Consider the following 111,461-nt stretch of genomic DNA (forward strand, 5'->3'; position numbering starts at 1 on the left):
TGCTTTTACAGGGCGGCAGGATGAATGACTGTCCACGACGCTATACCCAAAAGAAAGCGGCTTATCGGTCAGTTTCACTTCTTCATAAAACCCGCTTCGGCGGGTTTTTGCTTTTACAGGGCGACAGGATGAATGACTGTCCACGACACTATACCCAAAAGAAAGCGGCTTATCGGTCAGTTTCACCTCTTCATAAAACCCGTCCGTGTAAGCTGGCGGGGTTTTGCTTTTACAGGGCGGCAGGATGAATGACTGTCCACGACGCTATACCCAAAAGAAAGCGGCTTATCGGTCAGTTTCATCTCTTCATAAAACCCGCTTCGGCGGGTTTTTGCTTATCAGGCCGGTGAAGGGTATAGAGGTTGCAGAAGACGCCAGCGTCACTATCCGGCAATTAATTGACAGCCGTGGTGACATAATATTATTCGTTTTTGTGATGAGAAACACAAAACGCTATGGATTGCTCTCTTTTTAGTTGAAGTGAAAAGCAATCGATTTCTTTCACAAAATTACATCCTGAAAAACAGCAAGAAAGCGGTGTAAATTATTTGTTGTAAATGAAAATTAAATGTATGAAATATTTTGGTTAAAATTTTATTAAATGTTTCTTTACAAACAAATAAGGTAAAAAAATGTGACGCGTAACGGTTTTTAAGCGCATTTACCTTCGGTTTATACTTAAATTTGAGAAATTACGTTTTAAATTTAATGCTGGAATTGTCGATAAAATGTCCCGTAATTGATTGAAATATCGTCTTCATGGGATGTCGAAAATAGGAGGTAAAATAGACTGGTTATCGCCATAATATATCGTTATCCCGACCCTGTTTTTTGATTGAAATCAGACTAAGTTGCTGTTTTATTTTTGTAACTCATTGAAGTAATAGGCTTTCTTTATTTAATAAAGACCATGTAAAAATTGCGGTAAGTTAATTTGTGAGTGGTCGCACATAACCTTTAAGATTTAATTTGCTACACTTCCTGCCGTTCACAATGTTATTTCAGAGCGGTAGATATGAATACTCTTGTTCTCCCTAAAACACAGCATTTGGTGGTCTTTCAGGAAGTCATTAGAAGTGGTTCTATCGGTTCTGCCGCAAAATCGTTAGGGTTAACCCAGCCCGCCGTCAGTAAAATCATTAGCGATGTTGAGGCCTATTTTGGCGTTGAGCTAATTGTACGTAAAAATACCGGCGTTACGTTGACCGAAGCGGGACAGGTACTGCTTTCCTGGTCTGAATCTATCACCCGCGAAATGAAAAACATGATCAACGAGATGAACAGTATGACGTGCAATACCGTTGTCGACGTCTCGTTTGGCTTTCCTTCGCTGATTGGCTTTACCTTCATGTCCGATATGATTCATAAGTTCAAAGAGGTATTTCCAAAAGCGCAGGTATCCATGTACGAAGCCCAGCTCTCTTCATTCCTGCCGGCCCTGCGCGACGGGCGGCTGGACTTTGCTATCGGTACGCTCAGTAATGAAATGCAGCTACAGGATCTGCATGTCGAGCCGCTGTTTGAATCAGAGTTTGTCCTGGTAGCCAGCAAGTCCCGAACGTGCACCGGCACCATCACACTGGAATCGTTAAAGGACGAACAGTGGGTGTTGCCGCAAACGAATATGGGCTACTACAGCGAATTACTCACCACTCTACAACGAAATGGCATCAGCATCGAAAACATTGTTAAAACAGATTCCGTTGTCACAATATATAATCTTGTTCTCAATGCTGATTTCTTAACTGTTATTCCCTGCGATATGACCACGCCTTTTGGCTCTAATCAATTTATCACGATACCAATCAAAGACACGTTACCCGTCGCACGTTATGCGGCGGTATGGTCTAAAAATTATCGTATCAAAAAAGCCGCTTCAGTATTAGTAGAATTGGCTAAACAATATTCATCATATAATGGATGCAGACGCAGGCAGTTAATAGAAATTGAATGATATGGAATAAGCATATTTAGCGAAATTGACGCCACCTGTTTCTTTTGAACAGTGGGCAACGGTAACTTATTTTAATACCCAGGTTAAGAGGTTATAATGCACATTACATACGATCTCCCGGTTGCAATTGAAGATATCCTCGAAGCGAAAAAAAGACTGGCGGGGAAGATATATAAAACGGGAATGCCTCGCTCTAACTATTTTAGTGAACGTTGCAAAGGCGAAATATTTCTCAAGTTTGAAAATATGCAGCGTACGGGTTCATTTAAAATTCGTGGCGCTTTTAACAAACTTAGCTCGTTAACGGAGGCGGAAAAACGTAAAGGCGTCGTGGCCTGTTCCGCAGGTAATCATGCACAGGGCGTTTCTCTTTCTTGCGCAATGCTGGGTATTGACGGCAAAGTCGTGATGCCGAAGGGCGCGCCAAAGTCAAAAGTGGCGGCCACCTGTGATTATTCGGCGGAAGTGGTGCTCCACGGTGACAACTTCAATGACACCATTGCTAAGGTGAGTGAAATTGTCGAAACCGAAGGCCGCATTTTTATTCCGCCTTACGACGATCCAAAAGTCATTGCCGGGCAGGGCACTATTGGTCTGGAAATTATGGAAGATCTGTACGATGTCGATAATGTCATCGTGCCTATTGGCGGTGGTGGTTTAATTGCAGGTATTGCCATTGCGATTAAATCGATTAACCCGACCATTAAAGTTATCGGCGTACAGGCCGAAAATGTTCACGGTATGGCGGCGTCTTATTACGCTGGCGAAATAACCACGCACCGAACGACCGGCACCCTGGCGGATGGTTGTGATGTCTCCCGCCCGGGTAATTTAACCTATGAAATTGTTCGTGAATTAGTCGATGACATTGTCCTGGTTAGCGAAGATGAAATTCGTAACAGCATGATCGCTTTAATTCAGCGCAATAAGGTTATTACTGAAGGCGCTGGCGCTCTGGCTTGCGCCGCACTATTAAGCGGGAAATTAGATAGCCATATTCAGAACAGAAAAACGGTCAGTATTATTTCTGGCGGCAATATCGATCTTTCTCGTGTATCACAAATTACGGGTTTAGTTGACGCTTAATCTTTTCGTGAGGATAGGATATGAGTACTACTGATAGCATTGTATCCAGCCAGGCAAAACAGTCGTCATGGCGTAAATCGGACACGACGTGGACGCTGGGTTTATTTGGTACCGCCATTGGCGCCGGGGTGCTGTTTTTCCCTATCCGCGCCGGGTTTGGCGGGCTTATCCCCATTCTGCTGATGCTGGTTTTAGCTTACCCCATTGCGTTCTATTGTCACCGGGCGCTGGCGCGTCTGTGTTTATCCGGATCTAATCCGTCCGGCAATATTACGGAAACGGTCGAAGAGCACTTTGGTAAAACGGGCGGGGTAGTTATCACGTTCCTTTACTTCTTTGCGATTTGCCCGCTGCTGTGGATTTATGGCGTCACCATTACTAACACGTTCATGACGTTTTGGGAAAATCAGCTGCAGATGCCAGCGTTGAATCGCGGTTTCGTGGCGCTGTTCTTGCTGCTGCTGATGGCCTTTGTGATCTGGTTTGGTAAAGATCTGATGGTTAAGGTGATGAGTTACCTGGTATGGCCGTTTATCGCCAGTCTGGTGCTAATCTCATTATCGCTGATTCCTTACTGGAACTCGGCGGTTATCGATCAGGTTGATCTCAGTAATATCGCGCTGACCGGGCACGATGGCATACTGGTTACGGTGTGGCTGGGCATCTCTATCATGGTGTTCTCCTTTAACTTTTCGCCCATCGTCTCTTCCTTCGTGGTGTCTAAGCGTGAAGAGTATGAGAAAGAGTTTGGCCGCGAATTTACCGAGCGTAAATGTTCACAGATCATCTCGCGCGCCAGTATGCTGATGGTCGCCGTGGTGATGTTCTTCGCCTTTAGCTGTCTGTTTACGCTCTCCCCGCAGAACATGGCGGATGCGAAAGCGCAGAACATTCCGGTACTTTCCTACCTGGCTAACCATTTCGCCTCTTTGTCGGGGACAAAATCTACTTTTGCAACGGTGCTGGAGTATGGCGCGTCTATCATCGCGCTGGTTGCTATTTTCAAATCTTTCTTCGGTCACTACCTGGGGACGCTGGAAGGGCTGAACGGCCTGGTGCTGAAATTTGGTTATAAAGGCGATAAAACCAAAGTCTCTATGGGCAAGCTTAACACCATCAGCATGATCTTCATTATGGGGTCTACCTGGGTCGTAGCTTACGCAAACCCGAACATTCTGGACCTGATTGAAGCGATGGGCGCGCCGATTATCGCCTCGCTGTTATGCCTGCTGCCGATGTACGCCATTCGTAAAGCGCCGTCGCTGGCGAAGTACCGTGGTCGTCTGGATAACGTGTTCGTCACCCTGATTGGTCTGCTGACCATCCTGAATATTGTCTACAAATTGTTCTAATCCTCACGTTTAGCCTGCGTTCCGCCCCAGGGCGCGGACGCAGGCTGACATCGACGGAGGCACTACATGAATGAATTTCCGGTCGTTCTGGTCATTAATTGCGGCTCATCTTCTATCAAATTCTCTGTACTGGATGTCGCTACCTGTGATGTTTTAATGGCGGGAATAGCAGATGGAATGAATACTGAAAACGCCTTTTTATCTATTAATGGCGATAAGCCGATAAACCTCGCGCACTCTAATTATGAGGACGCGTTAAAAGCCATTGCCTTTGAGCTGGAAAAACGTGATTTAACGGATAGCGTGGCATTAATTGGCCACCGTATCGCGCACGGTGGAGAGCTATTTACGCAGTCCGTCATTATTACCGATGAGATTATCGATAATATTCGTCGGGTATCACCTTTAGCGCCGCTGCATAATTACGCTAATTTAAGCGGCATTGACGCGGCGCGGCGCCTTTTCCCGGCCGTGCGTCAGGTGGCGGTATTTGATACCAGTTTCCACCAGACGCTGGCGCCGGAAGCCTATTTATACGGATTGCCGTGGGAATATTTTTCCAGCCTGGGTGTGCGTCGCTACGGCTTTCACGGTACGTCGCATCGCTATGTTTCGCGGCGCGCGTATGAACTGCTTGACCTCGATGAAAAAAACTCGGGTCTGATTGTCGCGCATCTGGGCAATGGGGCGTCTATCTGCGCGGTACGCAATGGTCAGAGCGTGGATACCTCAATGGGGATGACGCCGCTTGAGGGGCTGATGATGGGCACTCGCAGTGGCGACGTTGATTTCGGCGCGATGGCGTGGATAGCCAAAGAAACCGGGCAGACGTTGAGCGATCTGGAGCGAGTGGTGAATAAAGAGTCCGGTTTGCTCGGCATCTCCGGGTTGTCATCCGACCTTAGAGTCCTGGAAAAAGCCTGGCACGAAGGACATGAGCGCGCCCGGTTAGCGATAAAAACGTTTGTCCACCGTATCGCCCGTCACATTGCCGGACACGCGGCATCGTTACATCGGCTGGATGGCATTATTTTTACCGGTGGTATTGGTGAAAATTCAGTATTAATTCGCCAGTTGGTAATTGAACATCTGGGCGTACTGGGGCTTACGTTAGACGTTGAAATGAATAAGCAGCCGAATTCTCACGGCGAGCGCATTATTTCCGCTAACCCTTCTCAGGTTATTTGCGCTGTTATTCCCACGAATGAAGAGAAAATGATTGCCCTTGATGCCATTCATTTAGGCAACGTGAAAGCACCAGTGGAATTTGCATAACTTAACGGCTGTTCTGTAGAGAGATTATTTTTCATGAAGGTAAATATCGATACCAGCGATATGCTGTATGCCGAAGCATGGCGTGATTTTAAAGGTACGGACTGGAAAGAAGAAATTAATGTCCGTGATTTTATTCAGCATAACTATACGCCCTATGAGGGGGATGAATCTTTTCTCGCCGACGCGACGCCAGCGACCACAGCGTTGTGGGAAAAGGTGATGGCGGGAATACGTATCGAGAACGCGACCCATGCGCCGGTGGATTTCGATACCAACATCGCGACGACGATTACCGCGCACGATGCGGGGTATATTGAAAAAGAGCTGGAAAAAATCGTCGGTTTACAAACGGATAAGCCGCTTAAACGCGCTTTGCATCCGTTTGGCGGCGTTAACATGATCAAAAGTTCATTCCACGCTTATGGCCGCGAAATGGACGCCGATTTTGAATATACCTTTACCGATCTGCGGAAAACCCATAATCAGGGTGTATTCGATGTTTACTCGCCGGATATGCTGCGCTGCCGTAAATCCGGCGTATTAACCGGTTTGCCGGATGGTTATGGTCGCGGGCGCATTATTGGCGATTATCGTCGCGTCGCGCTGTATGGCATCCGTTATCTGGTGCGCGAACGCGAGCTGCAATTCGCCGATCTGCAGTCGAATCTGGAGCAGGGACAGAATCTTGAGGCGACGATTCGCCTGCGTGAGGAGTTGGCGGAGCATCGTCGCGCGCTGCTGCAAATGCAGGAGATGGCGGCGAAATACGGCTACGATATCTCCCGCCCGGCGCGGAACGCGCAGGAAGCGGTACAGTGGCTCTACTTCGCTTATCTGGCGGCGGTAAAATCGCAAAATGGCGGTGCAATGTCGCTGGGAAGAACCGCCTCGTTCCTTGATATCTACATTGAGCGCGATTTCAACGCGGGCCTTCTGACAGAGCAGCAGGCGCAGGAACTGATCGACCATTTCATCATGAAGATCCGCATGGTGCGCTTCCTGCGCACGCCGGAATTTGATTCGCTCTTTTCCGGCGATCCGATCTGGGCCACCGAAGTTATTGGCGGGATGGGGCTTGATGGCCGCACGCTGGTGACGAAGAACTCTTTCCGTTATCTGCATACCCTGCACACGATGGGGCCAGCGCCGGAGCCGAACCTGACCATACTGTGGTCAGAAGCGTTGCCGGTGGCATTCAAGAAATATGCTGCGCAGGTCTCCATCGTGACCTCATCTTTGCAGTATGAAAACGACGATTTAATGCGTACCGACTTTAACAGCGACGATTATGCTATCGCTTGTTGCGTCAGCCCGATGGTCATCGGTAAGCAGATGCAGTTCTTCGGCGCGCGCGCCAACCTTGCCAAAACGTTGCTGTACGCTATCAATGGCGGCGTTGACGAGAAACTGAAAATCCAGGTTGGGCCGAAAACCGCGCCGTTAACGGATGAGGTGCTGGATTATGACGCAGTAATGGAGAGCCTCGACCATTTTATGGACTGGCTGGCGGTGCAGTACATTAGCGCGCTGAACATCATTCACTACATGCACGATAAGTACAGCTATGAAGCTTCGCTGATGGCGCTGCACGACCGTGATGTGTATCGGACGATGGCGTGCGGCATCGCCGGACTGTCGGTGGCGGCGGATTCCCTGTCCGCTATCAGGTACGCTCAGGTGAAGCCGATCCGCGACGAAAACGGCCTTGCCATCGACTTTGCTATTGAAGGCGAGTATCCGCAGTACGGCAACAACGATGAGCGCGTGGACAGCATCGCCTGCGACCTGGTGAAACGCTTTATGCAAAAAATTAGCGTGTTGCCGACGTATCGCAATGCGGTGCCGACGCAGTCCATTTTGACCATCACCTCGAACGTCGTGTACGGGCAGAAGACCGGCAATACGCCGGATGGACGCCGCGCCGGAACGCCGTTCGCGCCGGGGGCGAACCCGATGCATGGTCGTGACCGCAAAGGGGCGGTGGCCTCGCTGACGTCGGTGGCGAAACTGCCGTTTACCTACGCCAAAGACGGTATTTCGTACACCTTCTCGATTGTGCCTGCGGCGCTCGGGAAAGAAGATGCGGTGCGGAAAACCAATCTTGTCGGCCTGCTGGACGGTTATTTCCATCATGAAGCACAGGTAGAAGGCGGGCAGCATCTGAACGTCAATGTCATGAACCGTGAAATGTTGCTGGATGCGATTGAACATCCGGAAAACTACCCGAACCTGACGATCCGCGTTTCCGGCTATGCCGTGCGCTTCAATGCGCTGACGCGTGAACAGCAACAGGACGTTATTTCGCGCACCTTTACTCAGGCGATGTAACGTGAACGGGGCGATCGTGTGGATCGCCCCGCGACGGATCTTCACTGAACGGTAATCTTAGGGGGAGATATGATTAGCGCATTTGATATTTTTAAGATTGGCATTGGACCTTCAAGCTCCCATACCGTAGGGCCAATGAATGCAGGAAAATGTTTTATCGATCGGCTGATCGACAGCGGCGACCTGCCGCGAACGACGCGCATCACGGTTGATCTTTACGGATCGCTATCGCTGACGGGCAAAGGCCACGCGACCGATACCGCCGTCATTATGGGCCTGGCGGGCAATACGCCGCAGGATGTCAATATTGATAGCATTCCGGCGTTTATCCAGGAGGTTGCCCGCAGCAGCCGTTTATCGGTGGCGGGTGGCGCGCATGTGGTGGATTTTCCCGTCGCCGACAGTATTCTCTTTCACGCTGAAACCCTGGCGCGCCATGAAAACGGTATGCGTATTACCGCCTGGAACGGACAAGCGCCGCTTTTACACAAAACGTATTACTCTATTGGCGGCGGCTTTATTGTCGAAGAGGAACGCTTTGGTCAGTCGCACGACGTAGAAAAATCGGTGCCGTATGATTTTCATTCCGCCAGCGAGCTGTTGACGCTGTGTGAAAGACAGGGGCTCTCGGTTTCCGGCCTGATGATGCAAAATGAACTGGCGTTGCGGAGCAAAGAGCAGATTGACGCTGGCTTTGCCCGCATCTGGCAAGTGATGGCGACCGGAATTGAACGTGGCATGAATACTGAGGGCGTGCTGCCGGGGCCGCTGAACGTTCCACGCCGCGCGGTAGCGTTACGGCGTCTGCTGGTCTCCAGCGATAATCTCTCCCGCGATCCGATGAACGTTATTGACTGGATTAACATGTTCGCCCTGGCCGTGAGCGAAGAGAACGCGGCGGGCGGGCGAGTGGTCACCGCGCCGACCAACGGCGCGTGCGGCATTATTCCTGCGGTGCTGGCCTATTACGACAAATTCCGTCGTCCGGTCAATGCCAACTCTATCGCCCGTTATCTGTTGTCGGCGGGGGCAATTGGCATGCTGTACAAGATGAACGCCTCGATATCCGGCGCGGAAGTGGGGTGTCAGGGCGAGGTTGGCGTCGCGTGTTCGATGGCGGCGGCAGGGCTGACAGAACTGCTGGGCGGTAGCCCGGCGCAGGTCTGTATTGCGGCGGAAATTGCGATGGAGCATAACCTTGGCCTCACCTGTGACCCGGTGGCGGGTCAGGTACAAATCCCTTGTATTGAACGTAATGCGATTAACGCCGTTAAAGCGGTAAATGCGGCGCGAATGGCGCTACGCCGTACCTCTGAACCGCGGGTTTCGCTCGATAAAGTAATCGAAACCATGTACGAAACGGGTAAAGACATGAACGACAAATATCGCGAGACGTCGCGCGGCGGTCTGGCGATTAAAGTCGTTTGTGGATAGGCCTGACAGGCGCAGAGTGAGCAGGCTATGGGATAACGCAGAAGACAGAAGCTGAGAAAAGGGCGCACCAAAGTGCGCCCTTTTTTGTTGTGATACGCGTCAAATAGAGAAAAAAACAATATTAAATAAATAGTAAATAGAAAATAATTCTTAACCCACAATAAATGCAGGCGTTTTATTGGTAAGTTTTTCTCTTATCGTGCGCGTATGATTTTCTTATTACAAGAAAGTACCTGCACCTCACGTTCTGCATATCGCCTTGCTGCGGCACGAAAAATAAAAAAACCTCTACCTACACATTGAGCGAGAATTCTATGGAATCGGCTAGTAATACCAGCGTAATCCTCGACGCATCAGCCCCGGCGCGTCGGGCAGGGATGACAGAAAGCGAATGGCGTGAAGCCATCAAATTTGATAGTACCGACACCGGTTGGGTTATTATGAGTATCGGGATGGCGATCGGCGCAGGGATCGTTTTTCTTCCTGTCCAGGTTGGCCTGATGGGACTTTGGGTCTTTTTACTCTCTTCTATTATTGGCTATCCGGCCATGTACCTGTTCCAGCGGCTGTTTATTAATACGCTGGCGGAATCCCCGGAATGTAAAGACTACCCCAGCGTGATCAGCGGCTATCTGGGCAAAAACTGGGGTATTTTATTAGGCGCGCTGTACTTTGTGATGCTCGTCATCTGGATGTTCGTCTATTCTACGGCGATTACTAACGACAGCGCCTCTTATCTGCATACTTTCGGCGTAACGGAAGGATTGCTTTCCGATAGTCCATTTTATGGTCTGGTGCTGATCTGCATACTGGTAGCGATTTCCTCACGCGGTGAAAAATTACTGTTCAAAATCTCCACCGGCATGGTGCTGACCAAGCTACTGGTAGTGGCGGCGCTGGGCGTCTCTATGGTGGGTATGTGGCATCTGTATAACATTGGCGCGCTGCCGCCGATGGCCCTGCTGATTAAAAACGCCATTATTACCCTGCCATTTACGCTGACCTCGATTTTATTTATCCAGACGTTAAGCCCAATGGTGATCTCTTACCGTTCACGCGAAAAATCTATTGAGGTCGCACGCCATAAAGCGCTGCGCGCCATGAATATCGCGTTTGGCGTCCTGTTCGTTACCGTCTTTTTCTATGCGGTTTCCTTCACCCTGGCGATGGGGCATGACGAAGCGGTGAAAGCCTACGAGCAGAATATTTCCGCCCTGGCGATCGCCGCGCAATTTATTAGCGGCGATGGCGCTGGCTGGGTCAAAGTGGTTAGCGTAATTCTGAACATCTTTGCCGTCATGACCGCCTTCTTTGGTGTTTATTTAGGATTCCGCGAAGCGACGCAAGGCATTGTGATGAATATCCTGCGCCGCAAAATGCCCGCCGAGAAGATTAAGGAAAATCTGGTACAGCGCGGCATTATGATTTTCGCTATTTTGCTGGCCTGGAGCGCCATTGTGCTCAACGCGCCGGTACTGAGCTTCACCTCTATTTGTAGCCCTATCTTCGGTATGGTGGGCTGTTTAATTCCGGCATGGTTGGTCTACAAGGTTCCCGCATTGCACAAATATAAAGGCGCTTCGTTGTACCTGATTATTATTACCGGTCTGCTGCTATGCGTTTCTCCGTTCCTGGCATTCTCTTGATATACCTGAGATTAAGGTTGTTGTTATGTTTGAATCTAAAATAAATCCATTGTGGCAAAGTTTTATCCTGGCCGTACAGGAAGAAGTAAAACCGGCGCTGGGGTGTACTGAGCCAATTTCACTGGCGCTGGCGGCAGCGGCGGCGGCGGCTGAACTTGACGGCACTGTTGAACGCATTGACGCATGGGTTTCGCCCAATCTGATGAAAAATGGTATGGGCGTTACCGTTCCAGGAACGGGAATGGTAGGGCTACCGATCGCCGCGGCGCTGGGCGCATTGGGCGGTGATGCGAAAGCCGGGTTGGAGGTGTTAAAAGACGCTTCCGCTAAAGCCGTTGCCGATGCAAAAGCGATGCTGGCCGCCGGACATGTCGCAGTGATGTTGCAGGAGCCATGTAACGATATCCTGTTTTCACGGGCGAAAGTGTATAGCGGCGATAGCTGGGCATGTGTCACGATCGTCGGCGATCATACAAATATTGTGCGGATAGAAACCGACAAGGGCGTGGTATTTACCCAGGCCGATAATGCGCAGGAAGAAGAAAAAACCTCGCCACTGGGAGTGCTGTCTCATACCTCGCTGGAAGAGATCCTGGCGTTTGTGAATGCGGTGCCCTTTGACGCTATTCGCTTTATTCTCGATGCGGCCAGGCTAAACGGCGCGTTGTCGCAGGAGGGACTGCGTGGTTCCTGGGGGCTGCATATTGGTTCGACGCTGGCCAAACAGTGCGATCGCGGTCTGCTGGCGAAAGATCTCTCCACGGCGATTTTGATCCGTACCAGCGCGGCGTCAGACGCCAGAATGGGCGGCGCCACGTTGCCCGCGATGAGCAACTCCGGCTCCGGCAACCAGGGGATTACCGCCACGGTGCCAGTCATGGTGGTTGCTGAACATGTCGGCGCCGATGACGAACGCCTGGCGCGCGCGCTAATGTTATCGCATTTGAGCGCTATCTATATTCACTATCAGCTTCCGCGTTTGTCGGCGCTGTGCGCGGCAACCACGGCGGCGATGGGCGCGGCGGCGGGTATGGCGTGGCTGATAGATGGTCGTTATGACACTATCGCAATGGCTATCAGCAGTATGATCGGCGATGTCAGCGGGATGATTTGCGATGGCGCGTCGAATAGCTGCGCGATGAAAGTCTCTACCAGCGCGTCGGCGGCGTGGAAAGCCGTACTGATGGCGTTGGATGATACGGCGGTGACCGGAAACGAAGGGATTGTGGCGCACAATGTCGAACAATCTATTTCGAATTTGTGTTCGCTGGCGTGTCGCTCAATGCAGCAGACAGACAAGCAGATCATCGAGATTATGGCCAGTAAAGCGCATTAATAATAACGCCCCGGCATGTCGTCGGGGCAGCGTGCTGCCCGATGGCGCTGCGCTTATCGGGTCTACCTGTTATCAGCCGGAGCGGGCGCTTGCGCCGCCATCCGGCATGATTTCAGGCTGCGGCCTCTTCTTCTGCCAGCCGGGCTTCGGCGTCCGCCACGATGGCTTCCAGTTCGGTTAGCATCTCTTCATAGCCCAGCGGCACAGTAGCGCTCATCGTCTCCTGTACGGCAGGTTTTACCACGGGCTGACGTTTCTTCGCCGATTTTTTGCTCATCTTGCGACTCCTTTTCTGGCTGGCTACACCGGTAAATCTACCAGTAATGCGCGCAGCGGCGTATCGGCAACCAGCGTAATGTTAGGTTCATCACGAATAAATGCGCCATCTCCGCAGGTTAATGCCTCGCGTTCTTCGTTGTGCGTCATCGCGTGGAACGTACCGTGAATCGACTGCAAATAGGCGCGCGGCCCGTGAAGCTGGAAGTTAAGCGATTCGCCTTTCTCCAGCGTAATATGATGTACCCAGACCTGTTGGCGCAGTTGTAAGCTGTTTTGCTCACCGTCGGGCGAGGCAAGAAGCTGTTGTTGCGCCGTCGAGAGTGGGATTTTTTGTACCAGCGCGTTTTCCCGTTCAGGACAGGCGTCAAGCCACAGTTGCATTCGGGTTAACGGCTTAACTTTGCTGAGATTATGTTCGCTGTAGCTAATGCCCGGCTGCGCGGCGAGCAGCAACGCTTCGCCCGCTTTAGCCTGTACATGGTTGCCGTCGCTGTCGCGGTATTCCGCTTCGCCGTCCAGAATCAGGTTTAAAATATCCACCTTTGGATAAGTTCGAGGCTGAAAAGAGGCGCCCGGCGCCAGCACTTCCTGGTTCAGTACGCGCAACGACGCGTAGCCCAGCAGTGTAGGGTCGAAGTAGTGTCCAAAGGAGAAGGTATAGCGGGCCTGTAACCATCCATAGTCTGCCTGTCCACATTGTTTGGCGGTTCGGGTCGTAATCATCGTTATTAACCTCTCTTTACTTCCTTTTATGTTAAGGGGCTGGACGCTGCATTGTTAGCCAGATATTCTGCCCGGTATGTTCAAATTTCCTGAATGAGAACGTTATGGCTAAAGAGAGAGCGCTGACGCTTGAAGCATTGCGTGTGATGGACGCCATTGACCGTCGGGGCAGTTTTGCCGCAGCGGCTGATGAGTTGGGGCGGGTGCCCTCCGCGCTGAGTTACACCATGCAGAAGCTGGAAGAAGAGTTGGACGTTGTACTGTTCGATCGCTCCGGCCATCGTACAAAATTCACCAACGTCGGACGTATGCTGCTGGAACGCGGGCGGGTATTGCTGGAAGCGGCAGACAAGTTAACGACGGATGCTGAAGCGTTGGCCCGCGGTTGGGAAACGCATCTGACGCTGGTCACTGAAGCTCTGGTACCAACGCCTGCTTTTTTTCCGCTGATCGACCGGCTGGCCGCTAAAGCCAATACGCAGCTTTCATTGATTACCGAAGTACTGGCTGGCGCATGGGAGCGGCTTGAGCAGGGACGGGCGGATATCGTTATCGCCCCGGATATGCATTTTCGATCGTCGTCGGAAATTAACTCCCGTAAGTTGTATACGTTAATGAATGTGTATGTCGCCGCGCCTGACCACCCTATTCATCAGGAGCCGGAGCCGCTTTCGGAAGTGACGCGGGTTAAATACCGCGGCGTAGCGGTAGCGGATACCGCGCGCGAGCGGCCGGTATTAACGGTGCAACTGCTGGATAAGCAGCCACGTCTGACGGTAAGCACGATTGAAGATAAACGTCAGGCGCTGCTGGCCGGGCTTGGCGTCGCGACTATGCCATATTCGATGGTGGAACAGGATATTGCCGAAGGGCGGCTACGCGTGGTCAGCCCGGAATCGACCAGCGAAATCGATATTATTATGGCCTGGCGGCGCGACAGTATGGGGGAGGCAAAAGCCTGGTGCCTGCGGGAAATACCTAAGCTATTCGCCGGAAAATAAATAGCGCGCGGCGCTTTAAAAGCGGCGCCGCGCCGCCATCAGGAAAAACGTTTCGGATCGGGGCCGAAGCGGTTGTCGCCCGGCGTACCATTCTGGCAGTTGAACGCGATGATGATAAGCCAGCCGATAATGGGGATAAGTAGCAACAGTAGCCACCATGCGGAGCGGTCAGTGTCATGCAGACGACGGAACTGCACGGCCCACCACGGTAAAAAGATCAGAACGCCGTAAATGGTGGTCAGAACGCCTTCACCCCCGGCGCGTTGCCAGCCAAGCATGGCGTCCAGCAGGCCCAACACAAAGGTAAAGATGATATTGACCAGAATAAACATCCAGTACTCTTTGCGTCGCGCGCGGCCGCCAAATCCCAGATAATTTTTTAAAACCTTTAAATACCAATCCATTTTCGCCTCAATAATGGTTCAATCACTTGTTTTTAAAGTAATCAAACTAAGAATAGCCGCGAATGGAATGTTGGTAAATATTTGTGGTATTTATTAATAAGGCGTCCCGGAGGACGCCTGAAATTAGCCAAAGCGCACGTCGCGCCCGTGAGGTTCGAGCAGATCCTGCCACGGTCCGATAGAAATGATACCTGTGGGGTTAATCGTTTTATGGCTACGGAAATAGTGGTGACGAATATGATCAAGATTAACGGTTTCAGCAATGCCCGGTATTTGATAGATATCGCGCAGGAAACCGTACAGATTCAGGTAGTCGCTGATTCGGTATTTGTCGCATTTGAAATGAGTCACGTAAACCGGATCAAAGCGTACCAGGGTCGTCCATAAGCGGATATCCGCCTCGGTCAACTGGTCCCCCGTCAGATAGCGGTGCTGTCCGAGAATCTGTTCCAGGCGCGCCAGCGCAGTAAATACCTTTTCTACCGCTTCATCATACGCTTGCTGGCTGGTGGCGAAGCCTGCTTTATAAACGCCGTTATTAACGTTGTCATAAATCCAGCCGTTTAACTCGTCAATTTTGCTTTGCAGCGCGGGGGGATAGTAATCCCCGGCTTTAGCGCCCAGCCCATCGAAAGCGGAGTTAAACATACGAATGATTTCGGCGGACTCGTTGCTGACGATAGTATGATTTTTTTTATCCCATAAGACCGGCACGGTGACGCGGCCGCTGTAGTGTGGATCGGCGTGCAGATACAACTGGTAGAGAAATTCATGCTGATAGAGGGTATCGCCGGTGGCCGCCGGAAAAGTATCATCAAACGTCCAGCCGTTTTCCAGCATCAATGGATTCACGACAGAAACCGGAATAAACGGCTCCAGACCTTTCAGTTTACGGAAAATGAGCGTGCGATGCGCCCAGGGGCAGGCAAGGGAAACGTACAGATGGTAACGATCTTTTTCTGCGGCGAATCCGCCTTCGCCGGAAGGTCCGGGCGCGCCGTCAGCGGTAAGCCAGTTGCGGAAAGCCGACGCTGAACGCTGAAATTTCCCCCCGGAAGATTTGGTGTCATACCAGGTATCGTGCCAGACGCCATCGATCAGTTGTCCCATGTTTCTCTCCTTCAGATGACAAAAGCGAGGCGCTATTCCCTCGCTTTTTTAATTGAGTATAGATTGCTTACCACTTTTTATTCAGCAGACGGTCAAGGCTGAACGCGCCAGGCCCGGTTAACGCCAGTAATAAGAATCCGCCGGCAATGGTCAGGTTTTTCATAAACATCAGCGAGTTTACACCTTCTGCAAAATTGCTATGGAAGATCAATGCCGTCAGCAACGTAAAACCAGCGGTGAAAAGCGCAGTGGTGCGGGTGAGGAACCCCAGCAGAATCGCCAGACCGCCGCCGAACTCAAGCAGTATGGTGAGCGGCAGCAGGAATCCTGGTACGCCCATCGCTTCCATATACTGCTGTGTGCCCGCATAGCCGCTAATTTTTCCCCATCCTGCGGTAATAAATAGAACTGGCATTAAAATACGCGCTATCAGTACACCAACATCTTCTAATTTTTTCATTTTATTCTCCAGGGGGCCGATTCGGCGGTGGCTGCTATTTTCATGAGAAATGACGCGGTTTGGCGCATCATTGTTATCGCTGGAGAGAATCATAAACGTGGCGTACAGGAATTGTTAGCAAGGAAAATTGCCAAATTTTTTCAAAAAATTTGAGTGATTGCTAAAGAGACGATATGCATAAAAGTATCGCGCCACCAGGGGTAATCGGGTGATAACCTGATGGCGCGATGCTATAAAAGAAAAGATATTAACCGCGGAGCTGTTGTTGACGGAGGGTAGTTTTTACCAGGCGCCAGGCGCTCCAGATACCCAGGCCGCGTTTCGCCCAGCGTACCAACATATTAGGATGACGGATGGTCCAGATGGCCATTACGCTGCTACCGACCAGCGCCCAGGAGCGCAGGCTTAACACCGTATTCCAGCCGCGATCGTACGCGCCGGTGGTCTCCAGCCAGTCGCGACGGCTGGCGGACAGATCCAGCCGTTGCTGCTGGATCTGACTGAGAAGCAGCGCTTTACGTTTTTCGCGTTCGCCTTTGCTGCTCACGACTGATCGTCCTCCAGAATTTGCCGATCGTTAGCCAGTTCGTGCCGCGTATGGCGCAATAGCGTGGACTGACGCGCTTTGCGCAAAGTCCAGATGCCGCCGATTAGCGCAAGCACTAACAGCACAACAGTGGTAGCGATCATCGCGTTCAAACGGTACTGAGGATCGATAGCCCAGATGACCAGAACCATCAGGCTCATTAAGCCAAACGCCGCGAAGAGCATGGTAAGACCTACCATCAGCAAAAGCTGAAAGAGGTTCGCTTTCTCTTCTTCCAGTTCTACTACCGCCAGTCGCAGCCGGGTTTCCACCATTTCAACGATAATGGTGACAATCCGCTGCCCGATACCCAGTACGCTTTTGCCTGGTCCTTGTGCCTGTCGAGAATCCGCCATAATTAACGACGCGTCAGCAGTACGCCCAACACCAGACCGACAGCGGCGCCAATGCCTACGCCTGTCCAGGGATTTTCGCGCACATAATCATCGGCACGGGCGGCGGCGACGCGAGTCTGTTTGGCAATCACATCACCCGTTTCGCCCAGGCGGTAACGGCTCTCTTTCAGCGCGCGCTCGGCTTTGCTACGAATCTTACTCAACTCTTCTTTCGACTTTTCGCCCGAAGAGCTCAGCACTTCTTCAAGCGTATCGGTCAGGGATTTCAACTCAGCGCGCAGATGTTCCGTAGTGTTATCTTTCGACATAGTTTTCTCCAAGTGAGTGAGTATTTACATTCGGCGTTAATTTAGTAGTCTCTGGCCTCAAGTTTTTTTAGCTCATCCTGAGCCTCGGCCAGCTTACGTTCACGTTTGTCTATTTTATCCGCATCGCCTTTTGCTTTTGCCTCGGCTAAATCACGTTGGCGTTCGGCTACCTCTTCTTTTTGCTCAGCGATCTTTTTCTGATGCTCGGCGCGCAGCTTGCTGTCAGTACAATTGGCGCGTACTTCGCTGAGCGCCTTGTTCAGACCCTCAATACGGCGCTGATTGTTGTGCTTTTCAGCGTAGCTAATTTCCTTTTGTATATCCTGCTCTTTTTCCTGACAAAGCGAATTAGCGTAGCTACCGGCGCTAAGTGTAAAAAGCGTGATAGCCAAAGCGATGCGGTATTTCATTCCTGAACTTTCCCTTATGTTCGGACCCGTTGTCCGGGGCGGTGATCCCGATAATAACGCGGTGGGTTAAACACCGCTTTATTAATCATAGTCATTAAACAATGAAATCACCAAAGTGAGTGATATGATTCGGATTCCTGGAGATTAGCCAAAGCGGTGTGAGCTTTCCCGTAAGCGGGACAGCCACTGTACCGTTTCGTTGTCATCGTCCTGCTGAGCGACGACATAACCGTGTGGTAACGTTTGATCAAGCACTGTTTTTGCTGCGGCGCTTTGCGCAGGGGAATCGAAGGTAATGAGCAACATGTCATTTTTAGGCGTAATGCTTTTAAAATGAATGCCGTTCGCATCCAGATGATGCAGAACTGAGAAGCCGTCTGGCATACTGGCGCCCTGGTTAACCGCGCGAATGGCCAGCGTCGACTCTTGCTGACGCAGCGTTGACCACGTCATCATGAGTATGGTCAGCATCAGTAGAAAAGCGCTGATCCAAATGAGTTGTCGGGCAGTTATGCGTGGTTTAAGCATAAGTTATCCCCGGCTCCCATACTTCTTTTTCCACAGCATGACCAGTGAACCCGCCAGGCCAAAAAAGAGCAGCACCACGGGCAGCAGCATCAGGCATGACATTAACTGATCTTCATACTTCATAAAGACGGGCGTTTTGCCCAGCAGATAGCCCAGCGACGTCAGGATAAGCACCCACAACAAGCCGCTCATCCAGTTGAAGAACTGAAAGCGCGCGTTATTCAGACCGGATATGCCGGCAATGGTGGGCAGCAGCGTTCTGACAAACGCGATAAAACGGCCTATCAATAGTGCCGACAGGCCGTGTTTATGGAAAAGGTGATGGGCGCGTTGATGATAATGTGCGGGGAGATGAGAGAGCCAGTTTTGCACGGTGCGGGTATTCCCCAGCCAGCGGCCCTGAATATAGCTGACCCAGCAACCCAGGCTGGCCGCGACGGTAAGCAGCAAAATGGTTTGTGGAAAACCCATCGCGCCTTTGGCGATCAGCACGCCGACCAGGATCAACAGGCTGTCGCCAGGCAAAAAGGCGGCAGGGAGCAGCCCATTTTCCAGAAACAAAATCATAAATAACACAAAATATAACATGCCAATCATGGAAGGATTGGCCAGTGTTTCAAAGTCCTGAGCCCACAGGGCATTCAGCAATTGAGTCAGTAGTTCCATTCAGTATTCCTGGAGAATCGGTTAACGTCACGCCGGTGATCTGAGGTTTGCACTGCCGCAACAGAGTTGGAGTTTTTATCAGCGTTGCGGAAACGGCAAATTCGCGGCCTGAACTATTCCTTGTTAAGTTGTGAAGTAAGCAAGCACTAACACACAAAAATTCAAAATGCATCTAATTGTAACAAAGGTCAACGAAGTCCGTTATAGAAATTACGCGTCGTTGAGCTTTGATTTTGCTTATCGCAAAGGAGGGTGGCGAGAGGATTTACACAGGCTGACACTTTATACTGTACGCTGACCGAGCGCCGCGGCAGACGCCATCTACATATAACGTTACGCGAGGATGTCGCGCGTGAACATCAATTCGCTTTCCGTCACAGTCTATGGATTGGGAGATTCAGATCTATCGTCACGCCGGATGGCACGCGCCATCCGGCATCGATAATCACTTAGCTACGCAAGGCATTATTCGCCAGACGTTCGTCCTCTGCCTGGCAGGCTGCCGCAGTGAACAGAACATCGGTAGACGAGTTCAGCGCCGTTTCACACGAATCCTGCAATACGCCGATAATAAAGCCGACCGCTACTACCTGCATCGCGATATCGTTCGGGATGCCAAACATGTTGCACGCCAGCGGGATCAGCAGCAATGAACCGCCTGCCACGCCGGAGGCGCCGCAAGCACACAGCGAGGCCACCACGCTCAGCAGCAGCGCTGTAGGCAGATCCACCGGGACGCCTAACGTATGGACTGCCGCCAACGTCAGAACCGTAATGGTAATTGCCGCGCCGGCCATATTGATGGTGGCGCCCAGCGGAATGGAAACGGAGTAAGTATCCCTGTCCAGATTCAGCTTTTCGCACAGCGCCATATTCACTGGAATATTGGCGGCAGAGCTGCGGGTAAAGAAGGCATAAACGCCGCTTTCACGCAGGCAGGCGAACACCAGCGGATAAGGGTTGCGACGAATTTTCCAGAATACCAACAGCGGGTTGACCACCAGCGCGACCAGCAGCATACAGCCAATCAAGACGACCAGCAGGTGCGCATAGCCCCACAGGGTGGAGAAGCCGGTGGTTGCAAGCGTTGATGAAACCAGACCAAAAATACCGACTGGCGCGAAACGGATCACCAGTTTCACCATAAAGGTCACGGCGTTAGACATATCGTTCACGAGGTTTTTGGTGGTTTCATTGCCATGACGCAGGGCAAATCCCAGACCGACGGCCCACACCAGAATCCCGATATAGTTAGCGTTCAGCAGCGCGTCGATGGGGTTCGACACCATGCTCATCAGCAGACCGCGCAGGACTTCTACAATGCCGGACGGCGGCACGATATCCTGGGCGCTACTGGACAGATGCAGCGTTGAAGGGAAGGCGAAGCTGAACACAACGGCCGCCAGCGCGGCTGAAAAGGTGCCTAGCAGGTAAAGAAAGAGAATAGGGCGAATATTGGTTTTTTGGCCGTGCTGGTGGTTGGCGATCGAGGCCATTACCAGCATCAGCACCAGAACGGGGGCGACCGCTTTTAAGGCGCCGACGAACAGGGTGCCAAGCAAGCCAACCGCTTCTGCCGCAGGCTTAGAAATCCATGCCAGTAAAATCCCCAGTACCAGACCCACTAAAATTTGTTTAACCAGACTGCCTTGCGCTAAACGCTGCAGTAGCCCTGATGCTCGTTGCGTAGCCATTTCATGTTCCTTGTATTGTGTTGCTGGTCATCCCCTGCACGCTCTTACGGCGCATCTTTCAGGATGTAACAAAGTGTTTGCCTGGTTGAGTATAAGGAAAGTTGAAGGTTCGGGAAGCGAAATATCCTGGATTTTTTGCTGTGATCATGTTTTATAACTTTATATTAACAGTATTGTGACATGTTAAACAAAAACGCCCGGCAGGTGTGCGCTGCCGGGCGTTTTTGATGGGGCAGGTTTACCCCGATAAAAGATTATTGCGCTCGTAGTTTCTTATCGCGCTGATGGTTAACCCAGGCGTTAATCACCAGCGTAATGGTCAGAATGCCAAACACTACGCCCAGCGAAATCGCGATAGGAATATGGTAGAAGTCGACGATCAGCATCTTAATGCCGATAAAGACCAGAATGACCGCCAGACCATATTTCAGCATCGAGAAGCGTTCCGCCACGCCGGACAGCAGGAAGTACATCGCGCGCAGTCCTAAGATGGCAAACAGGTTAGAGGTCAGTACGATGAACGGGTCGGTGGTGACCGCAAAGATCGCCGGAATACTGTCAACGGCGAAGATCACATCGCTGAACTCAACCATAATCAGCACCAGCAGCAGCGGCGTGGCATACAGCAGGCCGTTTTTACGTACGAAAAAGTGCTCGTTCTCGATCGTATCAGTCATGCGCAGATGCCCGCGCAGCCAACGCACCATCGGTTTTTCGCCAATGCCGGATTCGTCTTCCTTCGCCAGCGCCATTTTTACGCCGGTAAACAGCAGGAAGGCACCGAACACATACAGCAGCCATTCGAACTGAGTGATAAGCCAGGTACCGGCGAAAATCATGATAGTACGCAACACGATCGCGCCAAGAACCCCATACACCAGCACCCGGCGCTGCAGAGCCGGAGGGACGGAGAAATAGCTAAACAGCATCAGCCAGACAAAGACGTTATCTACGGCCAGCGACTTTTCAATCAGATAGCCGGTAAGGAACGCTAATGCCTGCGGGTCAGCAACTTCGCGCCCTTGCGTTTCAGCCAGATACCACCAGAAAGCGGCGTTAAACAGTAGCGAGAGCGTTACCCACAGGATTGACCATCCTGCCGCTTGTTTCATCGACATAGCATGTGCGCCACGGCGTCCCTGCAACAACAGGTCGATGGATAGCATTATCACCACAACAACCGCGAATCCACCCCATAATAATGGCGTACCAACAGTATTCATTATTTCTCCCCATGCAAAAAAAAACGGCTAACGCCGAATGGCATTAGCCGCTGCTTTTATGCATAGACCTTGCCATTCGGCAAGGTCTCACTTACAACAATAAAGGAATACGCTGACGCATTCCTTTATGGCTGCCCGGTGACCGGATGTGGTTTTGCACACATCGTAATGACGATCGACCGGCAATGAAGTTACTCCCCTTTGCGCGTAACAAAGTATGACAGGCCACGCGTAGAGTCAATGACCTGTAACATATGATTTACATAATTTTACGCAGTAAGGGGATGGGTCAGATCGTCCGCCGGGAAGATGACCCCGGTTTGACGGCGTATTTCTGTCAGCCATTTTGCCGTGGCGCGACTTAGCGACAACCCCGGATGTTCCACGGCGTGGTTTTCAATAAGCTGGGCAAACGCCCCGGCTTCATACAGCATGGTATTAATATGCTGAGGCTGGGTCAGATCCTGCATCAGCGCGCCGCGCGGCGCAAAACACACTTTCTGGCATTCCGACAGCTTTTCAATGACCAGCGATCCCCTCTCGCCCTGAATTTCACTGGCCAGTACCGAGTCGCTGACTTTGGAATGCTGTAGCGTGACGCTAAAATCGCCGTAATCCATAACCACGACGCCGTGCGCATCTACTCCGCTTTCCAATAAATTCGCCGACGCCTGAACGCTGCGCGGCTCGCCCCATAGCGCGATCGCCGACGCCAGACAGTAATACCCGATATCCATAATCGAACCATTGGAGAAGGCCGGATTAAACGTATTCGGATTTTCACCGTTCAGATAGCGCTGATAACGTGAAGAGTACTGGCAGTAATTTAGTAATGCTTTATGCATTCTGCCGATTTTCGGCAACGATTCCCGCAGCAGCAGGAAATTGGGCAGGCAGGCGGTTTTAAAGGCTTCAAACAGTACCCGCTGATTATCGCGCGCGCAGGCGATAGCGGCATCAACCTCCGCCAGGTTAGAAGCCAGCGGCTTTTCGCACATGACATGTTTTTTATGCTGCAAAAAGCGCTGCGTCTGGGAGAAATGCAGGGAATTCGGGCTGGCGATATAAACCGCCTCAATCGCGTCGCTTTGCGCCATCGCTTCCAGCGAGGTAAACAGATGCTCGACGGGATAATCATTTGCGAAAGACTGCGCCTGTTCAAGACTACGGGAGTAAACGGCGGCGAGCCTGAATTTGCCGGTTTCATGGGCGGCGTCGACAAACTGGCGCGTGATCCAGTTAGTCCCAATTACAGCGAAACGTATCATAAACGTCAGCGGACTCCAGAAAGGGATTTTTCGTCAATGTAGCACGCCTTTCCGCCCTTGCCAGTGCGCTGCGACGCACTCTGGCATTTTACTGGCGAGAAGGGCACCCGTGTGCGCTATCAGCCCCAATAGTGACGCCAGCGCCCAGATATTTAGGCTGACGGTGCAAAATTTTGGCATCCAGCACCGCGCTAACCCGCGCCAGCTTTTCCCGAAGTCGTGTGTAGGTTCCGTGCCTTTTATTCAGATCCGGCGCGTTAACGCCGATAGCGTCTATGCCATATTGTTGCGCCAGCCAGATCGCCCGTTGATTATGAAATGCTTGCGAGATAATCGTAATGCGGCTTTCGCCAAACACTTTCCGGGCGCGAACCACGGAGTCCAGCGTGGAGAATCCGGCATAATCACAAAAAATGGCCGCTTCCGGCACACCTTTCGCTATCAGCGCCTGCTGCATCGCCGAAGGTTCATCGTACTCTTTTTTGCCATTATCGCCGCTGACTAACAGCCACTTCACTTTACCGGCGTGATACAACGCGGCGGCAGTATTAATCCGCCGGGTAAAATACCGATTGCCGGGTTTAGCGCCTAACACCAGCCCGACGTTGCGGGCGGGAACGGTCTGAATGTCATTCCATGTCAGATGCTGTGAGGCGTTGACGATAAGCCAGTTGGAATAGAAAAGCGCGACGCCTGCTGCGACAAGCAGAAAACACGCCACTGCTAACGCCCGGCGTGTAAAACAGAGGCGGCGGATAAAACGGGCACATTGTGAGAGCATGGTTGTTGCGCGGTTCCGTTGGCGGTGGATAAAAAATACCCTCTACAGATCGTCATCCTTGACGTGGCGGCAGGCAATGAGCGAAATGTGAACGCGCCGATTTTATGCCCACGCCGTTAAAAAGATACGGGGGAAGGGGCATTTTCAGAATTTATTGTGCCGACAGCGCCTGATGCGTCAGCCACAGTCGCGTATCAAACTCCAGTTGATGGTACTGCGGCTCCATATGGCAGCAGAGCTGATAAAACGCTTTGTTATGATCTTTCTCTTTCAGGTGCGCCAGTTCGTGAACCACAATCATTCGTAAGAATGGCTCCGGGGCGTTGCGAAACACGGTGGCGACGCGGATCTCCGCCTTTGCCTTGAGCTTGCCGCCCTGAACGCGCGAGACAGCGGTATGCAGTCCCAGCGCATTTTTCAGCACATGGATCTTGCTGTCATACATCACTTTATTGATGGGCGGCGCATTGCGCAGAAACTGACTTTTCAGTTCCTGAGTATAGTGATATAGCGCTTTGTCAGTAGCGTAATCATGCGCGCCGGGATAACGTTTTTCCAGCACCGCCCCCAGGCGCTGCTCGGCGATTAAGGCGCGTACCTGGGCAAGGAGATGTTCCGGATACCCCTGAAGGTAAGTTAGTGAGGTCATCAAAGCTCCATGTTGCCGATAAAAAGTGTATACTCACGCACCCTTTTCAGGGATAACGCCGCAATTTTACCATTCAGGAGGCCTAATGAGCCACGTAGACGACGGTTTCCGTTCACTGACGCTGAAACGTTTTCCGCAAACGGATGATGTTAACCCGCTTCTGGCGTGGGAGGCGGCCGATGAGTATCTGCTGCAACAGTTGGATGAGACGGAAATTCGCGGCCCGGTGCTGATCCTGAATGATACGTTTGGCGCGCTAAGCTGTGCGCTGGCGGAGCATTCGCCATACAATATTGGCGATTCATATTTAAGCGAACTGGGTACGCGAGAGAATTTACGCCATAACGGCATCGCGGAGTCCAGCGTAACGTTTCTCGACAGTACCGCTGACTACCCGCAGGCGCCGGGCGTGGTATTGATTAAGGTACCGAAAACGCTGGCGTTGCTGGAACAGCAGTTACGCGCTTTGCGTAAGGTCGTTACGGCGCAAACGCGTATTATCGCCGGCGCGAAAGCGCGTGATATTCATACCTCTACGCTGGAACTGTTTGAAAAAGTGCTGGGCCCAACCACGACGACGCTGGCGTGGAAGAAAGCGCGCCTGATTAACTGTACCTTCAGTCATCCGCAACTGGCCGACGCGCCGCAAACGCTAAGCTGGAAACTGGAAGATACAGGCTGGACGATTCACAACCACGCGAATGTGTTTTCTCGTACCGGATTGGATATCGGCGCGCGCTTCTTTATGCAGCATTTGCCGGAAAACCTCGACGGGGAGATTGTCGATCTCGGCTGCGGCAATGGGGTGATTGGCCTGAGCTTACTGGCGAAAAATCCGCAGGCGAACGTGGTATTTGTCGATGAATCGCCGATGGCGGTAGATTCCAGCCGTTTGAATGTAGAAACGAACCTGCCGGAAGCATTCGAACGCTGCGAATTTATGATCAACAACGCGCTCTCCGGCGTGGAGCCGTTCCGTTTTAACGCGGTGTTCTGCAATCCGCCGTTCCACCAGAAACATGCGCTGACGGATAATATCGCCTGGGAGATGTTCCATCATGCCCGCCGCTGCCTGAAAATCAACGGCGAACTGTATATTGTGGCGAACCGCCATCTGGACTATTTCCACAAGCTGAAGAAGATTTTCGGTAATTGCGCGACGATAGCAACCAACAATAAGTTTGTTATTTTGAAAGCGGTGAAGCAGGGACGCCGTCGATAAGGCGCTCAAGCGTCATACCGGCCTATAAAACCGGTATGACGGCGTAAGCCCGATAAGCGCAGCGCCATCAGGCAAAGTCGTTAAATCTCCAGCGCCAGTCGGGTGCCCTGGGCAATCGCCCGTCGGGCATCCAGCTCCATCGCGACATCGCATCCGCCGATAAGATGTACCGTTTTACCTGCGGCGCGTAACGGGTCCGCCAGTTCACGGCGGGGTTCTTGTCCGGCGCAGATCACCACATGATCCACTTCCAGCAACTGCGGTTCGCCGCCGATCAAGAGATGTAATCCGTCGTCGTCGATCTTCTGGTAACTGACCGCCGGGATCATCTTCACGCCGCGCGCCAGTAACGTCGCGCGATGGATCCAGCCGGTGGTTTTACCTAACCCTTCGCCCGGCTTACTGGCTTTGCGTTGCAGCATGACGATTTGCCGTGGACTACGTGCCAGGCGCGGGCCTTCCGGGCGCAGACCGCCTGCCTGTTGCAGGCTGGTATCAATTCCCCATTCCGTACAAAATTCAGCAATATTTTGGCTGGTGGATTCGCCGTGCTGGCTCAGATACATGGCCGTGTCAAAACCGATCCCGCCGCAGCCGATGATCGCCACTCGTTTACCAACCGGCGCTTTATCGCGCAATACCTCCAGGTAGGTCAATACTTTTGGATGATCGATACCGTCTATCGGCGGGCGGCGCGGTACTATTCCACAGGCGAGGATCGCTTCGTCAAACGGCTGAAGATCCTCTGCGTTCACCTGTTGGTTCAGTTTCAGCGTAACGCCAGTAACATCGATCATTCGACGGTAGTAGCGCAGCGTTTCGTAAAACTCCTCTTTACCCGGGATCTGCCTGGCGATAGTAAACTGACCGCCAATTTCACTCTGAGCGTCAAACAGCGTGACATGATGGCCGCGCGACGCGGCGTTAATCGCGAAAGCCAGCCCCGCAGGGCCTGCGCCGACAACGGCCAGATTCTTTTTGCGTATGGCCGGCGTTATCGGCATGTGGGTTTCGTGACAGGCGCGCGGGTTCACCAGACAGGAGGTCACTTTGCCGATAAAGATCCGATCCAGACAGGCCTGATTACAGCCGATACAGGTGTTGATCTCATCTGCGCGTCCGGATTGCGCTTTAGTCAGGAATTCGGCATCGGCAAGGAAGGGACGCGCCATCGACACCATATCGGCATCGCCGCGCGTCAGGATCGTCTCGGCGACCTGCGGATCGTTAATGCGATTGGTCGCGATCAGCGGAACCGACACATGACCTTTGAGTTTCCGCGTCACCCAGCTAAAGGCGCCACGCGGTACTGGCGTGGCGATGGTCGGGATTCGCGCCTCATGCCAGCCAATGCCGGTATTAATTAGGCTTGCGCCTGCGGCTTCAATGGCTTGCGCCAGTTGTACCGTTTCGTCGAACGTGCCGCCATTTTCCACCAGATCGAGCATCGACAGGCGATAGATAATAATAAAGTCGTTCCCTACCCGCTGGCGTACCGCGCGTACTACCTCAACCGCGAAGCGCATACGGCTGGCATAGTCGCCGCCCCATTCGTCATCGCGATGGTTAGTTCGCCGGGTGAGAAATTCATTAATCAGATAGCCCTCTGATCCCATCACCTCTACGCCGTCGTAGCCTGCTTCCCGCGCCAGTTGCGCGCAATGCGCGAAGTCGTCGATTAACTGCAAGATTTCATCATGCGTCAGTTCGTGCGGCATAAAGCGGTTGATTGGCGCCTGAATTGCCGACGGCGCGACCAGGTGCGGCTGATAGCTGTAACGCCCGGTGTGCAGAATTTGCAGCGCGATTTTACCGCCTTCCGCATGTACGGCATCGGTCACCACGCGGTGAGGCGTTAATTGGCTGGCGTCGCTCAGCATCGCGCCGCCGGTCATCACGACCCCGGAGGGAACGGGCGCAATACCGCCGGTGACGATTAACGCTACGCCGTGTCGTGCGCGCTCGGCATAAAATGCCGCAAGGCGCTCAGCGCCATCAGGATGTTCTTCCAGACCCGTGTGCATCGATCCCATCAGCACACGGTTTCTGAGAGTAGTAAAGCCCAGATCGAGCGGGGCGAACAGCGATGGGTAGCTCATAAGCGTATCCAGTATGTAAAATTATTGTTATGTGGTCGGATGAGTTACTACTGTAGCCGTCGCGAGGTAAAAGGGAAAAGGGGAATGTGGTGATTGTGATGGGATTCAAAAAAGAGGCCGCGACCCGGGGAAAACAGGCCGGATAAGCATAGCGCCATCCGGCATCGTTTTTAAACCTCTTCAACGCTCACCTGCATCGCCGCCAGCGCATTACGCGCTGATTTCAATACCTGTTCGCACAGTTCAATGGTTAGCGTGAGCGGTGGCTCAATACGAATTGTTTTCGCATTATTCAGCGTACCAGCGACCAGCACGCGTTGACGGAACATCTCACTGGCAAAACGGTAGCCCGTTTCGTTATCGACAAATTCAATGGCCATCAACATACCTTTGCCGCGAGCATCGTGTACCAGATTGGGATATTCACGCGCAAGTTGTCGAAAACCATCCAGGAGCGTATCGCCTTTTTGTTCCGCCTGGGCCGGGAGATTTTGCTCCAGCAGGACGTTAATGGTCGCCAGCGCGGCAGCACAAGCCAGCGGATTACCGCCAAAAGTGGTGGTATGCAGGAAGGGGTTGTCGAACAGAACCGAAAACACCTCTTCAGTCGCGATGGTGGCGCCAATCGGCATCACGCCGCCGCCCAGGGCTTTCGCCAGACACAGAATATCAGGCTGCACATTTTCGTGCTCACAGGCAAACATCTTGCCGGTACGCCCCATGCCGGTTTGTACTTCATCCAGAATCATCAGCGCGCCGAATTCGTCACAGAGCTTACGTACCTCTGTCAGGTATCCCTGCGGCGGCAGGATCACGCCGCCTTCACCCTGAATAGGCTCCAGAATCACGGCTGCTATCTCGTCGCCCGTTTTTTTGCCTTCGCTAAATGCCATGCTCATCGCGTCGATATTGCCAAACGGCACATGGCGGAAGCCCGGCAGTAAAGGCATAAAGGGTCTGCGGAAGGTGGATTTGGCCGTGGCGGAGAGCGCGCCCAATGATTTGCCATGAAATGCGCCGCTGGTGGCGATAAAGGTAAACTTGCCGCGCGGCGACTGATACGCTTTTGCCAGTTTTAGCGCCGCTTCGACGGATTCGGTGCCGCTGTTACAGAAAAAGCTGTACTTGAGTTTCCCCGGTGTCAGCGCCGCCAGCGTTTTTGCCAGCATCGCCCGCAAGGGATCAAGTAACTCCTGGCTGTGGAGAGGTTGTTTTGCGAGTTGATTCTGGACGGCGGATACCACAACAGGATTACGGTGCCCCACGTTAAAGATGCCAAACCCCCCAAGACAGTCGATAAACTCCTGCCCCTGGGTGTCGACAAGCGTATTCAAACTGCCCGCTTGCCACTCTACGGCTCCGTAATCCCCGCCGGCGGTAACAGATTTCCGGTATTCCAGAAATCCTGGATTTACATGCTCTTTAAAGTAGTCAATGACCTCTCGGTTTAGTGCTTTCATTTCCTCATGGTTTAGCGTTCGCTTCTCGATGAGATTCAGTGCGTGCGCGCTACAGGCCAAAGCCGATGCGCTGGAAGGTAACCTGTTCAAAATGAGCTCCAGAGGGCCGTGTATCACATGATACTGAATTAAGTATTGCAGGGATTAGCGGGGGTCTAAGCCCATAGTGAAAATCGGGATAAACACCAGGAATAATCACATTTACACAACATTTAATGTCATACGTTAACAATTGGATGCATTTTGAGCAGATCTTGTTTTACGGTTTACGGTGTGTTGCGTTAGCGGCGGCATGAGAAAAAGGTGAGCCAGGGCAGATTTTAAAGAAAAAGGTTGCCCACGCTAAACAATTTCATAATGAAAATAAGGCGCGGGATGAGGTGAAAATCGTACAAATATTAAGGATTAATCGCAAATTGCGATCCAGAGCAATTTTAACAACTAAAGATAAATAGATTAGCGCCGAAATAACATCTGAGCGAAAAATTAACATCCAGATAACCTGCACAGGACGCTATCATGTCTTCTCATCCCTACGTCAGCCAGCTAAATACCCCGCTGGATGATGATACCACTCTGATGTCTACGACCGACCTGGAAAGCTATATCACTCACGCCAATGACACTTTTGTCCAGGTGAGCGGCTATCAGTTAAACGAGTTACTGGCGCAGCCACATAATCTGGTGCGTCATCCGGATATGCCGAAAGCTGCCTTCGCAGATATGTGGTACACCCTAAAACAGGGCGAACCGTGGAGCGGCATTGTGAAAAACCGGCGTAAAAACGGCGATCATTATTGGGTGCGGGCCAACGCGGTACCGATGATACGTGAAGGGCGTGTGACGGGATATATGTCGATCCGTACCCGCGCCACGGATGATGAGATTGCCGCCGTCGAGCCTTTATATCAGGCGCTAAATGAAGGGCGGTGTAGTAAACGTATTCATAAAGGCCTGGTGGTTCGTCAGGGCTTGCTGGGCAAACTGCCCGCGATGCCTGTTCGCTGGCGAGTGCGTAGCATTATGGGGCTAATGGCCGTAATGCTGGCGTTGGCGCTGTTCGGTACGGATGCCTCATGGCAGGCGTTGTTGTTGGGCGCGTTGGCGATGCTGGCAGGTACGGCGCTATTTGAATGGCAAATTGTGCGTCCCATTGAAAATGTGGCGACGCAGGCGCTGAAAGTGGCGACCGGCGAACGCAACAGCGTACAACACCTTAATCGTAGCGATGAGTTGGGGCTGACGCTGAGGGCCGTGGGGCAGCTTGGCTTGATGTGCCGCTGGCTGATCAATGACGTATCAAGTCAGGTGTCCAGCGTCAGAAACGGCAGTGAAAGGCTGGCGAAGGGTAACAATGATCTGAACGAACACACCCGTCAGACCGTGGAGAATGTTCAGGAAACGGTAACGACCATGAACCAGATGGCGGAGTCCGTGAAGCTCAATTCCGAGACGGCTTCCGCTGCGGATAAGCTTTCCATGGCGGCCAGTAGCGCGGCGACTCAGGGAGGTGAGGCGATGGATACGGTGATTAAAACGATGGATGATATCGCTCACAGTACGCAACGTATCGGGACGATCACCACGCTAATTAACGATATCGCTTTTCAGACGAATATCCTGGCGCTGAATGCGGCGGTAGAAGCGGCGAGAGCGGGCGAGCAGGGGAAAGGGTTTGCCGTGGTTGCTGGCGAGGTACGCCATCTTGCCAGCCGCAGCGCTAACGCGGCGAACGATATTCGTAAATTAATTGATGCCAGCGCAACGAAGGTGCAGTCAGGCTCCGAGCAGGTGCACGCCGCAGGCCGTACCATGGATGACATTGTAGCCCAGGTGCAAAATGTCACCCTGCTTATCGCACGGATCAGTCAGTCGACGCAGGAACAGACAGATGGGCTTTCCAGCCTGACTCGCGCCGTGGACGAGTTGAACCGCATAACCCAGAAGAATGCGGCGCTGGTGGAAGAGAGCGCACAAGTCTCCGCGATGGTAAAACACCGTGCCAGCCGGCTGGAGGATGCGGTCACGGTACTGCATTAAGTTTATTTGTAGGTAGCAACGGTAATGACATCCGCCCGGTAGCAACAAGCTTACCGGGCGGATGCGCTCTGATAGAAGGCGGTGCCTGCCATCATAGAGAGTATCAGTGGCCTGTGATGTTAAAAATAATGTGATATTTATTCCTTCTCCCTTGTCTACCTATTAATAGGTATAAACTCAGTTAATAAATAAGAAATGGTTAACCTTTTAGCGTATTTCTTTCATTATTAGTGCCAATTTATGTCACTTTTGGTTCATCTTTCTGTGAACAATAAATATTACTTACTAATAATGTTCCGAAATAAAAAGCGATCAATATCATAAAGTTAGTAACATTATTGCCGATAAATCTTCCTGTATGAGGATATGCAATCCCAGGGAGAAAATATGTTTTTGCATAACATTAAAATACGTTCAAAATTATTTATGGCCTTTGGCTTATTCATTGTTCTCATGGTGGTGAGTTCCGCTCTGTCTTTGTTTAGCCTTGATCGGGCTAATACGGGTATGCAGGACATTATTACCAATGATTATCCCACCACGGTAAAAGCCAATCTGTTAATCGATAATTTTAATGATTTCATCATCGCGCAGCAGCTCATGTTACTGGATGAAGAGGGGCGCTGGAGCCAGAGCTCGCAGAAAGAACTCAGTGAGATAAGCCAGCGCATTTCGGCGTTACTGGATGAGCTTTCCAGGGAAAATAGTCACGATGCGGATTCACAGAAAATCATTAATGAAATCCGTGAAGCGCGCCAGCAATACCTGGAGTCCAGATTCCGTATTTTGAAAGATATTCAAAGCAATAATCGTCAGGCGGCCATTCAGGAGATGATGACCAGAACGGTGCAGGTGCAAAAAGTCTATAAGGACAAAGTCCAGGAACTTATCGCTGTTCAGGACGCGCAGATGCATGAAGCGAGCGTGCAGGTCAAAGAGGATTTTAAAAATAATCGGACGCTGTTAATCACTTTGGCGCTGATAAGCATCGCCGCCGGAGGCGTAATGGGATGGTATATTGTGCGTTCTATTACCCGGCCGCTTGATGACGCAGTACGCTTTGCCGAGGCGATTGCCGATGGCGATCTGACTCGCCATATCACCACCGACTATAAAGATGAAACAGGCGTACTACTGCAAGCGTTAATGGCGATGAAAACGCGTCTGCTGGATATCGTACAGGAAGTGCAAAACGGTTCGGAAAGTATCTCCACAGCGGCGGCGCAAATTGTCGCCGGTAACCAGGATTTGGCGGCGCGTACGGAAGAACAGGCCAGCTCGGTTGAAGAAACGGCGGCGTCGATGGAACAGATTACCGCCACGGTTAAAAATACGGCTGACCATACCAGTGAAGCGACCAAACTCTCTGCCGGTGCCGCCAGCGTGGTGAAAAACAATGGGGAGATGATGAATCAAGTGACGCAGAAAATGCGCGTCATTAACGATACGGCAAATCGTATGTCGGATATCATCAATATCATTGATTCCATTGCCTTTCAGACCAATATTCTGGCGCTGAACGCGGCGGTTGAAGCGGCGCGCGCGGGCGAACATGGACGTGGTTTTGCCGTTGTCGCCGGAGAGGTTCGCCAGTTGGCGCAAAAGAGCGCCTCGTCAGCCAGTGAAATCCGTAATTTGATTGAAGATTCAACCAGTCAGACTCAGGAAGGGATGCACCTGGTGGAGAAAGCCAGCGCCCTGATTAATGGCATGGTGGATAACGTCGAAGAGATGGATGTGATATTACGCGAGATTGGGCAGGCCAGCCGCGAGCAAACTGACGGTATTTCGCAGATTAACAGCGCGATTGGCCTGATTGACGCCGCCACGCAACAAAACTCCTGCCTTGTGGAAGAGTCTGTTGCCGCCGCAGCGTCGCTGAACGAACAGGCGTTACATTTAAAAGAGCTGGTTAACGTGTTCCGCGTCCGCGAAGAGGACACGCAGCCCGCTTAATCCAGTTCGGCGATTTCCAGCGCCGCGCGATCAATCACGCCGATAATGCGTTTGATTTGCGCGTCGTTGATATCGCTGTGGTTTATCCGCAGATCCAGCACGGCCTTGAAGTTATCCAGCGCCCGCTTCATCTGCGGATTTTTACGTAACTCCATGCCCACACAACGGGCTTTTAGCCGCGCCTGAATATGCGTCAGGTGTTCGCGATTTTCATCAAGCCATTGCGCGCCGTTCGCGGTAATCGCGATTTTTTTCCGCCCGCCTTCTTCGTCGCTAATCGTGATAAATTGCTGATCCTGTAAAAAATCCAGCGTAGGGTAGATCACGCCAGCGCTTGGCGTATAGCCGCCCCCCGTCAGGTTTTCTATCGCTTTAATCAGTTCATAGCCGTGGCTGGCGTCCCGGGTCAGGATATCAAGAATGACCAGCCGAAGTTCCCCGTGGCCAAAAAATCGCTGACGTCGACCACCGCCCTGTCCATGACGACCACAGCCGTGTCCGTGACGGTGTTCGCCGCCGCAACTGGCGTTCTCATGCTGATGCGCGCTATGGCAGCCTTCATGCTGATGTTCTCGATCTTTGCAGCAACCATCGTGCTTATGATCCTGGTTTTTGCAACACCCTTCATGTTGATTTTGCATCATTGTCTCCTGCTTATTTAGATATATCTAATTTATATCTAAATGATGGATTTTAGCAAGGGCAAAAGCGCTTTTTGCAATAATATATTAATTTATAAGGTTTTATATTAAGGTTATAGTTAGCTACGCGTTGCCAGAACACTATCAAAAAACAGTTGCATTTTTACTGATTAACAATCATTATCATTTAAAACTTTAATTTAGATATATCGTATTACTTCACGAAGGCAAAAAATGACGACATCATCCGCACGCTACCCACAGCGTGTTCGTAACGAACTGCGTTTTCGCGAGCTAACCGTTCTGCGGGTAGAACGTATTAGCGCAGGATTTCAGCGGATCGTACTTGGCGGCGAGGCGCTGGACGGTTTCACCTCCCTGGGCTTTGACGATCACACGAAAGTTTTTTTCCCTGAGCCAGGCTGTCGCTTTACGCCCCCGACAGTCACTGAGGAAGGCATTATCTGGGGGGAGGGCGTTCGTCCGGTCTCCAGGGATTACACGCCGCTGTATGACGAGGCGCGTCGCGAGCTGGCGCTGGATTTCTTTATCCACGATGGCGGCGTAGCCAGCCGTTGGGCAATGGAAGCCCGTGAAGGCGATACACTGACGATTGGCGGGCCGCGCGGTTCGCTGGTGGTGCCGGAAGATTATGCCTGTCAGGTTTATGTCTGCGATGAGTCCGGTATGCCTGCGCTACGTCGTCGTCTGGAATCGCTTAGCCGTCTGCCTGCGCGCCCTGCGGTAACCGCGCTGGTGAGCATTCAGGATGCGGCATACCGCGATTATCTCGCCCATTTGACGGATATTACTGTGGAATATGTTGTTGGCGACGATGAACAGGCAATGCAAACGCGCCTGTCGCAGCTGACAATACCAGAATCAGACTATTTCATCTGGATTACTGGCGAAGGCAAAACGGTAAAACGTTTAAGTCAGTGCTTTGAAAAGGGGTTTGATCCACACCTGGTACGTGCGGCAGCCTATTGGCATCGTAAATAGCGGTATGGGGCGAGCCCTGTCAGAAACAAAAAAGCCACTCTTTAGAGTGGCTTAATTATATGATTTTAAAGCTAAAATTTGGTGGCCCCTGCTGGACTTGAACCAGCGACCAAGCGATTATGAGATATCGCGCATTAAATTAACCACAAATAATTTTATATTTTTATCTATATCTTTCATTGAGTTATTGGTTCTATTTGATTAACCATGATTATACATAGTTCCCTTTAAATCATAATGTAAGGTAGCCTAGGGGTATCCTGGCTTAGGCCAAGCGATTTTAAGGCAATTTTTTAAGGATCTAGGATACCGCATCGTGGAATCATTCAAGTTTACCAAGTCAAAGCTTGCCGAACTCCCTGCAGCCCCTAAAGGAAAACAAGTTGATTATCATGATTCTCACGTTAAAGGACTTCGGCTAAGAGTTGGAGCTTCGGGAATCAAGACATTCTGCGTTGTTAGAAAAGTTAAAGGTGCATTTATTCGTGCAACTTTAGGGAGATTTCCAGAAATCACGATTGAGCAAGCCAGGGCTAAGGCATTGGATAAGCTTGGTGACATAGGTATGACGGGGCGAAACCCAAATGTTGTATCTCGTGAAGAAAGTCTTTCTAACGTAACTTTGCGTGAAGCCCTTGAATTGTATATCAAGACGCGTGGACACCGACTTAAGCCTGCAACTGCGAATCAGTATCGAGGTCTATTACAGAACTTTTCTGGTGATTGGTTGGATAGACCTATGGCAAATATCTCACGTGATGATGTATTTAACCGTCATAAAAAAATTACGGATGGAACGGTTTGGTATGGGGAATGTTTATCTAAACTTAGAGCAGGGGTAGGTAAGGGGAGTCGTTCTCAAGCTGATCTTTGGGGGCGCGCATTGAGAGCTGTTTATAATTTTGCAAATGATAACTATAGGGATCAGCTTGGTAGCAAATTACTTCCTGAGCCGCCAACGGTTGTTTTAAGTAGCAAACGGCAATGGCATGGCTTGGTCAGAAAGAATACACGCATTCGCAATAAAGACTTGGGCCGTTGGTTAAAATCAGTTGAATTTGTTCGAAAGCATGCTCTAGATATTAGAGATGATCATGCATTGTCTGTTTGTGATGCTATTGATATGGCACTATTTACTGGTTTAAGAAGGGGGGAAGTATTTGGGCTTGAATGGGAACGAGTTAATTTAGCTGGTGGTTATTTTTGGATTGATAAAACTAAAAATGGAGAACCGTTAGAGTTACCTATTACTAAAACATTGCAGGTTATTTTTGAAAGACGCCTACAGTTTAAAAAAAATAGCTCAAGATTTGTTTTCCCTGCATTGAGGGGGGGAGTGATCACCGATCCCCGTAAAGTTATAGATAAAATTGTTGCAGCTACTTCATCTGGTGAGTTTGACGGTCAGTTACCTATTAATTTTACTTGCCATGATGCTCGGCGTACATTTGCAACAATTGCGGAGTTGAGTGGTGTAGGAACTTATATTTTGAAAAGACTTATGAATCACAGATCAGGTAGGGTTTCTGATGTGACAGCTGGTTATATAAGTCTTCCTGTTGAGGAGTTGGTTGAGCCTGCAGCGCGGATAGAAATGAAAATTATGCAAGAGGCAGGTATTCAAGTACCATTTATCAATACTAAAGAGTTATTAGCAAGTTTATCTAAGGAAGATAAATCTAAGCTTCTTGAAGAGTTGTTAAGGGAGAGGAAATGAATACTGATTTGGATGTTAAGCCATTTATAAACGAAACAATAAAGGCTTTAATGGGATATTCAGAACGGTCCGGGATATTATCTCCTCAAGCTGTTCAGTGTTTTAATAATGCACTAAATCAATCATTGATTAACCGTTATGATACCAGTTTTGTGTTTGAAACGTTACTTACTATTATAGAAAGTGCATCTAAGAGAGATTTGAAATTCAATTTTGATAGGGTTTTAAGAAATACAAAGGGCAGAGATTTTTCTGGTAATGTTTTAGACTTCGATTCTGTTTTTAATAATATAAAATTCACGGCTAAAGATAACTCATTATCTTTTAATGAGCATGAGTTGAGCACGTTATCTATGGTGGTTTTTTTAAAAGAACAGGGCTATATCTCACAAGCGGAAGATATTCTAACTGTTCTAAAAGATGAAATATTAAGACGAGTTTATCTTGATTACTATAAATCACAGTTCAGAAGAGTTGTTTCTTTCTATTTGAAAAATGGTAATGAAGTTTTTCAAGATGTAGGAAAATCAGTATCTACAAAAAGAGGACCAAGAAATAAAAATTATAAAGAAGTATATAAAATAGTTTGCTTAACGATTGGAGAATATCCTGACGTATCACATTACTCATTAAGTAACAAGTTAGCTGTACATTTTGCAAATCATAAAAATGCCCCTTCTAAGCAAACATTGATGAGATGGGTGCAAGATATCCGTAGTGAACTATGTCAGACACCTCATGAGCCATACATAAGACGCTTCAAACTGATAACACAATAACGCTATGATTTTTAAATGATCATTAGCCAATGAGTATACTTATTATCTCATAATGATCATACTATTTGGCTAATGATTCTTTTAGTGAGCTAGCTTTCGATTTATCGTTCTAATCACCAAAACGAGCAAGACAAGAGGTGATAACGATGTACATGAAAGAGCGACTCACAAGAAAAGAAGCGGCTGAATACATTGGTGTTACACCAGCAACAATGGCAAATTGGGCTAGTACAGGTAAAGTCTGTATTCCCTTCTATAAGGCGGGCTTGAAAAAGGTCATATATTTGCGTACAGATTTAGACGAGTTTATAAGCTCAACTAAAAGATTACATGCGTAATATGGGCATTATAATGCCCATATCTAAAACTCACTTGTTTTTATTAATAGCAAATTGACGCTTTCTTATTTCTGCCTCTAAAGCTGTAACAACAAATTGACCAGTGCTTTCACCCGTATTTTTAAGTTTTTCTACGGCATCAGCTATTTCATGAGGTACACGCACATCAAATCTTTTGGATTTCGCATTGATAGATTTAGTCGCCATTGATTTGTCCTTTAAGGTAGGTGTCGGACAATGATAGACAAAAAAAGAACAGTTGCAATACTTGACGTGTCGGACACCTTGAAATACATTGTGTCCGACACCTAGTTGCAATGCCTCTAGGTTGCTTGGAACCACCCTAGAGGCATTTAACCAACCGTTATAAGAGGTAACGAAGATGGCTAAACAGAAGTGTACCTGGTTATTTGCTGCGATCAACCGCAGTCAACGCAATGCCCGTCCTGTGATGTTAAGGATCGCCGCAGATAACGAGCGTTCAGCGCGACGCAGACTTGCCCCGGACTACGTGCTGAGCTTTGCCGGTCGCATTCCATGTGGAGGTGAACATGCGTAATTATCCGCAACCCGGCGAACGCTGGCAGCATGAACATGGCTGGACCGTCACGATTATCCGATTAATGGAAGCCACTCCCTCCGTGGCACTGGTTAATCCTGAATTCAGCCGAGAAGTGCTGATACGTTATGACAGCGACAACCAGATTTCTTCCTGCCCTCTGGCATGGTTTGAACAGCGGTATACGCGCCTGTTTGATGCGCCGCTCTTTAAACCTTCACCAACTCCGGCAGGAGGTAGTGGCTCCGGCCCGCTAACGCTGCATCCGTCAGTGGTATTTTCCCGCTGGCGGGAGCGCAGCATACGGCGTTCTGCTGAACCTGACGACAATCACTATTCAAAGTTTCTCTGACAAAACGCCGCTGAAAACGGAGTAATCCACGATGAATTTTTCAAACGGGCACAACAGTGCTCAGGGCCACACTTTGCCTGAAAAACACAATACCGGTGCTTTTGCCTATGGATTGTCAGAGGACGGTTTCGGAAAGCTGACTCGCGCAAGAAATGCCTGCGACATGCTCCAGCTTCTCTTTTCTGAATACCCGTCTCAGGGCGGAACGCTGGATGCAGGCTGTGCGCCAGGCATTGCCGCGCTGATGGAGTACCTGCGGGCAGATTTGACGGATATTGCGCACAGTTGCGAACTGATTGAAGGAGGCACCCAATGAACCAGCCGCAGGTTTCTATTTTTCCGGCAGAAATGACTACTGCGCTTTACCGGCGGGCTATTGCATCGGCATGGCGCCAGAAAGCGCTGACTGAAACCGGCTGCGATCAATATGGTCCGCACAGCCTGACGGTTGAACGTATTGAAATGGCCATTGCCCTGCATATCGAGTGCGCATTGATTAACGAATATGGCGAAGCACAGGGAGCAGCGGCGGCGCTGGCGCTGCTGACTGACATGCTGGAACCATCATTGCTGACCGCGCCGCCGGTACTGACTGTGCGCGGCTGTGAAGTGATGGCGGAGCTGTACCGCACGCTTCCGGCGGCCTTTGATGACTTCTGCAGCACGGGTGTGGCGCTGCATCAGGGGGAAGTATGACAACACAGACGGTTACGCAGATTTCAGCCGCCGCGCGGGGGAAATGGCCCGTTATTCTGCAGATGCTGCGTATTGATGTACCTGAAAACGGCAGGCACGGTCCCTGCCCGAAATGTGGGGGCAAGGATCGTTTTCGCCTCGATGACCTTGACGGGCGCGGGACGTGGATTTGCAGCGAGTGCGGCAATGGTGATGGTCTGGATCTGGTTAAGCTCATGACCGGTTACGGTGTCAGAAAGGCAGCGCAGGAGGTGGCGCAGGTGCTTAATATGCCGGATGTGCAGAAATTGCCCGTTAAGCCCGCCAGGCAAAAAGCTCCTAAACGCGACATGAGCCTTACCGTGGCGGCGCTGATGAAAGAGAGCCACACGGGAGAAAGCCCCTATCTGACCGGAAAAGGGTTCGCCGGATACCCGGCCCCCCTGACCGGGAGCGTGCAGCATATCAGCGGTAAGGATTTTCCTGTCGGCTCCCTGCTGCTACCGCTCACGACCAACGCCGGAGCCGTGACCGGTGCGCAGCTTATCGCCCCGACGGGTGAAAAAAGCATACTGCCCGGCAGCACGATGAAAGGCGCGTTTGTGGCGCTCAGTCCGTTACCGTCTGAACCACCGGTACAGGTGGTGATTACCGAAGGTTACGCCACGGCACTGACGGTGAGCCAGATCACCGCCGGATGCGTAGTGGCTGCCATATCTGCTGGCAACCTGCCCAACGTCGCACAGGCGCTGCGGGCACGCTGGCCTGAGGTAAAAATTATCATCGCCGGTGATAACGATTTTCAGGACGGGGGCGAGAATCCCGGCAGATCTTTTGCTGAACGGGCGGCAAAAGCCGTTGGCGGCTGGATGACGCTGCCACCGGGAGAGATTAAGGCCGACTGGAATGATTTCCACCGGGAGCACGGTATTACCCGCGCCCGCGAAGCCTTTCGTAACGGTCTGGTGCTGTGCGGGGAGGGCCGCACGCAGCTGCCGCACGGGTTCCGTCTAACCCAGGAATACCTCTGGTATGAAAAGCAGGTACAGCGCAACGGTGAGACGGAGATCCAGAACGTCAAAATATGCAACCCGCTGCGCGTGACGGCAATCACCTGCGATGCTGATGGCGGTAACTTCGGGCGATTGCTGGAGTGGGAAGATACGTGGGGTGAGCGCCGCCGCTGGGCGATGCCGATGGAAATGCTGAGCGGCAGCGGTGAGGAGCTGCGCCGGGTACTGCTGGTCAACGGACTGTCCTATATCAGCACCACCGGTGAGGCCCGCGCACGCCTTATGGAATATATCTCTCTTTGTAAACCGGAACGCCGCGTGACCTGCGTCAGCCGCACCGGCTGGCATGGTCAGGTTTACGTCCTGCAGGATGAGGTCAGCGGTGAAGGTGCAGAGGGTGTCATTCTCCAGACCACTTCCGTGCAGGGTCGCGATTTCCGCGTGTCGGGCACAACGGAGGAATGGCGGGAGCACGTTTCCCGCTACTGCACCGGCAACTCCCGCGTGGCGTTTGCCGTCAGTCTGGCGTTTGCTGCCCCCCTGTTACGGTTGGTTGGTATGGACGGCGGCGGCTATCACCTCAAGGGGGAATCGACGGACGGTAAGACCACCACAATGAAAGCGGCAACCTCCGTCTGCGGCGGGCCTGACTACTGGCAGACGTGGCGGGCAACCGGCAACGCGCTGGAGGGATGCGCCAGCCGCCGCAACGATGCCGCCATGATGCTCGATGAGATCCGGGAGGTGGACGGACGCGAGGCAGGCAATATCGCCTACATGCTGGCAAATGGTCAGGGCAAGGGCCGTGCCGGTACGGACGGTGAGCTGCGCACCCGTAAGCAATGGCGGCTGCTGTTCTTTTCAACCGGCGAGCTGTCACTGACCGAACATGCGGCAAAAGCTGGTGAGCGTACCTTTGCCGGGATGGAAGTCAGGATGATCCAGATCCCCAGCGATTCCGGGAAATTTGGCGTATTTGAGGAGCTGCACGGCTTCGACAGCGGCAAGGCACTGGCGGAACATCTGGAGTGGGCCACGTCCAGCTACTACGGTTCGCCGTTCCGGGAGTGGCTGAAAGCCCTGACCGCTGACCTTAACGGGCTGACGGCACAGGCAAAGTCACTGATGAAGGAATATACCGCCGCGCTGACCCCGAAAGATGCGGGTAATCAGGTGGGCCGGGCCGTCAACCGATTTGCACTGGTGGCGATGGCGGGCGAGCTGGCAACCCGTCTGGGGATCACCGGCTGGCCTGAGGGTGAAGCGCTGCGGGCAACCCGCGTCTGCCTGAACGCATGGCTGAAAGATCGCGGGCATACTGCCAATCAGGAAGATATTGCCGCGCTGGAGCAGGTACGCAGTTTCTTTACCGCGAATCAGTACAGCCGCTTTGCAGACTGGCACGACGAGCGCAACCGCCCTGGCAATATGGTGGGCTGGCGCAGGGTGGAGAAAGGCAGTACCGCGCAGGGCACGGAAGCCGTCACCACGTTCTACGTCATGCCGTCCGGCTGGAAAGAAATCTGCCGGGGATTTGACCCGCGCAAGGTGGCGCGTTTGTGCGCGGATCGTGGATACCTGCTGCCCTCCACCGATGGCAAGCTACAGACAACCATTCGCCCGCCAGAGATGAATCCCCGCAGACTCTATGTCTTCAACAGCGAGGTGCCGGGTTAAGGCTTTGCGTGAGTCTTATTTATTAAGGGTAACAGGTGAAACAGGTGGAACAACCGTATTTTACAAGGGCTGAGCCTGTTCCACCTTTTGAAATAGTGAGGTGGAACAGGTGGAACGCCAGCCGATCCGCTGTTCCACCTTGTTACCCGCGATGTTCCACCTGTGCTGTGCCTATAAATACTTTATAAAACAATGCTGTAACACATGTTTCACCTGTTCCACCACAGCAGGGACATAACGCAGACTGAAACCGAGGCATTTTTATCTGGCTGGCTTTCATAGCCACGCCTGAATAACTGCAAACGCCCGTTGTGCCAGCCACCACACACTGAGCACCGATAGTGCGCTTGTGTCAGCCACGACACAATTGACGTAACGAAGCAACCCGACAGGAGAAGTCATGAACAACACCGCAGAGAATACCAGCCTTTCCACTTTTCCGGCTGTAACGCAGCGGGCACTGGAAACCCTCAACACAGCCAGAAACGCATGGCTTGAAGCACGTCGTCAGCAAAAAGCGGCAGCAGATAATATTGCGACAATCCGCCAGCGCCGCGCTGAAATGGAAGCCACGACGAACGCGCTGAATGATGAGTGGCGCACGCTGTTTCGTGAAAGTCAGGGCGTAGTCTCAAAGGAAATGAAAAAACTGCGCACGGAAATTGCGCTGGGACGAGAAACGCTTGAGGATTTTGATGAACTGCTGGCAGCTCAGGAAAGCGAAAATGCCTTATTACCGCAGGAGGCCGGGAAATTAGCCGGGCAGTATATCAGCGCACATAACACCCTTGTGGAAATTCGCGCAAAGCAAATCTGGGAAGACTTCATGCAGTCGCATGGTAAGGCGTTAATCCAGACACTGAGCCTGCTCAAAACCACAATGGGGCGGGAAGCCAGTGCCGTTGTGGGTGTGGTGAATTCAGTTAATGACCCGGACACAGTACTGAAAGACTTTATTCACAAACATATCACCAAACTGGCTCTTACTAACGCTGCGATGCCGGAACAGGACCCGGTATTTAAACTGGCAGGTGTTGCGCCGGATTATGCTGCCCTTGCTGATTTCCGCAAACTTCCCTCTCCGGCGGCCCTTCATAAAATGAAGATCCGGCAGGAACGTGAAGAACTGCAAAAACGTAACCGGGCCGTGGAGGGTATCTGATGGCACTTAAATGTCCCGAATGCGGCACTACGGCACACGCCAGAACCTCCGCCTATGAAGCACCATCGGTTAAACGCTCATGGTATCAGTGCCAGAATCTTGAATGTTCCTGCACATTTACCGCACTGGAAAGTGTGGATACGATAATTATGAAACCGCGGCGCAATGAACAGGAATCAGATGAACCGGAAAAGCCTGAAAAGCAAAAGAGAACGCTCAATCGCTATGGCTCTGCATCAAAACTGTCAAGCCGTCAGCAAATCCCTGTCTGATCAACATAAAACGCCCACGTAATCCCGGTACTGTACCGGGATTTTTTACGCCTTTTTCCTGGCTGGCCTGAGAGCGCATGAGTGCATGTCTATGGTGCATGAAAACGCATGAGTCTCATGCGCCGTTTTTGACGCGAAAGCCCTTGTGTGGCGGCTCCTGAGACGATTTACGGGGTGCATGAAAACCATTCTGTTAAGCGAAGCGGGCAGGCGGGCGGGGCTGTTCGCGGAGTGGGAATAAATGGTAATGCTATAGGGGCTGGTCACACATAGATAAGAGGTTCACGAATAGTATGCTTGTTATCGTAACTGAGATGGTCCTATCAAAATCAGAAATCAAACACAGTGTTACGTGCAATTTATAGAATTTTCACAGAAAACATATACAATCGTTTCTAACATAGGATTCTGATTAAGTAGGGATTATTATGGCTATTCAAAAAAAACAAACAAAAAATTCTGAAAGAAGTATTAAAAGCCAGTTAGAAAAACTTACTGTCGAAAAAGCTATTTCCGAATATATTTGGAATGCTTTTGATGCTGAGGCCACAAATGTTAATATTACAGTTGTTCCGAATGGTCTAAGTGGAATATCGTCAATAGAAATTATTGATGATGGAACTGGCATCGATTTCAACGAAGTCGATGAAACTTTCGGACAGTTTTTAGACTCCAAGAAGAAAGCAAAAAGAACACCTGTTACAAGAGGACATAAAGGTAAGGGGCGGTTTTCATTCTGTAAATTCGCTGATAAAGCCGAATGGACTAGTTGGCGTAATGGGCAAGAATTTACGCTAACTATAGTTTCATCGCATCTAAATGAATATGAATATTCAGATTTATCCACGTGCTCTCATAAAAATTCTGGAACTAAGGTGGTCTTTAATCCTGTAACAATAGCTGAAGATTATTTTAATTCAATAGTAATACCTTATTTGCAGAACGATATATCTTGGTTGTTAGTGGCAAAACCAAAATTAAAGTTAAGAATAAATGGTCAACCTATTAGCCCAATCGGATATGCTTCAACTTCAAATGTTACTGAATTTGGAGAGGAAGATTTCAATTCAAAAACAGTTATATGGTCCAGTAAGCCGGTAGTAGAAAAATCATATATATATTATTTAAATAGCCAAGGTGATATTGTTTACAAAGAGTTTTCTGAAATGAACAAAAAAGGATTTGATTGTTCATCCTATGTAATATCAAGTTGGTTCGATGATTTCTCTGAGTCAAGTGACTTGTTTAGTGAATCGGATAACAGCGTTGATTCAGATGTTTTTAAATACATCAGTCTTAAGGTTAAGGGGCAATTAAGGGAAGAGTACAGGAAATATAAGAATAATGCAGCAGATCAACTCATTCAAAGCTATTTAAATGAGGGTGTATTTCCAGAATATAAAGGTGAGAATAGAATGCTCAATGAATTTAAAAGGAATCAACTCATTGAAACTATAAAAGTTATTTATGAGGCTGAACCTCAAATATTCTCATCATTAAACAAAAAACAAAAGAAAATTCTAATTAAATTATTAGACAGAATTGTTGAAACAAATAACTTATCTAATCTCTTTGATATCTTTGAAGGGATAGTTTCCCTATCCGAAGATGAGGTTGATAAACTTTCATCTGTAATAAAAAGAAGTTCACTTTCTAATATTACCAGGACTTTATCATTTGTTAACGATAGGCTGGATGTTATTGATTATTTCAAAAAAATGTTATATGAAAAGAAGAAAGAGTCGTATGAGGTAAAACACATTCAAAAGAGTATAGAAAATAACTTATGGCTTTTTGGAGAGCAATACACTCTAGTTGCATCAGAAGAAGATAAGTTTGATAAAGCTCTTAGAAAGTACCTGGAGAAGATTAAAGGCTTTAACGAAGAACATTATAATAAGTATAGTGTGCAGCATCCAGATAAAAATAAAGAAATGGACATATTTGCAGCGCAAAAAACAAAACGTTATACTGAAAATAATGAAGAATACTTTCATTGCATTGTGATTGAATTAAAGAAACCGAGTATAAAACTCGGTGATGAAGAGCTTGCACAAATAAAGTTATATAAAAATATAATATCTGCAACTGATGAATTCAAAGACGAAAACACAAAATGGGATTTTATTTTAGTTGGAAATGATATATCTAATAGTAAAATTACTGCTGCAAATTTATCATCAGATCTAGAAACTAATAAAATTCATGGTGAGTTTGGCTTGGTTCAAAAAACAACAAATATGAAAATTTACGTCAAAACATGGAAGCAAATCTTAAATGAGTATGATCTTAGATATAACGACCTGATAGATAAGCTTAAGTTGAAAGAGTTAGAAATTGCAGAAGATATGGGGCCTGATGAACTAACGGCAAAAATTGTAGAAAAAACGGCAGTACTTCCGAGTTCGATACAAGCTTAGTCGAAGGGATACTAAATAGCTGTACAGAATAGTGCTACACTTTTTGCCAGCCCTTGCGGGACAAAGAATTGGGGCTACTACCTCCGCTAAGTGGCACTACGCCCGGTTTGCTGTATGTTGCTCTTGCGTAGCTGCCTCATGTCAATAACTGGCAAGTGTAGCGGTATTAGACGCAGCTATTTGGCTATGCTCCCGTTTAATCCACATCCAGCGATACAGATTTTTGGGAGCACGGCTTGACTTGTTGATGTCAGCATATCGTACTCTAGATGAGACGTTTTTTGAGTACTGGTCCAATGTGCCGATCATTGTTGCTTAGTACAAGGCGTGAAATGGATTACGCTTTTTGCTGCTTAGATCACAATTGATAATCTATTCAAGTATCCTATAAGTAGCCTCAGAAACTAAAAAGGGCCTGCGATTTCTCGCAAGCCCTTGTTTTATTTGGTGGCCCCTGCTGGACTTGAACCAGCGACCAAGCGATTATGAGTCCCAAACTTAAAGCTTATAAAACAATAAGTTACTTTGATTTCAACGCCTTGCGCCGTCGAATAGTGGGGAATATGAAAGCATAGTGAATAGGTTTGCTGCCATTTTGCTGCCATCAAATCAGATTTAAGGGGTTGTACTCCACTGCTTCTGTCAGATGGTCTGGGGCGAAATGAGCATAGCGCATCGTCACCTTAATATCAGTGTGTCCAAGGATACGCTGCAGTACAAGAATGTTACCCCCGCGCATCATAAAGTGGCTTGCAAATGTGTGCCGTAGAACGTGTGACAGCTGCCCGTCAGGTAGCTCAATCCCCGCTCGCTTAATTGCCCCACGAAACGCAGAATAGCACCCCGTAAAGACTGGTTTTGATGTTCTTACTTTTGGGAGTATTTCGTAAAGCTCATCACTTATTGGAACGGCGCGGTTTTTCTTGCCCTTGGTTTTGATATAAGTGATTTTGCCGGGGCTTATTTGCTTGCCTGTCAGTGACTCCGCCTCGCCCCATCGTGCTCCGGTTGCAAGGCATATTTTTACGATGGTTACTAAATCTACCGCTTTGCTTTTCTCACACTCTGCCAGCAGTTGCTTGACTTCTTCGACTGTTAGCCAAGCCAGCTCTGCCTCGTCTATTTTAAATTCCCGGACGTTTTCGAGCGGATTGGGCGCGCTCCAGTCATCCAGTCTTTTCAGTTCGTTGAACATGGCGCGGAAATACGCCAGCTCAAGATTGACAGTACGGGGAGTCACTGCTTTTACCCGATCTGAACGTGTAATTTTCCCGCTTAAACGCTGTTCACGGTAGGTTGCAAAAAGTTTGGCGTTAAATTCAGTGGCGAGAGGGTTTCCCATAGCAAAGCAGGCAAATTCCATTGCACCTTTACGCTTGAGGCCATCAGAGAGTGTAACGCCATGTGCGTTGAACCAGGTTTCAACAAGATCAGTAACTCGCCGCTTATCTGCTTTTTCTCCTAACCAAGGCTTGTCCTGCGCTTGATCCTTAATGTGACGCTCAAAGGCCATGGCTTCGCCCTTGGTGGCGAATTGGCGACGGATGCGCCGCCCATCCCTACCGTTGGGGAAGACCTGAGCCTGCCACTTACCATTAGCTAACTTTGAGACAGCCATAATCAGTTTTTAGAGCAAATTCGCTTTGATTTACTGATAGTGCCGTCATTGCAAACAAATTTGCCATCAGATGTGCAGTGTGAGACGCCACCTTTTTTCCCAGAGCATGGGTAATTGCGTGCATATGATGGCTGTGTTGCCAAAAACACTAAACCTAACGTAACGATTGCCATTAATTTTTTCATGCTAGTAGCCTTAACTTATTTCCGTATAAAGTCGAATTCGCTCATTCTGTAAATGCTGTTTTGCTGATCACCCTACCGTTAACCTCAATATCCGATGGGGTGCATTCAAAGGATGCGGGACCATTCTCTACACGTAAGCGTCCGCCAGGAAGGCGATAAACTTGCCTGATGCTCAGAAAACCATCTAATTTAATCAACCAGATTCCATCGTTGATTTCTCCCCTGAACTCATCCACAAGATAGAAAGCCTTTTCAAACTTCACCAAGAACGGAGCTGTTGTATCTGGGGGGATAAGGCAGGAGTCATAACGGACCTGTTCAGATGATGAGTAAATCCCGTTTGAGATTTCTTTTAATTGCAAAAGCAATCCATTGTCATTGATTATTTTTGTGGTGGGAGTGCCTTGTCCTGTAGTTAACCAAAGCATGGATGCACCTGTATCAAGATGGCAGGCAATGAGCCAGTCATGCGGAAAAGTATCGCGCATCCAACGGTTTGCCATAGTGCTCTGGGATACCCCAAGGTGATCGCACAAAGCCTGTCTGGTACTGAATCCATAGGCCTGGAGAATACGAGTTATCGCTTCCTTCCCACCACTTTGAGATGGGAAATTGTATTCTGAGATCGCGAGAGGGGTCTCTTTTGTGTTTGACATATTTAAAATGCGATCCTATCATCGGTTTTGTGGTGTTCGGAATGATTGCGAATAGTTCCGAATAGTGAAGTTTTTAAACACAAACTGAGGAATAGTGCATCATGAAAAGCAATTTTTCAATGCGCCCCAGCATCAACCTTGTGGTATCTGAGCCATTCATCACACTGGATGAGTTCTGTCGCCGTACTGGTTACAAGCCTAGTTATGCCCGTCAAATGATCCGGGAAAACCGCCTGCCCATCAGGAAAAAAGCCGGAGTTAACAGCCTTATCGAAATCAACATGTTCGCGTTGACGATGGAAGCGGCCCAAGGCTGCGAAGTCGCAATGCAAGCCTGATAGTTCCATTTTGGGATAGAAAAGGATTTACATCATGTTTGATTATCGTGTTTCCAAACATCCGCATTTTGACGAAGCCTGCCGGGCTTTTGCGCTGCGTCACAACATGGCGAAGCTGGCAGAACGCGCGGGAATGAACGTCCAGACGCTGCGTAACAAGCTGAACCCGGAGCAACCGCATCAGCTCACTCCATCGGAAATCTGGCTGCTTACCGATCTTACTGAGGACTCCACGCTGGTTGACGGTTTTCTGGCGCAGATTCACTGCCTGCCATGCGTACCGATGAACGAAGTGGCAAAAGAGAAGCTGCCGCATTACGTCATGAGCGCTACTGCTGAAATCGGACGTGTTGCTGCCGGTGCCGTATCGGGTGATGTGAAAACCACCGCAGGCCGCCGCGATGTTATCAGCAGCATTAACTCTGTTACTCGTCTGATGGCACTGGCTGCCGTTTCGATGCAGGCGCGTTTGCAGGCTAACCCGGCGATGGCAAGCGCGGTGGATACCGTGACGGGCCTCGGCGCTTCGTTCGGTCTGATCTGAGGTGGTTATGCTGACTAAAGAACCATCTTTCGCGTCACTTCTCATAAAGCAAAGCCCGGCAATGCACTACGGTCATGGCTGGATCATGGGGAAAGATGGCAAGCGCTGGCACCCGTGCCGCTCTCAGGATGAACTGCTGGCTGACCTGTCCACAACCAAACAGGGGAAATCATGGCTATTGAAGGCGCTACGGCGACTGTTCCATTAAGCCCCGGTGAACGCCTGGATGGCCTGAACCATATTGCGGAATTGAGGGCTAAAGTGTTTGGTCTGAATATTGAGCCGGAGCTTGAAAGGTTTATTAAAGATATGCGCGACCCACGCGACGTAAATAATAAACAGAATGAGCGGGCACTGGCAGCCATTTTTTATATGGCAAAAATTCCGGCAGAACGTCACGGCGTCAATATTAGTGATCTGACTACTGACGAAAAGCGGGAACTGGTGAAAGCAATGAATCATTTTCGTGCAGTGGTGAGCTTATTTCCAAAACGGCTAACCATGCCGAATTAATCCACAACAGAAATTAATGGCGTAAACCCGCCGGGCTTCTTATTGCCCAAATTCAGGAGAAACAACTATGCGAAATATTGAAACCCGTACCACTAAAACCGGACCAGATGATGCTGGACTCAACCTGCTGCTGACTGAGGCACGCAAAGAAGAACGCCGTGGACGCGCAGATGTGATGGCTGCGCGTCTGGATTCTTTAGCTGCTCGTATCGTGTCACGTCAGCTTAACCACACGGAAGCGGCTGAGCTGCTGCGTCAGGAAGCTGTGAAGATTCAGAACGAAGCACAGGAGATCCACTGATGGCTGATTCAATGGACCTCGTACAGCTGCGCGTTGAAGAAGAACGCCAGCGCCACATCCACACCGCCCGCAATAAAGCGCCGGGCGTTTCCCGTGTTCTCTGCATTGATTGCGATGCGCCGATCCCGCCAGCTCGCCGCCGCGCCATTCCGGGCGTGCAGTGCTGCGTCACTTGTCAGGAAATAGCAGAGCTGAAAGGCAAACATTACAACGGAGGTGCTGTATGAGCACTATCCTGAAATGGGCGGGAAATAAAACCGCCATCATGCCGGAACTGAAAAAACACCTTCCTGCTGGCCCGCGACTGGTTGAACCTTTTGCGGGTTCATGCGCTGTAATGATGGCGACAGACTATCCTCATTATCTTGTCGCGGATATTAACCCTGATTTAATAAATCTATATCGGGAGATAGCAACAAACGCATCAGATTTTATTGAGCGTGCCAAACATCTGTTTAAAACATTCAATAGTGAAGATGGTTATTATGATAGCCGAGATTCATTCAATCACGATAAAGCCCCTGAATGGCGCGCGCCGCTGTTTTTATTCTTAAATCGCCACTGTTACCGTGGTCTTTGCCGTTATAACAAAAAGGGTGAGCTTAACGTCCCTTACGGTAATTATAAAAAACCGTATTTTCCTGAAAATGAAATACGCGCTTTTGCTGAAAAAGCTACCCGCGCCACGTTCATTTGCGCCAGCTATGACGAAACTTTGGCATTGTTAGTGCCTGGGGATGTTATTTATTGCGATCCGCCTTATGACGGTACTTTCAGTGGCTATCACACTGCCGGTTTTACTGAGGACGATCAGTATCATCTGGCCTCTATTCTTGAGCGCCGTGCATCAGAAGGCCATCCGGTCATCGTTTCGAACAGCGACACTTTCCTGACTCGTTCCCTGTATCGCAATTTCACTCATAACCGCATTAACGTAAAACGCAGCATTGGTATTGCTGCAGGCGAAGGGAAAACCGCAGACGAACTAATTGCTGTACTCAAACCGAAAGTATGGGCTGGCTTTGATCCAGCTGGCGGCCCTGATTACTCGGTCGTGCATGAGGTGCGCGCGTGATTCATCACGAAGTTGAAAAGCACGGCGGTGCAGAAGATTCCGCCGCTGCTTTTGCCTGGAATGTACCTAAAAAGGCGATTAACCCCTACATGGACCCGGCGGAAGTAGCGCCGGTTTCTGCGCTTTCAAACCTGATTACTCTCTATGCTGCGGATAACGAGCAGGAGCAGCTGCGCCGCGAGGCCCTGAGTAATGAGGTCTGGGAACGCTATTTCTACAATGAATCCCGTGATCCTGTTCAGCGAGAAATGGAGCAGGATCAGCTGATAAGCCGCGCCAAAATGGCCCGCGAGCAGCAGCAATTCAATCCCGATCTGGTCATCGTTGCTGACGTGAGCGCCCAACCGGCGCACATCAGTAAGCCGCTGCTTGAACGGATTAAATATTTCGAGGGTCTGGGCAAGCCGAAGGCTTATTCCCGCTATCTGCGTGAAACCATCAGGCCGTGCCTTGAACGCCTGGAGCGCGTGCGTACCAGCCAGATTTCTGCGTCATTCCGTTTTATGGCGAGCCACGACGGGCTGGAGGGCCTGCTGGTTCTGCCGGAAATGAACCAGGAGCAGGTCAAGCGGTTATCTACCCTGGTGGCGGCACACATGAGCATGTGTCTGGATGCTGCCTGCGGTGAGCTGTTTACGGATGAAGACGTTACGCCGGAAGAGATCCGCCGGTCATGGGAAAGGGTGGCCGCTGAGGCAATGCGCCTTGATGTTATCCCGCCTGCTTTCGAGCAGCTGCGCCGCAAAAAGCGCCGCCGTAACCCGGTCCCATACGAACTTATTCCGGGCTCGCTTGCCCGTATGCTTTGCGCGGACTGGTGGTATCGCAAGCTGTGGCAGATGCGGTGTGAATGGCGGGAAGAACAGCTGCGTGCTGTCTGCCTGGTTAACAAAAAGGCGTCCCCGTATGTCAGCTATGAGGCAGTGATCCACAAACGCGAACAGCGCCGCAAATCACTGGAGTTTTTCCGCTCGCATGAGCTGGTTAACGCCGAAGGTGACACGCTGGATTTGGAAGAAGTGGTAAACGCCAGCAGCAGCAATCCGGCGCACCGGCGCAACGAAATGATGGCCTGCGTTAAGGGGCTGGAGCTGATCGCAGAAATGCGTGGCGAATGCGCCGTGTTCTATACCATCACCTGCCCGTCACGCTTTCACGCGACGCTTAATAACGGCAGGCCAAACCCGAAATGGACCAGTGCTACGGTCCGCCAGAGCAGCGATTACCTGGTGAATATGTTCGCCGCCTTCCGTAAGGCGATGCACAAAGCCGGGCTGCGCTGGTATGGCGTCCGCGTTGCTGAACCACATCATGACGGCACTGTGCACTGGCACCTGCTGTGCTTCATGCGCAAGAAAGACCGCAAATCCATAACCGCGCTGCTGCGTAAATTCGCCATTCGTGAGGACCGGGAGGAGCTGGGCACCAATACCGGGCCGCGCTTCAAGTCCGAGCTTATCAACCCCCGCAAGGGTACGCCGACCAGTTATATCGCCAAATACATCAGCAAAAACATCGACGGTCGCGGGCTGGCGCAGGAAATCAGTAAAGAAACGGGCAGATCACTGCGCGATAACGCTGAGAACGTGAACGCCTGGGCTTCGCTGCACCGTGTCCAGCAATTCCGCTTCTTTGGTATCCCTGGCCGCCAGGCGTACCGCGAGCTGCGCCTTCTGGCTGGACAGGCTGCCAGAGTGCAGGGGGACAAGAAGGCAGGCGCGCCGGTACTGGAAAACCCGCGTTTGGATGCTGTGCTGGCCGCAGCTGATGCTGGCTGTTTTGCCACCTACATCATGAAGCAGGGCGGCGTTTTGGTTCCCCGTAAACATCACCTTGTCAGGACTGCCTACGAGCTCAACGAGGAGCCGAGCGCCTACGGCGATCATGGTGTTCGTATTTATGGCATCTGGTCCCCGCTCATTGAGGGCCGGATCTGCACTCATGCAGTGAAGTGGAAAATGGTTCGTAAAGCCGTTGACCTTCAGGAGGCGACAGCCGACCAGGGCGCTTGCGCCCCTTGGACTCGTGGCAATAACTGTCCCCCTGTTGAAAATCTGAACAAATCAGGGGGTGATTTACCCGATATTAAAACCATGGATGAGAAGGAGCTGCAGGAATATCTCCACAACATGGGCCATAAGGAACGGCGGGAGCTGACAGCCAGGTTAAGGCTGGTAAAACCGAAGCGGAAAAAAGCATATAAACAGAATATTTCGGATCAGCAGCGCCTGCAGCTTGAGGCAGAACTGAGTTCCAGAGGGTTCGATGGTAGCGAGTCAGAGATTGACCTGCTTCTGCGCGGCGGCAGTATTCCGTCAGGTGCCGGGCTGCGTATTTTATACCGCAACCACCGTCTGCAGGAAGATGACAAATGGCGTCAGTGGTACTGATGCCGCCGCTTTAACAATTCTTGCTCTTATTGATCCGCATCAGAGCGATCTAATTGACAGATAAAAAACGGTTTACATTCGCAAATCCCTACTATACTGTAATTATAAACAGTGGATATATATACAGTTGTTGTGTGTCCGAGGTAGTGATAGGAGGGAAAATGCAGGATTATCTTTTGGAGTCATTGAAGCTCCAGCGCATTGATTTTTTTATCAAGCTTGTAGCGGCTAGTGAGTGCAGCGATGAAGAAAAACGGCTGGCTATCCAGTGGGTGTCCGAACTGACCGACGAGCTGATGGCGAAAATCCGCAGCCATGAATACTGCCGGTCGATGGACGTAACCAGTTAAGGGGAATCTGTATGCGCATTGAAATAATGATCGATAAAGAGCAGAAGATTAGCCAGGCTACACTGGACGCCCTTGAATCCGAGCTTTACCGTAATTTGCGCCCTCTGTATCCCAAAACAGCAATTCGTATCCGTAAGGGCAGCGCCAACGGCGTCGAGCTGAGCGGGTTAAAACTGGATGAAGATAAAAAGCGAGTGATGGAAATAATGCAGCAGGTCTGGGAGGACGACAGCTGGTTACATTAGCGAACGTTGCGGACGATAAAACTGGTTTTTACCGTCCGCAACGTTGAACAACGAGCCACGCGAGGCGTTAGTGCTGTTGTGCATGTCTATGCCGCATGAAATCGCATGATCGTTTGAGGATCGTTTTTGCTCAGGCCCGCCAGAACTGGCGGGCTTTTGCTTATGTCATGCAGGTGCATGAAAACCACTACACAAAGCGGGCAGGCGTGGCGGGGATACGAGCGCGCAGTTCGGGGTTAAATCCCTAAAATCAGGCGCATCCTCCGGCCCGCTGGCGGCTTCAATCCTAAAGGGTAGGGGTAGAGGCAAAAAATATCAGCGCCCCGCAGAAGGCTGCTGGCGCGTTGGTAGGGCATAAGCAACAGATGGCTTTTTGTGCGGATAAAAACAAGTGAGCCAAAAAAGATGTTGAATAGGATGCAAGGTTGCCTGTAGATTTTGTGTTCTATCACAAGTTGCAGTGATAGGTGGCAGACCTTGAAAAGATTCTGCTAAAGTCCCATTAAAGATTTATAGTCTTTGTCCGAAAATGACATTAAAGTAGTCGCCTTTAGTGCTGTTAGTGTAAGGGACAAGGAATTGAACTTAGAGCAGATTGCTAGTCTAAGCATCAGTAATCTTCAGATGCTTCTAGACAACATGAAGATGCCGATAGCTGTCGGTCCTATCAATGACGAAGACTATGTAATCTTGACTTCAGGTTTTGCTCAGCTTGAATGGGATCATGGTTTTTCACGTTATGGAAACCGGGACGATAAGTTTGAGTTTTGTCTGAAACTGTTGTCTGGTCCGCTAAGGCATATTCCATCTGGCGCAGCTTTGTGTACCTTTGATGAGGACACTGGTGTTATTGAGATTCATTTTGTTGAATCCTTCGTGAAGGACGGTGACGTAGGTCATCCTCTTTACGGCAACATGTTTATGATCACGCTTTGGGGTGTGTATCTGTTTGGGGCTGCTGTCGGGTGTACAGAGATTAGAATCCCGGAAGCTCTGAATCATAGAGTGGCTGCCCACTACAAAAAATTTGGCTTCGAAGGTGATATCAACTTGCTTTCGGCACCATTTGCTACAATCAGTGATGTAGTAAGACGCTATATTACTTCTAACAAACAGTAGATAAATTTTTGCGCAGTGGTACAATGCTGCGCCAACCATCCACCACCGGATGATGAGGCTAGGCCTCTAAGAGGAAATCATGACTATGACGCATAGTGACAAGAAAACTCAGAAGCATTACTCAGTATCTGACGTTTTCACCCGTATGGGCGTCGCAATGGAAGAACTACTTCAGGCGGCCCCACACATGATGCAGGAAGGCAAGTTTGAAGGGAATGAGCTGCATGGCAGACTCAAAGAGAAGCAGAAAGCTGCTTAATTCCATACTGCGTTTTGCATGAAGCCCGGACAAACCGGGCTTTTTTATGCCTGTTATTCAGCTTCCAGAGCGTAAGGACTGAAGCTGATCACTTCATCACCCAACCATTCGTTTATCTCTTCGAAGCGCTTTTGAAGTGGGATGAGTTCATTGCGAACAAAGACGCGACTTGCCTTTTCAACATCACCAAATCCGCCGGTATTCGTTGGAATAATCCCCATCAGCTGCGGCGGCACGCGATGAGCTGCCAGCATGTCATCACGGCTCACATTCTTGATGTTAAGAAACTCATCTTTCGCTGCGACTTCTGACAACGGGATGATCTGAATGCCGTCTTTCTTGCCGTTCGGGCTGTACATAAACAGGTTGCGGAAGTTGCCTGGCCCTTTCGATTTTTTCAGCGCTTCGCGTATGTTGTCCACGTCTTTCTGATCGGCGGCGGGGTCGCTCATGTACATGATAAAACCAGCATGGCTACCGTTTAGGTAATACTTACGGCGAAACAGCGTGGCCGATTCATTCAGCAGGGCGGAGGGAATGGCGGAGAGGTATTCCGGCATCCCGTAAAGCTCCTGGTTAACGTCGGGTTCCATCAGGTGAAACACGCTTCCCTCATCGAACTGATAGGGCTGCGAGTTGTAGCCATACTGTGCAAACCAGTAGGTGTCCTGGTCAATGCCACGACGGGTATATTTGGCAAGCGAGGCGCACAGCTCCATGATCTGCCCTAACCGGTTCATGCGTTTTTCAAGGTAGGCATTGCCGAATACCAGAAAGTCCTGGGCGAACCGGGAAAAGGCTTGCTTAGACAGCCAGCGGTGAGGGATGAAGGTACTGGTAAGAATATTGCGTTTTACCTGAATAGCGCTGGAGTGATGCACGGCGGCGCGGTAAGTTCGCGCCAGGCCATCCATGCTGATCGGTGGTTCGTACCAGCGGTCTACCTGCACGCACTCCAGGTAATCAAATAACTCCCGGCGGTCCATCACGGGGATCGGATCGCCAAAAGTAAACGCCTCCGCATGTGCATTACTGACCATGTTGGCCGTATTGGTGGCGGTCTGGCCGCGCGGTGCCTTGCTGCGGTTTTTGCGGTTAGCCATTAAAAAATCTCCACGATGTTGCTGGTACTGGCGGAAGCTCCTGCCAGTGGTTCGTTATAAAGTGCGTGCATGGTTGCCCAGGCTAAATCCGCGTGGCTGGCTTCCTCTGTGCGGGCTGCTTCGTAGGTTGGCCGGTTGCCGCTGGCGGTGGTTGAACGGCGAATGGACATAAAGGACTGCGCGATATCCAGCATCCCCGCATCAAACTCCAGACGGCGCCCGCTGATGATGTCGTAGGCTTTAAGCACCAGGGCATTTTTTACGGTCGGGTTGTAGACAAACTCACGCGCGGCAGGGAAGAACTGCTTAACCGTTTTGTAAACGCCATCGCCAACGCCGGTCGAGTCAATGCCGATGTAGGTCACGTTGTAGCGTCTGGTGATTTCCTCAATCGCTGAGGCCTGGGCGCGGAAGTCCATCCCGCGCCACTGGTGACGCTCAAGGATACGGAATTTACCGCCGGGGACGACGGGAGGCGCAATGACCACGCAACCGGCGCTGTCACCGTTCTGCGTTCCTTTTGCCGGGTCATAGCCGATCCAGACAGGGTGGTATGCAAACGGACGCAGTAAAAGCGGTTCGAAATCGTCCCACACATCCCAGCTGTCAACCATGCAGGACTGCAGCAACGCCAGCGGGAACACGGACGCCAGGTCGTCAACAAACTGACACATCAGCAGGTTGTTGTATTCGTCCGGGCTGTACTCCAGGCGCAGCTGGTCCAGGTCGAAAAGGTTACACCCGCCGTTTACGGCATCTTCAATGGTGACTATCTGGCGGTACTGGCCGTCAGGGCATAAAACGCCGTGCGCCAGGCTACTGTGAGAAAGGTCAAATTCTACCCTGTCGGCTTTCGGGCGCCCTTTATTGAACAGGGCGCCAGACCAGAACGGGTAGGCGCTGTGCGTCAGGCTGGAAGGTGTAGAAAAATAGGTCTGGCGCCATTTTTTGTGCAGCGCCATACCGGAGGCCACCTTACGCAGCTCCTGGAATTTAGGTATCCAGAAATACTCATCAAGATACAGATTGCCGTGATAGCTCTGCGCGGTACGGGCATTTGTACCGAGGAAGTAAAGACAGGCGCCGTTAGGCAGCACCATCGGATCGCCTTTCAGCTCAACATCCACCTCTTTTGCGAAGTCGATGATGTACTGTTTAAAAACGTGTGCCTGAGCTTTACTCGCTGACAGAAAGATTTGATTTCGCCCCGTGGTCAGGGCGTCTATCAACGCTTCACGGGCGAAATAGTAGGTTGCACCGATCTGGCGTGACTTTAAGAGGTTGCGGATACGGTGTTTGATACCAGCGTCCCACCAGTGGCGCTGGTACTCGAACATACCGGCGCGGAAAATCTCTTCCAACTTTTCGATCTGTTCGTCGGTAAACAGGTTTTTTTCCGGCGGCTTGCGCGGGCCTTTATTGCGGTTGGCCACGTTGGGGTTCAGGTCTGCTTCATTCCCGCCATTGTTAAATTTGCCGATCCTGGCCTGTCGTTCGGACTGACGCGCCAGCAAGTCAATTTCTTTAAAATCCTTTCCTTCTTTCTGCTCCTTCATGACGAGCTGGCAGTAACGTGCGGCGGTGGTGAGCTGCATCTGATCCAGTGGGCCATATTCGCCCCACTTATCGCGTTTTTTCCAGCTGTGAACGGTTGCAACTTTCTCGCCCAGCATTTCAGCAATGCGGGCTACGCGGTATCCCTGAAAGTACATCAGCATTGCCTGACGACGGGGATCGAGGTCTGCGGGGGTCAGTGTTGTCATGGCACAAACATACGGCCTCAAATCAGCACTTTCCCCGGCTTCGCATTGTGTGGGAGTTCGCACAAACCCAACGCGTTGTTTACACGCGCCTATCACCGCAAACATAAGGCTCTGAACGTGTTACGAACTAACTAACCGGAGCCGGACCGATGGCAAAAAAATCTAAGCGTTTTCGTATTGGGGTCGAAGGGGCCACCACTGACGGGCGCGTAATTGAACGTGACTGGATCACCCAGATGGCGGCGAGCTATAACCCGCAGGTATACACCGCGCTGATCAATATGGAACACATCAAGGGTTTTACCCCTGATGGGCCTTTCCGTCGTTTTGGCATGGTGGAAAAACTGGAAGCGGAAGAAATCACCGAAGGGGCTTTGTCCGGGAAGATGGCGCTGTATGGCTGGATTGCCCCGACGGACGATCTGGTCACCATGACCGGTAACTGGCAGAAGCTTTTCACCTCAATGGAAGTTAACACCAGTTTTGCCGATACCGGCTCCGCTTATCTGGTTGGTCTGGCGGTTACTGACGATCCGGCAAGCCTCGGTACTGAAATGCTGCAGTTCAGCGCCAGCGCAGAACATAACCCCCTGGCGCGCCGCAAGCTGGACAAAGACAACCTGTTTACCGCAGCTCTTGAAACGCTGATCGAGTTTGAGGACGTGCCGGAAAAAACCAGCCTGTTTACCCGCGTGAAAGAGCTACTGTCCCGCAAAGGCGCCGATGATAACGCCCGCTTTGCTGATGTGAATCAGGCTGTTGAAACCATCGCGCGTGAGCATCAGACGCTGGCGGAGCAGGTCAGCACCCATCAAACCGATTTCAGCAACAAGCTGAGCAATATGCAAAAGGTTGTTGATGAGACAACCAGCGCACTCTCCACCCTGCGTGAGCAGCTTTCCACTCAGGACAGCCGCAGCGAACGCCGCCCTAATGCGACCGGCAATAACGGCGCAGAACAAACCACCGATTGCTGACGGAGCAAAAGCACAATGAAAAAAGAGACACGTTTTAAATTCAACGGCTATCTGACGCAGCTCGCCAAACTCAACGGCGTATCTGTGAGCGATATCGCCTCGAAATATACGGCTGAGCCGTCAGTCGCGCAGACGCTGGAAACGAAAATCCAGGAGTCTTCCTCGTTCCTGCAGCAAATCAACATTATCCCGGTTGATGAGCAGTCCGGCGAGCGTCTGGGGCTGGGTATTGGTTCCAGTATTGCCGGAAATACTGATACCACCCAGAAAGACCGTGAACCCGTTGATCCGACTTACATCGACGGTGAAGGGTACAAGTGTACCCAGACCAACTCTGATACGGCGCTGCCCTATGCGAAGCTGGATTTATGGGCCAAATTCCAGGACTTCCAGACGCGCATCCGTGACGCCATCATTACCCGCCAGGCGCTTGACCGCATCATGATCGGCTTCAACGGCGTGAAGCGTGAGAAAACGTCAGACCGCGCGACCTATCCACTGCTGCAGGATGTGAATATCGGCTGGCTGGAGAAAATCCGCCAGGAGAAACCCGTTCAGGTAATGGATAAGATCGTGTCCGAAGGCGAGGTGATTTCTCAGACTATCCGTGTTGGTAAAGGCGGTGATTTCCTGAATCTGGACGCGCTGGTTATGGGCGCCGTGAATGAGAAAATCGCGCCGTGGTATCAGGAAGATACGGAGCTTGTGGTTATCGTCGGGCGCCAGTTACTGGCGGATAAATATTTCCCGATCGTCAACCGTGACCAGCCAAACAGCGAAGCGATGGCGGCCGATCTCATCATCAGCCAGAAGCGTATCGGCAACCTCCCGGCCGTTCGTGCGCCGTTCTTCCCGGCTAATGCCATGCTGATCACCCGCCTGGATAACCTGTCTATTTACTGGCAATCAGGCTCCCGCCGCCGTTCGGTCATCGACAATCCGAAGCGTGACCGCGTGGAGAACTTCGAGTCCGTTAACGAGGCGTATGTTGTCGAAGATTACGATGGCGTTTGCCTGGTTGAGAACATCGAACTGTTACCCGTGCAGGCAGGTGGCAATGCCAGCCCAGCGCTGACAACTGAAACCATCCAGGAAATCGTCACGGCAGCGGTGAAAGGCGCGCTTGATGCGCAGGCAGCTGGCGGTGCTGGCGCCGGAGCGTGATAAATGAATCCGTTCCGTGCTCACACTCAGTATGTACAGGCACAGGATGCCGCCCGGCAGGGCGGCAGTAATGCCAGCCTGACGGGCTACAACCAGATGCTGTTACAGCTGACAGAACACCGCAGGCGCCTTAAAACCGTCCAGTCAAATGAGCGCAAGGCTCAGCTCAAACGTGAGTTTCTTCCCGCTTATGCCTCATGGATTGCCGGTTTACTGGATGCTGACGCGTCAGGCCAGGACGACGTGGCGATGTACGTCATGATCTGGCGCATTGATGCCGGAGACTATACCGGCGCGCTGGACATTGCCCGTCATGCCATTAAACACGGCTGGGTCCTGCCGCAGCGCTTCAACCGGACCTGCGGGACCGCTGTTGCGGAAGAGTTTGCCGACGCGGCAATGCGCGCTTTTTCTGCCGGTGAATCATTCAGTGCCGCCATTCTTACCCAGGTGCTCGATATCGTTGAAGGTCAGGATATGCCGGATCAGTCCCGCGCCCGACTTCATAAGGCGATGGGCTACGCGCTGCGGGATAACGATCAGGCAGTGGCGGCACTTAACCATCTGAAGCGTGCCCTGCAGCTGGATAACAGTTCTGGCGTCAAAACCGAAATCAACAAGCTTGAAAGCCGATTGCGACAGGCAATGTCGGCTTAACGAATCGTGCCAACGCGCGGGGCGGCACGGGGTGGCGACAGGCTTTATGCCGCGTCAAAACCCCGTCCACCGCCCAACTATTTGGGAGTGCCAGAAATATGCAATTCGTTTCGCCGGAACAGGCCGGGGAAAGTACCCAGGACGTGATTAAAAACACCAGTTTCTGGCCTGATGTCAGGGTTTCAGAGTTCCGCCGTGATATGCGCATGGATGGGAGTGTCACCGATCCACGCCTGCGTCTGGCGTTGCTGACAGCGATTGCTGAAGTTAACGCCGATCTTTATGAGTTCCGCGAGAAACAACGGGCGCAGGGGTATGAGAGCCTGGCCGACGTCCCTGCTGATGTGATCGACGGCGAAAGCCAGCGGCTCATGCTGTATCGCCGTGCGGTGTTTTGCTGGGCAAAAGCAAACCTGGTTGAGCGCTATCGCGATTTTGACGCAACCGGCGACGGAAGCAAGAAAGCCGAAGATATCGAAACAACCTTAGGCGAGCTGTGGCGCGATGTGCGCTGGGCAGAGTCCCGCCTGCGCGATATGCCGCATATGACGGTGGAGCTGATTTGATGAAAGTGCGTGCGCATCAGTATGACACGGTGGACGCACTCTGCTGGCGCCATTACGGACGCACGCAGGGAGTCACTGAACAGGTGCTGCAGGCGAATCCGGGGCTGGCTGAATATGGCCCCTTTTTACCGCACGGGCTGCAGGTGGAGCTGCCGGACATTACGGCGTCAACCACGGCGCAGACCGTCCAGCTATGGGACTGAATTATGACGCTTGAACGAATCAGCGCCTTTATCACTTACTGCATCGCCGTGCTGCTGGCATGGCTGGGCGATCTGTCGCTCAAGGATGCGTCAACGGTTGGCGGCGTACTGATTGGCGTGCTGATGCTGGCTATCAACTGGTACTACAAACACCAGTCTTTCAAATTGTTACGTGGCGGCAAAATTTCGCGGGGGGAATATGAATCCTTCAATCGTTAAGCGCTGCCTTGTCGGGGCGGTGCTGGCTATCGCCGCCACGCTGCCCGGATTTCAGTCGCTTCATACCTCCGTTGAGGGGCTGAAACTGATTGCCGATTACGAGGGATGCCGCCTGCAGCCTTATCAGTGCAGCGCGGGCGTGTGGACTGACGGGATCGGCAATACGTCCGGTGTGGTGCCGGGCAAAACTATCACGGAACGGCAGGCGGCGCAGGGGTTAATAAACAATGTGCTGCTGACTGAAAAAAGGCTGGATGCCTGCCTGACAGTGAAGCCCCCGCAACATGTCTACGATGCGCTGGTGAGCATTGGTTTCAATGTGGGGACCGGCGCGATCTGCAGGTCAACCATGGTGTCATTTATCAATCGCCAGCAGTGGTGGCAGGCATGCAACCAGCTACCTCGCTGGATTTACGTTAACGGTGTGAAAAATAAAGGTCTGGAGAACCGCCGCGCGCGGGAAATGGCCTGGTGCTTAAAAGGAGCATAACGGAATGAAAAAGAAAGTCATGAGCGTTTTTTTCCAGCTGGCATGGGTTGCGCTGTTGGTTATCAGCCTGCTGTATCCGCGCAGCGGTGCGCCGGTTCTGGTTGGTGCGTCTGTCCAGGTGTCATGCTTCCTCGCCTGGCTGCTTGCTGCGCTGTGCACCGTCGGGTGGTTCGCCGGAGATCGGGCGCGCGATGAGGTCAGGGCGGCATTGCTGAAATTCAGGGCGCACCCCGTAAAACCCGTGCGTACATGGGTAATCAGGCTGCTTATTGTTCTGTGCCTGGCGTTTTCGGGATGGGTGATCACCCTGGTCTTCTACCTGCTGACTCTGGTTTTGTATCAGATTGCCCGCGCGCAGCTTCATGAGCCGATGGCGGCCTGATGCGTGCGCTGGCGGTAGTGCTGGCCCTGGCACTTGCGGCGCTGGGCTGGCAGTCGTGGCGGCTTAACAATGCCAGCCACACCATCGAGACGCAGGGCGTGGCGCTGAAAAGCAAAGCGCAGGAGCTGACGAAGAAAAACAGCCAGCTAATCGGCCTGTCCATTCTGACCGAAACCAACAGCCGGGAGCAGACGCGGCTTTATGCGGCAGCGGAACAGACCACCGCACTGCTGCGAAGCCGTCAGCGCCGGATCGAGGAACTGAAACGTGAAAACGAGGATTTGCGCCGCTGGGCTGACACTCCTTTGCCTGCTGACATTATCCGGCTGCGGGAGCGTCCGGCCCTTGCCGGAGGTGCAGCTTACCGTGAGTGGCTGTCCCAGAGTGACGCAGTGCCGCCTGGAAAGGTCAGCGCCGCGCAGTAACGGCGATCTGAATGCGGTGCTGGATGAAACTGAGGCCGCCTGGGCGGTCTGTGCTGACAAAGTGGACACGATTATTGCGTGTCAGGAGCGAGACAGTGAACAAACCGCAGTCCTTACGCAGCGCCCTGAATAAAGCGGTTGCCTATGTCCGGGACAACCCGGACAAGCTGCACCTTTTCGTTGATAACGGCTCACTGGTGGCAACAGGAGCCAGCTCCATGTCATGGGAATACCGCTACACCCTGAATGTGGTGATCGAGGATTTCAGCGGCGACCAGAATCTGCTGATGGCTCCAGTCCTGCTGTGGCTCAGTACCAGCCAGCCGGATGCCATCAACAACCCGGATCTGCGCGAAAAACTGTTCACCTTTGAAGTGGATATTCTGCGCAACGATGTGTGCGATATCAGTATGAATCTGCAACTGACTGAGCGTGTGCTGGTCAGCACTGACGGCAGCGTGTCGAGCGTTGAAGCGGTGCCGGAGCCGGACGAACCCGAAGAAATGTGGACGGTGAAACGTGGATGAGCTGCAGAGGGTGGATGACTGGCTGACGGCGCTGCTGGCAAATCTGGAGCCTGCTGCACGCAACCGTATGATGCGGCAACTGGCGCAACAGCTGCGCCGGACGCAGCAGCAGAACATCAGGCTACAGCGTAATCCTGACGGCAGCGGCTATGAGCCGCGACGGGTGACAGCCCGCAGCAAGAAGGGGCGCATCAAACGCCAGATGTTTGCAAAGCTTCGCACCACAAAATACCTGAAAACCGCCGCCAGTGCGGACTCCGCCAGCGTGCAGTTTGATGGCAAGGTGCAGCGCATTGCCCGTGTTCACCATTACGGCCTGCGTGATCGCGTCAGCCGAAAAGGCCCGGAGGTCCGCTACGCAGAGCGCCGCTTGTTAGGCGTGAATGATGAGGTGGAAACCATCACCCGTGACACTCTGCTGCGCTGGCTGGCGGGGTGATCTTTGTGTCACCGCTGGCACAAGCGCCCACGCTGCCTCCCTTTCCCCTCTGATGGCAACCTTTCGTTATGAATGCACAACTGACCGAAATCATGCGCCTTATCACTAACCTGATCCGCACCGGCACCGTGACCGAAGTGGACCGGGAAAACTGGCTGTGCCGGGTGAAAGTGGGCGAGCTTGAAACTAACTGGATTAACTGGCTGACGCTGCGTGCCGGTGGCGCCCGTACATGGTGGTGCCCGTCGCCGGATGAGCAGGTGGTGGTGCTGAGCATGGGCGGCAATCTGGAAACCGCTTTTGTGCTGCCCGCCATCTACTCCAATCAGTTTGCGCCGCCGTCGGATTCTGTGGACGGCTGCGTGACGGAGTACCCGGACGGGGGCTGGTTTGAGTATGAACCCGCCACCGGGCGGTGGCATGTCCGGGGTATCAAATCCATGGTGATCGAGGCGGCGGACAATATCACCCTCAAAACCGGTGAGTTTGTGGTGGAGGCTGATACCACGCGCATTAACAGCGAGATGGTGATCAATGGCGGCGTCACCCAGGGCGGCGGCGCGATGAGTTCCAACGGGATCGTGGTGGATAAACACGGTCACACCGGCGTGAAGTCCGGCGGTGATACGTCAGGAGGCCCGGTATGACGCTGTATATCGGCATGAGCCAGGGTAACGGCAAGGCCATTACTGATACGGACCATCTGCGCCAGTCAGTGCGGGATATTCTGCTGACGCCGCAGGGCAGCCGGATTGCCCGTCGGGAATATGGTTCCCTGCTATCCGCCCTGATTGACCAGCCGCAGAACCCGGCGCTACGCCTGCAGGTCATGTCTGCGGTCTATGTGGCGCTGAGTCGCTGGGAGCCACGGCTTACGCTGGATTCCATCACCATCAGCAGCAATTTTGACGGCTCCATGGTGGTTGAGCTTACCGGGCAGCGCAATAACGGCGCGCCGGTTTCCCTTTCGGTAACTACAGGAGCAGACAATGGCAGTGATTGACCTTTCCCGGTTGCCCGCGCCGCAGATAGTGGACGTGCCGGATTTTGAGACGCTGCTGGCTGAGCGCAAAGCCGCTTTTGTGGCCCTTTATCCGGCGGATGAGCAGGACGCGGTACGGCGCACGCTGGCGCTGGAATCTGAACCCGTCACCAAGCTGCTGCAGGAAAGCACCTACCGCGAAATCCTGCTGCGCCAGCGTATTAACGAGGCCGCGCAGGCGGTCATGGTGGCGTATGCCATCGGCGGCGATCTCGATCAGCTGGCAGCTAACTACAACGTGAAGCGCCTGACGGTAGTACCTGCCGACAATGACGCTGTGCCGCCGGTTGCTGCCGTCATGGAAAGCGATGAGGAGCTGCGTCTGCGTGTCCCGGCTGCATTTGAGGGATTGTCCGTTGCGGGACCGACGGCGGCCTATGAGTTTCACGCCAAAAGCGCGGACGGGCGCGTGGCAGATGCCAGCGCAACCAGCCCGGCACCGGCGGAGGTGGTGCTTACCGTGCTGAGCCGTGAGGGTGACGGTACGGCAGAGGCTGATCTGCTGGCGGTGGTGGAGCAGGCGCTTAACAGCGAGAACGTGCGCCCGGTGGCGGACCGCCTGACGGTGCGCAGCGCCGAAATTATCCTGTACAGCGTGGATGCAACGATTTTTCTTTATCCGGGACCGGAGGCTGAGCCGGTGATGGCAGAAGCAAAAGCCAGCCTGCAGAAGTACATCGCCAGTCAGACGCGGCTGGGCCGTGATATCCGTCGCAGTGCCATTTATGCCGCGCTGCACGTTGAGGGCGTCCAGCGTGTGGAGCTGGCCTCCCCGCTTGCAGATGTTGTGCTGGATAAGACGCAGGCGGCGTCCTGTACTGAATGGAGCGTAACCAACGGGGGCACGGATGAATAGCCTGCTGCCGCCCGGTTCATCGCCGCTTGAGCGCCGACTGGCGCAGACCTGCAGCGGTATTTCAGATCTGCAGGTGCCGCTGCGCGATTTGTGGAACCCGGCAACGTGTCCGGTCAGATTTCTGCCGTATCTGGCGTGGGCGTTTTCCGTTGACCGCTGGGATGAGAACTGGCCGGAAGAAACCAAACGTGACGTTATTCGCAGTGCGTATTTCATTCACTGCCACAAAGGCACGATAGGCGCAGTCAGGCGAGTTATTGAGCCGCTCGGTTACATCATCAACGTTACGGAATGGTGGGAGACAGGCGACCCGGCAGGCACATTTCGTCTTGATATTGGTGTACTGGAAAGCGGTATTACTGAGGAAATGTATTTAGAAATGGAGCGGCTCATTGCAGATGCAAAGCCAGCCAGCCGCCATCTTATCGGCCTCAATATTATTCAGGATGTGCCTGGCTATCTGTACACCGGCGCGTTGACGTATGACGGCGACATCATCACGGTTTACCCGGATAAGTGAGAGGACAATGACAGTAAAATATAAAACGGTCATCACCAAAGCCGGTGCAATCAAGCTGGCTGCAGCGACCGTCCCGAACGGGAAAAAAGTGAATTTTACGGCGATGGCAATCGGCGACGGTGGCGGTACATTGCCGGTGCCTGATGCCAACCAGACAAAGCTCGTCAATGAAGTCTGGCGCTATAAACTGAACAAAATCAGCCAGGACAATAAGCATCAAAATTATGTGGTCGCGGAGCTGCTTATCCCGCCTGAAACCGGCGGTTTCTGGATGCGCGAAATGGGGCTCTATGACGACACTGGCACGCTGATTGCCGTCGGTAACATGGCGGAAAGCTATAAACCTAAACTTGATGAGGGGTCAGGCCGCGCACAGACCGTGCGTATGGTCATCATGGTAAGCGATATCGAGTCAGTCGAGCTGACGATTGATACCTCAACGGTGATGGCAACGCAGGACTATGTCGACGATAAGCTCGCTGAGCATGAGCAGTCCCGCCGTCATCCTGACGCCACGCTCACTGAAAAGGGTTTCACGCAGCTCAGCAGTGCGACCGACAGCGCGTCTGAGGCGCTCGCAGCAACGCCGAAAGCGGTTAAGGCGGCGTATGACCTTGCTAATGGTAAATATACGGCTCAGGACGCAACCACGGCGCAAAAGGGTATCGTCCAGCTCAGCAGTGCAACCGATAGTACGTCTGAGACGCTCGCAGCGACCCCGAAAGCGGTGAAAATCGCAATGGAGAATGCCAGTGCGCGACTCGCAAAAGAAAGGAATGGCGCTGATATTCCTGATAAGCCTATGTTTGTTCAGAATATTGGGCTGGGAAATGTGCTTTTCAAAGGTGACGGACGGTTCCTCGCGGGAACATTCGTCAGTGATGACGTTGACCGGGTCTCTATCGGTGCGCGGGCGGCTACAGGCTGTCAGTTTATGCGTGCGCATCAGGCTCCTGATGCACCAGATCAGGTAAGTTACTGGCAAATTATCACTCTTACTGAGGTCGTGAGTCCCACGTCCGTGGTGGATGTGCTGGCCATCAGTGGCAATAACGTATTGTTTGGTCATGGCACCGGTGCGGGTATTACCTCATGGCGTAATGTGGCGATGCTGGAAGGTGCTGCCTTTACAGGGGATATTTCCGCTTCCAATGTACGCGGCAGCACTTCTGTCACAGTTGGGGATGGCACAGGAGGACTGACTAAAGGTGGCGCTGATGGGGCTGGGTTTGACGGTAACAACCTGAATATCAAGTCCTGGAATGGTATTGGCTTTCAGTGCTCTTCAGATGACGTTATCCGGGCTTATATCAGCACAAAACTAGGGATTATCGCGGCCAGTGAATCTGTGTATGCAGGTAGCGCTAATCTGTATAAAAACGGTGATGTCTATGGTGACAAATGGAGCACCGGAAATGGTCCTAACTGGCTGAGTTTGTTCCTGGAACATCATGATTCACAAATCAGAAATGATCTGACGACATGGACATCAAATAATTTTCCGACAAAATCTGATGTTTCAGGCGCTCTTTCATTAAAACCAGGGCGTCAGTACATCACTCAGATCGGTGTTTATCAGAATGACAAAACAAAGCCATTTATGCTTCATGATGATAACAGTGGAATATTCCTGGCACCTATGTCCTCAGCAGGATTAGGTGCGAATGGATGGCATAAAGATTCCTCCACCGGGGTGATTACACAGTGGGGTTCTGGCAATGTCCCCGGAAGTCAACAGCAACGAGTTAACTTCCCAATGACATTTCCCAATACCTGTACGACTGTTATTGCCAGTGACACAGGAGCTGGCTCAATAGCCCTATCAACTATGTCAAAGGATAATGGCGGTTTTACTGTTAGGGGTGCTTCGTCAACTTTTGGCTTCAACTGGTTTGCAATGGGATACTGACATGTCACAAGAAAGCAGAAGTAACATGTATATTTACGATGCCAAAACAAATGGCTTTTATGCGGTCTTGCTTAAAGAAAGCTATGAGTTGGCAGGGACATGGCCAAAGGCTGGAGTAGAAGTTACTGAAGAAGAGCACAAGGCTCTGATGGATGGCCAGTCAACAGGAAAAGTAGTTTCAGCCGATAGTGAAGGTAAGCCGGTTCTTACTGATATAGAGATTGATTATGTTGCTTTAGCAACAGCAGAACGCGACAGGCGCTCGGCTGCTGTCACGGCAAAAATCAATCAGCTTATGGAAGCTCAGGATGATAACGATATTACGGCGACAGAACTGCTGGAACTTTCAGCACTGCGAGAATATCGAACTAAACTAAGACGAATGGATTTAACTGCTGCGCCGGATATTAACTGGCCTGAACCTCCCGAAGATTAATCCCGTCCCCGCAACTGCGGGGATTTTTTTACCCCTTCCATTGTGCCATTCACCATACATAGCCCGGCGCGTGCGCAGCGTGCATATCAACCAGAACATAGGCACACCCCCTGTAAACCGGAGAGACTGCCATATGGCTCAGGATTACCACCACGGGGTGCGCGTTGTTGAAATCAACGAGGGCACCCGACCTATCACCACGGTGAGCACCGCCATCGTGGGCATGGTCTGCACCGGCGATGATGCTGATGCGTCCATGTTTCCCCTCAATAAGCCGGTTCTGCTGACCGATGTGCTGACCGCCAGCGGTAAAGCGGGTGAGTCCGGCACGCTGGCCCGTTCGCTGGATGCGATTGCAGACCAGGCTAAACCCGTAACCGTCGTTGTGCGCGTGGCGCAGGGCGAAACCGAAGCGGAAACCACCTCCAACATTATCGGCGGCGTGACCGCTGATGGTAAAAAAACGGGCATGAAAGCGCTGCTTTCGGCGCAGTCGCAGCTGGGCGTCAAGCCGCGAATCCTCGGCGTGCCGGGACACGACACGCAGGCGGTTGCTACTGAACTGTTGAGCGTGGCGCAGAGTCTGCGCGGGTTTGCCTACCTGTCAGCCTACGGCTGCAAAACGGTGGAAGAAGCGATTGCCTACCGCGCTAATTTCAGCCAGCGCGAGGGGATGCTGATTTGGCCTGACTTCATCAACTTTGACACCGTGCTGAATGCAGATGCGACGGCCTATGCCTCCGCCCGCGCGCTCGGCCTGCGCGCCAAAATTGACGAGCAGACCGGCTGGCACAAAACCCTGTCCAACGTGGGCGTGAACGGCGTCACCGGAATTTCCGCCGATGTGTTCTGGGATCTGCAGGACCCTGCAACCGATGCGGGACTGCTCAACCAGAATGACGTCACCACGCTTATCCGCAAAGACGGCTTCCGCTTCTGGGGTTCCCGATGCCTCAGTGACGATCCGCTGTTTGCCTTTGAGAACTACACCCGCACGGCGCAGGTGCTGGCAGACACCATCGCAGAAGCGCACATGTGGGCGGTAGATGGCGTGCTCAACCCGTCGCTGGCCCGTGACATTATCGAAGGTATCCGCGCCAAGCTGCGCAGCCTGAAAACGCAGGGCTACATCATCGGCGCAGACTGCTGGCTGGATGAGTCGGTGAACGATAAAGACTCCCTGAAAGCCGGGAAACTCACCATCGACTACGACTACACGCCTGTGCCGCCGCTTGAAAATCTGATGCTGCGCCAGCGCATCACCGATCGCTACCTGGTCGATTTTGCCAGCCGTGTCAGCGCATAAGGGGGATACATGGCATTACCACGCAAGTTAAAACACCTGAACCTGTTCAACGACGGGAACAACTGGCAGGGGATCGTTGAGTCTCTGACCCTGCCGAAATTCACCCGCAAGTTTGAGAAGTATCGCGGCGGCGGTATGCCGGGCGCAGTGGATGTGGACATGGGGCTGGATGACGGCGCACTGGACACGGAATTTTCAATCGGCGGCACCGAACTGCTGTTATTCAAGCAGATGGGCAAGGCAACCGTTGACGGCATCCAGCTGCGTTTCACCGGTTCCATTCAGCGTGACGATACTGGCGAAGTGCAGGTCGTTGAGCTGGTTGTGCGCGGGCGTCATAAAGAAGTGGATTCCGGTGAGTGGAAAACCGGCGAGAGCAGCAGCACCAAGGTCAGTAGCACCAACAGCTACGCGAAGCTGACCATTAACGGCGAAGTGCTCTATGAGGTCGATCTGGTCAACATGGTTGAAATCGTTGACGGCGTGGACCTGATGGAAGAACACCGTAACGCCCTCGGCCTCTGATTAACCTTAACGGCGCGGGCAGCCGCGCCAGTAGTTTATTAACAGGAAACGAACATGAGCGACAAACTGACTGAAAAGACCGTAAAACTGGATACTCCCATCATGCGCGGTAAAACTGAAATTACCGAAATTGTGCTGCGCAAGCCGCAGTCCGGCGCACTGCGTGGCACCCGTCTGCAGGCCATTATGGATATGGACGTGGGCGCGATGATGACTGTGATCCCGCGAATCTCCACTCCGACGCTGACCGCGCAGGAAATGGCAGAGCTGGACCCCGCCGATCTGACAGCAATGGCTGTAGAGGTGGTGACTTTTTTGTTGCCGAAGTCGGTGCTTGCCGATTTGCCGACAACCTGACGGTTGATGATCTGGTGGCAGATATTGCCACCATCTTTCACTGGTCGCCGTCCATCACTGACGTTATGCCGCTGACTGATGTGCTGGAGTGGCGGCATAAGGCAATTCAGAGAAGCGGGGCCAGCGATGAGTGATAATAACCTGCGACTGCAGGTAGTTCTGGGGGCGGTGGATAAGTTAACCCGCCCATTTAAAAATGCACAGGCTGGCTCTAAGGAGCTGGCATCAGCTATTCGACAAACCCGCGATCAGATTAAAAAGCTGAGTGATGCTGGAGGTCAGCTTAAATCTTTCGATCAGCTAACTCAAAGTGTTAGCCGTACTGGTGCCGAACTGGATCAGGCGAGGCTACGTGCTCAAATGATGACGCGCGAAATGTCATCTTTGGAATCCCCGACAAAAAAACAAACGCAGGCGCTTGAAGCTCAGTGGCGTGCTGTTTCACGTCTTGAACAAAAACAGCAACAGGAAACTCGCCAGATGGCGGCAGCCAGGGCTGAGCTTTATCGGCTGGGGTTATCTGCTGGGGGCGGAGCGCGTGAGACGGCACGGATTGCACGAGAAACTGAGCGGTATAACCGACAGTTGGCTGAGCAGGAGCGCAGGCTGCGTGACGTTGGCGAGCGTCAGCGAAAGCTCAACGCCATCAAAGCCAAGGCTGAAAAGACCCGCGAGTTAAGGAACTCTCTGGCAGGTAATGGTGCAGGGGCGATGGCGGCTGGGGTAACTACTGGCATGACGTTGTTGGCTCCAGTAAAAGCCTATTCAGAATCAGAAAATGCAGCGAATCAGCTCGCCGGTTCAATGATGGGACCGGGCGGAAAGGTAGCGCCTGAATTTGAAAAAATTAACCGGCTTGCAGTTGCTTTGGGCGATAAGCTGCCGGGAACAACAGCCGACTTTCAGAACATGATGACTATGCTACGCCGTCAGGGTATGTCGGCGCAGGTCATCCTGGGCGGCTTGGGAGAGTCAGCAGCTTATCTTGGCGTGCAGTTACAGATGGCTCCCACTGCAGCAGCTGAGTTTGCGGCTAAGTTACAAGATGCTACTCAGACCTCAGAAAAAGATATGATGAATCTGATGGACGTGATCCAGAAAGGATTCTACGCGGGGGTAGATTCAGGAAATATGCTGCAGGGGTTCTCAAAAATCAGCAGCGCGATGGATATTATTCATAAAAAGGGATTGGACGCGGCTAAGACATTTGCTCCTCTATTAGTTATGGCTGATCAGGCTGGTATGGCTGGAGAGTCAGCTGGTAATGCCTACCGAAAAGTATTTCAGTCCGTCATGAATACGGAAAAAGTGAAGGATGCTAATGATGAACTAAAAGGCACTGGCGTTAGGTTCGATTTTACTGATGGAAAGGGGGAGTTTGGCGGGCTGGAGAAAATGTACACGCAATTAGCTCAACTCCAAAAGCTTAATACTGAGAAAAGGTTAGCTACGTTAAAAGGTATTTTTGGGGATGATGCGGAAACGCTGCAGGTGCTAAATATTATGATTACCAAAGGCATCTCAGGGTATCGTGAAACGGCTTCAAAGCTACAAAATCAGGCTTCTCTGCGCGAGCGTGTTGATGCCTCCTTAAATACTCTTGGTAATAAATGGGAAGCCGCTACAGGTTCCTTTACCAATGCTATGGCTAGTATCGGTGAAACAGTTGCCCCTGCATTAAAGAAGCTGGCTGACTGGTTGGGTGAACTGGCTTCGCGTCTGGATGGTTTTGTTAAACGACACCCACAATTGACCTCTGCGCTGTTTAAGCTGGCAGCTGGCTTTGCCATTGTTGCCACCGCCGCTGGGGTTGTTTCACTGGCGCTGGCGTCCGTGTTAGGGCCGATGGCAGTAGTGCGAATGAGCGCAGGGGTGATGGGGCTAAAATTTTCATCTGCATTTGGTCTTATTGGGAAAGCAATCAGTTCTGTTGGCAAGTCAGTTATATGGCTGGGCCGATTGATGTTTGCAAATCCTATACTGGCTGTCATTGGGCTGATCGCCGCTGGTGCTATTTATATCTGGCACAATTGGGACACGCTTGGGCCAAAGTTCAAGGCCATGTGGGATGCCGTATGTAATGCCACAGGTACGGCATGGGATTGGATTAAAGAAAAGGCCAGCGCCGCATGGGAGGGGATTAAATCACTGTTCTTTAATTATACCTTGCCGGGATTAATAGCTAAAAATTGGGATGCAATAAAATCTGGCGTTTCTGAGGCGTGGGCTAATATCAGGCAATCTATTAGTGATAAATGGAATTCGATCTTGGCTGATGTTGCCGCGCTTCCTGCGAAGTTTCAGGACATGGGCAGCGCCATTATTGACAGTATTCTTAATGGAATTAATGCCAAATGGGAGACACTAAAAAGCAAGCTTTCCTCAGTCACCGATTATCTGCCTGACTGGATGACCGGAAATAATAAAACACAAGGCAAAGCACAGGTGCAGGTGGTTGGTGGAGCAGCGGCTGCTGCGGTTCCGTTTGCAGGCATGTATGACAGCGGTGGCACGATCCCGCGTGGTCAGTTTGGCATCGTCGGGGAGAACGGCCCCGAAATAGTGAACGGTCCCGCAAATGTGACCAGCAGACGGCGCACTGCTGCGCTGGCTTCCGTCGTTGCAGGCGTCATGGGCGTAGCGGCAGCGCCTGCAGAGGCTGCTCCACTACATCCTTACAGTCTGCCTACTGTGGCATATAAACAAAGCCAGCCAGCGAAACCAGCCAGCGCGCCGCCTGTGATGCACTTTGAAACTCACGCGCCTATCACAATCTATGCTCAGCTAGGGCAAAGTGCGCAGGATATTGCCCGTGAAGTTGCCCGACAGCTTGACGAACGCGAGCGCAAGACCAGGGCTAAAGCACGCAGCAATTTCAGTGATCAAGGGGGATATGAATCGTGATGATGGTACTGGGGTTATATGTCTTCATGCTGCGCACAGTGCCATATCAGGAGCTGCAGTATCAGCGAAGCTGGCGACACGCCGTAAACAGCCGGGTGAACCGGCGACCATCAACGCAGTTTCTTGGCCCGGATAATGACTCGCTGACGTTATCTGGCGTACTACTGCCGGAAGTCACCGGGGGCAGGCTGTCATTGCTCGCGCTGGAGCAAATGGCAGAGCTGGGAAAAGCATGGCCCCTGATTGAGGGAAGCGGGACCATTTACGGCATGTTTGTGATCGAGAGCCTGAGTCAGGCAAAAACGGAATTTTTTGAAAGCGGAATGCCTCGCCGTATTGAGTTTACGCTGACCCTGAAAAGGGTTGATGAGTCGCTGTCCGATATGTTCGGCAGTCTCAGCGATCAGCTCAGTAACCTGCAGGACTCTGCAACGTCTGCGATAGGTAATATTAAAAATACGGTTGGAGGGTTGCTGCAGTGAATTTTAGCTCTGATCTTTTTGACCTGAACAGCAAAAGCCCGGCTTTCAGTATCACCATTGAAGGTAAGGACGTGACTACCGCGCTGGATGCGCGCCTGATAAGTCTGACGCTGACCGATAACCGGGGTTTTGAGGCTGACCAGCTTGATCTGGAGCTGGACGACACCGACGGGCAGATCGTTCTGCCACGACGTGGTGCCGTTATTCAGCTGGCGCTGGGGTGGAAGGGCCAGCCGCTTTTCCCAAAAGGGGCATTTACGGTGGATGAGATTGAGCACAGCGGTGCTCCTGATCGTCTGACTATCCGTGCCCGTAGCGCTGATTTCCGTGAAACCCTCAATACCCGGCGCGAAAAGTCATGGCACCAGACAACCGTTGGCGATGTGGTAAAGGAAATTGCAGCACGGCATAACCTCAAAATGGCGCTGGGTAAAGACCTGACGGACAAGGCGCTGGATCACATGGACCAGACCAATGAAAGCGATGCCAGTTTCCTGATGAAGCTGGCGCGCCAGTATGGGGCGATTGCTTCCGTGAAGGATGGAAACCTGTTGTTTATCCGGCAGGGGCAGGGAAGAACGGCGAGCGGCAAGCCGCTGCCGGTTATCACCATAACCCGCCAGGCCGGTGACGGTCATCGTTTTACCCTGGCTGATCGTGGTGCTTATACCGGCGTAATTGCCAGTTGGCTGCATACCCGCGAACCCAAGAAAAAAGAAACAACCAAGGTTAAGCGCCGTCGGAAGAAAACCTCCGCGCCAAAAGAGCCGGAAGCAAAACAGGGTGATTATCTGGTGGGAACGGATGAAAACGTGCTGGTTCTTAATCGTACTTACGCAAACCGCAGCAATGCTGAGCGTGCGGCAAAAATGCAGTGGGAGCGCCTGCAGCGTGGTGTTGCGTCATTCTCTCTGCTGCTCGCTGAGGGCCGGGCAGATCTCTACACCGAAATGCCAGTAAAAGTGAGCGGCTTTAAGCAGCCTATCGACGATGCCGAATGGACCATTACAACTTTGACGCATACGGTCAGCAAGGATAATGGTTTCACTACCAACCTTGAGCTTGAAGTAAAGATAGATGGCTTAGAGATGGAATAATTTTGTTCACAAAACGGATGTCTGATGTATCATTATGTGATTAATTAAATCGGCGGGGAGACAGGGATATGATGAATTGTCCGAAATGTGGACATGCGGCACATACCCGTAGCAGTTTTAGAGTTTCTGATAACACAAAAGAACGATACTGCCAGTGCCAGAATATCAACTGTGGCGCAACTTTTGTTACTCATGAAACTGTTGTGAGATACATCGCTACCCCCAACCTAATTGACCACGCCCCGCCACACCCATCAATGGGAGGGCAGGGCCATATGAGCTTTTAAAGCCACTGATAAGGTTTACATTTTTTCGATTAAACTGGTTCTGTATTTTTCAGCCTGCTTGAAATCCATGGAACCAGTTTTTTTACACTCAATCCCACCGCCATTTATTTTGTAGCCCTGATCGGATGTGACGTTCCATAGAGTGATTTTTTTGATTGTCTCTGGATTCCACTTGTTCATAAAGTAGTCGTCACATATCGCACTGAACATGGATTTAGCCGCATCTATCATTAGTGCTTGCTTGTTATATCTGATGGTCAGCTCACCACCTTCCAATACCTGAGTCCTAGTATCATAACCAGCTATCAGGTTTTCTATGGAGTTGGGTATTTTGTCCGCGAATGCGCTCTGAGATGCGATTAGTAACAGAGCTACTAAAGGTTTTTTCATGCGAGATCGTCCTTTAAAAGTAAGAGTACGTGAAAAACCTGCTGCCATTTTGCTGCCACTGGCTCTAAAGATAAGAAAAAGCCACCTAAAAAAGGTGGCTTAACTTAATGATTTTAAAGATAAAATTTGGTGGCCCCTGTTGGGTTTGAACCAACGACCAAGCGATTATGAGTCGCCTGCTCTAACCACTGAGCTAAGGGGCCGTGGCGGTGGATTATAATGTAACTTTACGCTGTAATCCAGCCGTAACCGTGCGGGTGCTGTTTTTATAAACAATGTGTTTTCAACCCGTTATACTTAAAGAACGTTGTATTGCTCAGGAGTAATAATGGTTAAGGACATACTGGCGCCAGGGCTACGGGTGGTTTTTTGCGGCATCAATCCGGGACTCTCCTCGGCGAATACCGGCTTTCCGTTTGCGCATCCCGCGAATCGTTTTTGGAAAGTTATTCATTTGGCCGGTTTCACCGATCGACAGTTGAAACCGGAAGAGGCGGAAAAATTACTGGATTTTCGCTGCGGGGTAACGAAACTCGTCGATCGACCGACGGTACAAGCGACTGAGGTGAAGTTGCATGAATTACGTAGCGGCGGACGAAACCTGATTGAAAAGATAGAGGACTACCAGCCCGCGGCGCTGGCGGTGCTTGGTAAACAGGCTTTTGAACAGGGATTCAGCCAGCGCGGTATCGCCTGGGGTAAACAAAAGATCGCCATTGGCGCGACGATGGTGTGGGTGTTGCCGAATCCCAGCGGCTTAAACCGAATTAAAACGGAAAAACTGGTCGAGGCCTATCGCGAACTGGATCAAGCGCTCATTATGCGTGGGCTATAGCAATGGGGAATGAGGGCGCGAATACTCGCGCTGTGTAGAAATTCTGTAGGCCAAATAGGGTGCTTGCGCATGTCCTGATAAAAAACGCCGCCTTGCGGCGGCGTTTATACGTGTGCGGCGAATTAATCGTCGAGGAAGCTGCGCAGCACTTCAGAACGGCTCGGGTGGCGCAGTTTACGCAGCGCCTTCGCTTCGATCTGACGGATACGTTCGCGGGTAACATCGAACTGTTTACCCACTTCTTCCAGCGTGTGGTCGGTGTTCATATCGATACCGAAACGCATACGCAGCACTTTCGCTTCACGAGCGGTCAGGCCAGCCAAAACGTCGTGAGTGGCGGCACGCAGGCTCTCGGTAGTGGCAGAGTCCAGCGGCAGCTCGAGGGTGGTATCCTCGATGAAATCACCCAGATGCGAATCTTCATCGTCGCCGATCGGCGTTTCCATGGAGATTGGCTCTTTGGCAATCTTCAGCACCTTACGAATTTTATCTTCCGGCATCAGCATCCGTTCAGCCAGCTCTTCCGGCGTTGGCTCGCGGCCCATCTCTTGCAGCATCTGGCGAGAAATACGGTTGAGCTTGTTGATGGTCTCAATCATATGCACCGGAATACGGATGGTGCGCGCCTGATCGGCGATAGAACGGGTGATCGCCTGACGGATCCACCAGGTTGCATAGGTGGAGAACTTGTAGCCGCGACGGTATTCGAACTTATCTACCGCTTTCATCAGACCGATGTTGCCTTCCTGAATCAGGTCAAGGAACTGCAAGCCACGGTTGGTGTATTTCTTAGCGATAGAAATAACCAGACGTAAGTTCGCTTCAACCATCTCTTTCTTCGCACGGCGGGCTTTCGCTTCCCCGATGGACATGCGACGGTTGATGTCTTTCACCTGTTCGATGGTCAGACCGGTCTCTTCTTCAATCTGCCGCAGTTTTTGCAGACAGCGTTGCACTTCTTCCGCGACATCGTGCAGTTTTTCCGACCACGGTTTGTTCATCGCGATAGCGGCGTTGAACCAGGTTTCGCTGGTTTCGTTACCGGTAAACAGCGTGATAAAGTTCTTCTTCGGCATTTTGCACTGCTCGACGCAGAGCTTCATGATCAGACGTTCCTGAGTACGCACGCGATCCATCATCACTCGCATACTGTTGACCAGATAGTCGAATTGCTTCGGTACCAGACGGAACTGTTTGAACACTTCAGACAGCTTCAGAATCTCTTCCTGCGCGGCAGCATGGCTGCGGCCTTTCGCTTTGATGGTGTCGCGCGTAACGACGTATTGCGCGCGCAGCTCAGCGAATTTTTCGCGTGCCAGTTCAGGATCAATGCTGTTGTCGTCATCGGCGGCGTCATCGTCGCCGTCTTCTTCATCTTCGTCTTCGTCATCATCCAGGTCTTCCTGGGAGAGTTCAGAACCGACGTGAGTTGCGGTCGGCGCCATCTCTTCTTCCGCGTTCGGATCGACAAAGCCGGTGATAAGATCGGACAAACGAGCCTCTTCAGCCTCAACGCGATCGTACTGTTCCAGCAGATAGGTAATGGCTTCCGGGTATTCGGCAACGGAGCATTGAACCTGGTTGATCCCGTCTTCGATACGTTTAGCGATGTCGATTTCGCCTTCCCGGGTCAACAGTTCAACAGTGCCCATTTCACGCATATACATGCGTACCGGGTCAGTCGTACGACCGATTTCAGACTCAACACTGGACAGAACTTGTGCAGCAGCTTCTTCCGCATCTTCATCGGTGCTGGTGGTATTTTCAGCCAGCAGCAGATCATCGGCATCAGGCGCTTCTTCCATTACCTGAATACCCATGTCGTTGATCATTTGGATGATATCTTCAATTTGATCTGAATCGACGATATCTTCCGGCAGATGGTCATTGACCTCAGCATAGGTCAGATAGCCTTGCTCCTTACCACGGGTGACAAGAAGTTTCAGCTGTGACTGCGGGTTTTGCTCCATAAGACGGTATCCACACTTATTCGTTTGATTGGTGTCGACGGTATAGCTGTCGACATTTAAAGCGAGGGCATACTTATATTTTGGCCGCTGCCTCTCACTGCGGCTGTCGGGGGCTTCCCGATCGATATGCGGCATTTAAGCCGTTAAATTCATTTTCTGGCCAGCTCCTGGTTTAACGTCCAGAGCTCTCGGCGTTCTTCGCTGCTTAAACCATGAGTGCGATCGCGAGCGATCAGCTCTTCTTGTCGCAGTTGCAGCAGCGAATCAAACATATGGTTGAGTGAGTCGGTAAAGGTTTTTTCGGCAATCGCCTTATCTGCTATATCGTCCCACATCGATAATTTTTCAAGGGTCGCAGCATCATTTGTGCCACGGTAGAGTTCCAGAAGTTGTCCGGTAGTAAGACCTGGCTGAGCCAAACAAGTTTTGACCAATTCTTTAAATAAGCCAAGTCCAGGCAGCTTATTCTGATCCAGCGCGTCTAATGGCGGCACTAACGGCGCGAGATCCGGGTTTTGCACCAGTAATCCTATCAGTATACGCATGGTCGTGCGTTTTAGCTGCGGAGCCGGGCGGGAAACGCCGCTTTCCGCCTGTTTTGGCACTAAACGATCAAGCTGACTATCATCGAAAATGCCTAACTTCAGCCCCAACGTCTGGCGCAACTGAATACGGTGTGCGTCGCCAGGCACCTGATTAATGAGCGGCAGCGCCAGTGCGGCTAACTGCGTGCTGCCATCCGGCGAGCTTAAATCCACCTGCGGCAGGAGGCTATTAAACAGAAACGTAGAGAGCGGCTGCGCCTGCTCCATCCGCGCTTCAAAAGCCGCCTTGCCTTCTTTACGCACCAGCGTATCCGGGTCTTCGCCGTCAGGTAAAAACATAAAGCGTACCTGCCGACCGTCGGTCATATAAGGCATTGCTGTTTCCAGCGCTCTCCAGGCGGCATCACGGCCAGCCCGGTCGCCGTCGTAACAGCAAATTACGTTGTTCGTCGCCCGGAATAACATATGCATATGGTCTGCCGTGGTTGAGGTACCCAGCGAAGCGACCGCATAGTTAATGTCGTATTGCGCTAGTGCGACGACATCCATATAACCTTCGACCACAAGCAAGCGTTGCGGTTCAGCACTATATTGCTGAGCCTCATAAAGACCATATAGCTGGCGGCCTTTATGGAAAATGTCCGTTTCCGGAGAGTTAAGGTATTTCGGCGTGTCGTTCCCCAGGACTCGACCGCCAAAACCAATCACCCTGCCGCGTTTGTCCCGAATAGGGAACATGACCCGATTACGGAAACGATCGTAAGTGCTGCCCTGCTCGTTATTGACCAGCATTCCGGCATCCAGCAACAATGCCTTGTTATCGCTGTTATTACCGAAGCGCTTTAACGCGTTATCCCAACCTGGCGGCGCGAAGCCAATGGCGAAACGCTGAATAATTTCAGCGCTCAGACCGCGCTTTTGCAGATAGTCACGCGCAGGTTTTGCCGCAGGATGGGTAAGCGACTGCTGATAAAAGTCATTCAGACCATTCATCAACTGATAGAGGTTTTGCCGTTGATGGCGCTCTATCTGGCTAAGCCCGGTGCCTGCTTCATAGGGAATTTCCAGGTTATGCATGGCCGCTAATTCTTCGACGGTTTCGACAAATTCGAGCTTGTCGTAATTCATCAAAAAGTCGATCGCATTGCCATGCGCGCCGCATCCAAAGCAGTGATAAAACTGTTTTTCACCGTTTACGGTGAAAGAAGGGGTTTTCTCATTATGGAATGGACAACACGCGTGATAGTTCTTGCCCTGTTTCTTGAGTTTTACGCGCACGTCGATCAGATCGACGATATCGGTTCTCGCCAGCAGGTCATTAATGAATACGCGTGGGATTCGTCCAGCCATATGCCCCTTTTATACACGTCATTCTTCAGGCTGCCGTAGTGTTGGCTACGTTTGCTCACCCCTGTCGCTGACTTGCGTAAGCGCCGGGGACTTGCTCTCTTGCCGCCTGGACGCAGCATGAATGATTTTGTGTATATGCTAATGCATAAACGAAAACAAGCCGCGCATTCCTTTCGGAAGCACGGCCTTACAACTACAACTCGATCTGAATTGAGAGCAGCCCGCTCTCAAAAGATTAGTACAGACGAGTACGGCGTGCGTTTTCGCGAGCCAGTTTCTTCGCGTGACGTTTCACTGCAGAAGCTTTAGCGCGCTTACGTTCGGTCGTCGGTTTTTCATAGAACTCACGACGACGAACTTCCGCCAGAACACCTGCTTTTTCGCAGGAACGCTTGAAGCGACGCAGAGCTACGTCGAACGGCTCGTTTTCACGTACTTTAATTACCGGCATGTGCCTCTCACCTTTGATTAATTCGGTTTGCCGCTGGCATCAACGCCAGCTTATTTCAAAATGGTGCGGAATTTTACTGCAATTGCTGCTGCTTTGTAAAGCACCGCGGCCTTTTTTGAACGGGACTTTTATAAGGTGAGGGAGTATACACGAAGTCGGGACTGAGGGTATACATCCACCCGCATTCGACCTACACTGCGCGGTATTAGAGCGAGGTAAAACAAGTCATGCGTGTACTGGGTATTGAAACATCCTGCGATGAAACCGGCATCGCTATTTACGACGACAAAAAGGGTCTGTTAGCCAACCAATTGTATAGTCAGGTGAAATTACATGCTGACTACGGCGGCGTAGTGCCTGAACTGGCTTCCCGCGATCATGTGCGTAAAACCGTGCCGCTGATTCAGGCGGCATTAAAAGAAGCCGGTCTGACGGCGAGCGATATCGACGCGGTGGCCTATACCGCAGGCCCGGGCCTGGTCGGCGCGCTGCTGGTCGGCGCAACCGTCGGGCGTTCGCTGGCATTTGCCTGGAATGTGCCGGCCATTCCTGTACACCATATGGAAGGGCATCTGCTGGCGCCGATGCTGGAAGATAATCCCCCGGATTTCCCGTTTGTGGCGCTGCTGGTCTCCGGCGGACATACGCAGCTCATTAGCGTGACCGGAATTGGTCAGTACGAACTGCTGGGCGAGTCGATTGACGATGCTGCCGGTGAAGCGTTTGATAAAACTGCCAAATTGTTGGGGCTGGATTATCCTGGCGGCCCGATGCTGTCGAAAATGGCGTCGCAGGGGACGGCGGGACGTTTTGTCTTTCCGCGCCCGATGACCGATCGCCCGGGGCTGGATTTTAGTTTTTCCGGTCTGAAAACCTTTGCCGCTAACACCATTCGTAGTAATGGCGGCGACGAACAAACTCGCGCTGATATCGCGCGCGCTTTTGAAGATGCGGTCGTGGATACGCTGATGATCAAGTGCAAGCGCGCGCTGGAAAGCACCGGTTTTAAGCGTCTGGTCATGGCGGGCGGCGTCAGCGCTAACCGCACGCTGCGCGCGAAGCTTGCCGAAATGATGCAAAAACGCCGCGGCGAAGTGTTCTATGCGCGTCCGGAGTTTTGTACTGACAATGGGGCGATGATCGCCTATGCCGGAATGGTGCGGTTTAAGGCGGGCGTTACGGCGGATCTTGGCGTAACGGTACGTCCGCGCTGGCCGCTGGCCGAGCTGCCGGCGGCGTAAAAGCGGAGAAAGGGGGCGACATCATGCCGCCCCAACGGGTTTACAGCAAAACGACGGGCATCCACAACAGCCTGGAGACGATCAGCAGCACCAGGAAGATCAGGCCGAAAATCGCGCCTAACCACGCCAATGGTGGAAGGGTGACGCGCGGCGGATTCGATATGTACGCCCATCACCAAGCTATTGCCGGTCAACCCTTGTGAGCCGATCCCCAGACGGTTGAGGCCCTCTTCCAGACGCAGTTCCAGCTCAATCTTTCTGGCGTTTCTTTTTCAGCTTCGTCCAGATTTTCGTCTCCTGGCGACGCCACAGACGCTGGATGTTGTCATGATGGCGCAGCAAAATGAGACATGACAGCATCGATACCGGGAAGGTGAACTGCGGTTTAAACCACCAGACGTAAAACGGCGCAATCAAGGCGCTGACAATCGCCCCTAACGATGAATAACCGCTTAACAGGACCGTCAGCAGCCAGGTGCCAGCCATGACGCCGGTTAAATCCCAGCCGATGGGCGCAATGGCGCCAAACGCGGTTGCTACGCCTTTCCCACCTTTAAAGCCAAAAAAGACCGGCCAGATATGCCCCAGACAGGCGGCGATAGCGATAAGCCCCAGCCAGAAAGGGGTAACGCCTAACGCATACGCGCCCCAGACGGGCAACATACCTTTAAGGATGTCAAAAATAAGTACCGCGACAGCCGCTCCCTTGCCACCGATTCGTAATACGTTCGTCGCGCCCGGGTTGCCGGAGCCGCTTTCACGCGGATCGGGCAGCCCGGCGATGCGGCAAACCAGAATGGCACTGGAAATTGAGCCGCAGAGGTACGCGAAGAGGATCATTCCAGGCGCGATTGCACTCATAAGCTGTTCCGTATTGAAAGTGTCGTTTTATTTACTATTTCTGTGGATAATACGCACATTTCGCCGGAAGTGGTATCCGGGTTAGCCAAAAAGCAGGCAGGTCGTGATGGATATTGTATTTATAGAGCAACTTTCGGTAATCACCACTATCGGTGTTTACGACTGGGAACAGACTATCGAGCAAAAACTGGTGTTCGATATCGAAATGGCATGGGATAACCGCAAGTCGGCGAAAAGCGATGATGTCGCAGATTGTCTAAGCTATGCGGATATCGCCGACACGGTGATAAATCATGTCGAAGGCGGTCGTTTTGCTCTGGTCGAGCGTGTGGCGGAAGAGGTGGCGGATCTGCTGCTTAGCCGATTCAATTCTCCGTGGGTTCGCATCAAACTGAGCAAGCCTGGCGCCGTCGCGCGCGCGGCGAACGTAGGGGTAATTATTGAGCGTGGCAATAATCTGAAATAAAAATAAATAATTTTATATTTTTTAAACCAAACGGTTATATATGGGGTCTTAACGCGAGATCCATTTTTGCAGTGTTTTTCATTTTAGGGGTTTATTGATGAGCGATATGCACTCGCTGCTGATAGCGGCAATTTTGGGTGTGGTCGAAGGATTGACGGAGTTTTTGCCGGTATCCAGCACGGGCCATATGATTATTGTGGGTCATCTGCTGGGGTTTGAAGGCGATACGGCCAAGACATTCGAAGTGGTGATTCAACTTGGATCTATTCTGGCGGTCGTGGTGATGTTCTGGCGGCGGTTGTTTGGCCTCATCGGTATTCACTTTGGCCGCCCGCTACAGCGTGAAGGTGAAAGTAAAGGTCGATTAACGTTGATTCACATCCTGCTGGGCATGATTCCGGCGGTGGTGCTGGGGTTAGTCTTTCATGACACGATCAAGTCGCTATTTAACCCGATTAACGTGATGTACGCGCTGGTGGTAGGCGGTCTGTTGCTGATTGCCGCCGAGTGCCTGAAGCCGAAAGAACCGCGCGCGCCGGGGCTGGATGATATGACGTATCGTCAGGCGTTTATGATTGGCTGTTTCCAGTGTCTGGCGCTGTGGCCGGGCTTCTCGCGTTCCGGAGCGACCATTTCCGGTGGGATGCTGATGGGCGTCAGCCGTTACGCCGCCTCTGAGTTCTCGTTCTTACTGGCTGTGCCGATGATGATGGGCGCAACGGTTCTGGATCTCTACAAAAGTTGGTCATTCCTGACCGCAGCGGATATTCCGATGTTCGCAGTGGGCTTTGTGACGGCGTTTGTGGTGGCGCTGATCGCCATCAAGACCTTCCTGCAACTGATTAAGCGTATCTCGTTTATTCCGTTTGCGATTTACCGCTTTGTGGTGGCGGCTGCCGTTTACGTTGTTTTCTTCTGATGATTGACCTGCCGGATGGCGGCGTACCGCCTTGTCCGGCCTAACTGTTTTGTCGGTCTGATAAGCGCAGCGCCATCAGGCAATTTATCGTGCCGGATGGCGTTTAGCTGGCGGGGTTAGGGCAGCGCTTCTCTTTCCAGTTGGCGACCGCTGCAATTCGTCGCTTCGTCAGCTCCTCGCGAATCTCAATGCCTTTAAATCCGGCCTCCACCACCTCTTTCGTCGGTACCGCTTGGGCCACCTGCCAGGCTTCGCGCAGCCAGCGCCCCTGCGGGTAATCCGACGCTTCAAATCCGGTACGTCCACGGACATCGGCTTCGCTGGTCAGCGCAATCTGCTCGACGCGCTGCGGTTTACGCCATGCATCAATGGCGTCAAACAGCTTAACGATCGTTTTCGGCTGGAGTATCGGAAAGGTGTGGATCAGATCGTGGTACTCGGCGACCAGTTTAGCTAAATCACGCAGGTCATTGGGGACGCGCAAACGCTGGCATAACTGTTCGACCAGTTTCACGCCCGCCGGGCCGTGACCATGATGGCGCGGCCAGAGGTTTTTCGGCGTTAAGCCTTTGCCCAGGTCATGACAAAGCGTGGCGAAACGGACATCAAGCTGCGGACTGAGCATGGCGGCCATCGACAGCGTCATCAGCGTATGAACTCCGGTATCAATTTCCGGATGCCACTTTGCCGGCGCGGGTACGCCAAACAGGGCGTCGATTTCCGGAAACAGGACGCGCAGGGCGCCGCAGTCGCGCAATACCTGGAAGTAAACCTGCGGATTGCGGGTGGTAAGCGCATTTTCCGTCTCTTTCCATACCCGTTCCGGCGTCAGATGTTCCAGCTCGCCTGCCGCGGTCATTTCGCGCATTAGCGCCAGTGTTTCATCGGCGATACGGAAACTAAGATGGGCGTAACGGGCGGCAAAACGCGCCACGCGCAATACGCGCAAGGGATCTTCGCCAAACGCGGGAGAGACATGGCGCAGTAGACGCGCCTCCAGATCCCGGCGCCCGTGGTAAGGGTCGATAATCTGGCCGTCATCGTCGCGCGCCAGAGCATTAATGGTCAGATCGCGACGCTGGAGATCGGCTTCCAGGGTAACGTCCGGCGCGGCATAACAGGTGAAGCCCGTGTAGCCGGAACCGGATTTACGCTCAGTACGCGCCAGCGCGTATTCTTCGTGAGTTTGCGGATGGAGAAACACAGGAAAATCACGGCCTACCTGCTGGTAGCCCGCATCAAGCATCTCCTGCGGCGTGGCGCCGACAACGGCCCAATCTTTATCTTTAACCGGTAGCCCTAACAACGCATCCCGAACCGCACCACCGACCAGATAAATCTTCACGCCACTTTCCTTTTAAAAACGATCATCCTCTAATGATAAGACAGTGCCGCAGAGAAGGCGATTTAGTTCATCCAGCGGTCTTTGCGTTTACGGCTTGGGATCATATGCGGCAGCACCAGCCCTAACAGCAAGCCAATACCCAATACGCCGCCGCCATACATAAACCACTGCATAATAATGGTGCGCTGTTTGTCATCCAGTTGCAGATTCGCGGCGCTAACTTTTTTCTGCGCGACAATCAGCTCGTTTTTCAGCTTCTGGTTCTCTTCTTTTAGCCCGTTGATGACGCTGTCGCTTTGCGCCACTTTCTGCTGCATATCGGCGGTGCGCTGATTCCACGTGGTATCAATATTGTTGAGTTTATCGGTCAACGTTTTGACCTGATTTTCCAGATCCGGCACGCGGGTACGCAGGCTTGGCGTGGTATTCAGTTCTTTTAACGGTATCCAGGCAGTACGACCAGAACTGTCTTTAATTTGACCATAGTTGGCATCGCTCTGTAAGAGCGTGACTTCCTCGCCGGCGTTGACGGTACCCACAAGGCGATAATTATCTCCCGGACCGCTGCGGACCCAGGTATTCAGTTCATCAGAAACGTAACGCGTCTCTTCAGCATGAGAGACGGCGGTGGCGCTAAGCGCAAGTAAAGTTAGTCCAATCAGGCGTAATTTTGGCATCAGGCTGTCGTTATTGTCAGAGAAAGTGGAACGATAGTAACGGCATCAGTGTCGCTACGCAAAGTAGTCGACATCAATCGGAATCATCTGTGTCGCCTTTGCCGCTACGTCAAACTTTTACGCCCGTCAAATTGCTCGTTGCATGGCAATTTGGCGCAAAATACTATCTACTGACAAAAATAATGCGGGTAAGTTCGCCAAGAATCTTCCCAGATGTGACATAACCCATAAGTACAAGGCCATGGCTCAGGAAATCGAATTAAAGTTTATCGTCAATCACGACGCCGTAGATGCGCTGCGAAATCATCTTCATACGCTCGGCGGCGAGCATCATGCGCCCAGCCAGTTGCTGAATATCTACTTCGAAACGCCTGATAACTGGCTACGCCGCCATGATATGGGGCTGCGTATTCGTGGTGAAAATGGGCGCTATGAAATGACCATGAAAATTGCCGGCCGGGTAACGGGGGGGCTGCACCAGCGACCCGAATACAATGTCGCGCTAAGCGAACCCGTGCTGGATCTGACGCAACTTCCGGCGGAGGTCTGGCCGGATGGCAACCTGCCCGCTGGCCTGGCATCAAGCGTACAGCCGCTGTTCAGTACCGATTTTTACCGGGAAAAATGGTGTCTGGACGTTGACGGCAGCAGGATTGAAATTGCGCTCGATCTCGGCGACGTAAAAGCGGGCGAGTTTGCCGAACCGATTTGTGAGCTGGAGCTTGAGTTGCTTCGCGGCGATACGCGCGCCGTGTTAAAACTGGCGAAGCAACTGCTGTCGCAAACCGGTTTGCGTCAGGGCAGTCTGAGTAAGGCGGCGCGAGGTTATCACCTGGCGCAGGGGAATGCGCCGCGAGAGAATACACCAACGGCAATTCTGCGGACTGCCGCGAAAGCCACGGTAGAGCAAGGGCTGGAGGCCTCGCTGGATCTGGCGTTGTCACAGTGGCAGTACCATGAAGAGCTCTGGCTGCGCGGCGACGAGTCGGCGAAAGAACACGTGCTGGATGCTATGGGATTAGTGCGCCATGCCTTAATGCTTTTTGGTGGCATTGTTCCGCGTAAAGCGAGCACTCACTTACGTGATCTACTTACCCAGGCGGAAGCGACGATGACATCCGCGGTGTCCGCCGTCACAGCCGTTTATAGTACGCAAACGGCGATGGCGAAACTGGCATTGACGGAATGGCTGGTGACGAAAGCCTGGCAGCCATTTCTGGACGCGAAGGCGCAAGCCAAAATGGCCGATTCTTTTAAGCGTTTCGCCGACATTCATCTTTCTCGTCATGCTGCTGAATTAAAAAAAGTTTTTGGACAACCGCTGGGTGATAAGTATCGCGACCAGTTGCCGCGTTTGACTCGCGATATTGACAGCGTTTTACTGCTGGCCGGGTATTATGATGCGATGGTCGCGCAGGCATGGCTGGAGAACTGGCAGGGATTGCGTCACGCCATTCTTACCGGACAACGTATTGAAATTGAACATTTCCGTAATGAGGCCATTAACCAGCAGCCGTTCTGGTTGCACAGCGGAAAACGATAATCAGAACCGTAGAAAGCGCCTGATGACGCTGCGCTTATCAGGCTTACGGTATGCGGACTTGTAGGCCGGATAAGGCGAAACGCCGCCATCCGGCATTATTTAAAGGATATCCCCTAAATGACGCCGCTCTCTTCACCCTTATCGCAGTACTGGCAGACCGTTGTTGAGCGCCTACCAGAAGGATTTACTGAGACATCGCTTAGCGCGCAGGCGAAGTCAGTACTTACATTTAGCGATTTTGCGCTGGATAGCGTGATAGCGCATCCGGAGTGGCTTGCCGAACTGGAATCCGCATCGCCGCAGGCTGATGAATGGCGACATTATGCTGGCTGGTTACAGGAGGCGTTGGCAGGTGTCTGTGACGACGCCTCGCTGATGCGTGAACTGAGGCTTTTTCGTCGTCGCATCATGGTACGCATCGCCTGGGCGCAGACGCTGTCGCTGGTGGACGATGAGACTATTTTACAACAGTTGAGCCATCTGGCGGAGACGCTCATTGTGGGGGCGCGCGACTGGCTGTATGCCGCCTGTTGCCGCGAATGGGGAACCCCCTGTAACCCGCAGGGCGTTCCGCAGCCGCTGTTGATTTTAGGCATGGGCAAGCTGGGCGGCGGCGAACTGAATTTTTCGTCTGATATCGATCTGATTTTCGCCTGGCCGGAACATGGCGAGACCCGGGGCGGACGCCGTGAACTCGATAACGCCCAGTTTTTTACACGTCTCGGGCAGCGGCTGATCAAAGCGCTGGATCAGCCCACAATGGATGGTTTTGTCTATCGGGTGGACATGCGCCTGCGACCGTTTGGCGACAGCGGCCCGCTGGTACTGAGTTTTGCCGCGCTGGAGGATTACTATCAGGAGCAAGGACGCGACTGGGAACGCTACGCCATGGTGAAAGCGCGGCTAATGGGCGATAACGACGACGCCTGGTCTCGTGAATTACGCGCCATGCTGCGGCCTTTCGTTTTCCGCCGCTATATCGATTTCAGCGTCATCCAGTCGCTACGCAATATGAAAGGGATGATCGCCCGCGAAGTGCGACGCCGCGGTTTGAAAGACAACATTAAACTTGGCGCGGGCGGTATTCGTGAAATTGAGTTTATCGTGCAGGTATTCCAGCTCATCCGCGGCGGGCGCGAGCCGTCGCTACAGTCGCGTTCGTTACTGCCAACGCTGGATGCTATCGCTGCGCTGCATTTGCTGCCTGAGAATGACGTGGCGCAACTGCGCGTGGCCTATCTTTTTCTACGTCGTCTGGAGAATCTGCTGCAAAGCATCAATGACGAACAGACGCAAACGTTGCCTGCCGACGATCTGAATCGGGCGCGGCTGGCCTGGGGAATGAAGGCGGAGAACTGGCCGCAGCTTGTTGGCGAACTGACGGATCATATGGCTAATGTACGCCGCGTATTCAACGAATTAATTGGCGATGATGAAGCCGATACCCCGCAGGAGGAAGAACGTTCAGAGCCGTGGCGTGAAGTATGGCAGGATGCGCTACAGGAGGATGATTCGACGCCAGTGCTGGCGCATTTAGCCGATGAGGATCGGCGACAGGTTCTGACCCTCATCGCTGACTTCCGTAAGGAACTGGATAAACGCCCTATCGGCCCGCGCGGGCGGCAAGTGCTGGACCAACTGATGCCGCACCTGCTTGCTGACGTCTGTTCCCGCGAAGACGCCGCTGTTACGCTATCGCGGATAACGCCGTTGCTGGCGGGGATTGTCACTCGCACCACCTATCTGGAGCTGCTGAGCGAATTTCCCGGCGCGCTGAAACACCTGATTATGCTCTGCGCCGCTTCGCCAATGATAGCGAGCCAACTGGCGCGTTATCCGTTGTTGCTTGATGAACTGCTCGACCCCGGCACGCTTTATCAGCCGACGGCTACCGACGCTTACCGCGACGAATTACGCCAGTATTTGCTGCGCGTGCCGGAAGAGGACGAAGAACAACAACTGGAGGCATTACGCCAGTTTAAACAGGCACAGCTTTTGCGGATTGCGGCGGCAGATATTGCCGGTACGCTGCCGGTGATGAAAGTGAGCGATCACCTCACATGGCTGGCGGAGGCGATGATTGATGCTGTGGTGCAGCAGGCGTGGACGCAAATGGTTGCGCGTTATGGTCAGCCAGCGCATCTGGACGAGCGCCAGGGGCGGGGGTTTGCGGTTGTCGGTTATGGCAAGTTGGGCGGATGGGAGCTGGGCTACAGTTCCGATCTGGATCTCATCTTCCTGCATGACTGTCCGATGGACGTCATGACCAACGGCGAACGCGAAATCGACGGGCGGCAGTTTTATCTGCGCCTGGCGCAGCGCATTATGCATCTGTTCAGTACGCGCACCTCCTCCGGCATTTTGTATGAGGTGGATGCGCGTCTACGCCCCTCTGGCGCGGCGGGAATGCTGGTGACTTCAGCGGACGCGTTTGCCGATTATCAGCAGCATGAAGCCTGGACCTGGGAACATCAGGCGTTGGTACGCGCTCGCGTGGTATATGGCGACCCGCAGCTTACCTCACAGTTTGATGCGGTGCGCCGCACTATCATGACGACGGCGCGTGACGGTAAGACATTGCAGACTGAAGTGCGTGAAATGCGCGAGAAAATGCGGGCGCATCTCGGCAATAAGCATCGCGATCGTTTTGATATTAAAGCTGATGAAGGCGGTATTACGGATATTGAGTTTATCGCGCAATATCTGGTACTGCGCTACGCTCATGAAAAACCTAAATTAACGCGCTGGTCTGATAACGTGCGCATCCTGGAGCTTCTGGCGCAAAACGGCATTATGGATGAACACGAGGCGCAGGCGCTGACGGTAGCCTACACCACACTGCGTGATGAACTGCACCACCTGGCGTTGCAGGAGCTTCCCGGTCATGTGGCGCAGACGTGTTTTAGCAAAGAGCGCGCGCTGGTGCAGGCAAGCTGGCGGAAGTGGCTGGTAGCCGTTTGAATTATGCTATTATCGCGCGCAAATTTTGAATCTCTCAGGAGACAGGAATGAAAGTAAATCTGCCAGCGTTTGAACGTGCAGGCGTCATGGTTGTGGGTGATGTAATGCTGGATCGCTATTGGTATGGCCCCACTTGCCGTATTTCACCGGAAGCGCCGGTGCCCGTGGTTAAGGTAAATACCGTTGAGGAACGTCCGGGCGGCGCGGCGAACGTGGCGATGAACATTGCGTCTCTGGGAGCGAACGCCCGTCTGGTCGGCCTGACGGGTATTGATGACGCCGCGCGCGCGCTGAGCAAAACGTTGGCGGAGGTCAATGTGAAGTGCGACTTCGTTTCTGTGCCGACGCATCCGACAATTACTAAACTGCGCGTGCTATCACGTAATCAGCAGCTCATTCGTCTTGATTTTGAAGAAGGCTTTGAGGGGGTGGACCCGCAGCCGTTGCATGAGCGTATCAACCAGGCGCTGGGATCGATCGGCGCGCTGGTGTTGTCCGATTATGCCAAAGGCGCTCTGACCAGCGTGCAGACTATGATTTCCCTGGCGCGCCAGGCGGGCGTGCCGGTGCTCATCGATCCGAAAGGAACGGATTTTGAACGTTACCGCGGCGCCACGCTGCTGACGCCAAACCTTTCTGAATTCGAGGCGGTCGCGGGGAAATGTAAAAGCGAAGACGAACTGGTTGAACGCGGCATGAAGCTCATTGCCGAGTACGACCTTTCCGCGCTGTTGGTCACGCGTTCCGAACAGGGAATGACGCTGCTGCAACCGAATAAAGCGCCGCTACATATGCCGACGCAGGCGCAGGAAGTTTATGATGTTACCGGTGCGGGCGATACGGTGATCGGCGTGCTGGCGGCGACGCTGGCGGCGGGAAATACCCTGGAGGAGGCGTGTTATTTCGCCAATGCGGCGGCGGGCGTAGTGGTAGGTAAACTCGGGACGTCAACGGTTTCCCCTATTGAGCTGGAAAACGCAGTGCGCGGACGCGCGGATACCGGCTTCGGCGTCATGACCGAAGAGGAGTTGAGACAGGCCGTCGCCAGCGCGCGTAAGCGTGGCGAGAAAGTGGTCATGACCAACGGCGTTTTCGATATTCTGCACGCGGGCCACGTCTCTTATCTGGCGAACGCGCGCAAACTGGGCGACCGCCTGATTGTTGCGGTCAATAGTGACGCCTCGACTAAACGTCTGAAAGGCGAAAGCCGTCCGGTTAATCCGCTCGAACAGCGTATGATCGTGCTGGGCGCGCTGGAGTCGGTCGACTGGGTTGTCTCTTTTGAAGAGGATACGCCGCAACGACTGATTGCCGGTATTCTGCCGGATCTGCTGGTAAAAGGCGGCGACTATAAGCCGGAAGAGATCGCGGGCAGCGAAGAGGTCTGGGCCAACGGCGGCGAAGTCATGGTGCTGAACTTCGAAGATGGTTGTTCCACGACCAATATCATCAAAAAGATCCAGACCGAGAGCGAGAAGTAAAACCGCGTCATCAGGCGTTACAGACGCTGCGGGCGCTGATTTTGAAGGTGCGTCGGACATTTTGTTTCGACGCGTATCTCGCGGTTGACGCTGCTTTTTTTTCGACCTAAAGTAAAGGAATAAGGGTGAGAGGGGATCTCTCCCCCCTCTGATTGGCTGTTAGTAAGCTGGGAAACTTATCAGTAACAGAACAATCAGTATGATGACCTGGTGCATCATAACCCTTTCCTTATTAAAGCCCCTTCCTCGGGAGGGGCTTTCCCGTTTCAGCCCCTTGCTGACATCGCGATTGTTGGTGAGTGGCCTGTCTGGCGCAAGGGCTTTCTCCCGCCGATTTTGCGTTACTGGATCGCCCACGCAAAATGGCCTGCTGGTCATAACGCTTTGTACAGACAAGGTGGAAAAAAGATAAAAAAATCCCCGGCCTTATGGCCAGGGACAGGAGATATGGCGGGGAGGTTATTGCTCTTTTATCGTTGCTTCGCGATTAATCTCATCCGTTGCCGATGAAACCAACGGCGTGGTCAGCGCCTTTAGCGAGCCGCCGGCGATGCCAATCTCGTTTAACAGCGAATCGATCAGCGGCGCCTGGGTACGATAGGTGAGCGCGGCAGATAACGCTTGTTCCGCCAGGTTTCCCCCGTTAGCGCCGCCAGCGGCGACGTCGCCCGCCGTCGCGCCGCGATTGAGGCCATCGACCTGAATAATCTTAATGCCGTCGATGGATTTCATCGGTTCAACAGACTTCTCAATAACAGCAGGCAACGATTGTAAGAGCGCTAGTTTAAATTTGAGGCTGGTTTGTTCGTCAGATAGTACGTTGATAGCGTCATTCAGCGCCCGTTGCGCTTCGGCTTCCGCCAGACCTTTTTTACGCGCTGCTTCCGCCAGTTCGATGATGGCGGCGGCTTGCAATTCTGCCGCTTCTTTCTCTGCTTTTGCCCGAACGGTCAGTTCGACCGCTTTGGTTTCCGCATCCTGCGCCGCGGCGATCAGAGCGACCTGCTTGGCGCGATCCGCTTCGGCGGTCTGGCGGGTGGTTTCTACGTTTTGCTGGGCGCGAACCGCATCGGCCAGCGCGTCGTTGGCGCGCGCTTCCGCTTGCGATTGCTGCTCGGATTTGGCGGCAATGGCGATAGATTTCGTCTGGTTGGCGATTTCTGTCACCTGTTGCTGTTCGATCTCTTTAATACGTACTTCACGCTCGGCCTCAACTTTCCTGGACCGTACTGCTTGCTCACGTTCGATCTCCGTCTCCTGGATCTGCCGCTCAGCAAGAATGCGCGTCTGTTCTGCTTCACGATGGCGCTCGGCCTCAAAAGCGGCAATTTTGGCGTTTTGTTCGGCGGTGCGGGTTTTAACCTGTTGCTCCTGCTCCAGAGTCATAAAGGCTTCTTGCTGCTCGATTTCCAGCTTGCGTTCAAGCGCGTCGCGGTTCTTTTCGCGCACCGCCACTTCCACATCCTGTTCCACTTCATTACGTTCACGACGGCGGCGTTCGGTTTCCTGCGTCAGTTTCGTCAGACCTTCGGCATCAAAGGCGTTGTTTGGATTGAAATGCTCTTTGGACGTTTGGTTAAAGTTGGTTAATGAGACGCTTTCCAGCTCCAGGCCGTTTTTCGACAAATCTTCCGCAACGGTGTTTTGTACGCCCTGAACGAAGTTTTCACGCGTATCCTGTAGCTCATGCATCGTCATCTGGGCTGCGGTAGCGCGTAAGGCGTCAACGAATTTATCCTCAACCAGCATACGAAGATCTTCCGGCGACAGCGTTCGCTGGCCAAGGGTTTGTGCGGCGGTGGCAATACCTTCAACAGAGGGCTTTACACGCACGAAGAAAGCGACGACCACGTCAACGCGCATACGATCTTTGGTGATCAGGCTGTCGACGGTAGCACGGCTGACTTCAAGTTTTAGGGTATTCATATTGATCGGAATAATTTCGTGAAAGATTGGCATCACAATAGCGCCGCCGCTCATCACCACTTTTTGCCCGCCAAGCCCGGTACGGACAAACGCCTGTTCCGCAGATGCGCGGCGATAAAGGCGAGCAAAAATGATCCCGATAATTAGTAAGACGATAACCGCCACGATGGCGGTAAACATCCATGATGGCAATATGCCAAAAACATCATCCATTATGTAAGTTCCTCTCAATTAAACATAGAAGGTACGCTCAGCCAAATAACGCGTTGCGGAAAGTCGGCAGACAATCAGCACCTTGTCTCCTTTTTTAAATTCTTTTCCCTTTTCGGGTTCCAGCAGTAAATAGTGAATCTGGCCGAACTTATCGGTAAATTTTCCTTCGCAAGGTGTACCGGCGACGGCGGCGTGGCCGGTAATAATCGCCATGCCGCCGATAAATTCCTCTTCCCGGAGGGCGGAGCTTTCATCTCTGGGTAGCCAGGGCGCGAGGATTTTTCCGCTGTAATGCACGGCAAAGACCGACAGGACAATGCTCAACGGGACCAGCAGCAGATTGCTGAGCGGCGCTTGCCAGAGCATGATCCCGCCATGCTGGATGAGGATACCGAAGAGGCCGAAATAACCGGCCAATAGACAGAGGACGACCAGGGCGGGAACGCGTCCAATATTCAGATAATGAAGCGCCTGGCCCACAGGGCCGGATGACAGGGCGTCATAATGATCGAGATGGGCGTCGAGCGCGCCTGAAAGAAAGTGGCCAAAAATCAGAGAAATCATCTCCAGCACGCCGATAAAGAAAACGAACGCGATGGCAAACAGATAGGGGCTGTTATACTCCGCAAATAAGGTCATATTTTCTATCCTTGTCGCCGCCTTCAGAAGGGTGTTTGCGTGATAATTTTCATGCTTGTTATTTCACTGCGTTACAATATCATGTGACCCATATCTCCTTAAGTCCGAAAAGCGATTTATCCGTCGTTATCTTTGGTGAATATTGTGATTTTGCGCATTAAATTTGCGCACGTTATGTATAAAACCGCCGTACATATAGGGAAATACTGAAATTAGAAAAAGCATATAGCCTTAACAGAATTCAATAACTGGAGGGTATGCTGATGAACAACAATAACGTCTATTCATTAAATAATTTCGATTTTCTGGCGCGCAGTTTTGCCAGAATGCAGGCGGAGGGGCGTCCTGTTGATATCCAGGCGGTAACCGGCAATATGGACGAGGAGCACCGCGACTGGTTTTGCAAGCGTTACGCGCTTTACTGCCAGCAGGCGACTCAGGCGAAAAGGTTAGAATTAGAACACTAATGCAGGCTTCCTTTACAGGCGCAGGGCATTATTCAGATCTTATATGAGCGGGCCGTCAGGCCCGTTCACGTTTTTACTCTTGTGGATCGACTGGCGGGATGGCGGGCGCAGGTTTTACTTCTTCAGGCTTGTCGCGAGCTTCCAGTTCGCTGAGGCGTTGCTCCAGCAGCGCCAGTTTTTCCCGGGTGCGCAGCAAGACCTGAGTCTGGACATCAAACTCTTCGCGGCTCACCAGATCGAGACGCGTCAGCTGAGATTGCAGCGTTTGACGGATTTTTTTCTCGATATCTTCCCCGAACTCGCGAATACCTTTCGGCATTGACTCATGAACCTGGCGTGCGATTTGCTCAATTTTTTTCGGGTCAATCATTGTGGTTTCCCTGAACTGGTAAGTGTTAGCTCTTATTGTAGTGCGATATGTGGACGCCATAAACCAGAATTGTGTGACGTCATACGGAGTAAAGGCGTTGATGAAGGTAATCAATAGCGTTATAGTTAACCCGCTTATTCTCAGGGCGGGGCGAAATTCCCCACCGGCGGTAAATCAGCGATGTTTAACGCATTTCTCATCACGGCGCGCCGTGACGGAACGCGGAGAGCAGGTTGAAAGCCCGCGAGCGCTTTTTGCCATAGCGAAAAGGTCAGCAGATCCGGTGTAATTCCGGGGCCGACGGTTAAAGTCCGGATGGGAGAGGGTAACGATCCAGTCGGGCATGGACCCGCTCACGTTATTTTTTTGCCGCTTGTCGGCACTCCTAAGACTGCCCTGATTCTGGTAACCATAATGTTAATGAGGTTTTTTTACCATGAATCAGACGCTACTTTCCTCTTTTGGTACGCCTTTTGAACGTGTTGAACTTGCACTGGATGCGCTGCGTGAAGGACGCGGTGTGATGGTGCTTGATGATGAAGATCGTGAAAACGAAGGCGATATGATTTTCCCCGCAGAGACGATGACCGTAGAACAGATGGCGTTAACCATTCGTCACGGTAGCGGTATTGTTTGCCTGTGTATTACTGAAGATCGTCGTAAGCAGCTCGACTTACCAATGATGGTGGAAAACAACACCAGCGCCTACGGCACCGGTTTTACCGTGACCATTGAAGCCGCAGAAGGCGTGACCACCGGCGTTTCCGCCGCTGACCGTGTCACTACGGTGCGTGCGGCAATTAAGGATGGCGCAAAACCGTCCGATCTTAACCGTCCGGGGCACGTTTTCCCACTGCGCGCTCAGGCGGGCGGCGTGCTGACGCGCGGCGGTCATACGGAGGCGACCATCGATCTGATGACGCTGGCCGGTTTTAAACCTGCAGGTGTACTGTGCGAGTTGACTAACGACGATGGGACGATGGCGCGCGCGCCGGAGTGTATCGCGTTTGCAGGCCAGCATAATATGGCGGTAGTCACGATTGAAGATCTGGTGGCTTACCGCCAGGCGCATGAGCGCAAAGCCAGCTGATCGAACGGATCATGGTTGAAAAAAGCCGATGAGATGTCATCGGCTTTTTTGTATTCCTTCGGTGCCATATTGTTCAGTTTCAAAGAACGACGAATAAGCTGAATGGTAAAATTATTGTGAGAAAAGCAGAGGCCTGAATGCAGACCTCTGCTTTGGTTTATCTATTCAGGTTATTTGCCTCTGGCCAGTTTCAATGCCCAGGCGCCGCTCATCACCAGCAGCAGAATCAGGCACAACCCAAAGGCCAACATACATGCCTGCGCCATGTTCATAAAGTGCCAGGGCGGAAGCAGATACCAGCCTTCGGACTGCTGGTAGAGATCGACAAACCACTGCTGTACGCTACTGAGCGTCACGCCATCAGGGACGATAGGCGCGTCATAACCGCAGTCTCCGGTAGGTTTAAACCACTCCGGTGCCCATTCCGCCAACGGTAAGTTGAAAGGAAAGGTCGGGTCAGTCGAACATCCTTGCACGCCAAAAAGTGAATCGGGGTCCGCATTATGTACCGCATGATGGATACCATTAAGCTTAATAGAAAACTTAATGCCCATAATGCTGCCATAAAACGCCGCGATGCAGCCAATCAGCTTCAGCACAATATTTTTGGGATTTATTGCCGCAATCACCCCGCCAATTACCATCACAAACATCGCGTAACGGATGTAAACACACTGCTCGCACGGTGCCATGTAGAGGTAGATTTGGAAGAACGAGTGCGCCAGGATAATTAATCCTCCCATCGCGATGGCCATTAACAGCCACAGAAAGCGCTGTTCCTGCCATCTCACCAGCGTATCCACTGGTCTTGCGCGTAGGTCTCGCCATAATCCCTTAATAAAATCCATAATCGTTTCCCTGCTTATTTTTTAGTGGCCAGTTCCCGAACGAGTTCAGCCATAGAATCGATGGATTTGATGTTTTTGGTGTAGATAAGGTACTTGCCGTTGACGACGTAAGCCGGAACACCCTGAATTTTGGCAACGTCATAGGCTGCTTTCCATTTTTCCAGAGTCTCCTGAACGGCAGGATCTTTCAGCGCCGCTTCAAAATCAGCCTGGCTCATGCCTGCGGCGTCCAGCCCGGTTTTAATAAATGCCGCCGGATCTTTCCCATCTGACCAGCGCTCTTTCTTATCATGGTAAGCCGTATACCAGGCGAACTTCGCTTTTTTGAATTGTGATTTAGCATCAAATAACGAAATCCCGGCAGCTTTATCTTTGGCGATCAGGACTGCAAATACTTCGCTGGCCTGTTTGCCATATTCGCCTTTTGTTTCCAGGTGGAACGGGGTGAACGTAACGAGATCGGCGACTTTATCAGAAACCGGACCTGTTACGGCTTTGTCATATTTGTAGCAGAAAGGGCAGGCGTAGCTAAATACCTTAATCAGCGTTTTATCCGCATTAGGAATTGGTTTCTCCAGAACCATATAATCTGTGCCCTCGGTAAAAGCCGATGCCGCAAAAGGAGTGACCAATGCCGCGGTTAATACTACGCTTTTAAATAAAGAGGTAATCCATTTAGATGACATATTAATTCCTTCCCGTAATTTATTTAAACATTTGTGTTGGATGAACCAGTAACGCACGATAGTGAGTCTGGTTGGGTTTATCCGACAGCACATCAATTTCAACTTTCACTTCTTTCGTTTTATAGTCAATCTCATTCAGTTTGCCGACTGTTGGTTTACCAACGTCGAACAGGTTAATAGAACCACCAAAGCCGAACATGGTGTCGCGGTCTTTTTGATATTCAACAACCGAGGTAATAGGGCTATAGAAATCATATCCACGTTCTTTACCGTATTCCCAAACTTGTTGTACGGTGCCTTTCTTCTCATCAATCTTATATTCGACAAAACGGGAATATTTCATGGTCGGTAGAGCCGGTTGCTCCAGGCCGCGACCATCGCCGTTATCAAAGACCGTTAACGTGCCTTTGCTGGAAAGCCATGCCGTATGTTGGGTATAGGTGAAATCGAAATCGGTGTCCTTACACTTGCCGTTTTCGTCACAGGTCAACGGCTTACCATGATCGTCTACCGGTTTCAGCAATTTACTGGCTAGCTGCTTATTCCAGCCTTTAGACGGCGCCAGTATCCATTTCACCTGCTTATCGCGACCAATTTTTACAATACCCTGATGGCGGGAAGAAAGGATGATGGAGTCGTCTTTCGCGTCATAAGCGATAGAGTTGACGTGCGCCCAGTTACGACCGGCACCAACGCCAAGCGCATCGCCATACGGCGTATCCGGTTCGAGTTTCGCCTGCTGTCCGGCATGGGCCAGATCGACGTTCACGCATACTGCGCCCGCATCCAGCGCGCCGAGCAGCGCATCACGCATAGGGTCGAGGATTTTGGTTAAATCCCAAACGTCTACTACGCGGCCAGACTTATCGACCTCAATGATTTGGTCACGAATAGTATGAACATGTATGCCGTCTTCTTTGCGGTAATCGCGTTTGCCGACACGCAGCAGTACGGTGCCGTTCACGGTTTCGATGGATTCATGAGACGCATCCAGGAACCCGCGCGGCAGTTTATGATCGGCAAGAATTTGCCCCATCATGTCAAACTCGTACCAGTGTTGGCCCTGCACCGCGGTAAAGGTGCCGCGAGGCGTTTCACGAATACCCATCAGGTAGCCGCGTTTGTTGATATTCATATCGTGGCCGTCGTAGAAGGTATCTTGATCCAGCCACCAGCGGTATTCACCCTGGGTGTCGACCACAAACGTATAAGGGGCGATATCGAAAGGCAAAGCCCCGCCCGCCGGGCCGGCATCAAGAATGCCCGCATTTTTATCTTTTTCGCCGTGCCAGTGAAATTCAGCGCCCTGCGGCGTAAAGGTATGGGTATTTACCAGATAAAGGCGATCTTCAAATCCTGGCGCAACTTTAATAACTTTCGTTTGCTGGAGATCTGAAATAGAACGGTTATCCATATAATGGTTGACGATGGCGGACGTCTGCACCACATAGTCATCCTTCATGGCTTTGCCGTTTTCTTTATATTCTACCGTGACGTTGTTGGCAAATTTCTGATAAAGGCCAAAAATAGGAATACCGTCATAGGTTTCTAAAGACTCTTTCCCAACAGTATAAGTAACAGGAACGCCTTTTTCCCCTTTGCCATGTACAGTAACTTTAACGTCTGAAATAATATGGCTATCTAATTCCACCAGCGCGGTGAGAGGGGCATTTCCGTAAGGATCGACAACGACTGCGCCTAATTTCCCTGCGGGCTGCGCCGGTTGAAAACCTGCGGCAAACGTACTGGCTGCGGTGAGTCCGCATGTCAGTGCGACGGCACCGGCAAGTATTGTTTTCCGGTATTGGTCAAACATGGATATATCTCCTTATATACAACTTCTAAATATAATACTTCTGAATATACTATGTTTTTATGAATAATAAATGAGGTAAATGATTGGTCTTTAAATATAAGTCATGATGCTATTATTTATTTTAAAGTATATTATGTATCAATATTTTTTAATTGCCTGAGTGAGTCGATAGTAGGAGTGTGATATTTTAAGAACAATATAAATTAGTACGAAGTGTGATCTTATCGACATTGTTTTCTGCTTAATACCTCTTTCATTATTGTGTTTCACCACTGATTTATATGATCAAAATCATTTATTTGTTCCACAAATATGCCAGTATATGAATACGTCAAAATAAGGGTATGTAAAATTTTAACGTTAAATGTTTAGTGATGTTAAATTTTAAGGGTAAAAAGGATGTTTATTGCCTGGTATTGGATAATATTAATCGTTCTGGTGGTAGTAGGGTATATTTGCCATATGAAGCGTTATTGCAGAGCGTTTCGGCAAGACAGAGATGCATTACTTGAAGCGCGAACGAAACGTTTTCGCCAGACGAGCGAAGGCGACAGCGTGATGAATGAGCAGAAATAGCGCATATCCTTGACGGGCAGCCGGATGTTGCCTGGCTAAAGGCCTGCATCCGGCGCGACGTTGCTCTTAACCGATACCTATCGTCTGCAAAATGACGAGACTGAGCCCCATGATGGACATACCGCAAAGCACACCATAGCTGGGGTTATTGTTAGGATCGATCTCTTTTGCCAACGGCATCAGTTCATCGACGGAGAGCGCCACCATAATGCCGGCGACTGCTGCCATGATAGCCGCCATAACGATCGGTGAAACCAGGCTGCCCAAAATCAGCCACGCCAGCACGCCGCCAAGAATTTCCGCCATGCCGGAGATACCGGCCCAAAAAATCGCGGTACGTTTTGAGCCCGTCGCGGCATAAACCGGGCCGGCAACCGCCAGCCCTTCAGGAATATTGTGCAACGCCACCGCCAGTGCGATGCCGAAACCCAGTTCAAGATTGCTGCTGGCAGTGACAAAGGTGGCGATTCCTTCCGGAAAGTTGTGCAGGCTAATGCCGAGCGTCAATAAAATCGCAGTGCGTTTTATCGAGCCGGGAAGCGGCTGCTGCCTTTTTTGCATCAGATCCTGCGGATGAGCGTGAGGAAGCAGGCGATCCAGCCCGAAGTAGCCCAACAGGCCGATAATAAACATCCCGTAGCCCAGTACAGGCGACATCCCCTCGGTATCAAGCGCGGCGGGCAGCATCTCCATCAGCGAGATAAGCAGCATGATCCCTGCGGCGAAGCCCAGCGAAAAAGCCAGCACGCGGTTAGACGGTTTTTGGCCGAGAACGCCAAGAAACGCGCCAATAAAGGTGGCGGCGCCCGCCAGTAAGGTCAGAATAAGTGGTACTGACATCCATTACTCCTTATCAATTTGCCGTCCGAACCTGACCTTCAAAATAACTGATGATCTTCATCATGGTTATCTGAGTTCTTCCTCTGTGAAGAAAGCGTATGGTGATGTTAACAAAATGTCTTTCCTGTAAGGATAACATCATGTCTTTAACGTGTATGCCAGCATTGTTTTTGGGGCATGGCAGCCCGATGAACGTGCTGGACGATAATGATTATACCCGCGCCTGGCGGCGATTGGGGGAGGCCCTACCGCGACCACAGGCGATAGTTGTGGTGTCGGCGCACTGGTATACCCGTGGGACGGGCGTCACAGCGATGGAAAGGCCGCAAACTCTCCACGATTTTGGCGGTTTTCCGCAGGCGCTGTATGACATGCATTATCCGGCCCCTGGATCGCCTGCGCTGGCGCAGCGTCTGGTTGAACTGTTGGCTCCCGTTCCCGTCGCGCTCGATAAAGAGGCGTGGGGATTTGATCACGGCTCCTGGGGCGTATTGATCAAGATGTACCCGAATGCGGATATCCCGATGGTGCAGCTTAGTGTTGATAGTACTAAACCGGCGGCATGGCATTTTGAGATGGGTCGTAAACTGGCGACGCTGCGTGACGAAGGCGTGATGCTGGTGGCTAGCGGGAATGTGGTTCATAACCTGCGGACTGTGCGTTGGCACGGTGACAATATACCGTATCCCTGGGCGGCGTCATTTAATGACTTTGTGAAAGCCAACCTGACGTGGCAGGGGCCGGTAGAACAGCACCCGCTGGTGAATTATCTGCAACATGAAGGGGGCGCCTTATCGAACCCGACGCCGGAGCACTTTTTGCCTTTGCTGTATGTACTTGGCGCCTGGGACGGCAAGGAACCTATCACCATCCCGGTCGACGGTATTGAGATGGGCAGTATAAGTATGTTGTCGGTGCAGGTGGGGTAGGCCGGATAAGGCGCTGAATGATTGCCCGATGGCGCTACGCGCATCGGGCTTACAGGAAAATCTATCCTTCGACAAAAATATGCGGATAGAAGCGGGAGAGATCCTGGGTGATCAGCGCCCGATCTTCACGGATACCAATCCCGGCGGGTTGATCGTTAATCAGCCAGCTACCAATCAGGGTGTAACTGTCGCCGAATTTTGGCAGCGGATAGAACTGTTGCACGATCATACCCTCTTCGCCATACGGGCCTTCCACGGATTCGATCGTTTTACCGTTTTCAATAATCGATACGTTCGCCCCTTCGCGGGAGAAGATCGGTTTCACGACATATTTATCCATTGGCGGATGTTCGTCTTCGGCGAAATACGCAGGCAACAGATTCGGATGGTCCGGGAACATCTCCCACAACAGCGGCAACAACGCTTTATTGGAGATAATGCTTTTCCAGGCCGGTTCCAGCCAGCGCACGCCGGCATCTTCCAGCTTGGTGGAAAACATCTCGCGCAGCATAAATTCCCACGGATAGAGCTTGAACAGGTTCGCAATGACCTGATCCTGCAGATCCGTAAATTGGCCTTTTTCCCCCAGACCAATATCGTCGATATAGAGAAATTCGGTGGCGATTTCCGCTTCGGCCGCGCAATCCTGTAAATACTGAATGGTGCCGCGATCCTCAACCGTATCGCGACAGCAGGTGAGATGCAGCAACTGAAAACCGTACTGTTCGCGAAGTTCAGCAAAGCGTTCAATCAGCTTTTCCTGCAGGCTATTAAACTGATCGCTGCCTTCCGGCAGATTGCCCGCGTTGATCTGATCTTCCAGCCAAATCCACTGAAAAAACGCCGCTTCATACAGCGATGTTGGCGTGTCGGCATTATTTTCGAGCAGCTTAGGCTCGCCGATACCGTCCCAGGCCAGATCGAGGCGGGAATAGAGCGACGGTTGTTGCGTTTGCCAGGACTGGCGAACAAAACCCCAGGTATGTTTTGGAATACGAAACTTCGTCATCAGCTCATCGCTGGCGATGACGCGTTCTACTACCTTGAGGCACATCTGGTGCAGCTCGGCGGTAACGTCTTCCAGTTTTTCCACCTGGGCGAGCGTTAACTTGTAATAAGCGTCTTCACACCAGTACGGTTCACCATACATAGTGTGAAAATTAAACCCGTATTCAGTCGCTTTATCGCGCCAGTCCGGACGCTCGGTAATACTGACTCTTTCCATGCGTATCAGCCGCCCATCGAACGTGTTGAAGTACCGGCAGCGCTACGCTGCATGGTGCTCTGTTTGGCGACGGATTCGCCAAAACCGCCGCGGGTAACGGTTGTTGTGGTGGCCGGTTTCGGCGCCATCGCGGTTTTCGGTACGGTCATTGTCCGGCCCGGTTGCGCCGCGCCGTAGTTTTTACCTGCCGCATCGGTATATTTGCCGTATGCAGGGCTGGCCGGGTTTTTCGAGCTAAACAGCGGCTGTTGCGCAAAGCCTGCGCCGCCGCCCATCAGGCGCCCCATCATGTAACCTGCCATAAGCGGCATCCAGAAACTGCCGCTGGATTGTTGAGCCTGCGCCTGATTTTCCGGCGCCATGCCAGCCTGTGCGGGCGCTTGCTGGCACTGACCTTCGCCAAACTCGGCGACGCAATCTTCACGTGTAGCGTACTTAGGCGCAGTACGTTCGGCCTCTTTCAGCGCATTGTTATACGCGGTTGTACACTCCGCGCTTTTGCCCGGATTCGCCGCTGAACAGTCATCAGCGTTTTGATACAGCGATACGGTTTCATCGCTTTTTTCACAGCCAGCCAGCATAAAAACAGCCGTAACCGCCAGGGCGACCGGCGTTAAATGCCGCGCGCTCCAGCTTTTGCGAAATGATGCGTGATGGATGGATTTTGTCCGTTTCATATTTGTCTTCCAGGACCCAGTGGTAAATACAACATGCCTTCAGAATAGAGGATGACTGGTCGAAATTGAAGCGAGAAAAGGCGAGAATGCGGCGGAATAGCAGGATCTTTACGTTGCCTTACGTTCAGGCGCGGCTTCATGACAGGTAGCGCCGCGCTTACCAGACCTACAAGGGCACAGGTCTGATAAGCGCAGCGCCAGCGAATAACTTATCAATGCCGGAATGGATTGCCGTTATTGCTGTTGGCGCGAGCGGCGGTCGGCTGTACTGCCGGCGCGGCGCTATGGGCATTATAACCGTCTGCGGCGGCATCCTGCTCTGGCGTTTCCGGCGCTACGCTTTCCGGCGACGTCGGGATAGGTTTACCCAACGTACTGTTAAGCGCGAGCAGATCCTGCTCGTTCAGCGTACCGAGCGCATATTTGATATTTAACTGATTAATCAAATAGGTATAACGCGCGTTGGCCAGTTGCTGCTTGGCATCATACAGAGTGGTGGTGGCATCCAGTACGTCAACAATGGTACGTGTACCGACCGAGTAACCGGCTTCCATTGCATCCAAAGAACTTTGCGCGGAAACGACTGCCTGTTTATACGCGTTGATGCTGCTGATGGAGGCGTTAATATTGTTAAAGGAAGAACGTACGGTCTGCACCACGCTACGGTGCGCGCTTTCCAGCTGTTCGCTTGCGCCGACGAAGTTATACTGCGCCTGTTTTACCTGCGAGTTAACCATCCCGCCTTGATACAGCGGCAGGGAGAAGTTCAGGCCGATTTTATTCTGCCCCATGTTGCTATCGTCGTACTGGGTGGAGTTGGTTTTAGAACCGCTATAAGAGGTATCAGAAATGCCGGTTGAGGCCGTTAAATTCAGCGTCGGCAGATGACCATCCTGCGCCTGACGGATTTGCTCGCGCGCCAGATCCTGACTTAAACGCGCCTGCAACAGCGACAGGTTACGGTTTTCCGCTTCCTTCAGCAGCGCATTAACAGCTTTAGGTTTGTCGGTTTTAAAATGCTCGACGTTAAGCGACGCCAGCTCCGGGTAATAATTGCCGGTCACCTGGCGCAGCTCTTCTACCGCGTTATCCAGGTTGTTGCGGGCGGTCACTTCATTCGCCAGTACGGTATCATATTGCGCACGGGCGTTTTGCACGTCGGTAATGGCGACCAGACCCACGTTAAAACGTTGCGTCGTTTGATCTAACTGACGGTAGATAGCCTCTTTTTGCGCTTGGGTATAGGAAAGCACATCAATAGCGTTCAATACCTTAAAATACGCGTTCGCGGTATTGAGGATCAGCGTCTGCTGATCGGTCTGATAGGTGACATCCTGAATGCCTGCTGCTTTTTCTTGCAGGGTGAGCCCACGCCATTTCGACATGTCAAATAGCGTCTGCGTTAATTGCAGGGAAGCGCTGGTTTCATTGGAGTTGATACCGTTCGCATCGCGATAACCGTTGCTGTAGGTGTAGTCGGCACCTAAACCCAGTTGCGGCAGTAAAGGACTACGCGCTTCGTTAATTTTTTCGAATGCAGCATCGCGATCGGCAGCGGATTTACGCAATTCCGGGTTGCTCAGGCGTGCTTGCTGATAAACTTGCATCAGGTTCTCTGCCTGGCTTAGTGTGCTGAACCCCGACAGGCTCAGGCCGATAAGGATGGGGAGCAATTTCTTCATTTGCATTCCTTGTTGTGAAGCAGTATTTAGCGCTGATCAATTTGTAAAAATAATTGCTGATTCTAGCAGAATCCGCCACTGCAAAAAGTTGGCGTTACGTGCCATACGAGCCTTAATTGGCACCAATTTACCACAAGGGTGATAAAACAGCAGTCAACCACCCTTGAAATTCATCATTTAATCATTATTGCTAGCAGGGCAGCACAATGCGTAAATCAGACAACTTGCCAGTTACTTTCACCAAAAGCGATGTAGAAATTATTGCACGGGAAACGCGCTATCGCGGTTTTTTTTCATTGGATGTGTATCGATTCCGCCATCGTTTATTCAACGGAGAAATGAGTGGCGAGGTAAAGCGCGAAATTTTTGAGCGCGGGCACGCCGCCGTCTTGCTACCCTTTGACCCTGAACGTGACGAGGTGGTGCTGGTCGAACAGATTCGTATTGCCGCGTATGACACAAGCGTTACGCCGTGGCTGCTGGAGATGGTCGCCGGCATGATAGAAGAAGGCGAAACCATTGAGGCGGTCGCCCGGCGGGAGGCGATGGAAGAAGCAGGGCTGACCGTGGGCCGCACCCGACCGGTCATCAGTTACCTGGCGAGTCCAGGAGGAACCAGCGAGCGCTCATCTATTCTGGTGGGTGAAGTGGACGCCACGACCGCGGTAGGTATTCATGGTCTGGCGGATGAAAACGAAGATATTCGGGTTCATGTGGTAAGCCGGGAACAGGCATACCAGTGGGTAGAAGAGGGGAAAATCGACAACGCAGCCGCAGTCATCGCTTTGCAATGGCTTCAGTTGCATCATCAAGAGTTAAAAAACGAGTGGAAAAAATGAAGCGTTATACACCTGACTTCCCAGAAATGATGCGTTTGTGCGAAACCAATTTTTCGCAATTGCGCCGCCTGCTGCCGCGCAATGACGCCCCCGGTGAAACGGTGAGCTATCAGGTGGGCAACGTACAATATCGGTTAACGATTGTGGAATCGACCCGATACACTACGCTTGTAACGATCGAGCAAACGGCGCCAGCCATCACCTACTGGAGCCTGCCGTCGCTGACGGTGCGCCTCTACCATGATGCGATGGTGGCTGAAGTGTGTTCAAGCCAGCAGATCTTTCGCTTCAAAGCGCGGTATGATTATCCAAATAAAAAGTTGCATCAACGCGACGAAAAGCATCAAATTAATCAGTTTCTGGCCGACTGGCTACGATTCTGTTTAGCACATGGAGCGATGGCGATTCCGGTTTATTAGCGTCGTGAAACCTAAGGACACCATTTGGAAAGCCTGTTAACCCTACCTCTGGCTGGTGAGGCCCGAGTCAGGATTTTACAAATTACAGATACTCACCTGTTTGCCGAAAAGCATGAAACGCTGTTAGGCGTCAATACCTGGGAAAGTTACCAGGCCGTGCTGGAGGCTATTCGGGCGCAACAGTATGAATATGATCTGATCGTGGCGACCGGCGATCTGGCGCAGGATCAATCCGCTGCGGCTTATCAGCATTTTGCTGAGGGTATCGCAAGCTTTCGCGCGCCTTGCGTTTGGCTACCGGGCAATCATGATTTTCAGCCGGCAATGTACAGCGCGCTGCAAGAGGCGGGGATTTCCCCGGCTAAACGCGTGTTAATCGGTGAACAATGGCAGATTTTGTTGCTGGATAGCCAGGTGTTTGGCGTCCCGCATGGCGAACTGAGCGAGTTCCAACTGGAATGGCTTGAGCGTAAGCTCGCCGATGCGCCAGAGAGACAGACATTGCTCCTGTTGCACCACCATCCGTTGCCGGCAGGGTGCAGTTGGCTGGATCAGCACAGCTTGCGTAATGCTGGTGAGCTGGATAGCGTGCTGGCGAATTTCCCGCGTGTAAAGTATCTGCTATGCGGACATATTCACCAGGAGCTGGATCTCGACTGGAACGGACGGCGTCTGCTGGCGTCGCCGTCAACCTGCGTACAGTTCAAACCGCACTGCGCGAACTTTACGCTGGATACTATCGCGCCGGGCTGGCGTACGCTGGAGCTCCGGGCGAACGGCGTCCTGGAGACGGAAGTGCATCGCCTGCAGGATACCCGGTTCCGACCCGATACCGCTTCGGAAGGATACTGATGTCTACGCTTCTCTATTTGCACGGATTCAACAGTTCCCCTCGCTCGGCAAAAGCGTGCCAGCTAAAAAACTGGCTGGCGGAGCGTCATCCGCATGTTGAGATGATCGTCCCTCAACTACCGCCGTATCCTGCCGATGCGGCGGAGTTGCTGGAATCTCTCGTGCTTGAGCATGGCGGTGCGCCATTAGGGCTGGTAGGATCGTCGCTGGGTGGTTATTACGCCACCTGGCTGTCGCAATGTTTTATGCTGCCGGCTGTGGTGGTGAATCCCGCCGTGCGGCCCTTTGAATTACTGACCGACTATCTCGGTCAGAACGAGAACCCCTACACCGGGCAGCAATATGTGCTAGAGTCTCGCCATATTTATGATCTTAAAGTCATGCAGATTGACCCGCTGGAAGCGCCGGACCTGATCTGGCTACTGCAACAGACGGGCGATGAAGTGCTGGATTACCGCCAGGCGGTGGCATATTACGCCTCCTGCCGTCAGACAGTGACCGAGGGTGGTAATCACGCATTCACGGGCTTCGAAGATTATTTCAACCAGATTGTCGATTTTCTTGGACTGCACAGTTGCTGACAATCAATTCGAATTGCTAATTAAACCATGACGCAAACTTATAACGCTGATGCCATTGAGGTACTCACTGGGCTTGAGCCGGTACGCCGCCGCCCGGGGATGTACACCGATACGACCCGCCCCAACCATTTGGGTCAGGAAGTAATTGATAATAGTGTGGATGAAGCACTGGCAGGTCACGCCAAACGCGTGGATGTCATTTTACATGCCGATCAATCGCTGGAAGTGATTGACGACGGACGCGGGATGCCGGTGGATATCCATCCGGAAGAGGGGGTTCCGGCGGTAGAACTGATCCTCTGTCGGCTTCATGCCGGCGGTAAATTCTCCAATAAGAACTATCAGTTCTCTGGTGGTCTGCATGGGGTGGGGATTTCGGTAGTAAATGCCCTGTCAAAGCGCGTGGAAGTGACCGTGCGCCGCGACGGTCAGGTCTATAACATCGCGTTTGAAAACGGCGAAAAAGTGCAGGATTTGCAGGTGACGGGAACGTGCGGCAAGCGTAACACCGGCACCAGCGTCCATTTCTGGCCGGACGAAAGTTTCTTCGACAGCCCGCGTTTTTCTGTCTCTCGCTTAATGCACGTTCTGAAAGCAAAAGCGGTGCTGTGTCCCGGCGTGGAAATCACTTTTAAAGATGAAGTGAATAACAGCGAGCAGCGCTGGTGCTACCAGGATGGTCTGAACGACTATCTGGGCGAAGCGGTAAACGGCCTGCCGACGCTGCCGGAAAAGCCGTTTATCGGTAATTTTAACGGTGAAACGGAAGCGGTTGACTGGGCGCTATTGTGGCTGCCGGAAGGCGGCGAATTACTGACGGAAAGCTACGTCAACCTGATCCCGACCATGCAGGGGGGGACGCACGTCAACGGTCTGCGCCAGGGTCTGCTCGACGCGATGCGCGAATTTTGCGAATACCGCAATATTCTGCCGCGCGGCGTCAAACTGTCGGCGGAAGATATCTGGGATCGCTGCGCTTATGTGCTCTCCGTGAAAATGCAGGACCCGCAATTTGCCGGGCAGACCAAAGAGCGTCTGTCGTCGCGTCAATGTGCGGCATTTGTTTCCGGCGTGGTGAAAGATGCCTTCAGCCTGTGGCTGAACCAGAACGTGCAGGCGGCGGAACAACTGGCAGAGATGGCGATTGCCAGCGCGCAGCGGCGACTGCGCGCCGCAAAAAAAGTGGTACGCAAAAAGCTCACCAGCGGTCCGGCGTTGCCGGGGAAACTGGCGGACTGTACCGCGCAGGATCTTAATCGGACCGAGCTGTTCCTTGTGGAA

121 protein-coding genes, 1 tRNA gene, 2 pseudogenes and 1 riboswitch (1 of these 125 only partly in view) are annotated in these 111,461 nt (G+C 52.0%); of the genes and pseudogenes, 78 read left to right on the forward strand and 46 right to left on the reverse strand.

The window, feature by feature from the left end; all coding sequences use genetic code 11:
• Positions 1 to 186: hypothetical protein (locus NA197_RS04870; RefSeq protein WP_001550575.1), on the reverse strand; the 186-nt coding region annotated here is incomplete at its 3' end.
• A gap of 829 nt (positions 187 to 1,015) precedes the next feature.
• Here NA197_RS04870 and tdcA point away from each other — a divergent pair.
• From tdcA to NA197_RS04910, 8 genes are all read left to right on the forward strand, one after another.
• The gene (gene tdcA / locus NA197_RS04875; RefSeq protein WP_001094907.1) at positions 1,016 to 1,954 is read left to right on the forward strand and encodes a transcriptional regulator TdcA; all 939 of its coding nucleotides are present in this window, start codon (positions 1,016 to 1,018) and stop codon (positions 1,952 to 1,954) included.
• Between the two features lie 96 nt (positions 1,955 to 2,050).
• Positions 2,051 to 3,040: a bifunctional threonine ammonia-lyase/L-serine ammonia-lyase TdcB gene (tdcB, locus tag NA197_RS04880; protein WP_000548368.1), complete on the forward strand. Its 990-nt coding sequence runs from the start codon at positions 2,051 to 2,053 to the stop codon at positions 3,038 to 3,040.
• Between the two features lie 20 nt (positions 3,041 to 3,060).
• Positions 3,061 to 4,392, forward strand: coding sequence for a threonine/serine transporter TdcC (tdcC, locus tag NA197_RS04885; protein ID WP_000108129.1), 1,332 nt, complete (start codon positions 3,061 to 3,063; stop codon positions 4,390 to 4,392).
• Between the two features lie 66 nt (positions 4,393 to 4,458).
• A complete protein-coding gene (tdcD, locus tag NA197_RS04890; RefSeq protein ID WP_001001857.1) occupies positions 4,459 to 5,667 on the forward strand; it encodes a propionate kinase in 1,209 nt (402 codons plus the stop codon).
• Positions 5,668 to 5,700: 33 nt separating this feature from the next.
• The gene (gene pflB / locus NA197_RS04895) at positions 5,701 to 7,995 is read left to right on the forward strand and encodes a formate C-acetyltransferase (RefSeq protein WP_000867323.1); all 2,295 of its coding nucleotides are present in this window, start codon (positions 5,701 to 5,703) and stop codon (positions 7,993 to 7,995) included.
• 69 nt (positions 7,996 to 8,064) lie between these two features.
• Positions 8,065 to 9,429: an L-serine ammonia-lyase gene (tdcG, locus tag NA197_RS04900; RefSeq protein ID WP_000622084.1), complete on the forward strand. Its 1,365-nt coding sequence runs from the start codon at positions 8,065 to 8,067 to the stop codon at positions 9,427 to 9,429.
• 314 nt (positions 9,430 to 9,743) lie between these two features.
• The gene (locus tag NA197_RS04905) at positions 9,744 to 11,075 is read left to right on the forward strand and encodes an amino acid permease (RefSeq protein WP_000443189.1); all 1,332 of its coding nucleotides are present in this window, start codon (positions 9,744 to 9,746) and stop codon (positions 11,073 to 11,075) included.
• A gap of 25 nt (positions 11,076 to 11,100) precedes the next feature.
• Positions 11,101 to 12,411, forward strand: a complete 1,311-nt coding sequence (locus tag NA197_RS04910) for an L-cysteine desulfidase family protein (protein ID WP_058116087.1) — start codon at positions 11,101 to 11,103, stop codon at positions 12,409 to 12,411.
• Positions 12,412 to 12,523: 112 nt separating this feature from the next.
• Here NA197_RS04910 and NA197_RS04915 read toward each other — a convergent pair whose 3' ends face one another.
• Together NA197_RS04915 and NA197_RS04920 are read right to left on the reverse strand one after the other, a co-directional pair.
• Positions 12,524 to 12,688, reverse strand: a complete 165-nt coding sequence (locus NA197_RS04915; RefSeq protein ID WP_000039327.1) for a hypothetical protein — start codon at positions 12,686 to 12,688, stop codon at positions 12,524 to 12,526.
• Positions 12,689 to 12,711: 23 nt separating this feature from the next.
• Complete coding sequence (locus tag NA197_RS04920; RefSeq protein ID WP_000633552.1) at positions 12,712 to 13,413, reverse strand: pirin family protein; 702 nt, start codon at positions 13,411 to 13,413, stop codon at positions 12,712 to 12,714.
• A 104-nt stretch (positions 13,414 to 13,517) separates the two neighbouring features.
• On the opposite strand from NA197_RS04920, the gene yhaJ reads away from it, so the two are divergent.
• Positions 13,518 to 14,414, forward strand: coding sequence for a DNA-binding transcriptional regulator YhaJ (gene yhaJ / locus NA197_RS04925; protein ID WP_001041026.1), 897 nt, complete (start codon positions 13,518 to 13,520; stop codon positions 14,412 to 14,414).
• Between the two features lie 38 nt (positions 14,415 to 14,452).
• Here the strand turns inward: yhaJ and NA197_RS04930 are convergent, their stop codons facing one another.
• The 14 genes from NA197_RS04930 to NA197_RS04995 all read right to left on the reverse strand — a co-directional run bounded on the left by NA197_RS04930 (position 14,453) and on the right by NA197_RS04995 (position 24,857).
• On the reverse strand, positions 14,453 to 14,818 hold the full coding sequence (locus tag NA197_RS04930) for a DUF805 domain-containing protein (protein ID WP_000384139.1): 366 nt from the start codon (positions 14,816 to 14,818) through the stop codon (positions 14,453 to 14,455).
• A 123-nt stretch (positions 14,819 to 14,941) separates the two neighbouring features.
• Complete coding sequence (locus NA197_RS04935) at positions 14,942 to 15,928, reverse strand: glutathione S-transferase family protein (RefSeq protein WP_000531162.1); 987 nt, start codon at positions 15,926 to 15,928, stop codon at positions 14,942 to 14,944.
• A gap of 67 nt (positions 15,929 to 15,995) precedes the next feature.
• Positions 15,996 to 16,388 carry a DoxX family protein gene (locus NA197_RS04940; RefSeq protein ID WP_001592732.1) on the reverse strand — a complete coding sequence of 131 codons (393 nt, stop codon included), beginning with the start codon at positions 16,386 to 16,388 and terminating at the stop codon, positions 15,996 to 15,998.
• Positions 16,389 to 16,635: 247 nt separating this feature from the next.
• The gene (locus NA197_RS04945; RefSeq protein WP_000095496.1) at positions 16,636 to 16,935 is read right to left on the reverse strand and encodes a YqjK-like family protein; all 300 of its coding nucleotides are present in this window, start codon (positions 16,933 to 16,935) and stop codon (positions 16,636 to 16,638) included.
• Entirely contained in the window at positions 16,932 to 17,330 is a 399-nt protein-coding gene (locus NA197_RS04950) for a phage holin family protein (protein WP_000785626.1), read from the reverse strand. The genes NA197_RS04945 and NA197_RS04950 overlap by 4 nt, the downstream gene beginning before the upstream one ends.
• 2 nt (positions 17,331 to 17,332) lie before the next feature.
• Positions 17,333 to 17,638, reverse strand: coding sequence for a DUF883 family protein (locus NA197_RS04955; protein WP_000031219.1), 306 nt, complete (start codon positions 17,636 to 17,638; stop codon positions 17,333 to 17,335).
• Between the two features lie 41 nt (positions 17,639 to 17,679).
• Positions 17,680 to 18,048: a DUF1090 domain-containing protein gene (locus tag NA197_RS04960; protein ID WP_000877297.1), complete on the reverse strand. Its 369-nt coding sequence runs from the start codon at positions 18,046 to 18,048 to the stop codon at positions 17,680 to 17,682.
• Positions 18,049 to 18,192: 144 nt separating this feature from the next.
• Positions 18,193 to 18,576 carry an EnvZ/OmpR regulon moderator MzrA gene (gene mzrA / locus NA197_RS04965; protein WP_000917516.1) on the reverse strand — a complete coding sequence of 128 codons (384 nt, stop codon included), beginning with the start codon at positions 18,574 to 18,576 and terminating at the stop codon, positions 18,193 to 18,195.
• Between the two features lie 3 nt (positions 18,577 to 18,579).
• The gene (yqjA, locus tag NA197_RS04970) at positions 18,580 to 19,242 is read right to left on the reverse strand and encodes a DedA family general envelope maintenance protein YqjA (protein ID WP_000422141.1); all 663 of its coding nucleotides are present in this window, start codon (positions 19,240 to 19,242) and stop codon (positions 18,580 to 18,582) included.
• Between the two features lie 449 nt (positions 19,243 to 19,691).
• Positions 19,692 to 20,936 carry a serine/threonine transporter SstT gene (gene sstT, locus NA197_RS04975; protein ID WP_000235363.1) on the reverse strand — a complete coding sequence of 415 codons (1,245 nt, stop codon included), beginning with the start codon at positions 20,934 to 20,936 and terminating at the stop codon, positions 19,692 to 19,694.
• Between the two features lie 254 nt (positions 20,937 to 21,190).
• Positions 21,191 to 22,159 carry a TerC family protein gene (locus NA197_RS04980; protein ID WP_001098833.1) on the reverse strand — a complete coding sequence of 323 codons (969 nt, stop codon included), beginning with the start codon at positions 22,157 to 22,159 and terminating at the stop codon, positions 21,191 to 21,193.
• 269 nt (positions 22,160 to 22,428) lie between these two features.
• Positions 22,429 to 23,427, reverse strand: coding sequence for a Gfo/Idh/MocA family protein (locus NA197_RS04985; RefSeq protein WP_000617687.1), 999 nt, complete (start codon positions 23,425 to 23,427; stop codon positions 22,429 to 22,431).
• Between the two features lie 88 nt (positions 23,428 to 23,515).
• Positions 23,516 to 24,208 (reverse strand): SanA/YdcF family protein, encoded by a 693-nt coding sequence (locus tag NA197_RS04990; RefSeq protein WP_064042831.1) that lies wholly within the window; start codon positions 24,206 to 24,208, stop codon positions 23,516 to 23,518.
• A 151-nt stretch (positions 24,209 to 24,359) separates the two neighbouring features.
• Positions 24,360 to 24,857 (reverse strand): M48 metallopeptidase family protein, encoded by a 498-nt coding sequence (locus NA197_RS04995; RefSeq protein ID WP_000202966.1) that lies wholly within the window; start codon positions 24,855 to 24,857, stop codon positions 24,360 to 24,362.
• An 85-nt stretch (positions 24,858 to 24,942) separates the two neighbouring features.
• On the opposite strand from NA197_RS04995, the gene rlmG reads away from it, so the two are divergent.
• Positions 24,943 to 26,079: a 23S rRNA (guanine(1835)-N(2))-methyltransferase RlmG gene (rlmG, locus tag NA197_RS05000; protein ID WP_064042832.1), complete on the forward strand. Its 1,137-nt coding sequence runs from the start codon at positions 24,943 to 24,945 to the stop codon at positions 26,077 to 26,079.
• An 80-nt stretch (positions 26,080 to 26,159) separates the two neighbouring features.
• Here the strand turns inward: rlmG and NA197_RS05005 are convergent, their stop codons facing one another.
• The gene (locus tag NA197_RS05005) at positions 26,160 to 28,178 is read right to left on the reverse strand and encodes an NADPH-dependent 2,4-dienoyl-CoA reductase (RefSeq protein WP_064042833.1); all 2,019 of its coding nucleotides are present in this window, start codon (positions 28,176 to 28,178) and stop codon (positions 26,160 to 26,162) included.
• A gap of 170 nt (positions 28,179 to 28,348) precedes the next feature.
• Positions 28,349 to 29,728: a putrescine aminotransferase gene (gene ygjG, locus NA197_RS05010; RefSeq protein ID WP_001520281.1), complete on the reverse strand. Its 1,380-nt coding sequence runs from the start codon at positions 29,726 to 29,728 to the stop codon at positions 28,349 to 28,351.
• A 429-nt stretch (positions 29,729 to 30,157) separates the two neighbouring features.
• Between ygjG and NA197_RS05015 the strand changes: the two genes are divergently transcribed.
• Positions 30,158 to 31,678, forward strand: a complete 1,521-nt coding sequence (locus NA197_RS05015; protein WP_000094645.1) for a methyl-accepting chemotaxis protein — start codon at positions 30,158 to 30,160, stop codon at positions 31,676 to 31,678.
• Positions 31,679 to 32,065: 387 nt separating this feature from the next.
• Positions 32,066 to 33,634 carry a methyl-accepting chemotaxis protein gene (locus NA197_RS05020; RefSeq protein WP_000478462.1) on the forward strand — a complete coding sequence of 523 codons (1,569 nt, stop codon included), beginning with the start codon at positions 32,066 to 32,068 and terminating at the stop codon, positions 33,632 to 33,634.
• Here NA197_RS05020 and NA197_RS05025 read toward each other — a convergent pair.
• Positions 33,631 to 34,278 carry a PadR family transcriptional regulator gene (locus NA197_RS05025; RefSeq protein ID WP_086011941.1) on the reverse strand — a complete coding sequence of 216 codons (648 nt, stop codon included), beginning with the start codon at positions 34,276 to 34,278 and terminating at the stop codon, positions 33,631 to 33,633. The two genes, NA197_RS05020 and NA197_RS05025, sit on opposite strands and share 4 nt — an antisense overlap.
• Positions 34,279 to 34,509: 231 nt before the next feature.
• Here NA197_RS05025 and NA197_RS05030 point away from each other — a divergent pair, with 231 nt between their 5' ends.
• From NA197_RS05030 to NA197_RS05045, 4 genes are all read left to right on the forward strand, one after another.
• Positions 34,510 to 35,277: a siderophore-interacting protein gene (locus NA197_RS05030; protein WP_000213684.1), complete on the forward strand. Its 768-nt coding sequence runs from the start codon at positions 34,510 to 34,512 to the stop codon at positions 35,275 to 35,277.
• A 316-nt stretch (positions 35,278 to 35,593) separates the two neighbouring features.
• Entirely contained in the window at positions 35,594 to 36,994 is a 1,401-nt protein-coding gene (locus NA197_RS05035; RefSeq protein ID WP_058657989.1) for a site-specific integrase, read from the forward strand.
• Positions 36,991 to 37,773: a hypothetical protein gene (locus NA197_RS05040; RefSeq protein WP_064042835.1), complete on the forward strand. Its 783-nt coding sequence runs from the start codon at positions 36,991 to 36,993 to the stop codon at positions 37,771 to 37,773. Before NA197_RS05035 ends, NA197_RS05040 begins: the two co-directional genes overlap by 4 nt.
• Before the next feature lie 146 nt (positions 37,774 to 37,919).
• Positions 37,920 to 38,111 carry a helix-turn-helix domain-containing protein gene (locus tag NA197_RS05045; protein WP_058657987.1) on the forward strand — a complete coding sequence of 64 codons (192 nt, stop codon included), beginning with the start codon at positions 37,920 to 37,922 and terminating at the stop codon, positions 38,109 to 38,111.
• Between the two features lie 30 nt (positions 38,112 to 38,141).
• On the opposite strand, the gene NA197_RS05050 is transcribed toward NA197_RS05045, so the two are convergent.
• Complete coding sequence (locus tag NA197_RS05050; protein ID WP_170872875.1) at positions 38,142 to 38,318, reverse strand: YlcI/YnfO family protein; 177 nt, start codon at positions 38,316 to 38,318, stop codon at positions 38,142 to 38,144.
• A gap of 175 nt (positions 38,319 to 38,493) precedes the next feature.
• On the opposite strand from NA197_RS05050, the gene NA197_RS05055 reads away from it, so the two are divergent.
• The 8 genes from NA197_RS05055 to NA197_RS05090 all read left to right on the forward strand — a co-directional run bounded on the left by NA197_RS05055 (position 38,494) and on the right by NA197_RS05090 (position 46,241).
• Positions 38,494 to 38,670, forward strand: a complete 177-nt coding sequence (locus tag NA197_RS05055; RefSeq protein ID WP_024134542.1) for a host cell division inhibitor Icd-like protein — start codon at positions 38,494 to 38,496, stop codon at positions 38,668 to 38,670.
• Positions 38,663 to 39,022, forward strand: coding sequence for a hypothetical protein (locus NA197_RS05060; RefSeq protein WP_064042836.1), 360 nt, complete (start codon positions 38,663 to 38,665; stop codon positions 39,020 to 39,022). Before NA197_RS05055 ends, NA197_RS05060 begins: the two co-directional genes overlap by 8 nt.
• Positions 39,023 to 39,053: 31 nt before the next feature.
• Positions 39,054 to 39,338 carry a hypothetical protein gene (locus NA197_RS05065; RefSeq protein ID WP_001011721.1) on the forward strand — a complete coding sequence of 95 codons (285 nt, stop codon included), beginning with the start codon at positions 39,054 to 39,056 and terminating at the stop codon, positions 39,336 to 39,338.
• Positions 39,335 to 39,718 (forward strand): DUF5375 family protein, encoded by a 384-nt coding sequence (locus NA197_RS05070; RefSeq protein WP_001075577.1) that lies wholly within the window; start codon positions 39,335 to 39,337, stop codon positions 39,716 to 39,718. Before NA197_RS05065 ends, NA197_RS05070 begins: the two co-directional genes overlap by 4 nt.
• Entirely contained in the window at positions 39,715 to 42,387 is a 2,673-nt protein-coding gene (locus NA197_RS05075; protein ID WP_371062111.1) for a DUF927 domain-containing protein, read from the forward strand. The genes NA197_RS05070 and NA197_RS05075 overlap by 4 nt, the downstream gene beginning before the upstream one ends.
• Positions 42,388 to 42,787: 400 nt before the next feature.
• The gene (locus NA197_RS05080; RefSeq protein ID WP_064042838.1) at positions 42,788 to 43,549 is read left to right on the forward strand and encodes a phage polarity suppression protein; all 762 of its coding nucleotides are present in this window, start codon (positions 42,788 to 42,790) and stop codon (positions 43,547 to 43,549) included.
• Positions 43,549 to 43,821: an ogr/Delta-like zinc finger family protein gene (locus NA197_RS05085; protein ID WP_074181569.1), complete on the forward strand. Its 273-nt coding sequence runs from the start codon at positions 43,549 to 43,551 to the stop codon at positions 43,819 to 43,821. Before NA197_RS05080 ends, NA197_RS05085 begins: the two co-directional genes overlap by 1 nt.
• A 428-nt stretch (positions 43,822 to 44,249) precedes the next feature.
• The gene (locus NA197_RS05090) at positions 44,250 to 46,241 is read left to right on the forward strand and encodes an ATP-binding protein (RefSeq protein ID WP_064042839.1); all 1,992 of its coding nucleotides are present in this window, start codon (positions 44,250 to 44,252) and stop codon (positions 46,239 to 46,241) included.
• Between the two features lie 604 nt (positions 46,242 to 46,845).
• Here the strand turns inward: NA197_RS05090 and NA197_RS05095 are convergent.
• Positions 46,846 to 47,859 carry a phage integrase gene (locus NA197_RS05095; RefSeq protein ID WP_015386347.1) on the reverse strand — a complete coding sequence of 338 codons (1,014 nt, stop codon included), beginning with the start codon at positions 47,857 to 47,859 and terminating at the stop codon, positions 46,846 to 46,848.
• A gap of 226 nt (positions 47,860 to 48,085) precedes the next feature.
• Positions 48,086 to 48,700, reverse strand: a complete 615-nt coding sequence (locus NA197_RS05100; RefSeq protein ID WP_015386349.1) for a phage repressor protein CI — start codon at positions 48,698 to 48,700, stop codon at positions 48,086 to 48,088.
• A 101-nt stretch (positions 48,701 to 48,801) separates the two neighbouring features.
• On the opposite strand from NA197_RS05100, the gene NA197_RS05105 reads away from it, so the two are divergent.
• The 12 genes from NA197_RS05105 (at position 48,802) to NA197_RS05160 (ending at position 55,834) form a co-directional block, all read left to right on the forward strand.
• Positions 48,802 to 49,038 carry a hypothetical protein gene (locus NA197_RS05105; protein ID WP_015386350.1) on the forward strand — a complete coding sequence of 79 codons (237 nt, stop codon included), beginning with the start codon at positions 48,802 to 48,804 and terminating at the stop codon, positions 49,036 to 49,038.
• A gap of 34 nt (positions 49,039 to 49,072) precedes the next feature.
• Positions 49,073 to 49,582, forward strand: coding sequence for a phage regulatory CII family protein (locus tag NA197_RS05110; protein ID WP_015386351.1), 510 nt, complete (start codon positions 49,073 to 49,075; stop codon positions 49,580 to 49,582).
• Positions 49,583 to 49,589: 7 nt separating this feature from the next.
• The gene (locus NA197_RS05115) at positions 49,590 to 49,790 is read left to right on the forward strand and encodes a phage filamentation protein Fil family protein (RefSeq protein ID WP_015386352.1); all 201 of its coding nucleotides are present in this window, start codon (positions 49,590 to 49,592) and stop codon (positions 49,788 to 49,790) included.
• Complete coding sequence (locus tag NA197_RS05120) at positions 49,754 to 50,095, forward strand: DUF5347 domain-containing protein (protein ID WP_000963477.1); 342 nt, start codon at positions 49,754 to 49,756, stop codon at positions 50,093 to 50,095. The genes NA197_RS05115 and NA197_RS05120 overlap by 37 nt, the downstream gene beginning before the upstream one ends.
• Positions 50,096 to 50,162: 67 nt before the next feature.
• On the forward strand, positions 50,163 to 50,396 hold the full coding sequence (locus tag NA197_RS05125) for a DUF2732 family protein (protein WP_001744223.1): 234 nt from the start codon (positions 50,163 to 50,165) through the stop codon (positions 50,394 to 50,396).
• The gene (locus NA197_RS05130) at positions 50,396 to 50,623 is read left to right on the forward strand and encodes a TraR/DksA family transcriptional regulator (RefSeq protein WP_039505139.1); all 228 of its coding nucleotides are present in this window, start codon (positions 50,396 to 50,398) and stop codon (positions 50,621 to 50,623) included. Before NA197_RS05125 ends, NA197_RS05130 begins: the two co-directional genes overlap by 1 nt.
• On the forward strand, positions 50,620 to 51,471 hold the full coding sequence (locus NA197_RS05135) for a DNA adenine methylase (protein ID WP_079792110.1): 852 nt from the start codon (positions 50,620 to 50,622) through the stop codon (positions 51,469 to 51,471). Before NA197_RS05130 ends, NA197_RS05135 begins: the two co-directional genes overlap by 4 nt.
• The gene (locus NA197_RS05140; RefSeq protein ID WP_039505137.1) at positions 51,468 to 53,861 is read left to right on the forward strand and encodes a replication endonuclease; all 2,394 of its coding nucleotides are present in this window, start codon (positions 51,468 to 51,470) and stop codon (positions 53,859 to 53,861) included. Before NA197_RS05135 ends, NA197_RS05140 begins: the two co-directional genes overlap by 4 nt.
• A 161-nt stretch (positions 53,862 to 54,022) precedes the next feature.
• A complete protein-coding gene (locus tag NA197_RS05145) occupies positions 54,023 to 54,211 on the forward strand; it encodes a hypothetical protein (RefSeq protein ID WP_001154443.1) in 189 nt (62 codons plus the stop codon).
• 11 nt (positions 54,212 to 54,222) lie between these two features.
• Entirely contained in the window at positions 54,223 to 54,456 is a 234-nt protein-coding gene (locus tag NA197_RS05150; protein WP_001217561.1) for a DinI family protein, read from the forward strand.
• Positions 54,457 to 55,080: 624 nt separating this feature from the next.
• A complete protein-coding gene (locus NA197_RS05155) occupies positions 55,081 to 55,575 on the forward strand; it encodes a hypothetical protein (protein ID WP_053216779.1) in 495 nt (164 codons plus the stop codon).
• A gap of 85 nt (positions 55,576 to 55,660) precedes the next feature.
• The gene (locus NA197_RS05160; RefSeq protein WP_223195148.1) at positions 55,661 to 55,834 is read left to right on the forward strand and encodes a hypothetical protein; all 174 of its coding nucleotides are present in this window, start codon (positions 55,661 to 55,663) and stop codon (positions 55,832 to 55,834) included.
• A gap of 53 nt (positions 55,835 to 55,887) precedes the next feature.
• Here NA197_RS05160 and NA197_RS05165 read toward each other — a convergent pair whose 3' ends face one another.
• Together NA197_RS05165 and NA197_RS05170 are read right to left on the reverse strand one after the other, a co-directional pair.
• Positions 55,888 to 56,937 carry a phage portal protein gene (locus NA197_RS05165; RefSeq protein WP_053216774.1) on the reverse strand — a complete coding sequence of 350 codons (1,050 nt, stop codon included), beginning with the start codon at positions 56,935 to 56,937 and terminating at the stop codon, positions 55,888 to 55,890.
• Positions 56,937 to 58,700, reverse strand: coding sequence for a terminase ATPase subunit family protein (locus NA197_RS05170; protein WP_017382378.1), 1,764 nt, complete (start codon positions 58,698 to 58,700; stop codon positions 56,937 to 56,939). The genes NA197_RS05165 and NA197_RS05170 overlap by 1 nt, the downstream gene beginning before the upstream one ends.
• A gap of 149 nt (positions 58,701 to 58,849) precedes the next feature.
• Here NA197_RS05170 and NA197_RS05175 point away from each other — a divergent pair, with 149 nt between their 5' ends.
• The 26 genes from NA197_RS05175 (at position 58,850) to NA197_RS05300 (ending at position 76,470) form a co-directional block, all read left to right on the forward strand.
• Entirely contained in the window at positions 58,850 to 59,677 is an 828-nt protein-coding gene (locus NA197_RS05175) for a GPO family capsid scaffolding protein (protein ID WP_053216773.1), read from the forward strand.
• A 15-nt stretch (positions 59,678 to 59,692) separates the two neighbouring features.
• On the forward strand, positions 59,693 to 60,841 hold the full coding sequence (locus NA197_RS05180) for a phage major capsid protein, P2 family (RefSeq protein WP_053216772.1): 1,149 nt from the start codon (positions 59,693 to 59,695) through the stop codon (positions 60,839 to 60,841).
• A gap of 3 nt (positions 60,842 to 60,844) precedes the next feature.
• Positions 60,845 to 61,498, forward strand: coding sequence for a phage terminase small subunit (gpM, locus tag NA197_RS05185; protein WP_006777754.1), 654 nt, complete (start codon positions 60,845 to 60,847; stop codon positions 61,496 to 61,498).
• 98 nt (positions 61,499 to 61,596) lie between these two features.
• Positions 61,597 to 62,064: a head completion/stabilization protein gene (locus tag NA197_RS05190; protein ID WP_047746799.1), complete on the forward strand. Its 468-nt coding sequence runs from the start codon at positions 61,597 to 61,599 to the stop codon at positions 62,062 to 62,064.
• Entirely contained in the window at positions 62,064 to 62,267 is a 204-nt protein-coding gene (locus NA197_RS05195; RefSeq protein WP_000868184.1) for a tail protein X, read from the forward strand. The genes NA197_RS05190 and NA197_RS05195 overlap by 1 nt, the downstream gene beginning before the upstream one ends.
• A gap of 3 nt (positions 62,268 to 62,270) precedes the next feature.
• Positions 62,271 to 62,486 (forward strand): HP1 family phage holin, encoded by a 216-nt coding sequence (locus NA197_RS05200; RefSeq protein WP_000171565.1) that lies wholly within the window; start codon positions 62,271 to 62,273, stop codon positions 62,484 to 62,486.
• A complete protein-coding gene (locus tag NA197_RS05205; protein WP_032266129.1) occupies positions 62,467 to 62,976 on the forward strand; it encodes a lysozyme in 510 nt (169 codons plus the stop codon). The genes NA197_RS05200 and NA197_RS05205 overlap by 20 nt, the downstream gene beginning before the upstream one ends.
• Before the next feature lie 4 nt (positions 62,977 to 62,980).
• Positions 62,981 to 63,358, forward strand: a complete 378-nt coding sequence (locus NA197_RS05210; protein WP_032266128.1) for a DNZ54_00345 family protein — start codon at positions 62,981 to 62,983, stop codon at positions 63,356 to 63,358.
• Positions 63,355 to 63,783 (forward strand): Rz-like lysis system protein LysB, encoded by a 429-nt coding sequence (gene lysB / locus NA197_RS05215; RefSeq protein ID WP_164848160.1) that lies wholly within the window; start codon positions 63,355 to 63,357, stop codon positions 63,781 to 63,783. The genes NA197_RS05210 and lysB overlap by 4 nt, the downstream gene beginning before the upstream one ends.
• Positions 63,668 to 63,916, forward strand: a complete 249-nt coding sequence (lysC, locus tag NA197_RS05220) for an Rz1-like lysis system protein LysC (protein ID WP_223195149.1) — start codon at positions 63,668 to 63,670, stop codon at positions 63,914 to 63,916. Before lysB ends, lysC begins: the two co-directional genes overlap by 116 nt.
• Complete coding sequence (locus NA197_RS05225) at positions 63,879 to 64,310, forward strand: phage tail protein (protein ID WP_001039961.1); 432 nt, start codon at positions 63,879 to 63,881, stop codon at positions 64,308 to 64,310. The genes lysC and NA197_RS05225 overlap by 38 nt, the downstream gene beginning before the upstream one ends.
• Positions 64,303 to 64,749 (forward strand): phage virion morphogenesis protein, encoded by a 447-nt coding sequence (locus NA197_RS05230; protein WP_039505111.1) that lies wholly within the window; start codon positions 64,303 to 64,305, stop codon positions 64,747 to 64,749. Before NA197_RS05225 ends, NA197_RS05230 begins: the two co-directional genes overlap by 8 nt.
• Positions 64,750 to 64,817: 68 nt before the next feature.
• A complete protein-coding gene (locus NA197_RS05235; protein ID WP_023223445.1) occupies positions 64,818 to 65,396 on the forward strand; it encodes a phage baseplate assembly protein V in 579 nt (192 codons plus the stop codon).
• Positions 65,393 to 65,752: a GPW/gp25 family protein gene (locus NA197_RS05240; RefSeq protein ID WP_023223444.1), complete on the forward strand. Its 360-nt coding sequence runs from the start codon at positions 65,393 to 65,395 to the stop codon at positions 65,750 to 65,752. The genes NA197_RS05235 and NA197_RS05240 overlap by 4 nt, the downstream gene beginning before the upstream one ends.
• A complete protein-coding gene (locus tag NA197_RS05245; RefSeq protein WP_023223443.1) occupies positions 65,739 to 66,647 on the forward strand; it encodes a baseplate assembly protein in 909 nt (302 codons plus the stop codon). Before NA197_RS05240 ends, NA197_RS05245 begins: the two co-directional genes overlap by 14 nt.
• Positions 66,640 to 67,167 carry a phage tail protein I gene (locus NA197_RS05250; RefSeq protein WP_039505106.1) on the forward strand — a complete coding sequence of 176 codons (528 nt, stop codon included), beginning with the start codon at positions 66,640 to 66,642 and terminating at the stop codon, positions 67,165 to 67,167. The genes NA197_RS05245 and NA197_RS05250 overlap by 8 nt, the downstream gene beginning before the upstream one ends.
• 7 nt (positions 67,168 to 67,174) lie before the next feature.
• The gene (locus NA197_RS05255; protein ID WP_053216770.1) at positions 67,175 to 69,076 is read left to right on the forward strand and encodes a phage tail protein; all 1,902 of its coding nucleotides are present in this window, start codon (positions 67,175 to 67,177) and stop codon (positions 69,074 to 69,076) included.
• A 1-nt stretch (position 69,077) separates the two neighbouring features.
• Positions 69,078 to 69,512 (forward strand): tail fiber assembly protein, encoded by a 435-nt coding sequence (locus NA197_RS05260; protein ID WP_024147848.1) that lies wholly within the window; start codon positions 69,078 to 69,080, stop codon positions 69,510 to 69,512.
• Positions 69,513 to 69,645: 133 nt separating this feature from the next.
• Complete coding sequence (locus NA197_RS05265; protein WP_039505102.1) at positions 69,646 to 70,818, forward strand: phage tail sheath protein; 1,173 nt, start codon at positions 69,646 to 69,648, stop codon at positions 70,816 to 70,818.
• Positions 70,819 to 70,827: 9 nt separating this feature from the next.
• Complete coding sequence (locus tag NA197_RS05270) at positions 70,828 to 71,343, forward strand: phage major tail tube protein (RefSeq protein ID WP_039505100.1); 516 nt, start codon at positions 70,828 to 70,830, stop codon at positions 71,341 to 71,343.
• 54 nt (positions 71,344 to 71,397) lie between these two features.
• Positions 71,398 to 71,700: a phage tail assembly protein gene (locus NA197_RS05275; protein ID WP_032233623.1), complete on the forward strand. Its 303-nt coding sequence runs from the start codon at positions 71,398 to 71,400 to the stop codon at positions 71,698 to 71,700.
• Positions 71,701 to 71,714: 14 nt separating this feature from the next.
• Positions 71,715 to 71,834, forward strand: coding sequence for a GpE family phage tail protein (locus NA197_RS05280; protein WP_000763315.1), 120 nt, complete (start codon positions 71,715 to 71,717; stop codon positions 71,832 to 71,834).
• A complete protein-coding gene (locus tag NA197_RS05285) occupies positions 71,827 to 74,604 on the forward strand; it encodes a phage tail tape measure protein (protein WP_058800070.1) in 2,778 nt (925 codons plus the stop codon). The genes NA197_RS05280 and NA197_RS05285 overlap by 8 nt, the downstream gene beginning before the upstream one ends.
• Positions 74,601 to 75,086, forward strand: a complete 486-nt coding sequence (locus NA197_RS05290; RefSeq protein WP_058800071.1) for a phage tail protein — start codon at positions 74,601 to 74,603, stop codon at positions 75,084 to 75,086. Before NA197_RS05285 ends, NA197_RS05290 begins: the two co-directional genes overlap by 4 nt.
• A complete protein-coding gene (locus NA197_RS05295) occupies positions 75,083 to 76,183 on the forward strand; it encodes a phage late control D family protein (RefSeq protein ID WP_058800072.1) in 1,101 nt (366 codons plus the stop codon). Before NA197_RS05290 ends, NA197_RS05295 begins: the two co-directional genes overlap by 4 nt.
• 68 nt (positions 76,184 to 76,251) lie before the next feature.
• On the forward strand, positions 76,252 to 76,470 hold the full coding sequence (locus tag NA197_RS05300; protein ID WP_039505088.1) for an ogr/Delta-like zinc finger family protein: 219 nt from the start codon (positions 76,252 to 76,254) through the stop codon (positions 76,468 to 76,470).
• Positions 76,471 to 76,485: 15 nt separating this feature from the next.
• On the opposite strand, the gene NA197_RS05305 is transcribed toward NA197_RS05300, so the two are convergent.
• Together NA197_RS05305 and NA197_RS05310 are read right to left on the reverse strand one after the other, a co-directional pair.
• Positions 76,486 to 76,860, reverse strand: coding sequence for a hypothetical protein (locus NA197_RS05305; protein WP_039505087.1), 375 nt, complete (start codon positions 76,858 to 76,860; stop codon positions 76,486 to 76,488).
• A 127-nt stretch (positions 76,861 to 76,987) separates the two neighbouring features.
• Positions 76,988 to 77,063: transfer RNA gene (locus NA197_RS05310), tRNA-Ile, on the reverse strand.
• A 125-nt stretch (positions 77,064 to 77,188) separates the two neighbouring features.
• Between NA197_RS05310 and mug the strand changes: the two genes are divergently transcribed.
• Positions 77,189 to 77,695 (forward strand): G/U mismatch-specific DNA glycosylase, encoded by a 507-nt coding sequence (mug, locus tag NA197_RS05315; RefSeq protein ID WP_000237776.1) that lies wholly within the window; start codon positions 77,189 to 77,191, stop codon positions 77,693 to 77,695.
• A 122-nt stretch (positions 77,696 to 77,817) separates the two neighbouring features.
• Here the strand turns inward: mug and rpoD are convergent, their stop codons facing one another.
• The 3 genes from rpoD to rpsU form a co-directional block, all read right to left on the reverse strand.
• Positions 77,818 to 79,800 (reverse strand): RNA polymerase sigma factor RpoD, encoded by a 1,983-nt coding sequence (gene rpoD / locus NA197_RS05320; RefSeq protein ID WP_001120159.1) that lies wholly within the window; start codon positions 79,798 to 79,800, stop codon positions 77,818 to 77,820.
• 14 nt (positions 79,801 to 79,814) lie between these two features.
• Positions 79,815 to 81,560 (reverse strand): DNA primase, encoded by a 1,746-nt coding sequence (dnaG, locus tag NA197_RS05325; RefSeq protein WP_000918865.1) that lies wholly within the window; start codon positions 81,558 to 81,560, stop codon positions 79,815 to 79,817.
• A 235-nt stretch (positions 81,561 to 81,795) separates the two neighbouring features.
• Positions 81,796 to 82,011 (reverse strand): 30S ribosomal protein S21, encoded by a 216-nt coding sequence (gene rpsU, locus NA197_RS05330; protein WP_001144069.1) that lies wholly within the window; start codon positions 82,009 to 82,011, stop codon positions 81,796 to 81,798.
• Between the two features lie 227 nt (positions 82,012 to 82,238).
• On the opposite strand from rpsU, the gene tsaD reads away from it, so the two are divergent.
• Positions 82,239 to 83,252, forward strand: a complete 1,014-nt coding sequence (gene tsaD, locus NA197_RS05335; protein WP_001264390.1) for a tRNA (adenosine(37)-N6)-threonylcarbamoyltransferase complex transferase subunit TsaD — start codon at positions 82,239 to 82,241, stop codon at positions 83,250 to 83,252.
• Between the two features lie 122 nt (positions 83,253 to 83,374).
• Here the strand turns inward: tsaD and NA197_RS05340 are convergent.
• Both NA197_RS05340 and plsY read right to left on the reverse strand, forming a co-directional pair.
• Positions 83,375 to 83,518: pseudogene (locus NA197_RS05340) on the reverse strand (fumarate hydratase); the annotation flags it as partial.
• Complete coding sequence (gene plsY, locus NA197_RS05345) at positions 83,502 to 84,113, reverse strand: glycerol-3-phosphate 1-O-acyltransferase PlsY (RefSeq protein ID WP_001272784.1); 612 nt, start codon at positions 84,111 to 84,113, stop codon at positions 83,502 to 83,504. The gene plsY and the pseudogene NA197_RS05340, both read right to left, overlap by 17 nt.
• A gap of 106 nt (positions 84,114 to 84,219) precedes the next feature.
• Here plsY and folB point away from each other — a divergent pair, with 106 nt between their 5' ends.
• Positions 84,220 to 84,579 carry a bifunctional dihydroneopterin aldolase/7,8-dihydroneopterin epimerase gene (gene folB, locus NA197_RS05350; protein ID WP_000355776.1) on the forward strand — a complete coding sequence of 120 codons (360 nt, stop codon included), beginning with the start codon at positions 84,220 to 84,222 and terminating at the stop codon, positions 84,577 to 84,579.
• A 97-nt stretch (positions 84,580 to 84,676) separates the two neighbouring features.
• Entirely contained in the window at positions 84,677 to 85,498 is an 822-nt protein-coding gene (gene bacA, locus NA197_RS05355) for an undecaprenyl-diphosphate phosphatase (protein WP_001281933.1), read from the forward strand.
• Here the strand turns inward: bacA and NA197_RS05360 are convergent.
• The 3 genes and pseudogenes from NA197_RS05360 to NA197_RS05370 form a co-directional block, all read right to left on the reverse strand.
• Positions 85,497 to 85,581, reverse strand: a pseudogene (locus NA197_RS05360) (hypothetical protein); the annotation flags it as partial. The gene bacA and the pseudogene NA197_RS05360 overlap by 2 nt on opposite strands.
• A gap of 20 nt (positions 85,582 to 85,601) precedes the next feature.
• The gene (locus tag NA197_RS05365; protein WP_064042840.1) at positions 85,602 to 86,843 is read right to left on the reverse strand and encodes a multifunctional CCA addition/repair protein; all 1,242 of its coding nucleotides are present in this window, start codon (positions 86,841 to 86,843) and stop codon (positions 85,602 to 85,604) included.
• A gap of 62 nt (positions 86,844 to 86,905) precedes the next feature.
• Positions 86,906 to 87,520: a TIGR04211 family SH3 domain-containing protein gene (locus NA197_RS05370; RefSeq protein WP_001125344.1), complete on the reverse strand. Its 615-nt coding sequence runs from the start codon at positions 87,518 to 87,520 to the stop codon at positions 86,906 to 86,908.
• A gap of 241 nt (positions 87,521 to 87,761) precedes the next feature.
• On the opposite strand from NA197_RS05370, the gene NA197_RS05375 reads away from it, so the two are divergent.
• The 3 genes from NA197_RS05375 to hldE all read left to right on the forward strand — a co-directional run bounded on the left by NA197_RS05375 (position 87,762) and on the right by hldE (position 93,505).
• Complete coding sequence (locus NA197_RS05375) at positions 87,762 to 89,063, forward strand: CYTH domain-containing protein (protein WP_000046226.1); 1,302 nt, start codon at positions 87,762 to 87,764, stop codon at positions 89,061 to 89,063.
• 117 nt (positions 89,064 to 89,180) lie between these two features.
• A complete protein-coding gene (gene glnE, locus NA197_RS05380; protein ID WP_000188297.1) occupies positions 89,181 to 92,024 on the forward strand; it encodes a bifunctional [glutamate--ammonia ligase]-adenylyl-L-tyrosine phosphorylase/[glutamate--ammonia-ligase] adenylyltransferase in 2,844 nt (947 codons plus the stop codon).
• Between the two features lie 47 nt (positions 92,025 to 92,071).
• Positions 92,072 to 93,505 (forward strand): bifunctional D-glycero-beta-D-manno-heptose-7-phosphate kinase/D-glycero-beta-D-manno-heptose 1-phosphate adenylyltransferase HldE, encoded by a 1,434-nt coding sequence (gene hldE / locus NA197_RS05385; protein ID WP_048590864.1) that lies wholly within the window; start codon positions 92,072 to 92,074, stop codon positions 93,503 to 93,505.
• Positions 93,506 to 93,664: 159 nt separating this feature from the next.
• Here hldE and NA197_RS05390 read toward each other — a convergent pair whose 3' ends face one another.
• From NA197_RS05390 to NA197_RS05400, 3 genes are all read right to left on the reverse strand, one after another.
• Entirely contained in the window at positions 93,665 to 93,724 is a 60-nt protein-coding gene (locus tag NA197_RS05390) for a type I toxin-antitoxin system Ibs family toxin (protein WP_192936148.1), read from the reverse strand.
• A 240-nt stretch (positions 93,725 to 93,964) separates the two neighbouring features.
• Positions 93,965 to 95,644, reverse strand: a complete 1,680-nt coding sequence (locus NA197_RS05395; protein ID WP_000342875.1) for a flotillin family protein — start codon at positions 95,642 to 95,644, stop codon at positions 93,965 to 93,967.
• A gap of 18 nt (positions 95,645 to 95,662) precedes the next feature.
• On the reverse strand, positions 95,663 to 96,283 hold the full coding sequence (locus tag NA197_RS05400) for an OB-fold-containig protein (RefSeq protein ID WP_064042841.1): 621 nt from the start codon (positions 96,281 to 96,283) through the stop codon (positions 95,663 to 95,665).
• Positions 96,284 to 96,540: 257 nt separating this feature from the next.
• On the opposite strand from NA197_RS05400, the gene glgS reads away from it, so the two are divergent.
• Positions 96,541 to 96,750, forward strand: a complete 210-nt coding sequence (gene glgS / locus NA197_RS05405; RefSeq protein ID WP_000928927.1) for a cell surface composition regulator GlgS — start codon at positions 96,541 to 96,543, stop codon at positions 96,748 to 96,750.
• A gap of 73 nt (positions 96,751 to 96,823) precedes the next feature.
• On the opposite strand, the gene ubiK is transcribed toward glgS, so the two are convergent.
• Positions 96,824 to 97,120 (reverse strand): ubiquinone biosynthesis accessory factor UbiK, encoded by a 297-nt coding sequence (ubiK, locus tag NA197_RS05410; protein ID WP_000566824.1) that lies wholly within the window; start codon positions 97,118 to 97,120, stop codon positions 96,824 to 96,826.
• A gap of 132 nt (positions 97,121 to 97,252) precedes the next feature.
• A riboswitch (FMN riboswitch) is annotated at positions 97,253 to 97,451 on the forward strand.
• A gap of 105 nt (positions 97,452 to 97,556) precedes the next feature.
• Here ubiK and ribB point away from each other — a divergent pair.
• Positions 97,557 to 98,210 carry a 3,4-dihydroxy-2-butanone-4-phosphate synthase gene (gene ribB, locus NA197_RS05415; RefSeq protein ID WP_001076978.1) on the forward strand — a complete coding sequence of 218 codons (654 nt, stop codon included), beginning with the start codon at positions 97,557 to 97,559 and terminating at the stop codon, positions 98,208 to 98,210.
• 170 nt (positions 98,211 to 98,380) lie between these two features.
• On the opposite strand, the gene dsbI is transcribed toward ribB, so the two are convergent.
• The 3 genes from dsbI to NA197_RS05430 are packed head-to-tail and all read right to left on the reverse strand — an operon-like array spanning position 98,381 to position 101,560.
• Entirely contained in the window at positions 98,381 to 99,058 is a 678-nt protein-coding gene (gene dsbI / locus NA197_RS05420; protein WP_000345576.1) for a protein-disulfide oxidoreductase DsbI, read from the reverse strand.
• A gap of 14 nt (positions 99,059 to 99,072) precedes the next feature.
• On the reverse strand, positions 99,073 to 99,744 hold the full coding sequence (locus tag NA197_RS05425) for a thiol:disulfide interchange protein DsbA/DsbL (RefSeq protein ID WP_000096232.1): 672 nt from the start codon (positions 99,742 to 99,744) through the stop codon (positions 99,073 to 99,075).
• 19 nt (positions 99,745 to 99,763) lie between these two features.
• Entirely contained in the window at positions 99,764 to 101,560 is a 1,797-nt protein-coding gene (locus NA197_RS05430) for an aryl-sulfate sulfotransferase (protein ID WP_000460259.1), read from the reverse strand.
• A gap of 399 nt (positions 101,561 to 101,959) precedes the next feature.
• Between NA197_RS05430 and NA197_RS05435 the strand changes: the two genes are divergently transcribed.
• The gene (locus tag NA197_RS05435; protein ID WP_000469259.1) at positions 101,960 to 102,136 is read left to right on the forward strand and encodes a hypothetical protein; all 177 of its coding nucleotides are present in this window, start codon (positions 101,960 to 101,962) and stop codon (positions 102,134 to 102,136) included.
• A gap of 66 nt (positions 102,137 to 102,202) precedes the next feature.
• On the opposite strand, the gene zupT is transcribed toward NA197_RS05435, so the two are convergent.
• A complete protein-coding gene (gene zupT, locus NA197_RS05440) occupies positions 102,203 to 102,976 on the reverse strand; it encodes a zinc transporter ZupT (RefSeq protein ID WP_000115871.1) in 774 nt (257 codons plus the stop codon).
• 140 nt (positions 102,977 to 103,116) lie between these two features.
• On the opposite strand from zupT, the gene ygiD reads away from it, so the two are divergent.
• Positions 103,117 to 103,905 carry a 4,5-DOPA dioxygenase extradiol gene (ygiD, locus tag NA197_RS05445; protein WP_000059619.1) on the forward strand — a complete coding sequence of 263 codons (789 nt, stop codon included), beginning with the start codon at positions 103,117 to 103,119 and terminating at the stop codon, positions 103,903 to 103,905.
• 61 nt (positions 103,906 to 103,966) lie between these two features.
• Here the strand turns inward: ygiD and NA197_RS05450 are convergent, their stop codons facing one another.
• The 3 genes from NA197_RS05450 to tolC form a co-directional block, all read right to left on the reverse strand.
• The gene (locus tag NA197_RS05450) at positions 103,967 to 105,130 is read right to left on the reverse strand and encodes a glutathionylspermidine synthase family protein (RefSeq protein ID WP_000442833.1); all 1,164 of its coding nucleotides are present in this window, start codon (positions 105,128 to 105,130) and stop codon (positions 103,967 to 103,969) included.
• Positions 105,131 to 105,135: 5 nt separating this feature from the next.
• Entirely contained in the window at positions 105,136 to 105,807 is a 672-nt protein-coding gene (locus NA197_RS05455; protein WP_000831528.1) for a DUF1190 family protein, read from the reverse strand.
• A 212-nt stretch (positions 105,808 to 106,019) separates the two neighbouring features.
• Positions 106,020 to 107,495, reverse strand: coding sequence for an outer membrane channel protein TolC (gene tolC, locus NA197_RS05460; RefSeq protein ID WP_072100461.1), 1,476 nt, complete (start codon positions 107,493 to 107,495; stop codon positions 106,020 to 106,022).
• 200 nt (positions 107,496 to 107,695) lie between these two features.
• Here tolC and nudF point away from each other — a divergent pair, with 200 nt between their 5' ends.
• The 5 genes in view from nudF to parE are tightly spaced (at most 27 nt apart) and all read left to right on the forward strand, a layout consistent with a single transcriptional unit that may run on beyond the window.
• On the forward strand, positions 107,696 to 108,328 hold the full coding sequence (gene nudF, locus NA197_RS05465; protein ID WP_001231952.1) for an ADP-ribose diphosphatase: 633 nt from the start codon (positions 107,696 to 107,698) through the stop codon (positions 108,326 to 108,328).
• Entirely contained in the window at positions 108,325 to 108,747 is a 423-nt protein-coding gene (locus tag NA197_RS05470) for a DUF1249 family protein (protein WP_000833404.1), read from the forward strand. Before nudF ends, NA197_RS05470 begins: the two co-directional genes overlap by 4 nt.
• 24 nt (positions 108,748 to 108,771) lie before the next feature.
• Complete coding sequence (gene cpdA / locus NA197_RS05475; protein ID WP_000444735.1) at positions 108,772 to 109,599, forward strand: 3',5'-cyclic-AMP phosphodiesterase; 828 nt, start codon at positions 108,772 to 108,774, stop codon at positions 109,597 to 109,599.
• On the forward strand, positions 109,599 to 110,180 hold the full coding sequence (gene yqiA, locus NA197_RS05480) for an esterase YqiA (protein ID WP_000105725.1): 582 nt from the start codon (positions 109,599 to 109,601) through the stop codon (positions 110,178 to 110,180). The genes cpdA and yqiA overlap by 1 nt, the downstream gene beginning before the upstream one ends.
• 27 nt (positions 110,181 to 110,207) lie before the next feature.
• On the forward strand, positions 110,208 to 111,461 hold the 5' portion of the coding sequence (gene parE, locus NA197_RS05485) for a DNA topoisomerase IV subunit B (protein WP_000195312.1). It continues 639 nt past the right edge of the window; only the first 1,254 of its 1,893 coding nucleotides appear in the window; the start codon lies at positions 110,208 to 110,210; the stop codon falls past the right edge of the window.

The organism is Salmonella sp. NW884, assembly GCF_051700745.1.
Classification (GTDB): Bacteria; Pseudomonadota; Gammaproteobacteria; order Enterobacterales; family Enterobacteriaceae; genus Salmonella; species Salmonella enterica.

What these genes read in the sequence shown, in the direction of transcription:
- tdcA (WP_001094907.1), top strand. Translation starts at nt 1,016, where the DNA reads ATGAATACTCTTGTTCTCCCTAAAACACAGCATTTGGTGGTCTTTCAG.
- tdcB (WP_000548368.1), top strand. Translation starts at nt 2,051, where the DNA reads ATGCACATTACATACGATCTCCCGGTTGCAATTGAAGATATCCTCGAA.
- tdcC (WP_000108129.1), top strand. Translation starts at nt 3,061, where the DNA reads ATGAGTACTACTGATAGCATTGTATCCAGCCAGGCAAAACAGTCGTCA.
- tdcD (WP_001001857.1), top strand. Translation starts at nt 4,459, where the DNA reads ATGAATGAATTTCCGGTCGTTCTGGTCATTAATTGCGGCTCATCTTCT.
- pflB (WP_000867323.1), top strand. Translation starts at nt 5,701, where the DNA reads ATGAAGGTAAATATCGATACCAGCGATATGCTGTATGCCGAAGCATGG.
- tdcG (WP_000622084.1), top strand. Translation starts at nt 8,065, where the DNA reads ATGATTAGCGCATTTGATATTTTTAAGATTGGCATTGGACCTTCAAGC.
- NA197_RS04905 (WP_000443189.1), top strand. Translation starts at nt 9,744, where the DNA reads ATGGAATCGGCTAGTAATACCAGCGTAATCCTCGACGCATCAGCCCCG.
- NA197_RS04910 (WP_058116087.1), top strand. Translation starts at nt 11,101, where the DNA reads ATGTTTGAATCTAAAATAAATCCATTGTGGCAAAGTTTTATCCTGGCC.
- NA197_RS04915 (WP_000039327.1), bottom strand. Translation starts at nt 12,688, where the DNA reads ATGAGCAAAAAATCGGCGAAGAAACGTCAGCCCGTGGTAAAACCTGCC.
- NA197_RS04920 (WP_000633552.1), bottom strand. Translation starts at nt 13,413, where the DNA reads ATGATTACGACCCGAACCGCCAAACAATGTGGACAGGCAGACTATGGA.
- yhaJ (WP_001041026.1), top strand. Translation starts at nt 13,518, where the DNA reads ATGGCTAAAGAGAGAGCGCTGACGCTTGAAGCATTGCGTGTGATGGAC.
- NA197_RS04930 (WP_000384139.1), bottom strand. Translation starts at nt 14,818, where the DNA reads ATGGATTGGTATTTAAAGGTTTTAAAAAATTATCTGGGATTTGGCGGC.
- NA197_RS04935 (WP_000531162.1), bottom strand. Translation starts at nt 15,928, where the DNA reads ATGGGACAACTGATCGATGGCGTCTGGCACGATACCTGGTATGACACC.
- NA197_RS04940 (WP_001592732.1), bottom strand. Translation starts at nt 16,388, where the DNA reads ATGAAAAAATTAGAAGATGTTGGTGTACTGATAGCGCGTATTTTAATG.
- NA197_RS04950 (WP_000785626.1), bottom strand. Translation starts at nt 17,330, where the DNA reads ATGGCGGATTCTCGACAGGCACAAGGACCAGGCAAAAGCGTACTGGGT.
- NA197_RS04955 (WP_000031219.1), bottom strand. Translation starts at nt 17,638, where the DNA reads ATGTCGAAAGATAACACTACGGAACATCTGCGCGCTGAGTTGAAATCC.
- NA197_RS04960 (WP_000877297.1), bottom strand. Translation starts at nt 18,048, where the DNA reads ATGAAATACCGCATCGCTTTGGCTATCACGCTTTTTACACTTAGCGCC.
- mzrA (WP_000917516.1), bottom strand. Translation starts at nt 18,576, where the DNA reads ATGCTTAAACCACGCATAACTGCCCGACAACTCATTTGGATCAGCGCT.
- yqjA (WP_000422141.1), bottom strand. Translation starts at nt 19,242, where the DNA reads ATGGAACTACTGACTCAATTGCTGAATGCCCTGTGGGCTCAGGACTTT.
- sstT (WP_000235363.1), bottom strand. Translation starts at nt 20,936, where the DNA reads ATGGCTACGCAACGAGCATCAGGGCTACTGCAGCGTTTAGCGCAAGGC.
- NA197_RS04980 (WP_001098833.1), bottom strand. Translation starts at nt 22,159, where the DNA reads ATGAATACTGTTGGTACGCCATTATTATGGGGTGGATTCGCGGTTGTT.
- NA197_RS04985 (WP_000617687.1), bottom strand. Translation starts at nt 23,427, where the DNA reads ATGATACGTTTCGCTGTAATTGGGACTAACTGGATCACGCGCCAGTTT.
- NA197_RS04990 (WP_064042831.1), bottom strand. Translation starts at nt 24,208, where the DNA reads ATGCTCTCACAATGTGCCCGTTTTATCCGCCGCCTCTGTTTTACACGC.
- NA197_RS04995 (WP_000202966.1), bottom strand. Translation starts at nt 24,857, where the DNA reads ATGACCTCACTAACTTACCTTCAGGGGTATCCGGAACATCTCCTTGCC.
- rlmG (WP_064042832.1), top strand. Translation starts at nt 24,943, where the DNA reads ATGAGCCACGTAGACGACGGTTTCCGTTCACTGACGCTGAAACGTTTT.
- NA197_RS05005 (WP_064042833.1), bottom strand. Translation starts at nt 28,178, where the DNA reads ATGAGCTACCCATCGCTGTTCGCCCCGCTCGATCTGGGCTTTACTACT.
- NA197_RS05015 (WP_000094645.1), top strand. Translation starts at nt 30,158, where the DNA reads ATGTCTTCTCATCCCTACGTCAGCCAGCTAAATACCCCGCTGGATGAT.
- NA197_RS05020 (WP_000478462.1), top strand. Translation starts at nt 32,066, where the DNA reads ATGTTTTTGCATAACATTAAAATACGTTCAAAATTATTTATGGCCTTT.
- NA197_RS05025 (WP_086011941.1), bottom strand. Translation starts at nt 34,278, where the DNA reads ATGATGCAAAATCAACATGAAGGGTGTTGCAAAAACCAGGATCATAAG.
- NA197_RS05030 (WP_000213684.1), top strand. Translation starts at nt 34,510, where the DNA reads ATGACGACATCATCCGCACGCTACCCACAGCGTGTTCGTAACGAACTG.
- NA197_RS05040 (WP_064042835.1), top strand. Translation starts at nt 36,991, where the DNA reads ATGAATACTGATTTGGATGTTAAGCCATTTATAAACGAAACAATAAAG.
- NA197_RS05045 (WP_058657987.1), top strand. Translation starts at nt 37,920, where the DNA reads ATGTACATGAAAGAGCGACTCACAAGAAAAGAAGCGGCTGAATACATT.
- NA197_RS05050 (WP_170872875.1), bottom strand. Translation starts at nt 38,318, where the DNA reads ATGGCGACTAAATCTATCAATGCGAAATCCAAAAGATTTGATGTGCGT.
- NA197_RS05055 (WP_024134542.1), top strand. Translation starts at nt 38,494, where the DNA reads ATGGCTAAACAGAAGTGTACCTGGTTATTTGCTGCGATCAACCGCAGT.
- NA197_RS05060 (WP_064042836.1), top strand. Translation starts at nt 38,663, where the DNA reads ATGCGTAATTATCCGCAACCCGGCGAACGCTGGCAGCATGAACATGGC.
- NA197_RS05065 (WP_001011721.1), top strand. Translation starts at nt 39,054, where the DNA reads ATGAATTTTTCAAACGGGCACAACAGTGCTCAGGGCCACACTTTGCCT.
- NA197_RS05070 (WP_001075577.1), top strand. Translation starts at nt 39,335, where the DNA reads ATGAACCAGCCGCAGGTTTCTATTTTTCCGGCAGAAATGACTACTGCG.
- NA197_RS05075 (WP_371062111.1), top strand. Translation starts at nt 39,715, where the DNA reads ATGACAACACAGACGGTTACGCAGATTTCAGCCGCCGCGCGGGGGAAA.
- NA197_RS05080 (WP_064042838.1), top strand. Translation starts at nt 42,788, where the DNA reads ATGAACAACACCGCAGAGAATACCAGCCTTTCCACTTTTCCGGCTGTA.
- NA197_RS05085 (WP_074181569.1), top strand. Translation starts at nt 43,549, where the DNA reads ATGGCACTTAAATGTCCCGAATGCGGCACTACGGCACACGCCAGAACC.
- NA197_RS05090 (WP_064042839.1), top strand. Translation starts at nt 44,250, where the DNA reads ATGGCTATTCAAAAAAAACAAACAAAAAATTCTGAAAGAAGTATTAAA.
- NA197_RS05095 (WP_015386347.1), bottom strand. Translation starts at nt 47,859, where the DNA reads ATGGCTGTCTCAAAGTTAGCTAATGGTAAGTGGCAGGCTCAGGTCTTC.
- NA197_RS05100 (WP_015386349.1), bottom strand. Translation starts at nt 48,700, where the DNA reads ATGTCAAACACAAAAGAGACCCCTCTCGCGATCTCAGAATACAATTTC.
- NA197_RS05105 (WP_015386350.1), top strand. Translation starts at nt 48,802, where the DNA reads ATGAAAAGCAATTTTTCAATGCGCCCCAGCATCAACCTTGTGGTATCT.
- NA197_RS05110 (WP_015386351.1), top strand. Translation starts at nt 49,073, where the DNA reads ATGTTTGATTATCGTGTTTCCAAACATCCGCATTTTGACGAAGCCTGC.
- NA197_RS05115 (WP_015386352.1), top strand. Translation starts at nt 49,590, where the DNA reads ATGCTGACTAAAGAACCATCTTTCGCGTCACTTCTCATAAAGCAAAGC.
- NA197_RS05120 (WP_000963477.1), top strand. Translation starts at nt 49,754, where the DNA reads ATGGCTATTGAAGGCGCTACGGCGACTGTTCCATTAAGCCCCGGTGAA.
- NA197_RS05125 (WP_001744223.1), top strand. Translation starts at nt 50,163, where the DNA reads ATGCGAAATATTGAAACCCGTACCACTAAAACCGGACCAGATGATGCT.
- NA197_RS05130 (WP_039505139.1), top strand. Translation starts at nt 50,396, where the DNA reads ATGGCTGATTCAATGGACCTCGTACAGCTGCGCGTTGAAGAAGAACGC.
- NA197_RS05135 (WP_079792110.1), top strand. Translation starts at nt 50,620, where the DNA reads ATGAGCACTATCCTGAAATGGGCGGGAAATAAAACCGCCATCATGCCG.
- NA197_RS05145 (WP_001154443.1), top strand. Translation starts at nt 54,023, where the DNA reads ATGCAGGATTATCTTTTGGAGTCATTGAAGCTCCAGCGCATTGATTTT.
- NA197_RS05150 (WP_001217561.1), top strand. Translation starts at nt 54,223, where the DNA reads ATGCGCATTGAAATAATGATCGATAAAGAGCAGAAGATTAGCCAGGCT.
- NA197_RS05155 (WP_053216779.1), top strand. Translation starts at nt 55,081, where the DNA reads ATGCTTCTAGACAACATGAAGATGCCGATAGCTGTCGGTCCTATCAAT.
- NA197_RS05160 (WP_223195148.1), top strand. Translation starts at nt 55,661, where the DNA reads ATGACGCATAGTGACAAGAAAACTCAGAAGCATTACTCAGTATCTGAC.
- NA197_RS05165 (WP_053216774.1), bottom strand. Translation starts at nt 56,937, where the DNA reads ATGGCTAACCGCAAAAACCGCAGCAAGGCACCGCGCGGCCAGACCGCC.
- NA197_RS05170 (WP_017382378.1), bottom strand. Translation starts at nt 58,700, where the DNA reads ATGACAACACTGACCCCCGCAGACCTCGATCCCCGTCGTCAGGCAATG.
- NA197_RS05175 (WP_053216773.1), top strand. Translation starts at nt 58,850, where the DNA reads ATGGCAAAAAAATCTAAGCGTTTTCGTATTGGGGTCGAAGGGGCCACC.
- NA197_RS05180 (WP_053216772.1), top strand. Translation starts at nt 59,693, where the DNA reads ATGAAAAAAGAGACACGTTTTAAATTCAACGGCTATCTGACGCAGCTC.
- gpM (WP_006777754.1), top strand. Translation starts at nt 60,845, where the DNA reads ATGAATCCGTTCCGTGCTCACACTCAGTATGTACAGGCACAGGATGCC.
- NA197_RS05190 (WP_047746799.1), top strand. Translation starts at nt 61,597, where the DNA reads ATGCAATTCGTTTCGCCGGAACAGGCCGGGGAAAGTACCCAGGACGTG.
- NA197_RS05195 (WP_000868184.1), top strand. Translation starts at nt 62,064, where the DNA reads ATGAAAGTGCGTGCGCATCAGTATGACACGGTGGACGCACTCTGCTGG.
- NA197_RS05200 (WP_000171565.1), top strand. Translation starts at nt 62,271, where the DNA reads ATGACGCTTGAACGAATCAGCGCCTTTATCACTTACTGCATCGCCGTG.
- NA197_RS05205 (WP_032266129.1), top strand. Translation starts at nt 62,467, where the DNA reads ATGAATCCTTCAATCGTTAAGCGCTGCCTTGTCGGGGCGGTGCTGGCT.
- NA197_RS05210 (WP_032266128.1), top strand. Translation starts at nt 62,981, where the DNA reads ATGAAAAAGAAAGTCATGAGCGTTTTTTTCCAGCTGGCATGGGTTGCG.
- NA197_RS05235 (WP_023223445.1), top strand. Translation starts at nt 64,818, where the DNA reads ATGAATGCACAACTGACCGAAATCATGCGCCTTATCACTAACCTGATC.
- NA197_RS05240 (WP_023223444.1), top strand. Translation starts at nt 65,393, where the DNA reads ATGACGCTGTATATCGGCATGAGCCAGGGTAACGGCAAGGCCATTACT.
- NA197_RS05245 (WP_023223443.1), top strand. Translation starts at nt 65,739, where the DNA reads ATGGCAGTGATTGACCTTTCCCGGTTGCCCGCGCCGCAGATAGTGGAC.
- NA197_RS05250 (WP_039505106.1), top strand. Translation starts at nt 66,640, where the DNA reads ATGAATAGCCTGCTGCCGCCCGGTTCATCGCCGCTTGAGCGCCGACTG.
- NA197_RS05255 (WP_053216770.1), top strand. Translation starts at nt 67,175, where the DNA reads ATGACAGTAAAATATAAAACGGTCATCACCAAAGCCGGTGCAATCAAG.
- NA197_RS05260 (WP_024147848.1), top strand. Translation starts at nt 69,078, where the DNA reads ATGTCACAAGAAAGCAGAAGTAACATGTATATTTACGATGCCAAAACA.
- NA197_RS05265 (WP_039505102.1), top strand. Translation starts at nt 69,646, where the DNA reads ATGGCTCAGGATTACCACCACGGGGTGCGCGTTGTTGAAATCAACGAG.
- NA197_RS05270 (WP_039505100.1), top strand. Translation starts at nt 70,828, where the DNA reads ATGGCATTACCACGCAAGTTAAAACACCTGAACCTGTTCAACGACGGG.
- NA197_RS05275 (WP_032233623.1), top strand. Translation starts at nt 71,398, where the DNA reads ATGAGCGACAAACTGACTGAAAAGACCGTAAAACTGGATACTCCCATC.
- NA197_RS05285 (WP_058800070.1), top strand. Translation starts at nt 71,827, where the DNA reads ATGAGTGATAATAACCTGCGACTGCAGGTAGTTCTGGGGGCGGTGGAT.
- NA197_RS05300 (WP_039505088.1), top strand. Translation starts at nt 76,252, where the DNA reads ATGATGAATTGTCCGAAATGTGGACATGCGGCACATACCCGTAGCAGT.
- NA197_RS05305 (WP_039505087.1), bottom strand. Translation starts at nt 76,860, where the DNA reads ATGAAAAAACCTTTAGTAGCTCTGTTACTAATCGCATCTCAGAGCGCA.
- mug (WP_000237776.1), top strand. Translation starts at nt 77,189, where the DNA reads ATGGTTAAGGACATACTGGCGCCAGGGCTACGGGTGGTTTTTTGCGGC.
- rpoD (WP_001120159.1), bottom strand. Translation starts at nt 79,800, where the DNA reads ATGCCGCATATCGATCGGGAAGCCCCCGACAGCCGCAGTGAGAGGCAG.
- dnaG (WP_000918865.1), bottom strand. Translation starts at nt 81,560, where the DNA reads ATGGCTGGACGAATCCCACGCGTATTCATTAATGACCTGCTGGCGAGA.
- rpsU (WP_001144069.1), bottom strand. Translation starts at nt 82,011, where the DNA reads ATGCCGGTAATTAAAGTACGTGAAAACGAGCCGTTCGACGTAGCTCTG.
- tsaD (WP_001264390.1), top strand. Translation starts at nt 82,239, where the DNA reads ATGCGTGTACTGGGTATTGAAACATCCTGCGATGAAACCGGCATCGCT.
- plsY (WP_001272784.1), bottom strand. Translation starts at nt 84,113, where the DNA reads ATGAGTGCAATCGCGCCTGGAATGATCCTCTTCGCGTACCTCTGCGGC.
- folB (WP_000355776.1), top strand. Translation starts at nt 84,220, where the DNA reads ATGGATATTGTATTTATAGAGCAACTTTCGGTAATCACCACTATCGGT.
- bacA (WP_001281933.1), top strand. Translation starts at nt 84,677, where the DNA reads ATGAGCGATATGCACTCGCTGCTGATAGCGGCAATTTTGGGTGTGGTC.
- NA197_RS05370 (WP_001125344.1), bottom strand. Translation starts at nt 87,520, where the DNA reads ATGCCAAAATTACGCCTGATTGGACTAACTTTACTTGCGCTTAGCGCC.
- NA197_RS05375 (WP_000046226.1), top strand. Translation starts at nt 87,762, where the DNA reads ATGGCTCAGGAAATCGAATTAAAGTTTATCGTCAATCACGACGCCGTA.
- glnE (WP_000188297.1), top strand. Translation starts at nt 89,181, where the DNA reads ATGACGCCGCTCTCTTCACCCTTATCGCAGTACTGGCAGACCGTTGTT.
- hldE (WP_048590864.1), top strand. Translation starts at nt 92,072, where the DNA reads ATGAAAGTAAATCTGCCAGCGTTTGAACGTGCAGGCGTCATGGTTGTG.
- NA197_RS05395 (WP_000342875.1), bottom strand. Translation starts at nt 95,644, where the DNA reads ATGGATGATGTTTTTGGCATATTGCCATCATGGATGTTTACCGCCATC.
- NA197_RS05400 (WP_064042841.1), bottom strand. Translation starts at nt 96,283, where the DNA reads ATGACCTTATTTGCGGAGTATAACAGCCCCTATCTGTTTGCCATCGCG.
- glgS (WP_000928927.1), top strand. Translation starts at nt 96,541, where the DNA reads ATGCTGATGAACAACAATAACGTCTATTCATTAAATAATTTCGATTTT.
- ubiK (WP_000566824.1), bottom strand. Translation starts at nt 97,120, where the DNA reads ATGATTGACCCGAAAAAAATTGAGCAAATCGCACGCCAGGTTCATGAG.
- ribB (WP_001076978.1), top strand. Translation starts at nt 97,557, where the DNA reads ATGAATCAGACGCTACTTTCCTCTTTTGGTACGCCTTTTGAACGTGTT.
- dsbI (WP_000345576.1), bottom strand. Translation starts at nt 99,058, where the DNA reads ATGGATTTTATTAAGGGATTATGGCGAGACCTACGCGCAAGACCAGTG.
- NA197_RS05425 (WP_000096232.1), bottom strand. Translation starts at nt 99,744, where the DNA reads ATGTCATCTAAATGGATTACCTCTTTATTTAAAAGCGTAGTATTAACC.
- NA197_RS05430 (WP_000460259.1), bottom strand. Translation starts at nt 101,560, where the DNA reads ATGTTTGACCAATACCGGAAAACAATACTTGCCGGTGCCGTCGCACTG.
- NA197_RS05435 (WP_000469259.1), top strand. Translation starts at nt 101,960, where the DNA reads ATGTTTATTGCCTGGTATTGGATAATATTAATCGTTCTGGTGGTAGTA.
- zupT (WP_000115871.1), bottom strand. Translation starts at nt 102,976, where the DNA reads ATGTCAGTACCACTTATTCTGACCTTACTGGCGGGCGCCGCCACCTTT.
- ygiD (WP_000059619.1), top strand. Translation starts at nt 103,117, where the DNA reads ATGTCTTTAACGTGTATGCCAGCATTGTTTTTGGGGCATGGCAGCCCG.
- NA197_RS05450 (WP_000442833.1), bottom strand. Translation starts at nt 105,130, where the DNA reads ATGGAAAGAGTCAGTATTACCGAGCGTCCGGACTGGCGCGATAAAGCG.
- NA197_RS05455 (WP_000831528.1), bottom strand. Translation starts at nt 105,807, where the DNA reads ATGAAACGGACAAAATCCATCCATCACGCATCATTTCGCAAAAGCTGG.
- tolC (WP_072100461.1), bottom strand. Translation starts at nt 107,495, where the DNA reads ATGCAAATGAAGAAATTGCTCCCCATCCTTATCGGCCTGAGCCTGTCG.
- nudF (WP_001231952.1), top strand. Translation starts at nt 107,696, where the DNA reads ATGCGTAAATCAGACAACTTGCCAGTTACTTTCACCAAAAGCGATGTA.
- NA197_RS05470 (WP_000833404.1), top strand. Translation starts at nt 108,325, where the DNA reads ATGAAGCGTTATACACCTGACTTCCCAGAAATGATGCGTTTGTGCGAA.
- yqiA (WP_000105725.1), top strand. Translation starts at nt 109,599, where the DNA reads ATGTCTACGCTTCTCTATTTGCACGGATTCAACAGTTCCCCTCGCTCG.